The 91,006-nt window shown below is 66.8% G+C and carries 95 protein-coding genes, 1 tRNA gene and 1 pseudogene (1 of these 97 cut by a window edge); 43 read left to right on the forward strand and 54 right to left on the reverse strand.

Annotation, left to right across the window (positions count from 1 at the left end):
- Window positions 1-640 carry the 5' end (the start) of an adenylosuccinate lyase gene (gene purB, locus B1790_RS16410; RefSeq protein WP_079924333.1) on the reverse strand. Its footprint begins 779 nt before the window's first position, so the window shows 640 of its 1,419 coding nt (coding positions 1-640); its start codon is at window positions 638-640; the stop codon falls past the left edge of the window.
- Between the two features lie 40 nt (window positions 641-680).
- Here purB and relZ point away from each other — a divergent pair, with 40 nt between their 5' ends.
- Window positions 681-2,396, forward strand: coding sequence for a bifunctional ribonuclease/(p)ppGpp synthase (gene relZ, locus B1790_RS16415; protein ID WP_079924334.1), 1,716 nt, complete (start codon window positions 681-683; stop codon window positions 2,394-2,396).
- A 1-nt stretch (window position 2,397) separates the two neighbouring features.
- On the opposite strand, the gene B1790_RS16420 is transcribed toward relZ, so the two are convergent.
- Entirely contained in the window at window positions 2,398-3,255 is an 858-nt protein-coding gene (locus B1790_RS16420; protein WP_142271340.1) for a methyltransferase, read from the reverse strand.
- 102 nt (window positions 3,256-3,357) lie between these two features.
- Between B1790_RS16420 and B1790_RS16425 the strand changes: the two genes are divergently transcribed.
- The gene (locus B1790_RS16425) at window positions 3,358-4,176 is read left to right on the forward strand and encodes a class I SAM-dependent methyltransferase (RefSeq protein ID WP_142271341.1); all 819 of its coding nucleotides are present in this window, start codon (window positions 3,358-3,360) and stop codon (window positions 4,174-4,176) included.
- Complete coding sequence (locus B1790_RS16430; RefSeq protein ID WP_079924337.1) at window positions 4,173-5,150, forward strand: phytanoyl-CoA dioxygenase family protein; 978 nt, start codon at window positions 4,173-4,175, stop codon at window positions 5,148-5,150. Before B1790_RS16425 ends, B1790_RS16430 begins: the two co-directional genes overlap by 4 nt.
- On the opposite strand, the gene B1790_RS16435 is transcribed toward B1790_RS16430, so the two are convergent.
- The 3 genes from B1790_RS16435 to B1790_RS16445 are packed head-to-tail and all read right to left on the reverse strand — an operon-like array spanning window position 5,151 to window position 8,235.
- The gene (locus tag B1790_RS16435; RefSeq protein ID WP_079924338.1) at window positions 5,151-6,575 is read right to left on the reverse strand and encodes an APC family permease; all 1,425 of its coding nucleotides are present in this window, start codon (window positions 6,573-6,575) and stop codon (window positions 5,151-5,153) included.
- Window positions 6,576-6,628: 53 nt separating this feature from the next.
- Window positions 6,629-7,609: an SDR family NAD(P)-dependent oxidoreductase gene (locus B1790_RS16440; protein WP_079924339.1), complete on the reverse strand. Its 981-nt coding sequence runs from the start codon at window positions 7,607-7,609 to the stop codon at window positions 6,629-6,631.
- Window positions 7,610-7,623: 14 nt separating this feature from the next.
- Window positions 7,624-8,235 carry a TetR/AcrR family transcriptional regulator gene (locus B1790_RS16445; RefSeq protein WP_079924340.1) on the reverse strand — a complete coding sequence of 204 codons (612 nt, stop codon included), beginning with the start codon at window positions 8,233-8,235 and terminating at the stop codon, window positions 7,624-7,626.
- Window positions 8,236-8,375: 140 nt separating this feature from the next.
- On the opposite strand from B1790_RS16445, the gene B1790_RS16450 reads away from it, so the two are divergent.
- Window positions 8,376-9,287, forward strand: coding sequence for an alpha/beta hydrolase family protein (locus B1790_RS16450; RefSeq protein ID WP_079924341.1), 912 nt, complete (start codon window positions 8,376-8,378; stop codon window positions 9,285-9,287).
- On the opposite strand, the gene purD is transcribed toward B1790_RS16450, so the two are convergent.
- Complete coding sequence (gene purD / locus B1790_RS16455) at window positions 9,284-10,552, reverse strand: phosphoribosylamine--glycine ligase (RefSeq protein ID WP_079924426.1); 1,269 nt, start codon at window positions 10,550-10,552, stop codon at window positions 9,284-9,286. The two genes, B1790_RS16450 and purD, sit on opposite strands and share 4 nt — an antisense overlap.
- A 63-nt stretch (window positions 10,553-10,615) precedes the next feature.
- Here purD and B1790_RS16460 point away from each other — a divergent pair, with 63 nt between their 5' ends.
- Together B1790_RS16460 and B1790_RS16465 are read left to right on the forward strand one after the other, a co-directional pair.
- Complete coding sequence (locus B1790_RS16460) at window positions 10,616-11,890, forward strand: cytochrome P450 (RefSeq protein WP_079924427.1); 1,275 nt, start codon at window positions 10,616-10,618, stop codon at window positions 11,888-11,890.
- Window positions 11,891-11,916: 26 nt separating this feature from the next.
- Complete coding sequence (locus tag B1790_RS16465; protein WP_079924342.1) at window positions 11,917-12,513, forward strand: TetR/AcrR family transcriptional regulator; 597 nt, start codon at window positions 11,917-11,919, stop codon at window positions 12,511-12,513.
- Here the strand turns inward: B1790_RS16465 and B1790_RS16470 are convergent, their stop codons facing one another.
- The 5 genes from B1790_RS16470 to B1790_RS16490 all read right to left on the reverse strand — a co-directional run bounded on the left by B1790_RS16470 (window position 12,514) and on the right by B1790_RS16490 (window position 17,339).
- Window positions 12,514-13,740: a hypothetical protein gene (locus B1790_RS16470; protein WP_079924343.1), complete on the reverse strand. Its 1,227-nt coding sequence runs from the start codon at window positions 13,738-13,740 to the stop codon at window positions 12,514-12,516. It abuts the gene before it with no gap.
- Window positions 13,730-14,173 carry a carboxymuconolactone decarboxylase family protein gene (locus tag B1790_RS16475; protein WP_079924344.1) on the reverse strand — a complete coding sequence of 148 codons (444 nt, stop codon included), beginning with the start codon at window positions 14,171-14,173 and terminating at the stop codon, window positions 13,730-13,732. Before B1790_RS16475 ends, B1790_RS16470 begins: the two co-directional genes overlap by 11 nt.
- Window positions 14,174-14,176: 3 nt before the next feature.
- The gene (locus B1790_RS16480) at window positions 14,177-15,025 is read right to left on the reverse strand and encodes an NAD(P)-dependent oxidoreductase (RefSeq protein WP_079924345.1); all 849 of its coding nucleotides are present in this window, start codon (window positions 15,023-15,025) and stop codon (window positions 14,177-14,179) included.
- A complete protein-coding gene (locus tag B1790_RS16485; RefSeq protein WP_079924346.1) occupies window positions 15,022-15,783 on the reverse strand; it encodes an SDR family oxidoreductase in 762 nt (253 codons plus the stop codon). The genes B1790_RS16480 and B1790_RS16485 overlap by 4 nt, the downstream gene beginning before the upstream one ends.
- A gap of 86 nt (window positions 15,784-15,869) precedes the next feature.
- Window positions 15,870-17,339 (reverse strand): aldehyde dehydrogenase, encoded by a 1,470-nt coding sequence (locus B1790_RS16490; protein ID WP_079924347.1) that lies wholly within the window; start codon window positions 17,337-17,339, stop codon window positions 15,870-15,872.
- Between the two features lie 199 nt (window positions 17,340-17,538).
- Between B1790_RS16490 and B1790_RS16495 the strand changes: the two genes are divergently transcribed.
- The 10 genes from B1790_RS16495 to B1790_RS16540 all read left to right on the forward strand — a co-directional run bounded on the left by B1790_RS16495 (window position 17,539) and on the right by B1790_RS16540 (window position 25,180).
- Window positions 17,539-18,132: a TetR family transcriptional regulator gene (locus B1790_RS16495; protein ID WP_369832359.1), complete on the forward strand. Its 594-nt coding sequence runs from the start codon at window positions 17,539-17,541 to the stop codon at window positions 18,130-18,132.
- Window positions 18,129-19,331, forward strand: a complete 1,203-nt coding sequence (locus B1790_RS16500; protein ID WP_079924349.1) for a cytochrome P450 — start codon at window positions 18,129-18,131, stop codon at window positions 19,329-19,331. Before B1790_RS16495 ends, B1790_RS16500 begins: the two co-directional genes overlap by 4 nt.
- Window positions 19,332-19,344: 13 nt before the next feature.
- A complete protein-coding gene (locus tag B1790_RS16505) occupies window positions 19,345-20,169 on the forward strand; it encodes an SDR family oxidoreductase (RefSeq protein WP_079924350.1) in 825 nt (274 codons plus the stop codon).
- Window positions 20,166-21,521, forward strand: a complete 1,356-nt coding sequence (locus B1790_RS16510) for a cytochrome P450 (RefSeq protein ID WP_079924351.1) — start codon at window positions 20,166-20,168, stop codon at window positions 21,519-21,521. The genes B1790_RS16505 and B1790_RS16510 overlap by 4 nt, the downstream gene beginning before the upstream one ends.
- Before the next feature lie 8 nt (window positions 21,522-21,529).
- On the forward strand, window positions 21,530-21,736 hold the full coding sequence (locus tag B1790_RS16515) for a ferredoxin (protein WP_079924352.1): 207 nt from the start codon (window positions 21,530-21,532) through the stop codon (window positions 21,734-21,736).
- A gap of 2 nt (window positions 21,737-21,738) precedes the next feature.
- Window positions 21,739-22,278, forward strand: coding sequence for a nuclear transport factor 2 family protein (locus tag B1790_RS16520; protein ID WP_079924353.1), 540 nt, complete (start codon window positions 21,739-21,741; stop codon window positions 22,276-22,278).
- Window positions 22,279-22,374: 96 nt separating this feature from the next.
- Entirely contained in the window at window positions 22,375-23,502 is a 1,128-nt protein-coding gene (locus tag B1790_RS16525; RefSeq protein ID WP_079924354.1) for an NDMA-dependent alcohol dehydrogenase, read from the forward strand.
- A gap of 8 nt (window positions 23,503-23,510) precedes the next feature.
- A complete protein-coding gene (locus B1790_RS16530) occupies window positions 23,511-23,942 on the forward strand; it encodes a nuclear transport factor 2 family protein (RefSeq protein ID WP_079924355.1) in 432 nt (143 codons plus the stop codon).
- Window positions 23,939-24,793 carry an SDR family NAD(P)-dependent oxidoreductase gene (locus tag B1790_RS16535; protein WP_198952026.1) on the forward strand — a complete coding sequence of 285 codons (855 nt, stop codon included), beginning with the start codon at window positions 23,939-23,941 and terminating at the stop codon, window positions 24,791-24,793. The genes B1790_RS16530 and B1790_RS16535 overlap by 4 nt, the downstream gene beginning before the upstream one ends.
- A 39-nt stretch (window positions 24,794-24,832) precedes the next feature.
- Window positions 24,833-25,180, forward strand: a complete 348-nt coding sequence (locus B1790_RS16540) for a DUF732 domain-containing protein (RefSeq protein ID WP_158083828.1) — start codon at window positions 24,833-24,835, stop codon at window positions 25,178-25,180.
- 18 nt (window positions 25,181-25,198) lie between these two features.
- On the opposite strand, the gene B1790_RS16545 is transcribed toward B1790_RS16540, so the two are convergent.
- Complete coding sequence (locus B1790_RS16545; protein WP_079924358.1) at window positions 25,199-25,615, reverse strand: ester cyclase; 417 nt, start codon at window positions 25,613-25,615, stop codon at window positions 25,199-25,201.
- Between the two features lie 65 nt (window positions 25,616-25,680).
- On the opposite strand from B1790_RS16545, the gene B1790_RS16550 reads away from it, so the two are divergent.
- Entirely contained in the window at window positions 25,681-26,085 is a 405-nt protein-coding gene (locus B1790_RS16550) for an HIT family protein (RefSeq protein WP_079924428.1), read from the forward strand.
- Here B1790_RS16550 and B1790_RS16555 read toward each other — a convergent pair.
- The gene (locus B1790_RS16555; RefSeq protein ID WP_142271348.1) at window positions 26,082-27,542 is read right to left on the reverse strand and encodes a cell wall metabolism sensor histidine kinase WalK; all 1,461 of its coding nucleotides are present in this window, start codon (window positions 27,540-27,542) and stop codon (window positions 26,082-26,084) included. The two genes, B1790_RS16550 and B1790_RS16555, sit on opposite strands and share 4 nt — an antisense overlap.
- A gap of 68 nt (window positions 27,543-27,610) precedes the next feature.
- Complete coding sequence (locus B1790_RS16560) at window positions 27,611-28,330, reverse strand: response regulator transcription factor (RefSeq protein WP_056560436.1); 720 nt, start codon at window positions 28,328-28,330, stop codon at window positions 27,611-27,613.
- A 110-nt stretch (window positions 28,331-28,440) separates the two neighbouring features.
- Here B1790_RS16560 and B1790_RS16565 point away from each other — a divergent pair, with 110 nt between their 5' ends.
- From B1790_RS16565 to B1790_RS16590, 6 genes are all read left to right on the forward strand, one after another.
- Complete coding sequence (locus B1790_RS16565; RefSeq protein WP_079924359.1) at window positions 28,441-29,256, forward strand: hypothetical protein; 816 nt, start codon at window positions 28,441-28,443, stop codon at window positions 29,254-29,256.
- Between the two features lie 21 nt (window positions 29,257-29,277).
- A tRNA-Thr gene (locus B1790_RS16570) sits at window positions 29,278-29,352 on the forward strand.
- 43 nt (window positions 29,353-29,395) lie between these two features.
- Window positions 29,396-29,800 carry an HNH endonuclease gene (locus tag B1790_RS16575; protein WP_079924360.1) on the forward strand — a complete coding sequence of 135 codons (405 nt, stop codon included), beginning with the start codon at window positions 29,396-29,398 and terminating at the stop codon, window positions 29,798-29,800.
- A gap of 65 nt (window positions 29,801-29,865) precedes the next feature.
- Window positions 29,866-30,225, forward strand: coding sequence for a hypothetical protein (locus tag B1790_RS16580; RefSeq protein WP_079924361.1), 360 nt, complete (start codon window positions 29,866-29,868; stop codon window positions 30,223-30,225).
- Between the two features lie 111 nt (window positions 30,226-30,336).
- Entirely contained in the window at window positions 30,337-32,520 is a 2,184-nt protein-coding gene (locus B1790_RS16585) for a DUF4185 domain-containing protein (protein ID WP_079924362.1), read from the forward strand.
- 8 nt (window positions 32,521-32,528) lie between these two features.
- Window positions 32,529-33,005 (forward strand): hypothetical protein, encoded by a 477-nt coding sequence (locus B1790_RS16590; RefSeq protein WP_079924363.1) that lies wholly within the window; start codon window positions 32,529-32,531, stop codon window positions 33,003-33,005.
- A 10-nt stretch (window positions 33,006-33,015) separates the two neighbouring features.
- Here the strand turns inward: B1790_RS16590 and B1790_RS16595 are convergent, their stop codons facing one another.
- Window positions 33,016-33,915, reverse strand: a complete 900-nt coding sequence (locus tag B1790_RS16595; protein WP_079924364.1) for a DKNYY domain-containing protein — start codon at window positions 33,913-33,915, stop codon at window positions 33,016-33,018.
- A gap of 213 nt (window positions 33,916-34,128) precedes the next feature.
- Here B1790_RS16595 and B1790_RS16600 point away from each other — a divergent pair, with 213 nt between their 5' ends.
- Complete coding sequence (locus B1790_RS16600) at window positions 34,129-34,473, forward strand: DUF732 domain-containing protein (protein WP_079924365.1); 345 nt, start codon at window positions 34,129-34,131, stop codon at window positions 34,471-34,473.
- An 8-nt stretch (window positions 34,474-34,481) separates the two neighbouring features.
- On the opposite strand, the gene B1790_RS16605 is transcribed toward B1790_RS16600, so the two are convergent.
- Entirely contained in the window at window positions 34,482-35,321 is an 840-nt protein-coding gene (locus tag B1790_RS16605; RefSeq protein WP_079924366.1) for an SDR family oxidoreductase, read from the reverse strand.
- A gap of 132 nt (window positions 35,322-35,453) precedes the next feature.
- Between B1790_RS16605 and B1790_RS16610 the strand changes: the two genes are divergently transcribed.
- From B1790_RS16610 to B1790_RS16625, 5 genes are all read left to right on the forward strand, one after another.
- The gene (locus B1790_RS16610) at window positions 35,454-35,810 is read left to right on the forward strand and encodes an intersectin-EH binding protein Ibp1 (protein WP_079924367.1); all 357 of its coding nucleotides are present in this window, start codon (window positions 35,454-35,456) and stop codon (window positions 35,808-35,810) included.
- 77 nt (window positions 35,811-35,887) lie between these two features.
- Window positions 35,888-36,259: a hypothetical protein gene (locus B1790_RS16615; RefSeq protein ID WP_079924368.1), complete on the forward strand. Its 372-nt coding sequence runs from the start codon at window positions 35,888-35,890 to the stop codon at window positions 36,257-36,259.
- Window positions 36,260-36,386: 127 nt separating this feature from the next.
- Complete coding sequence (locus B1790_RS16620) at window positions 36,387-36,746, forward strand: hypothetical protein (protein ID WP_079924369.1); 360 nt, start codon at window positions 36,387-36,389, stop codon at window positions 36,744-36,746.
- Between the two features lie 47 nt (window positions 36,747-36,793).
- The gene (locus tag B1790_RS35020) at window positions 36,794-36,958 is read left to right on the forward strand and encodes a hypothetical protein (RefSeq protein WP_162253332.1); all 165 of its coding nucleotides are present in this window, start codon (window positions 36,794-36,796) and stop codon (window positions 36,956-36,958) included.
- Window positions 36,958-38,466: a trehalose-6-phosphate synthase gene (locus B1790_RS16625; protein ID WP_233165154.1), complete on the forward strand. Its 1,509-nt coding sequence runs from the start codon at window positions 36,958-36,960 to the stop codon at window positions 38,464-38,466. The genes B1790_RS35020 and B1790_RS16625 overlap by 1 nt, the downstream gene beginning before the upstream one ends.
- Here B1790_RS16625 and B1790_RS16630 read toward each other — a convergent pair.
- The 12 genes from B1790_RS16630 to B1790_RS16685 all read right to left on the reverse strand — a co-directional run bounded on the left by B1790_RS16630 (window position 38,453) and on the right by B1790_RS16685 (window position 50,327).
- Complete coding sequence (locus tag B1790_RS16630) at window positions 38,453-38,947, reverse strand: mammalian cell entry protein (protein WP_079924371.1); 495 nt, start codon at window positions 38,945-38,947, stop codon at window positions 38,453-38,455. The two genes, B1790_RS16625 and B1790_RS16630, sit on opposite strands and share 14 nt — an antisense overlap.
- Window positions 38,947-39,657 (reverse strand): mammalian cell entry protein, encoded by a 711-nt coding sequence (locus B1790_RS16635; protein WP_369832358.1) that lies wholly within the window; start codon window positions 39,655-39,657, stop codon window positions 38,947-38,949. The genes B1790_RS16630 and B1790_RS16635 overlap by 1 nt, the downstream gene beginning before the upstream one ends.
- A 50-nt stretch (window positions 39,658-39,707) precedes the next feature.
- Window positions 39,708-41,423: a virulence factor Mce family protein gene (locus B1790_RS16640; RefSeq protein WP_079924372.1), complete on the reverse strand. Its 1,716-nt coding sequence runs from the start codon at window positions 41,421-41,423 to the stop codon at window positions 39,708-39,710.
- Window positions 41,423-42,607: an MCE family protein gene (locus B1790_RS16645; RefSeq protein WP_369832360.1), complete on the reverse strand. Its 1,185-nt coding sequence runs from the start codon at window positions 42,605-42,607 to the stop codon at window positions 41,423-41,425. Before B1790_RS16645 ends, B1790_RS16640 begins: the two co-directional genes overlap by 1 nt.
- 20 nt (window positions 42,608-42,627) lie before the next feature.
- Window positions 42,628-44,043: an MCE family protein gene (locus B1790_RS16650; RefSeq protein ID WP_079924373.1), complete on the reverse strand. Its 1,416-nt coding sequence runs from the start codon at window positions 44,041-44,043 to the stop codon at window positions 42,628-42,630.
- Window positions 44,040-45,098, reverse strand: a complete 1,059-nt coding sequence (locus B1790_RS16655) for an MCE family protein (RefSeq protein ID WP_079924374.1) — start codon at window positions 45,096-45,098, stop codon at window positions 44,040-44,042. The genes B1790_RS16650 and B1790_RS16655 overlap by 4 nt, the downstream gene beginning before the upstream one ends.
- Window positions 45,091-46,125, reverse strand: a complete 1,035-nt coding sequence (locus B1790_RS16660) for an MCE family protein (protein ID WP_079924375.1) — start codon at window positions 46,123-46,125, stop codon at window positions 45,091-45,093. The genes B1790_RS16655 and B1790_RS16660 overlap by 8 nt, the downstream gene beginning before the upstream one ends.
- Window positions 46,126-47,322: an MCE family protein gene (locus B1790_RS16665; protein ID WP_079924376.1), complete on the reverse strand. Its 1,197-nt coding sequence runs from the start codon at window positions 47,320-47,322 to the stop codon at window positions 46,126-46,128.
- A gap of 12 nt (window positions 47,323-47,334) precedes the next feature.
- A complete protein-coding gene (locus B1790_RS16670; RefSeq protein ID WP_079924377.1) occupies window positions 47,335-48,177 on the reverse strand; it encodes an ABC transporter permease in 843 nt (280 codons plus the stop codon).
- Window positions 48,177-48,890, reverse strand: coding sequence for an MlaE family ABC transporter permease (locus B1790_RS16675; RefSeq protein ID WP_369832361.1), 714 nt, complete (start codon window positions 48,888-48,890; stop codon window positions 48,177-48,179). Before B1790_RS16675 ends, B1790_RS16670 begins: the two co-directional genes overlap by 1 nt.
- 311 nt (window positions 48,891-49,201) lie before the next feature.
- Window positions 49,202-50,116 (reverse strand): 3-oxoacyl-ACP reductase, encoded by a 915-nt coding sequence (locus B1790_RS16680; RefSeq protein ID WP_079924379.1) that lies wholly within the window; start codon window positions 50,114-50,116, stop codon window positions 49,202-49,204.
- Window positions 50,117-50,135: 19 nt separating this feature from the next.
- Window positions 50,136-50,327 carry a ferredoxin gene (locus B1790_RS16685; RefSeq protein ID WP_079924380.1) on the reverse strand — a complete coding sequence of 64 codons (192 nt, stop codon included), beginning with the start codon at window positions 50,325-50,327 and terminating at the stop codon, window positions 50,136-50,138.
- Window positions 50,328-50,471: 144 nt separating this feature from the next.
- Here B1790_RS16685 and B1790_RS16690 point away from each other — a divergent pair, with 144 nt between their 5' ends.
- From B1790_RS16690 to B1790_RS16705, 4 genes are all read left to right on the forward strand, one after another.
- Window positions 50,472-51,653, forward strand: a complete 1,182-nt coding sequence (locus B1790_RS16690) for an acyl-CoA dehydrogenase family protein (protein WP_079924381.1) — start codon at window positions 50,472-50,474, stop codon at window positions 51,651-51,653.
- Between the two features lie 10 nt (window positions 51,654-51,663).
- On the forward strand, window positions 51,664-52,761 hold the full coding sequence (locus B1790_RS16695) for an acyl-CoA dehydrogenase family protein (protein WP_079924382.1): 1,098 nt from the start codon (window positions 51,664-51,666) through the stop codon (window positions 52,759-52,761).
- Between the two features lie 35 nt (window positions 52,762-52,796).
- Window positions 52,797-54,419: a long-chain-fatty-acid--CoA ligase FadD17 gene (fadD17, locus tag B1790_RS16700; RefSeq protein ID WP_079924383.1), complete on the forward strand. Its 1,623-nt coding sequence runs from the start codon at window positions 52,797-52,799 to the stop codon at window positions 54,417-54,419.
- Between the two features lie 248 nt (window positions 54,420-54,667).
- The gene (locus B1790_RS16705; protein WP_079924384.1) at window positions 54,668-55,375 is read left to right on the forward strand and encodes an LpqN/LpqT family lipoprotein; all 708 of its coding nucleotides are present in this window, start codon (window positions 54,668-54,670) and stop codon (window positions 55,373-55,375) included.
- 79 nt (window positions 55,376-55,454) lie between these two features.
- Here B1790_RS16705 and B1790_RS16710 read toward each other — a convergent pair whose 3' ends face one another.
- Window positions 55,455-56,573, reverse strand: coding sequence for a nitronate monooxygenase family protein (locus B1790_RS16710; RefSeq protein ID WP_079924385.1), 1,119 nt, complete (start codon window positions 56,571-56,573; stop codon window positions 55,455-55,457).
- On the reverse strand, window positions 56,570-58,222 hold the full coding sequence (locus tag B1790_RS16715; RefSeq protein ID WP_079924386.1) for an acyl-CoA synthetase: 1,653 nt from the start codon (window positions 58,220-58,222) through the stop codon (window positions 56,570-56,572). The genes B1790_RS16710 and B1790_RS16715 overlap by 4 nt, the downstream gene beginning before the upstream one ends.
- A 69-nt stretch (window positions 58,223-58,291) precedes the next feature.
- Between B1790_RS16715 and B1790_RS16720 the strand changes: the two genes are divergently transcribed.
- Both B1790_RS16720 and B1790_RS16725 read left to right on the forward strand, forming a co-directional pair.
- A complete protein-coding gene (locus B1790_RS16720; RefSeq protein ID WP_056560530.1) occupies window positions 58,292-59,092 on the forward strand; it encodes a crotonase/enoyl-CoA hydratase family protein in 801 nt (266 codons plus the stop codon).
- A 101-nt stretch (window positions 59,093-59,193) separates the two neighbouring features.
- Entirely contained in the window at window positions 59,194-60,036 is an 843-nt protein-coding gene (locus B1790_RS16725; RefSeq protein WP_079924432.1) for an endonuclease domain-containing protein, read from the forward strand.
- Window positions 60,037-60,100: 64 nt separating this feature from the next.
- Here the strand turns inward: B1790_RS16725 and B1790_RS16730 are convergent, their stop codons facing one another.
- Genes B1790_RS16730 through B1790_RS16740 form a run of 3 tightly spaced genes read right to left on the reverse strand, consistent with a single transcriptional unit; the run spans window position 60,101 to window position 63,097 of the window.
- On the reverse strand, window positions 60,101-61,297 hold the full coding sequence (locus B1790_RS16730) for a cytochrome P450 (protein ID WP_198952027.1): 1,197 nt from the start codon (window positions 61,295-61,297) through the stop codon (window positions 60,101-60,103).
- An 8-nt stretch (window positions 61,298-61,305) separates the two neighbouring features.
- Window positions 61,306-62,022 carry an acetoacetate decarboxylase family protein gene (locus B1790_RS16735; protein WP_079924388.1) on the reverse strand — a complete coding sequence of 239 codons (717 nt, stop codon included), beginning with the start codon at window positions 62,020-62,022 and terminating at the stop codon, window positions 61,306-61,308.
- 43 nt (window positions 62,023-62,065) lie between these two features.
- Window positions 62,066-63,097: an LLM class F420-dependent oxidoreductase gene (locus tag B1790_RS16740; protein ID WP_079924389.1), complete on the reverse strand. Its 1,032-nt coding sequence runs from the start codon at window positions 63,095-63,097 to the stop codon at window positions 62,066-62,068.
- 70 nt (window positions 63,098-63,167) lie between these two features.
- Here B1790_RS16740 and B1790_RS16745 point away from each other — a divergent pair, with 70 nt between their 5' ends.
- From B1790_RS16745 to B1790_RS16770, 6 genes are all read left to right on the forward strand, one after another.
- Window positions 63,168-64,169, forward strand: a complete 1,002-nt coding sequence (locus tag B1790_RS16745) for a Zn-ribbon domain-containing OB-fold protein (RefSeq protein WP_079924390.1) — start codon at window positions 63,168-63,170, stop codon at window positions 64,167-64,169.
- Between the two features lie 13 nt (window positions 64,170-64,182).
- Complete coding sequence (locus B1790_RS16750; RefSeq protein WP_079924391.1) at window positions 64,183-65,238, forward strand: thiolase domain-containing protein; 1,056 nt, start codon at window positions 64,183-64,185, stop codon at window positions 65,236-65,238.
- Between the two features lie 34 nt (window positions 65,239-65,272).
- Window positions 65,273-66,442: a thiolase domain-containing protein gene (locus B1790_RS16755; RefSeq protein WP_079924392.1), complete on the forward strand. Its 1,170-nt coding sequence runs from the start codon at window positions 65,273-65,275 to the stop codon at window positions 66,440-66,442.
- A gap of 66 nt (window positions 66,443-66,508) precedes the next feature.
- On the forward strand, window positions 66,509-67,156 hold the full coding sequence (locus tag B1790_RS16760) for a hypothetical protein (RefSeq protein WP_142271343.1): 648 nt from the start codon (window positions 66,509-66,511) through the stop codon (window positions 67,154-67,156).
- 83 nt (window positions 67,157-67,239) lie between these two features.
- The gene (locus B1790_RS16765; protein ID WP_079924393.1) at window positions 67,240-68,394 is read left to right on the forward strand and encodes a Rieske 2Fe-2S domain-containing protein; all 1,155 of its coding nucleotides are present in this window, start codon (window positions 67,240-67,242) and stop codon (window positions 68,392-68,394) included.
- A 50-nt stretch (window positions 68,395-68,444) separates the two neighbouring features.
- On the forward strand, window positions 68,445-68,894 hold the full coding sequence (locus B1790_RS16770; RefSeq protein WP_079924394.1) for a hypothetical protein: 450 nt from the start codon (window positions 68,445-68,447) through the stop codon (window positions 68,892-68,894).
- Here B1790_RS16770 and B1790_RS16775 read toward each other — a convergent pair.
- The 21 genes from B1790_RS16775 to B1790_RS16875 form a co-directional block, all read right to left on the reverse strand.
- The gene (locus B1790_RS16775; protein WP_079924395.1) at window positions 68,877-69,626 is read right to left on the reverse strand and encodes an urease accessory protein UreD; all 750 of its coding nucleotides are present in this window, start codon (window positions 69,624-69,626) and stop codon (window positions 68,877-68,879) included. The genes B1790_RS16770 and B1790_RS16775 overlap by 18 nt on opposite strands.
- A complete protein-coding gene (gene ureG / locus B1790_RS16780) occupies window positions 69,623-70,228 on the reverse strand; it encodes an urease accessory protein UreG (RefSeq protein ID WP_079924396.1) in 606 nt (201 codons plus the stop codon). The genes B1790_RS16775 and ureG overlap by 4 nt, the downstream gene beginning before the upstream one ends.
- Window positions 70,225-71,931, reverse strand: coding sequence for an urease subunit alpha (gene ureC, locus B1790_RS16785; protein WP_079924434.1), 1,707 nt, complete (start codon window positions 71,929-71,931; stop codon window positions 70,225-70,227). Before ureC ends, ureG begins: the two co-directional genes overlap by 4 nt.
- Window positions 71,928-72,599, reverse strand: a complete 672-nt coding sequence (gene ureB / locus B1790_RS16790) for an urease subunit beta (RefSeq protein WP_079924397.1) — start codon at window positions 72,597-72,599, stop codon at window positions 71,928-71,930. The genes ureC and ureB overlap by 4 nt, the downstream gene beginning before the upstream one ends.
- Before the next feature lie 17 nt (window positions 72,600-72,616).
- Window positions 72,617-73,270: an urease accessory protein UreF gene (locus B1790_RS16795; protein ID WP_079924435.1), complete on the reverse strand. Its 654-nt coding sequence runs from the start codon at window positions 73,268-73,270 to the stop codon at window positions 72,617-72,619.
- Window positions 73,263-73,721, reverse strand: coding sequence for an urease accessory protein UreE (locus B1790_RS16800; protein ID WP_079924398.1), 459 nt, complete (start codon window positions 73,719-73,721; stop codon window positions 73,263-73,265). The genes B1790_RS16795 and B1790_RS16800 overlap by 8 nt, the downstream gene beginning before the upstream one ends.
- The gene (locus tag B1790_RS16805; protein WP_079924399.1) at window positions 73,721-75,127 is read right to left on the reverse strand and encodes an Asp-tRNA(Asn)/Glu-tRNA(Gln) amidotransferase GatCAB subunit A; all 1,407 of its coding nucleotides are present in this window, start codon (window positions 75,125-75,127) and stop codon (window positions 73,721-73,723) included. The genes B1790_RS16800 and B1790_RS16805 overlap by 1 nt, the downstream gene beginning before the upstream one ends.
- Window positions 75,128-75,157: 30 nt before the next feature.
- A complete protein-coding gene (locus tag B1790_RS16810; RefSeq protein ID WP_079924400.1) occupies window positions 75,158-75,349 on the reverse strand; it encodes a hypothetical protein in 192 nt (63 codons plus the stop codon).
- Between the two features lie 17 nt (window positions 75,350-75,366).
- Window positions 75,367-76,698, reverse strand: a complete 1,332-nt coding sequence (locus B1790_RS16815) for an amidase (protein ID WP_079924436.1) — start codon at window positions 76,696-76,698, stop codon at window positions 75,367-75,369.
- A gap of 17 nt (window positions 76,699-76,715) precedes the next feature.
- Window positions 76,716-77,525, reverse strand: coding sequence for a dipeptide/oligopeptide/nickel ABC transporter ATP-binding protein (locus tag B1790_RS16820; protein ID WP_079924401.1), 810 nt, complete (start codon window positions 77,523-77,525; stop codon window positions 76,716-76,718).
- Window positions 77,515-78,399, reverse strand: coding sequence for an ABC transporter ATP-binding protein (locus B1790_RS16825; protein WP_079924402.1), 885 nt, complete (start codon window positions 78,397-78,399; stop codon window positions 77,515-77,517). Before B1790_RS16825 ends, B1790_RS16820 begins: the two co-directional genes overlap by 11 nt.
- Window positions 78,399-79,346 (reverse strand): ABC transporter permease, encoded by a 948-nt coding sequence (locus B1790_RS16830; protein ID WP_079924403.1) that lies wholly within the window; start codon window positions 79,344-79,346, stop codon window positions 78,399-78,401. The genes B1790_RS16825 and B1790_RS16830 overlap by 1 nt, the downstream gene beginning before the upstream one ends.
- Complete coding sequence (locus B1790_RS16835) at window positions 79,343-80,302, reverse strand: ABC transporter permease (RefSeq protein ID WP_079924404.1); 960 nt, start codon at window positions 80,300-80,302, stop codon at window positions 79,343-79,345. Before B1790_RS16835 ends, B1790_RS16830 begins: the two co-directional genes overlap by 4 nt.
- On the reverse strand, window positions 80,299-81,924 hold the full coding sequence (locus B1790_RS16840; RefSeq protein WP_233165155.1) for an ABC transporter substrate-binding protein: 1,626 nt from the start codon (window positions 81,922-81,924) through the stop codon (window positions 80,299-80,301). The genes B1790_RS16835 and B1790_RS16840 overlap by 4 nt, the downstream gene beginning before the upstream one ends.
- Window positions 81,925-82,133: 209 nt before the next feature.
- A complete protein-coding gene (locus tag B1790_RS16845) occupies window positions 82,134-82,868 on the reverse strand; it encodes a response regulator transcription factor (RefSeq protein ID WP_079924405.1) in 735 nt (244 codons plus the stop codon).
- An 82-nt stretch (window positions 82,869-82,950) separates the two neighbouring features.
- Window positions 82,951-83,697: a hypothetical protein gene (locus B1790_RS16850; protein WP_079924406.1), complete on the reverse strand. Its 747-nt coding sequence runs from the start codon at window positions 83,695-83,697 to the stop codon at window positions 82,951-82,953.
- On the reverse strand, window positions 83,694-86,096 hold the full coding sequence (locus tag B1790_RS16855) for a N,N-dimethylformamidase beta subunit family domain-containing protein (protein ID WP_142271344.1): 2,403 nt from the start codon (window positions 86,094-86,096) through the stop codon (window positions 83,694-83,696). The genes B1790_RS16850 and B1790_RS16855 overlap by 4 nt, the downstream gene beginning before the upstream one ends.
- Window positions 86,093-86,536: a N,N-dimethylformamidase, small subunit gene (locus B1790_RS16860; RefSeq protein WP_233165156.1), complete on the reverse strand. Its 444-nt coding sequence runs from the start codon at window positions 86,534-86,536 to the stop codon at window positions 86,093-86,095. Before B1790_RS16860 ends, B1790_RS16855 begins: the two co-directional genes overlap by 4 nt.
- Before the next feature lie 60 nt (window positions 86,537-86,596).
- Complete coding sequence (locus B1790_RS16865; protein ID WP_079924407.1) at window positions 86,597-87,736, reverse strand: sulfotransferase; 1,140 nt, start codon at window positions 87,734-87,736, stop codon at window positions 86,597-86,599.
- Window positions 87,733-88,515 (reverse strand): SDR family oxidoreductase, encoded by a 783-nt coding sequence (locus B1790_RS16870; protein ID WP_079924408.1) that lies wholly within the window; start codon window positions 88,513-88,515, stop codon window positions 87,733-87,735. The genes B1790_RS16865 and B1790_RS16870 overlap by 4 nt, the downstream gene beginning before the upstream one ends.
- Window positions 88,516-88,518: 3 nt before the next feature.
- A complete protein-coding gene (locus tag B1790_RS16875) occupies window positions 88,519-89,646 on the reverse strand; it encodes a hypothetical protein (protein WP_079924409.1) in 1,128 nt (375 codons plus the stop codon).
- 131 nt (window positions 89,647-89,777) lie between these two features.
- Here B1790_RS16875 and B1790_RS16880 point away from each other — a divergent pair, with 131 nt between their 5' ends.
- Both B1790_RS16880 and B1790_RS16885 read left to right on the forward strand, forming a co-directional pair.
- Window positions 89,778-90,686 (forward strand): IclR family transcriptional regulator, encoded by a 909-nt coding sequence (locus tag B1790_RS16880; RefSeq protein ID WP_079924410.1) that lies wholly within the window; start codon window positions 89,778-89,780, stop codon window positions 90,684-90,686.
- Window positions 90,687-90,803: 117 nt separating this feature from the next.
- A pseudogene (locus B1790_RS16885) lies at window positions 90,804-91,006 on the forward strand (HNH endonuclease); the annotation flags it as partial.

The following is a 91,006-nucleotide window of genomic DNA, read 5'->3' on the forward strand; positions in this document are numbered from 1 at the left end:
CGAGGCGCTCCAATGCGGCCAGTCGCGTGGTGTCGCCGTCGAACAGGTCGAGCATGTCCTGAGCGGTGCCCATCGGCCCCTTGATGCCTCGCAGTGGGTAGCGGTCGATCAGCTCGGTGAGCCGGGTCAGCGCGATCAGCATCTCCTCGGCGGCCGAGGCGAACCGCTTGCCGAGCGTCGTCGCCTGTGCCGCGACGTTGTGCGAACGCCCCGCCATCACGAGATCGCGGTACAGCTCCGCGCGCTCGGCCAGCCGCGCGACGACCGCAACGCCGTGCGCGTGGACGAGCTGCAGCGAGCGTCGGATCTGAAGCTGCTCGACGTTCTCGGTGAGGTCGCGGCTCGTCATGCCCTTGTGCACGTGCTCGTGCCCGGCGAGGGCGTTGAACTCCTCGATGCGTGCCTTCACGTCGTGTCGCGTGACGCGTTCGCGTTCGTTGATGGAGGCCAGGTCGACCTGATCGAGTACCCGCTCGTAGTCGGCGATGACGCCGTCGGGCACCGAGACGCCCAGCTCGGCTTGCGCGCGAAGGACGGCGATCCACAGTCGCCGTTCCTCGACGATCTTGGCTTCTGGCGACCAGATCGCCACCATCTCCGCGCTGGCGTAGCGCGTGGCCAGGACATTCGGAATCGTCACGGATACACAGCTTACGACCCGGCTGAGGCAAGCTAGACCGATGTACTTCGTCGGCCTGGACCTCGCGTGGGGTGAGCGCAAGCCAACGGGCGTCGCCGTCGTCGACGACGACGGCCGGTTGGTCTACGTCGGCGTTGCGCAGGACGACGCCAGCATCAGGGCGGCGATCGCGCCGTACGTCGAGGACGACTGCCTGGTGGCCTTCGACGCGCCGCTCGTCGTGACCAATCCGACTGGTCAGCGGCCCAGCGAGGCGGCGCTCAACCGCGACTTCGCAAAGTTCGAAGCCGGCGCGCATCCCACCAACACCGGTAAGCCCGAGTTCGCCGGCATACCGCGGGCGGCCCGCATCGCCAGCGCGCTGGACCTCGACATCGACCCGAATTCTTCGTCGCCGCGGCGGGCCGTCGAGGTGTATCCGCATCCGGCGACGGTGGTGCTGTTCCGGCTTGGCCGGACGTTGAAGTACAAGTCGAAGCCGGGTCGCAGCGTCGCTCAGTTGCGGTCCGAATTACTGCGGCTGCTGGATCTGATCGGGACGCTTGCCCAGGCGACGCCGCCGTTGCGGGTCACCGACGACGAAGGCTGGATCGCACTTCGGCACGCGGTGGAGACCGCCGAGCGCAAGAGCGACCTGCGCAGGGCCGAAGATCCCGTCGACGCGGTGCTGTGCGCCTACGTCGCGCTGTTCGCCACCCGCAGGCCCGGGGACGTGACGGTTTACGGTGACGCCGAGACGGGGGCGACCATCACCCCGACGCTGCCACCCGACCTGGTCCCGGCGCCGCAAGAGCCGACTCCGGGTGCGGTGCGCGACGCCATCACGGAGTACGCGGCCCGACGGCCGGCGCTCGTCGGAGCCACCGACCGCTACCTCCATCTGGTCACGACGCTGCTCGACGACGCAGGCATCAACTATCTGAACGTGACGGCGCGGACCAAGAGTGTGGCGTCCTTCGCGGAGAAGGCCGACCGCAGCGTGGACGGCCGACGCCTCTACACCGATCCGCTCTCCGAGCTCACCGACCAGATTGGGCTGCGGGTCATCACGTTCCTGCGTGACGACGTCACCACCGTCGCCAACCTGCTGGCCGAGGAGATGCAGCTCCTCGACGATCGCGACATGGGTCAGGAGACAGCACGTGAGGGCCGATGGGGTTATGCCAGCAGGCATCTCGTGGTCGCCGTCGAGGGTGAGCAGCAGCCCGCGTCCATCCAGGTGCGAACGGTGTTGCAGCACGCGTGGGCCGAGTTCGAGCACGACATCCGCTACAAGGGCTCCATCCCCGAGGAGGACGCCCCCGATCTGGACCGGCGGTTCACCCTCGCGGCGGGGTTGTTGGAGTTGGCCGACCGGGAGTTCTCCGCCATCCGCGAGCGCCTGAAGAGTTCGCCACCTGCGGCGCGGTCCGAGCAGTCCGACGATCCGCGCATCGGCACCCCGGTGCTGGCGACCTATCTGGGCAACCGCTTCCCCGACGCGGGCTGGTCGCGTACCGAGCACTACGCGTGGATCTCGGGACTCCTGCTGGAACTCGGGATCGACTCGCTCGACGAACTCGACGAGTTGCTCGCCGGCCTCGACACCGACGCGGTCAACGAGAAGATGGACTACCGCTACCCAGCCGGTGCGGTGCGCCGGCTCGACGACGCTCTGCTGGCTCGTTACGGCGACCGCTACGTGGGCCTCACCGGCAACGCGCACCGGGTCGCTCAGCTCCAGGCTCGGCTCGAGAAGCTGACGGCTGCAAGCTGATTCAGGGTTTGCGGGCGATGATGACGTCCACCGGATGCGGCAGGACGCCGGGATGACCGGGCACGGAGATGTCGCGAAGGTAGCCGAGTAGGCGCTCGCGTGCAACGGGTTCCAGCGCGCGCGAGCGGGCCCCGATCAGGAAGTCGAGAACGGCTTCACCCCGTCCGAGCGGGTCGACGAGTGCGTCGCGGACGTCGAGGCGCCCCACGATCGTCTCGGTGCGAACGGACACGCCACGACGATCGAACTCGGCATGGACGTCTTCGGCGAACCAGGGCGTGCGTCCGGACCATGGACAGAGCATCTCGGTGAGGACGCACAGCGGCTCTAGCGGGGCGACGGCGGCCACCAGCAACCCGCCCGACCTGAGCAGGGTGAAGCCGTGATCCAGTGCTGCGGCGAGCTTTTCGACGTAGTAGAGCGAGTGCACGAAGTGCACCAGATCGGCGGGATGGCCGACATCGTGGTCGGCGAAGTCGCCGATGACGATGGTGGGGACGAGGGATTGCAGGCCAAGGGAATTCAGTCGTTCGGCGAATCCCGCGGCCGACGCCGCATGCGGTTCGACGCCGGTGTATCGCACTCGGCGCCCGCCTGCCGCCAGCGCGGCGGCCAACGGAGCGTCGACGCTTCCGTCGCCGACCCCGACGCCGACGACCCGTACCGGATCACGATCGGCAAGCATCGGAGGCAGCTCCGTGGCGAGCCATTTCTGCAGGCCGGGGCGTTGATCGCTGGCCGCCTCGTACACGGCGTGGGTGTGGGCGTACCGCTCGTTCGTCAACGCCGGAAGTGCCGGCTGTTCCAGGACGCTGTCCCGCAGGCCTACCAAGGGCACGGGTAGCCCGATCAGTGTCATGTGGTCCCAGTGTCCCTGCAAAAGCGGCCCGAACGGCACGATCGTCCAAGACGACACCGTTGCGTAAGAATCGGTCGTCGAGATCCGTGGTTGGCTTGGTCGGTGACCCGACCCGACACCGCCCAGCGCAGTCTCGACCATTGGAGTGAGGCCGGACGGGCGGAAATGCAGGCGTTCTACGCCCTCGCCACGGAGGATTACCGACAGCTTGCCGGCGCTCGCGACTGGAAGGCCGACCTCGCGGCACATGCCGTCGACGGGCGCGTGAAACTACTGGACGTGGCGTGCGGCAGTGGCAAGTTTCCCACCGCACTAGTCGCGTCGGGACTCGCCGCGCAGCCGGTGCTGGAGGTGGATCTGCTCGACCCGTCGGCCTTCAGCATCGCCGAGGCACGCACGGCTCTCGCCCCGCCGTTCGTCGCGGCCGGGGAGCACGAGGTCCTGCTCCAAGAATTCTCCGGCACGGGTTACGACGTCGCCTGGGCCACCCACGCGCTCTACGCGCTGCCGCCCGGCGAGCTGGCCGCGGGAGTGACGAAAATGGTTGGCGCTCTTCGTGCCGGTGGGTTCGGCGTGGTCGCGCAGGCGTCGTCGCGCTCGCACTACCTGACCTTCTACGACGCCTATCGGGCGTCGTTCGCACCCGAGGCCACGCCGTACACCGACGCCGAGGGGGTGACCGCAGCACTTCGCGACGCCGGGGCACCGGTCGAGGTTCAGGTGCTGAACTACCGCACCGGGACGTCCGACCGGGCCGTCGCCGAGGGTTTCCTGCAGCGCTGCGCGTTCGACGACACGGTGACACTGGACCAGATGGAGGGCAGTGCCGCGCTCGGCGAATACCTCGCCGGCTGCCGGGGGCCGGACGGCGCCTACGAGTTCCAGCACGAAGCGCACCTGATCACTTGGCAGCAGCCATGATTCGCAACCCGCACCTGTCCGACACCACTGCCGCCGGCACCGCGTCCGACGTCGCCGTCGAGTGGGACCGGGGCAACGACCAGTGGTGGGATTGGTACATGTCGCTGGCGGACGGCCCCGCCCCCGACGGGCCGCTTGTCGACCCGCAGGCCCACGACCCGGGGCCGTTGCCGTCCGACGACGAGATCGCGGCCGAACTCGCCGTGGCCTATCCACTCACCGATGCCCAGATCGACGAGTTCCGCACCGACGCGTTCGTCAAGCTGCCCGGCGTGCTCAGTCCCGGCGCGGTGCAGCGCCTTCGAATGAGGTTGCGTACCTTGCTCGACGAGGCCGTCGACCCCGAGGTCGGCTTCCAGAGTCGCGAAATGATGTGGCTCGACGACGATTTGGTGCGCGCCGCGGTGTTGTCACCGCGCATCGGCGGCATCAGCGCCGCCCTGCTCGGGACGGAGCGGGTGCGGCTCTATCACGACAACGCGCTGTCGAAGGAACCCGGCGCGGGGCGCACGCCGTGGCATTTCGACGCCCATCACTTTCCCCTTGACTCCCCCGACGTGTTGACGGCGTGGATTCCGTTGCAGCCCACTCCGCGCGAGATGGGCCCGTTGGCCTTCGCCCGCGGCGCCGACGTCGGGAACTTGGTGGCGGATCTCGAATTCGACAAACACGGCACGTCCTATGACCGTGGGGTGTCGGAAGTCTTTCGGGCCCAAGCCGTTCAGGTCGAGGACGGACCGTTTGCCGCGGGCGAGGTCAGCTTCCACGGCGCCAACTGCTTCCACACCGCCGGGGCCAACCGCACCACCAAGGCCCGGGTCGTGCTGGCCAACACCTACTTCGCCGACGGCACCCGCGTCGTACCGAGCCCCACCATGGTGAGTGGCGACTGGCGCAAGTTCATTCCGGGAGCCGAGCCCGGACAGGTGGTGGCCAGCCCGCGCAACCCGCTGTTGGAGCCCTGCGTCGCGTAGCTACTTCGGGCCGGAGTCCAGTTCTTCGACGTCTATCATTCGCGTCGACTTGATGCCGACGGCGCGGTTGATGGCCACGGTCAGCCCGAACAGCAGGACGCCGAGGATGACCAGCGCGATCGCCAGCACGTACTGCTGCAGCGGCCGACCGGACAGTGGCAAAACCAGGTAGGCCGAGGCGACGAAGCCCACCCACGGCAGCCAGGTCGGGGTCTTGAAGTGATTGCCGTCGGATTTGACGTCCTTGCGCAGCACCAGAACTGCGATGTTCACCACCGCGAACACCGCCAGCAACAGCAGCGACGTGGTGCCGCCGAGGGTCGAGATGGCCTTGTCGTTGGCGAAGGCCGTGACGTAGAGGATCAGCCCGAACGCGATCGAGGTGGTGAACACGATGGCCACCCACGGGGTCCGGCGCGAGGGGTGCACGGTCCCCAACACCGGCGGCAACACGTGCTGCTTGGCCATGCCGTAGATCAACCGGCTTGCCATCAACATGTTGATCAACGCGGTGTTCGCGACGGCGAACATCGAGATGAAGGGCAGGATCTTCTCGATCGGCATACCGGGCGCCCCGGCCTTGACCACCTCGACGAGCGGCGTCTCGCTGGCCTCGAGCGTGCCGACCGGGACCAGCGCCACCGCCACGATGGCGACCACGATGTAGACGACGCCCGCGATGCCGAGTCCGGTCAAGAGAATCTTCGGGAAGATCTTGACCGGATCCTTGGTCTCCTCGGCCATGTTGACCGAGTCCTCGAAGCCGACCATCGCGAAGAACGCGAGCGACGTGGCCGTGGTGACGGCGAGGAACGCGTTCTTGTCCTCGGCGGTGTCGAAGGCGATCACCCGCGAGAAGTCGACGGTGTCACCGCCCTGGGTGAACGCCCAGAAGCCGACGAAGATCACCAGCATCAGGCCGGTGATCTCGACGATGGTCAGCACCACGTTCAGCTTCACGCTCTCGCCGACGCCTCGCAGGTTGACGGCGGCGACCATCACCATGAACAGCAGGGCGACGGCAACGATTCCGGCTGTGCCCCAATCGAATCCGAAGCCCTTGAAGAAGTTGGACGCGAAGAACCGCGACGCCGTGGCCGCCGAGGTGATGCCCGAGCACATCACGATGAACGCGACGAGGAACGTGACGAAGTGAATGCCGAACGCCTTGTGCGCATACAGCGCCGCACCAGCCGCCTGCGGATACTTGGTGACCAACTCCAGGTAGCTGAACGCGGTCAGCATCGCGATCATGAAGGCGACGAGGAAGGGCAGCCACGCGGCGCCACCCACCTCGGCCGCCACGTCTCCGGTCAGCGCGTAGACACCGGTGCCGAGGATGTCACCGATGATGAAGAGAAGCAGCAGACCGGGGCCCATCACCCGTTTCAGTTCAGGTTGCTCCTCGACCGCTGCTTGCGTCATGACGCCTCCCTGATAGTCCGCTGTCAATCAGGGTTAACCATTGCAGGAAGAGTTCAAGCCTGCAGCGCAATCCAACTTCGCGGCGTGTCCGTCATCTCCGAGACCGCGTCGAGGAACCGGGCGACCGCGGCGGCATCCTGCGTCCGTTGCCACCCGAACGTCGTCGGCCGCTGGGCCCTGTCGTGCCAGAAGTGCGGCGACTGCGACGACGGCCGGGTCGCCACCAGCCAGACCGCCGTGTCCCCGCCGTCGGCCGGGTCGCGAAGGATCGGCCCGGTGAGTCTCTGGAACGTCGGAAGGGCTTCGGCGACACCGGGGGTCTTCGCCCATCCGGGATGCATGCTCTCCACGCGCACGTCGCTCGTCGCCAGTCGCCGGGCCCAGGCGTCGGCCAGCACCACCTGCATGCGCTTGGTCTTGGCGTAGACCCGAACCCCGTCGTAATCGCCGCGGGTCGACTCGATGTCGCCGGTGGACAGCGGCGCGCTGTACATCCCTCCCGAGGAGACGAAGACGATCGACGCCCCACCTGCGTTGCGCAGCAGCGGAAGCAATCGTTCGGTCATCACCTGCGGACCCAGCACGTGGCACGCGAGTTGCAGCTCGTGCCCCTGGGGCGTCTCGTCGCGTCGCTTCGGCATGGCGCCCGCGTTGTGCACCAGTCCGTGGAGGGCGTCGACGCGCCCGGACAGGTCGTCGGTCCACGCCCGGACGGTGTCGAGATCACCTACGTCGCACACCTCGTCGATCACGACCGAACCTGGTACGGCACCGCGGATCACGTCCGCCGAGCGCTTGACCTTGTCCGGGTTGCGGCCGAGAAGGTGCACGGTGGCGCCCAATTCGGCGAACGACGTCGCCATCGCCTCGCCCAGACCGGAGGTGGCACCCGTGACGACGACGCGCTTGCCTGCCATCGACGACGGTGCCGGGTCCGCGGGCCACCAGAGCCTGCGCACGCCCGACCCGATCTTCGAGTAGCCGAGGAGGACGGATCGGTCGAGAGCGGCGTCGAGGACACCGGTGACGGACATGTCACCGACCGTACTCAGCCGAAGGGCGCGAGCACGTCGATGACGTCGACGAGCGTTGCGCGAGCGGCAGCCCTCGGCCCGTCCCCGACCCCGACGAGGGACGCGACGACCGCACCGTCGACCGCGCACACCAGCGCCGTCATCAGCTCGGCCCGCACCGATCGCCCCGACCGCTCCACCACTTCGACGACGGCCTGCGTCCGCTGCTTCATGATGCGACGCTGGACGTCGCGCAGCCCGGGTTGGCGCGCACAGGCGATGTAACGCTCGTAGCGGGAGATCAACTGCTCCGAGACCCGGGTGCCGGGTCCGTCGCCGACCAAGAGGTCGACGAGGACGTCGGCCGTCGATTCGGCGCCGCGTTTGCGCCGCGACAGCGCCGCGACGCGGGTGTCCAAGGTCTCGGCTTCGCGCGTTCCGACATGTTCGACGGCCCGCTCGACGAGGTCGTCGAGGGACGAGAAGTAGTACGTCGTCGAGGCCAACGGCAGCCCGGCTCGGCGGGCGACGGCACGATGCCGGACGGCGTCGAAGCCACCTTCGCACAGCAGATCAGCGGCCGCGCTGACCAGCGCGTACCGTCGTCTCTCACCCTTGGGGGTGACCGCTGCCGTCACGTGTTGCATGCTGCCAGCCACGGCCCGCCGACATAGGGCTTTCGGCCAACTGCAAGGCTCTCCACAGGAAAGGCAGGGCGCGCGCACAGTCGCGTAGAACCCACCCGTCACATGCGTCCCGCAAGTGCTCGTCCCAGGCCGCCGATGGCATGATGGCCCGCATGCCAGACCTGAGCCGTCGCGCCATTCTGCGACTCGGCGTCGGTGCCGCGGCGGGAGCCGCGGGCGCGTACGCACTCGACACGATGCTGAGCCAAGCGCCCGTCACCCGGCCGCCCGTCGCCATGACCGGCATCGGCGCGCCGCTGGCGCCGCCGCGACCGCCGCTACCCCTCGAGCCGCCGGCGGCAGCTCCCACCTACGTCACCGGATCGTTCGTCTCGGCAGCCCGTGGCGGGGTGTCGACCAACTGGGCGATCGCCCGGCCACCGGGCCAGACCGGACCGCTGCGGCCGGTGATCGCACTGCACGGGAAGGGCCAGGATGCGGCGGGCGTGATGGCAGGCGGCGTCGAGCAGGGCCTCGCGCAAGCCGTCGCGGCTGGCATCCCGCCGTTCGCCGTCGTCGCCGTCGACGGAGGCGGGAGTTACTGGCATTCACGGACTTCCGGCGAGGATTCCGGTGCGATGGTGCTCAACGAGCTGATTCCGATGCTGGGCGAGCAGGGCTTGGACATATCGCGGGTCGGTTTCCTCGGCTGGTCGATGGGCGGGTACGGCGCCCTGCTGCTGGGGTCCCGGCTCGGTCCGGCCCGCACGGCCGCGATCTGCGCGGTAAGCCCGGCACTGTGGACGTCCTCGGGTGCGACGGCCCCCGGCGCATTCGACGGCGAGGCCGACTACGCCGCGAACAGCGTGTGGGGTCTGCCGAATCTGGCGTCGATTCCGATCAGAATCGACTGCGGCGACAGCGATCCGTTCTACGCCGCCACCAAACAGTTCATCGGGCAGCTGCCCAACCCGCCCGCGGGTGGGTTCTCCCCCGGCGGCCATGACGGCGAGTTCTGGAGCTCGCAGCTTCCAGCCGAAATCGCTTGGATGGCACCGCTTCTCGTCGCTTAGACGACGACTCGCCCCTCGGCGGCCGCCAACCCGATGTCGGTGCGGAAGTGCCCGCCAGGCAGCCGAACCCCTTCCATGACGGCGTAGGCCGCCTCGCGCGCCGCGGCGAGGTCGGCACCCGTGCCCACCACCGACAGCACCCGCCCGCCCGACGAGACCACGGCGCCGTCGTCACGCCTGGCGGTACCCGCGTGTAGCACGCCCGGCCCTTCCGAGCCCGTGATGACGTCGCCGACGCGAGGGCGCCCCGGGTAGTTCTCGGCGGCCAGCACGACCGTCACGGCGGCCCCGTCACTCCACTGCAGCGCTGGTTGCGCGGCGAGTTCACCGACGGCGGCGGCGCGCAGCAACTGCCCGAACGGGCTCTCGAGGAGCGCAAGTACCGCCTGGGTCTCGGGATCGCCGAAGCGGCAGTTGAATTCGACGACGGCCGGGCCTCGGGAGGTGATCGCCAAGCCGGCGTACAGCAGGCCGGAGAACGGACAGCCCCGCGCGACCATCTCGGCGGCAACGGGTTTCACGACGTCGTCGACGATGCTCGCGAGGACGTCGGCGGGCAGCCACGGCAACGGCGTGTACGCGCCCATGCCTCCGGTGTTGGGTCCGGCGTCGCCGTCGCCGACGCGCTTGAAGTCCTGCGCGGGCAACAGTGGCACGACGGTCTCACCGTCGACGACGCAGAATAGCGAGACCTCGGGGCCGTCCAGGAACGATTCGAGCAGCACGGGATGCCCGGAATCCAGCAGGCTCGCCGCGTGCGCGCGGGCGTCGAGGCGGTCCGCCGTCACCACCACGCCCTTTCCGGCCGCCAGGCCGTCGTCCTTGACCACCCAGGCGTGATCGCCGGCGGGCGGGCCGAAGCGGTCGAGCGCGGCGTCCAGCCGGGCGGGGTTGTCCACGATCTCGCTTCGCGCGGTGCGCACGCCCGCGGCATCCATTACGTCCTTCGCGAAGGACTTGGCGCCTTCGATGCGGGCGGCGTCCTTCGACGGCCCGAAGCAGACGATGCCGGCCGCTCGGACCGCATCGGCGACGCCGAGGACCAGCGGAACCTCGGGTCCGACCACGACGAGGTCGGCCTCGAACCGCTTGGCCAGTTTCACGACGTCGTCCCCGGAGGTCACGTCGACGTCGTATTGCTCGGCGATCGCCGCCGTGCCCGCGTTGCCGGGGGCCACGGCGAGCGCGTCCACCTCGGGATCGCGACGCAGCGCCAGCAGCAGCGCATGTTCACGGGCACCGGATCCGATCACGAGGACTCGCACGGTCGTCACCCTAAACCTTCGAATCCGGCCATACACTTCCCGATGCGGTGTATGGTCTGCAACATGGCGACGATGCATGACGGCTGCCCCTTCGGAGCGGACAGTGATTCCCCCCGAGTCGCTTCGCTCCTACCCCCGGGGTATGACTTCACCGATCCCGACGTCCTGCTCCGGGGTATCCCGGTCACGGAATTCGCAGAACTCCGCAAGACCGCCCCCGTGTGGTGGAACGAGCAGCAGGAGTCGATCTTCGACGACGGCGGCTACTGGGTGATCAGCCGCCACGAGGACATCAAGTCCATCTCCCGCAACGGCGACCTGTGGTCGACCAACCGCAAGGGCGCGGTGATGCGACTGCCCGACGGCGTGACCGCCGAGCAGCTGGACCTGACCAAGGCGCTGCTGATCAACCACGACGCCCCCGAGCACACCCGACTGCGCAAGATCGTGTCGCGCCTGTTCACGCCCCGGTCGGTGGCCGCGCTGGAGGAGAAGCTCGCCGTCGCCGCCCGCGAGATCGTGGCCGAGGCCGCCGCGAAGGACGGCGGCAACTTCGTCGACGACATCGCCACCAAGTTGCCGCTGCTGGCCATCGCCGACCTGATCGGCGTCCCGGAGGCCGACCGCGAGAAGCTGTTCCACTGGACCAACTGCATCATGAACACCGACGATCCGGACTTCGACTCCGATCCGACGATGGCCAACGCGGAACTGATGGGTTACGCCTACAACATGGCCGAGGAGCGCAGGCGCTGCCCGGCCGACGACATCGTCACCCGGCTAGTGCAAGCCGACATCGACGGTAACGCCATGGACGACATCGAATTCGCCTTCTTCGTCATCCTGCTGGCCGTGGCGGGCAACGAGACGACCCGCAACGCCATGACGCACGGCATGAACGCATTCTTCGACAACCCGGACCAGTGGGAGCTCTTCAAGAGGGACCGGCCCGCCACGGCGGTCGACGAGATCGTCAGATGGGCCACCCCGGTGCACTGTTTCCAGCGGACGGCTCTGGCCGACGTGGAGTTCGGCGACGTGACCATCAAGGAAGGTCAACGGGCCGGCCTCTTCTACAGCTCGGCCAACTTCGACGAGTCGGTGTTCGAGCGCCCCTTCGAGTTCGACGTGACGCGTAACCCCAATCCGCACTTGGCCTTCGGCGGCAACGGCGCACACTTCTGCATCGGAGCCAACCTGGCTCGGATGGAAATCAAGCTGATCTTCAACGAGCTTGCCGACCAGATTCCAGACATCTCCAAAGTGGCCGAGCCGCAACGGCTTCGATCCGGCTGGATCAACGGCGTCAAGGAACTGTCGGTCGCCTACCAGGGCTGAGTCGAGGTCCGGCTACGATTTCCGCCGTGCGTACCCACGGATGGTCGGGATCGGCCCCCGCGACCGACGACGAGGCCGTGGCGAGGATCCTGGACGCCGCGAGCAAGGCCGTCGACGAACGCGGCGCCGACGTCAGCATTGCCGACGTCGCGCGCACCCTCGGCGTGACACGGCAGACCGTGTACCGGTACTTCGCCAGCACCGAAGCGCTTCTGGTGGCGGCCGCCGTCCACGCCGCCGACGACTTCCTCGACCGGCTGGCCGAACATCTTCGCGGCCTCACCGACCCGGTCGACGCCGTCACCGAGGCCATCGCCACCGCATTGGAGTGGCTGCCCAAGGACAAGCACATCGGTCTGCTGATCGCACCGGGTCGCGCCGACGAGCACACGGCATCCGTCACCTCGGACGTCGCACTGCAATTCGCGAACGCCATGCTGCGGCGGTTCGACGTCGACTGGGCTGCGCTGGGGTTCACCGACGACGGACTCGACGAACTCGCCGAGCATCTGCTGCGGATCATCCAGTCGTTCATCCTCGACCCCGGCCGCCCGCCACGGACGGGTGAGGCCCTTCGCGAGTACTTGAGGCGCTGGGTGGGTTCGGCCGTTACGGCCGGGTGACTATACGACGGTCAGCGGCAACGACTTTCGCTCCTGGAACACCCAGTTCGCGCCGCCGCTGAACCTGGTAACGGCCACCTCGCCGAGTTCCTTGGCCGGCGTGTCGGTTTCGATCACGCGCACGGTCCAGTCCGATTCGGTGCCGGAGACCTCGGCCCGCAGGTGCGGGTCGACGGCCTGCACGATGGCCTGCAGCGGCAGGTCGGCAACCGGTGACACCAGCGAAATCCAGGAGCCGTCCTCGTAGGCGGGCGAGCGGCGGACGTGGACGAACTCCGGGTCGACGTCGGCCGACACGTAGGCCGCCGGATTCAGCAGCGGATGCAGTTGGAGAACGCGCAGCGCACCCTTGACGTCGCGCGACAGGCCCAACGCGCGGTGAATGCGCTCGGCGGCCACGCCGGCAATCCCGATCAGCTGCTTGGTGCGAACCGAGCGGGCCAGTGCCGCATCATCCTTGGCGCGCTTCTCCACGGCGATGGTGAAGGACTTCACCAGCAGGTGCATCTGTATGCACACCTCGTCGGCGATCCGAACCAGCGCCGAGTGGGAGAACGCACCGAAGTCGACGTCGGCGAGCAGCTCCCCCGAATAGTCGCCCATCCCTTCGTCGTTCGGGTCTATCGGATCGAGTTCGATCGAGTGGGCTTGAGTGGCACCCACGATGTCCATCGCCGGGATGAATGGCACCTCCGGGTAGGACTCGTCGATGATGACGGTCCAGCGGCAGTGCGGATGTTGATCCGATGACGCCCTGGGCGGACGGTGGACCGGGCGGACCTGCGCCTTGCGGTTGGTGGCCAACGCGGTGGCATCGAAGGTGGGGTCCTCGATGTCGTGGCACATGCCCTTGACGTAGTCCTCGCCCATCGGCTCGACGTCGAGCAACGCCCCACAGTGGTCGAGGTGGAACTCGCCGTGCCAGCGGTCGTGCACGGTGTAGCGGAAGTCCATGAACTGCGGCGGCGCTCCGATGTCCAGCTGCAGCCCCTTGAACAACGTGAAGATGTCGGTGCCCTCGTACTTCAGCGCCTTCTGCATCCGCCTCGTGTAGAGCGGACTGGACGCCGCCCACTCCTCGATGGCGATCTGCAACATCTCGTCGCGTCCCCACGCGCTGATGCAATGCGCCATTCCCGACCGGTCGATGAGCTGACCGATCAACAACAGCTCGGGCACCAGGGTGGCGAGCTCCTCGCGCGACAGCGCGGCATACCTACTCATCATCGAGCGTCTTCCCCGTGCTCATCTTGACCGCGGACTTCACATTCGCCTTCTTGTCCTCACCGGTACCCGCTTCGGCCGCCTTCTTCCGCTTGCCTGCGACCTTGCCGACCACCCCGTTCAGGCCGGCGCCCCTCGGGAACCCGACGTACTGGGTGAGGAAGATCGCCATCTCCTTGAGCTCCTCCTCGGTCAGCTCACCGTTGGCCAGCGCGGCGTTGACCTGAATCTCCGCCAGACCCTGCTCACCGAGCGCGGTCACGACGGCGAGCGTCATCAGCCGCTTGTCCCGCATCGACAAGCCCGGCCGCGTCCAGATGCTGCCGAAGAGATGGTCGACGGTGAGGTCGAAGAAGGCGTCGCCCTCGATGTTCGGCATCTCCCACGAATACACCTCGTTCATCTTCTCGAGGCCCTTGCGGCGCAATTCGTCCATCGTCTAGCTCCTCTCGTGCGGCACGCCGAGGCCGTCGGCCAGGTCTCGCAACGCGATCTCGGCCAGCGGCAGGTCGAGCCCGGAAGCCTCACCAAGTCCCAGGGCCAACCGCAGATCCTTCTCGGCCAGCCCGCGGGTGTGCATGAACATGTCGTACAGGAAGTGGTCGGCGGGCAGTGGCAAGGTGTCGTCGCGAACCATGATGGCGCCCGGTCCGCCGCTTTGGGCGTCGCTGTGCCGTACCACCCGGCCGAGCTTCTGCAGGTCGATGCCCGAGGCCGCCGCCAACTTCTGCGCCTCGCAGGCGGCGGCGAACCCGATGAACGTCAACATGTTGCGCGCCAGCTTCATTCGCGTTCCCGCGCCGGGCTCCCCCGCCCGGACGACCATCGACGCCCACTGCTTGAACACGGGCTTGACGCGTTCGTACGCTTCGTCGTCGGCGCCGACCATGACGGCCAGCTCGCCCTTCTCCGCCGCGCCAGCACCACCGCTGACGGGGGCGTCCACGACGTGAATTCCCTTGGGCCGCAGCGCCTCGGCGAGTTCGGCCGCGGTGTCCGGCTCGATGGTGGAGTGGATCGCGATGACGGTGCCCGGCTTCGCGTGCTCGGCCAGTTCGGCGACGACGTCACGAACCTGCGCGTCGGTGAGCACGGTGACGCTGATGACGTCGGCCCCCGCAACTCCGGCCACGTCGTCAGCAAGGCTTGCCCCGAGTTCGACGAGCGGCGTCATCGACTCGGTACGCACGTCGAACACCGTCAACCCGCCGGGCCATTCGACGAGACGCTTGGCCATCGGCGCGCCCTGATTTCCGAGGCCGATGTAGCCCAGCTTCAACTCCGTCATCGGATGATCTGGCCGCCGTCGACGTTGAAGATCTGTCCGGTCACCCACTTGGCCTGGTCCGACAGCAGGAACAGGCACATCCCGGTCAGGTCGTCCACCTCGCCCATGCGGGACAACGGGATGCCCTTGACGATGTCGGCCACCATCTCCTGCGGCGTCGTGGTCCGGTTGGCCTCGGTGTCGATGGGCCCCGGCGCGATGGCGTTGACGCGGATGTTCTGGCCGCCGAGCTCGGTGGCCAGCTGCTGGGTCAGGCTGTTGACACCGGCCTTCGCCAGCCCGTAGAAGTTCGAGTACAGCCACGCCGCGGTCGAGGACTGGTTGACGATCGCGCCGCCACCACGCTTGGCCATCTTCCGGTACACCGCGCGGGTGCACACCAGCGCACCGTCGAGGTTCACGCTCATGAACTTCTTGTAATAGTCCCAGTCGACGGTGATCAAGAAGTCGAGCTTCATCCCACCGAAGATCGCGGCGTTGTTGACCAGGTAGTCGATCCCACCGAACTCCGAAAGCGTCTGCGCCGCCATCTCCTTGGCCGAGTCGACATCGGATACGTCGACTCGCACCGCCAGCGCGTTGCCGCCCTCGCCCTTGATGCCATCGGCGACCTTCTGGGCACCCTCGAGGTTGAGGTCGGCGACGACGACGGCCGCGCCCTCGCGGGCCAGTGCCTCCGCATACGCCTGCCCGATGCCGCCGCCGGCACCGGTGACGATGGCAACCTTCTCGCTGAACTGATCTCCGTACAGACCCATCTCAATCCTTCCTAGACGCCGACTGTGGTGTTGTTGCACGCTGTTCGGCGATTGGCGTGACTTAAGTGCACACTCGGCGCAATGGCTTACTTGGCTGCGGTGGCAATGGCCTTGGTCTCGAGATATTCCTCGAATCCGGCGACGCCCATTTCCCGGCCGATGCCGGATTGCTTGTACCCGCCGAAGGGCACGTCCGCCGAATACCAGACGCCGCCGTTGACGTTCACCGTGCCGACCCTCATGCGGGCGGCCACTGCCGCGGCGCGCTCGTCGTCGGCGGAGAACACCGTGCCCGACAGGCCGAACGGCGAGTCGTTGGCGATCCGCACTGCATCGTCGTCGCCGTCGTGCGCGATGACCGTCAGGACGGGCCCGAAGATCTCCTCGCGTGCCACCCGTGCGTTGTTGTCGAGGCCCGCGATGACAGTCGGATCGATGAAGAAGCCCGTGTCGCGGCCGGCGGGGCTGCCACCACCGCACGCGAACGTCCCGCCCTCGGCGATCGCCGAGTCCAGGTACTCCTGAATCCGGTCGCGCTGGCGAGCGGATATCACGGGTCCACAGACGGTTCCGGAGTTGGTCGGATCGCCGGCCTTCAGCCCGGCCATGGTGTCCGCGGCCGCTTGGACGGCTTCGTCGTAGCGCTCCCGCGGCACGACGAGGCGGGTGGTGATCGCGCACCCCTGTCCGGCGTGCATCGACGCGGTGAAGGCGGCCATCGAACACGCACCGGCGATGTCGGCGTCGTCGAGCACCAGGAAGGCGGACTTGCCGCCGAGCTCCAGGAATACCTTCTTCAGCGTTGCGGCACCGTCGGCCATCACCGCCCGGCCCGTGTTCGTCGAGCCAGTGAAGGACACCATGTCGACGCGCGGATCCGTCGACAGCAGCGCACCCACAGCGTGATCGCTGGAGGTGACGATGTTGACCACACCGGGCGGAAAGTCGGTGTGCTCCACGATCAGTTCACCCAATACCGCTGCACACCATGGCGTGTCGGGCGCGGGCTTGAGCACGACCGTGTTGCCGGCGGCGAGGGCTGGCCCGAGCTTGGCGAGGTTGATCTGATGCGGGAAGTTCCACGGCGTGATGGCACCGACGACGCCGACGGCCTCTCGGACAACCGTGCGACGGGTCTTGATGCCCATCGGCTTTGCGATGCCGAGATCGCTTGTCCACTGGTAGGACTCGGCCGTGTCGGCGCAGAAACTGAGATCCTCGATCGGGCCCTCGAGCTGAGCCATCGACGTCAGCATCACCGGCGCGCCCACCTCGGCGATCGTCAGCTCTCGCAACTCTTCGACGTGGTCGCGCATCGCCTGCTGCAGCTGCCGGATGCACCGCACGCGCAGCTCGACGTTGGTCGACCAGTCGGTCTCGTCGAACGCGCGCCGAGCCGCACCGATCGCCGAGCTCATGTCGTCGGTCGTCGCATCCGCGGCGACGCCAAGCACTTCCTCGGTCGCCGGGTTGACCGTCGGGAACGTCCCTCCGCTGCCGGCGACCAGTTTGCCGTCGATCAGCAGCCGGCTCTCGCGATCACCGAGCAGCGTCATTCCATCTCCCGTTCCTGTCCTGGACACCTGTCCGGCCATCTTGAGTCGAACCATAACTGCACGTGCGCGACCGTGGCAAGGCCGGCCCGGCGTGCCATTGCGAAAGTCAGCCTCCAACTGGGACTTCCCGGTGACTTGCCGGCCGCGCTTGCCGATTGCCGACATCGTCGGATAACTTGGACATGTGTCCAGTGATGCCGTGGCTGCAATCGCCGAGCCGACCGGGTCGTCGTCCGACGAGACGCCGCGCAACAAACGGCAGGAAGAGACCTTCCGCAAGGTCCTCACCGCGGGCATGGAGATGCTGCGCGAATCCTCGTACGCCGACCTGACGGTGCGTGCCGTCGCGGCGCGGGCGAAGGTGGCACCGGCGACGGCCTACACGTACTTCTCGTCGAAGAATCATCTGATCGCCGAGATCTATCTCGACTTGATGAGCAAGGTGCCGTACTACACCGACGTCAACGAGCCCATGCCGGTCCGCGTCGAAAAGGCCCTGCGCAATCTCACCCTGGTGGTCGCCGACGAGCCCGAGGTGGCCGCGGCATGCACGACCGCCCTGCTGACGGGCAACGATCCGACGGTGCGCCGGGTCCGCGACCGCATCGGCCTCGAAATCCACCGCAGGATCAAGTCCGCGGCCGGGCCCGACACCGATCCACGGGTGGTGTCAGCACTGGAGATGACGTACTTCGGCGCGCTGGTCAACGCAGGCAGCGGCGTATTCACCTACCACCAGATCGCCGACCGGCTCAGCTACGTCGTCGGCCTCATCTTGGGAGAACACACATGACCGCAAGCACGTCGGACGTCCTCTTGGACCCATATGACTACGACTTCCACGAGGACCCGTACCCCTATTACCGACGGCTGCGCGACGAGGCCCCGCTGTACCGCAACTCCGATCAGAAGTTCTGGGCCCTGTCTCGGCATGCCGACGTCGTCCAGGGCTTTCGCAACAGCACCTCGCTGTCGAACAAGCACGGCGTCTCGCTCGACCCGATCTCGCGCAACGAACACGCCCACCGGGTGATGTCGTTCCTGGCGCTCGACGATCCCGGCCATCTGCGGTTGCGCACATTGGTGTCGAAGGGATTCACCCCCAGACGAATTCGTGAGCTGGAGGCCCGGGTCACCGAAATCGCAGTACAGCACTTGGACGCCGCCGTGCAGTCCGATCACTTCGACTTCGTCGACGACTTCGCCGGCAAGCTCCCGATGGACGTCATCTCCGAACTCATGGGCGTCCCCGAGTCGGACCGGGTTCGCATCCGCGCGCTTGCCGACGGTGTGATGCACCGTGACGACGGCGTGAAGGACGTCCCAGCCGAGGCGATCCAGGCGTCGGCCGACCTGATGGTCTACTACGCCGACATGGTCTCCTCCCGGCGGGCGAAGCTCTCCGACGACCTGACCTCGGCGCTCGTCGAGGCCGAGATCGACGGTGACAAGCTCACCGACGAAGAGATCATCGCGTTCCTGTTCCTGATGGTCGTCGCAGGCAACGAGACCACCACGAAACTCCTTGCCAACGCTGCGTATTGGGGTTTCAAGAACCCCGACCAGCTGGCCCCGGTGTTCGACGACCACTCCCTTGTCAAACCGTGGGTCGAGGAGACGCTTCGGTACGACACGTCGAGCCAGATCCTGGCTCGCGCCGTCTCCGCCGACATCACGATGTACGACACCACGATCCCCGAGGGAGACGTGCTCCTGCTGCTGCCGGGGTCGGCGAACCGTGACGACCGAGTTTTCGACGACCCAGACGACTACCGAATCGACCGCGAAATCGGTTCCAAGCTGGTCAGTTTCGGAAGCGGGGCCCACTTCTGCCTTGGCGCACACCTGGCCAGGATGGAAGCCCAGGTCGCCCTGACCGAGTTCTTCAAGCGCGTCCGCGGCTACGAGGTGGACGAAGCCAACTCCGTTCGCGTGCACTCGAGCAGCGTCCGTGGCTTCGCCCATCTGCCCATCACCATCCAAGCCCGCTGAAGGGACCCTCGGAATGCCCCGCTTTTCACCCCTACCCGACCGCAGGCCCGCCATCGTCGCGGGCGCGTCCGCAGGCATCGGGGAGGCCACGGCCATCGCGCTCGCCGAGCGTGGCTTTCCCGTCGCACTCGGCGCCCGGCGGGTGGAGAAGCTCGACGACCTGGTCGGCAAGATCCGCGCCGACGGTGGCGAAGCCGTCGCCTTTCACCTCGACGTCACCGACCCGAACTCGGTGAAGTCGTTCGTGGCCAACGCCGTCGACGCCTTGGGCGACATCGAGCTCCTGGTCGCCGGCGCAGGCGACACCTACTTTGGCAAGCTGGCCGAGATCAGCACCGACGACTTCAACTCGCAGCTGCAGATCCATCTGGTAGGGGCCAATCGTCTCGCCACCGCGGTGCTGCCCGGGATGCTCGAACGGCAGCGGGGCGACCTGATCTTCGTGGGCTCCGAGGTCGCGCTGCGACAGCGGCCGCACATGGGGGCCTACGGTGCCGCGAAGGCCGCACTCGTTGCCATGGTCAACAACTTTCAAATGGAGTTCGAGGGCACCGGCGTCCGTGCGTCGATCGTGCACCCCGGGCCCACCAAGACGTCGATGGGCTGGAGCCTTCCCGCCGAGCAGATCGGCCCCGCCCTCGACGACTGGGCCAAGTGGGGCCAGGCTCGCCATGACTACTTCCTGCGCGCCTCGGATTTGGCGCGTGCGATCACCTTCGTCGCGGAGACCCCGCGTGGCGGGTACATCGCGAACATGGAGCTTCAGCCCGAAGCTCCCCTGACGAGCGATCCCGCCGAGCGGCAGAAGCTCATCCTCAACGAGGAGAACCTGAAATGACCATCACCAAGGACGTCCCCCGGGTATCCGGTGGCGAGGAGGAATACGGCCATCTCGAGGAGTTCCGCACCGACCCCATCGGTTTGATGAACCGGATCCGCGAGGAATGCGGAGACGTCGGCTGGTTCCAGCTGGTCGACAAGCAGGTCGTCATGCTGTCCGGGTCGGAGGCCAACGAATTCTTCTTCCGCTCCAGCGACGCCGAGCTCAACCAGGCCGAGGCCTACCCCTTCATGACACCGATCTTCGGCGAGGGCGTGGTGTTCGACGCCGACCCCGAGCGTCGCGCGGAGATGTTGCACAACACCGCATTACGCGGTGAGCAGATGAAGGGTCACGCCGCGACCATCGAGAACGAGGTCAAGAAGATCATCGCCGACTGGGGCGACGAAGGCGAGATCGAACTGCTCGACTTCTTCTCCGAGTTGACCATCTACACCTCGACCGCCTGCCTCATCGGACTCAAGTTCCGCGAGCAGCTGGACAGCCGCTTCGCGCACTACTACCACCAGCTGGAGCGCGGCACCGACCCGCTCTGCTACGTGGACCCCTACCTGGACATCGAGAGCTTCCGCATCCGCGACGAGTCACGCGTCAAACTCGTCGAGCTGGTGCAGGAGATCATGGATGGTCGAATTGCCGACCCGCCCAAGGACAAACAGGACCGCGACCTGCTCGACGTGCTGGTGTCGATCAAGGACGACGACGGCAACCACCGCTTTACGGCCAACGAAGTCACCGGCATGTTCATCTCGTTGATGTTCGCGGGTCACCACACCAGCTCGGGCACCTCGTCGTGGACTCTGATCGAATTGCTTCGCCATCCCGACGTCTACGCCGACGTCCAGCAGGAGCTCGACGAGCTCTACGCCGACGGGCAGGAGGTGAGTTTCCATGCGCTGCGCCAGATTCCGAGACTCGACAACTCCCTGAAGGAGACGCTGCGCATGCACCCGCCCCTGATCATCCTGATGCGCGTCGCGCAGGACGAATTCGAGGTCGCGGGCTACCCGATTCACGAGGGTCAGATGGTGGCCGCCTCGCCGGCGATCTCGAACCGGATCGCCGAGGACTTCCCGAACCCCGACGACTTCAACCCCGACCGGTACGACAAGCCGCGTCAGGAAGACCTTGCCAACCGGTGGACGTGGATCCCCTTCGGCGCGGGCAAGCATCGCTGCGTCGGAGCGGCGTTCGCCCAGATGCAGATCAAGGCGATCTTCTCGGTCCTGTTGCGCGAGTACGAGTTCGAAATGTCCCAGCCTGCCGATAGCTACCAGAACGACCACTCCAAGATGGTCGTCCAGCTGGCCCAGCCAGCCAAGGTTCGCTACCGCAAGCGGGCCAAGTAGGAATCCCCATGGGCTGCTACCGCGTGGAACTCGACGAGGACCTGTGCCAGGGCCACGCCATGTGCGAACTGGAAGCTCCCGACGTCTTCGCGGTGCCCAAGCGCGGAGTCGTCGAGATCCTCGACGCCGAGCCACCCGACGACATCCGTGAGGACGTCGAGCGGGCGATTGACATGTGTCCCACCCAAGCAATTTCACTCAAGGAAAAGGACTGATCATGGCGAGTCGCGAACAGCTCGACGAGTGGGTCGAGCGGTGGCTGCAGGCCAACAAGGACGCCGAAGCGGCCGGCGACTGGAAGCCGATGGCGGACTTCTACACCGAGGACGCCACCTACGGGTGGAACATCGGCCCGAAGGAAGACGTCATGTGCGTCGGACGCGACGAAATCCGCGACGTCGCACTCGGTTTGGAGATGGAAGGCCTGGAGAACTGGGTCTACGAATACCAGAAGGTGTTGGTCGACGAGAAGCTGGGCGAGATCGTCGGCTTCTGGAAGCAGATCGCCACCAAGGGCGACGGCACCAAGGACGAGATCTACGGCATCGGCGGCAGCTGGTTCCGGCTCAACGATCAGCTGTTGATCGAGTGGCAGCGCGACTTCTTCGACTTCGGCCACGTGCAGAAGGCCTTCATCAAGCTCATCGAATCCGGTGACCTGACGCCGACCATGCAGAAGCGCATCGAGCGCAGCATGGCCGGTGAGCAGTTGCCCGGCTACTACCCGCTGGGCCAAAGCCCGGTCGGCCTCTTTTAACTCCACCAAGCAGTTGCTTGGGGCGGGTGTGATCCAGTTAACTAGAGGCTCTAGTCTGTGGCCACTCACCCACATCGCACGTCGAGAGAGGTACTCGTGAAGACAAAAGGCGCACTCATCTGGGAGTTCAACCAGCCCTGGTCGGTCGAGGAAATCGAGATCGGCGACCCCGTCAAGGACGAGGTCAAAATCCAGATGGAAGCGTCTGGCATGTGCCACTCCGACCATCACCTGGTGACCGGCGGCATCCCGATGATGGGTTTCCCCGTGCTCGGTGGGCACGAGGGCGCAGGCATCGTCACCGAAGTCGGCCCCGGCGTCGAGGACCTCGCACCCGGTGACCACGTCGTGCTGTCCTTCATCCCGTCGTGCGGTCGGTGCCCGTCCTGTCAGGCCGGCCTCCGCAACCTCTGCGACCTCGGCGCAGGCCTGCTCGGTGGCGTCGCCGTTTCCGACGGCACGCACCGCATCACGGCGAAGGGCCAGCCCGTCTTCCCGATGACGCTGCTCGGCACGTTCAGCCCGTACATGGTGGTGCACAAGAGCTCGGTCGTGAAGATCGACCCGTCGATCCCCTTCGAGGTGGCCTGCCTGGTGGGTTGCGGCGTGACGACCGGTTACGGCTCCGCAGTCAAGGCCGGCGACATCCGCCCCGGCGACGACGTCGCGATCATCGGCGTCGGCGGCGTCGGCATGTCGGCGCTGCAGGGCGCGGTCAACGCGGGCGCACGCAACCTCTTCGTCATCGAGCCCGTCGAGTGGAAGCGCGACGCGGCGCTGAAATTCGGTGCGACGCACGCCTATCCGGACATCGAGACCGCCTTCGGCGGTGTCGCCGAGGTGACCCACGGCCTGATGGCCAAGCAGGTCATCGTGACCGTCGGCGAACTCGAGGGCAAGGACGTGGACAACTACGTCAACCTGACCTCCAAGGGCGGCACCACGGTGCTCACCGCCATCGGCTCGATGATGGACACGAACGTGACGCTGAACCTGGCGATGCTGACCCTGATGCAGAAGAGGCTGCAGGGCACCATCTTCGGTGGCGGCAACCCGCACTTCGACATTCCGCAGCTGCTGTCGATGTACAAGGCGGGCCGGTTGAATCTCGACGACATGGTCACCCGCCAGTACCAGCTGGAGCAGATCAACGAGGGCTACACGGACATGTTGGAGGGCCGCAACATCCGCGGCGTCATCCGCTACACCGACGCCGACAGGTAGGCGCGTCGATGTCCGAGATCACCACCGAGCAGTCGCCGGTCGTCTCCGCCTCGGAGGCATCGTGGCGGTGCGTCCAGGCGGGCGATCGCGACGGTTGGTTGGCGCTGATGGCCGACGACGTCGTCGTGGAGGACCCGATCGGGGAGGCCGTCACCAACCCCGACGGCACCGGTGTCCGCGGCAAGGAGGCGCTGGCTGCCTTCTACGACGCGAACATCGGCCCCAACCGGCTGACCGTCACCCGCGAGGAGACGTTCACGTCGAGTTCGCCGACGGAGATCGCGTACATCTTGGTGCTGCACACCGAGTTTCCGAACGGCTTCACGGCGACGGTGCGCGGTGTCTTCACCTACCGGGTGAACGACTCCGGGCAGATCACCAACCTGCGGGGTTACTGGAACATGGACGCCATGCAGTTCGGCCAGAAGGACCCAAGCTGACCGGAGCGGTGGTCGTCGGCGGCTCGCGAGGCATCGGACTCGCCGTCGCCGAACTGCTTGCCGCTCAAGGGTTTGGAGTGGTCGTCAACGGACGTGACCCCGATGCCGTAGCCGACGCAGTCGACGGCATCGGTGGTCGCACCGTCGGGCACGCCGGTTCCCCGGCCGAGCCGGCGGTGGCCGACGCCCTGATCGACCGGTGCGTCGACGAATTCGGCAGCGTCGACGCGCTCGTCAACTGCGCAGGAACCGCGGAATTGCCCGGGTCGTCGATTCTCGACGTGACGTCGGAGCAGTTTCGCGAGCTCCTCGACGCGCACCTGCTCACCGCCTTCGAGACGTGCCGGGCGGCCGCACCGAAGATGGTCGCGCAGGGCGGCGGCGCGATCGTCAACACCAGCTCGTTCGCGTTTCTCGGCGACTACGGCGGCACCGGCTATCCGGCCGGCAAGGGCGGCGTGAACGGCCTGACAATGGCAATTGCTGCCGAGCTGAAGGCCACGGGCGTGCGAGCAAACGTGGTGTGTCCCGGCGCCAGGACGCGGCTGTCGACGGGGCCCGACTATGAGGCACAGATAGCGGAGTTGCACCGGCGTGGCCTGCTCGACGAGGTCAGCATGCAGGGCGCACTGGACGCCGCACCGCCAGAGTATGCGGCGCCCGTGTACGCGTATCTCGTCAGTGACCTGGCCAGGGACGTCACCGGACAGATTCTGGTCGCCGCGGGCGGATTCGTCGGCCGATTCGACCGGCAGACGCCGAGCCTGCTCGCCTACCGTGACCACCACGGATCGCCGCCGTGGTCCGTCGCCGAGCTCGACGGCCTCGTCCGCAGCGGCCGACAGACCTGAGCATTGGACAAGTCAGCAAATATGCGTCATGGTCTTCTGGTGACCAACAGTTCCGCCCGATTCCTGAAGCCTCGTTTGCTGGCAGCAGCCGCCGGGCTCGCCGTCGCAGTGGCGCCCATCGCCGCCGCGCCCGCCAACGCCAATCCGGCCGACGACGCCTTCATGGCTGCCCTTGGCGCCGCAGGCATCGGTTTCGAGAACCAGATAGTTGCCAAGACCGTCGCCCACAACGTCTGCCCGTCGTTGAAGAAGGGCGCCAAGTCCTTCGCCTGGACCGTCTCCGGCGTAGTTGCCAGCGGCATCCCTCGCAAGGTCGCCACCACCTTCACCGGGCTGGCCGTGAAGACGTACTGCCCCGAGATGATCAAGTCGACGATCGGCTTCTAGGTCGGCAACTAGACGGGTTCAGTTGGCAGCGATGAGCCGCCGGTGCAACTCCCACGACGAACGCTCGACCCAATTCACGAGCAGCTTCCCGTCATCACGTACCGCCCAGACGGCCGTGCCGGTCATTTCGACGTCCTGCTTGTCCGGTGGCGTGCCCAAGATGCCGTTGTTGGACCCGGTCAAGAGCCATCGTGACGTCACGCGGCTGCCGTCGGCATTCTGAAACGACTCGAGCACCTCGAGATGTAGGTCGTCGACGACGGCCAAGAACTTCCCGATCCACTGCTTGAAGGCCTCGCGGCCCGTGATCGTCTCCCCGCCCGACACGATGACGAAGTCCTCCACCACGAAGTCGTCGACGGCTCCGGGGTCATGACCGTTCCACACCGCGTCCCAAAACGCATTGACGATCGATACCGAATCGCGTGCACTCATGCTCCGTAAACGCCCGGCGATACGCAGGTAATCCGCGGTTGCCGCGCTCTGGCATGCTCGACGCCATGGCCTCCGTCTTCACCAAGATCATCAACCGTGAGATCCCCGGTCGATTCGTCTACGAGGACGACGACGTCGTCGCCTTCCTCACCATCGAACCGATGACGCAGGGACACACGCTCGTCGTCCCGCGCGCCGAGATCGACAACTGGCAGGACGTCGACGCGGGCGTCTTCGCCAACGTGATGGCCGTGGCTCAGCGCATCGGCAAGGCTCAGTCCAAGGCGTTCGACGTGGAACGAACGGGCCTGATCATCGCCGGCCTCGAAGTACCGCACCTGCACGTGCACGTCTTCCCGGCGCGCAACCTGTCCGACTTCGGCTTCGCAGGCGTCGACCGCAATCCCTCGCCGGAGTCACTGGACGAGGCGCAGGCCAAGATCGTGGCCGCGTTGGCGGAACTGGCCTAGACCGTCGCGGGCTCGTCGGCCCCGGGGTCGTTGACCACCGGAGCCTCCGCGATCCGCGGCAACTGCACGGTGAAGCGGCACCCCTGACCCGGCGCCGTCGTCACGCTGACCGTGCCGCCGTGCGCGTACACCAGCGAGTCGACGATGGAGAGGCCAAGACCCGTACCTCCGCTGGTCCGCGCCCGCGACGAATCGGTGCGATAGAACCTCTCGAAGACCCGGTGCGCGTCCTCCCGACTCATGCCGGGTCCTTCGTCGGCCACTTCCAGAATGGCGCTGTCCTGCTTGGTGCCGACCCGGATCGCGATACTCGCCGACTCCGGAGTGTGTTGCAGTGCGTTGGCCACCAGGTTGCCCATCACCTGCCGCAGCCGAGCCTCGTCACCGAGCACCTCGGGCGTCCCCGGGCCGTCGAAGACCTCCATGGTGATGGTGCGCTTCGGGGCGACCGACCGCGCGTCGTGGACGGCGTCGCTGGCAAGTGACAGCAGGTCGACCCGGCGCTGCTCCATCGGGCGCTGGGCGTCCAGTCGCGCCAGCAGCAGAAGATCCTCGACGAGCAGACCCATCCGCTGGGACTCGCTCTCGATGCGGTTCATCAGCAGCTCGACGTCGCGCGCGGCGCCCTGGCGGTACAGCTCGGCGAACCCACGAATGGTGGTCAGCGGAGTGCGAAGCTCGTGGCTGGCGTCGGTGATGAACCGGCGCATCCGGTCCTCGGAGGTGCGTGCCTTCTCGGCCGAGGCCTCCGACGACGCCACCGCCCGTTGAATCTGGGCCAGCATCCCGTTGAGCGCCAACGACAATCGGCCCACCTCGGTGCGCGTGTCCCGTTCCGGGATGCGGCGGTCGAGCTCGCCCGCGGCAATAGCCGCAGCGGTCTGCTCGACTTCCACCAGCGGTCTGAGGCTGCGGTGCACGACGGCGAAGCCCGCAATGCCGAGCACCAGGAGCACGGCGACGCCGATGCCCACCTGGGACCACGTCAGCGCACGCACCGTCGACGAGACGTCCGACAGGTCGATGGCGACGGTGGTCAGCTCACCGTGCAACCCGCGCACCGTCATCGCCCGCCACTGCACGTCGGAGTGGTCGATCGAATCCACGGTGACGGGAACGGGCCCGACGTCGTTGCTGTCGGGAAGGGCGGGTTCGGCATCGCGATCGTTGACCGCCATCCAGATGCGCCCGTCGGAATCGATGCCGCGGACGTAGAAGTCGGACGGCGGTCGGGCCGGGTTCGGATCCTCCATCGGGGTGGCCGGCATCCGGCGGGGTGCCTGGGCCCAGCCGCGGGAGGCGTCGAGCAGGGTTTCGTCGACCCGGTTGATCAGGCTGTGCCGCATGATCGAGGTGACGGCGACGCCGGAGGCGAGCAAGCCACACGCCACCAGCACGAGGGTCGCGGCCACCAGACCCACCCGGAGTGGGATACCGCGCCCCCGAATTCCAGTCATTCCCCTCGTCATTCCGACATTGTGCAAAACGCGTGACCGTCGGCTGGCGAACTCGCGCATATGGCGCGTTAGCGCGGCTCGCGCAGCACGTATCCAACGCCGCGCAGCGTGTGCAGCAGACGCTTCTCACCAGTGTCGATCTTGCGACGCAGGTAGGACACGTAGGACTCGACGACGTTGACGTCGCCACCGAAGTCGTAACGCCAGACGTGGTCGAGGATCTTCGGCTTGGACAGCACCGTGCCTGCGTTGATGATGAAGTACCGCAGCAGGGTGAACTCGGTCGGCGACAGCGAGACCGGCTCGCCGGCCTTCCACACCTCGTGGGTGTCCTCGTCGAGTTCGATGTCAGCGAACGTCAGCCGGGCGCTGCGGGGCTCTTCGACGCCGCGGCCGGAGCGACGGAGGATGACGCGCAACCGCGCCACGACCTCTTCGAGGCTGAACGGCTTGGTGACGTAGTCGTCGCCACCGAGAGTCAGGCCGGCGATCTTGTCCTGAAGTGAGTCGCGGGCGGTCAGAAACAGTGCGGGCGCGTCGATGCCGTCGGCGCGCAGCCGACGCAGCACGCCGAAGCCGTCCATCCCGGGCATCATCACGTCGAGGATGACCGCGTCGGGGCGGATCTCCCGCGCCTTGTCCAAGGCCGCGGGCCCGCTGGACGCGGTGTGTACCTCGAAGCCCTGGAACTTCAGACTCACCGAGAGCAACTCGACGATGTTGGTTTCGTCGTCGACGACGAGGATTCTCGCTTCGGGGATGAACTCCGGAATTGCAGCCATGGCCATAGGAACAATGTCCTCCCATTCACATGGCCTGACGCTGCCGGAGCGCTGTGAGATTCCTGTGAGTTGATCTCAGGGAAGCTGGGTGTGATCCCCGCCATAGACTGAGGACCATGAATCTCGGCAAAGCCCTCGTCGACGTGGCGACCGCACCGGCCCGCATCGGCCTTGCCGTCGCCGACATCGGCCTCGGCATCGCCACCGAGACGCTGGCCGTCGTCCAACGGGGACTCGACGACGCTCACGTGCCCGCAGGCAGGTCCTCGCTGGCTCAGCTGCTGGGGCTCGAAGACGCCGTCGAACGCGCCAACCGCCTGGCCCACCTGATGGACGACGACGCCCCGCTCGGGCGAGCGTTGGCCCCCGACGGGCCACTCAACAGACTGCTGCGACCTGGTGGGCTCGTCGACCAGCTCACCGCCGAGGGCGGCCTGCTCGACCGGATGACCGCCGAGAACGGTCCCGTCGCCCGCGCGGTGGCGCCCGGTGGACTGATCGACCAGGTGACGTCCGAGGGTGGTCTCGTCGACCGTTTGACTACCGACGACGGAGCCGTGTCCCGGGTGATCGCGCCGGGCGGACTCGCCGACCAGCTGCTCGCCAACGACGGTCTGATCGAGCGCATCCTGCGCGAGGACGGCGTCGCCGACAAATTGCTCGCCGAGGGCGGTCTGCTCGACACCCTCACCGCCGAGCAGGGCGCGCTGATGAAGCTCGCCGACGTGGCCGACACCCTCAACCGGCTCGCCCCCGGACTCGAGGCGCTGACCCCGACCATCGACGCGCTGCACGAAGCCGTCATCACCCTCAGCCAGGTCGTCAATCCGCTGAGCAACATCGCGGGCCGAATCCCGCTGCCACGCTCGCGTGGGCGGCGGCCGACGCCTAGTGCGGTACCCGCCCCACAGGTCATAGACGCCGACGAGTGAGCCGTTAAGCTAGGCGTGCACGCCTCCTTAGCTCAGCGGTAGAGCAACGCTCTTGTAAAGCGTAGGCCATCGGTTCGATCCCGATAGGGGGCTCCAACTCCCGCAAGCGTTGTCGGTGGTAGGACCTACCGTCGCACCCATGAGACAGTGCCGCGGCTGTGGTTCCCCACTCTCGAAGCGCAGCCAGAAGGTGTACTGCAGCAATGCGTGTCAGGCTGTGGTGCGGCGCGCAACCGGTACCAAGCTGTGGCTCGAGACCGGTGAGGCGTGCATCGCCGGATATCGCGGCCACTACATCCGGCAATACCTCTCCGACGCCCAAGGCGGTTGCTGCGCAATCTGCGGCGGAGCGAACAGGTGGTTGGGCGCGCACCTCGCCTTGGTGTTGGACCACGTCGACGGGAACCCGACCAACAACCGACGGGAGAACCTGCGGCTGGTCTGCCCAAACTGCGACTCGCAGCTGGCGACGTACAAGAGTCGCAACCGTGGCAACGGCCGGCACTCCCGACGCCAGCGATACGCCGACGGGCAGTCGTACTAGCCCCGATCCGACCCCGGCGCGCGGTAGTGTCCGCTACGAAATAGCAAACAGCCGAGGAGGAGTCCGTGTCCGAAGCCGGTGTATGGGTGGCCTGGGGAATTCCGGCCCGCGGACGCGAGGGCCAGGCGCTGGCGCTTCTGAAGTCGTCGCTGACCACGTACCTCGAACAACTCTCCGCCGACGGCCGAATCGAGCGCTTCGACGCCGCAATCCTCAGGCCGCAGACCACCGAACTCGGTGGCTTCATCCTCATCCAGGGCACCCACGACCAAATCGAGGCGCTCCGCACCGACCAGGGCTTTCAGACGTGGGCCACCCAGATCCAGTTGGTCGCCGACAAGGTCGGAATCGTCGACGCCTGGGTCGGCGACGGACTGTCGGAGGCCTTCGCGCTGTACGAAGACGCGTTGAAGGAGCTCGGCTGACCGCTCCGGCGGTAACGCAAGCGGCTCCTGCGACGAAGGCAACAGGAGTGAACGTTGTGAAAGTCAGCCTTCACCGGGGAAGAGCAGTTCAGCGCGTCGGGAGGGCCAGTCATGGGAGCGTCGAGATACATCGGTCGAGTGGGCGGTCTAGCCGTCGCACTGGGAGTCGGGACCGCGGTGGCGACGGGATACGGCGTCGCCAACGCCGACGAGACGTCCACCAGCTCGTCGAGTAGCCAGTCCGCGAGCGCCAACGCCTCCGGCACCGCAACGTCGACGAACACCGGCACCTCGACGAACACCGGCACCGAGGGCGCCGCCCCCGCCGCAGCGCAGGCCTCGACCGCGCCAACGGCCACCGGTTCCGACGACAAGCCGACGGGCTCGACGACCACCTCGGGCTCGGTCACCAGCGGGGTCGTCAGCGCCCAGACCAACACCGGCAGCTCCGGCAGCACGGCGTCCCCCACCCCCAAGCCGACCGTCGAACCAGAAGCCGAGCCCGAGCCCGAGCCCGAGCCGACGACACCGGAAGTGCCGGACACCACGCCGACGCCAGCGCCGACCGCGACGCCGACCCCCAGCCCGACGCCCACCAAGAAGCCCAAGCCAAACGCCACCGCGGCCGTGTCCACCCCTGCACCGACGGTGACCGACACGTCGAAGGCGGACAGCGGCAAGACATCCGAGCCGAAGACCGTCACACCGACCGTGGCCAAGCAGGACGTCGACGGCCCGGCCCCCAAGATCGCCAGCCTCGCCGTCGTCTCGGCCGACGCAAAGTCGGCGTCCGACGCACAGGTCACCCTCGTCACGGTCACGCCAGAGACCCCCGCACGCCAGGCACCCCCGAACCCACTGGCCGTGGTGAGCGGCGTGGTGTCGAGCGTCGTCAACTGGATGCTGACCCCGTTCATGGGCGCGGGCTCACCGACTCCCGCCGAACCACCGCTGGCGTGGTCGTTGCTTGCGTTCGCGCGTCGCGAGTTCGACCACTTCGTCAACGCCGTCACCGGGCGCGCCACCCAGACCCCGGCCAAGGCCGTCGACGCCACCAGCGTCTCGTTGGCCGCAGCCACCGCCGCCTTCGCTCAGGCGGCTGCGGTCAACGTGCCCGGATTCCCGCTTCCCGGTGCGCAATTGAGCCCGTCCACCCAGTTCGTCCAGTGGGTCACGGGCAACTATCAGACCGGCAACCCGTTGATCGCCGACACCCTGAAGCGTTTCGGCATCAACGGCACCGACGTCGGCGTCATGTGGGACAACGGCATGGTCGACGATCCCACCACGCCGTACAACGAGCATCAGGTGCTGATGGCCTTCGGCGACACCTTCAGCGGCGCCAACATGACCGGCAACTGGCGTTTCAACGTGCTGCTCCGCAGCGCCGACACCGACCTCTCCGACGGCATGACCATTCCCAATGGAGAGTGGTTCAACGGCAACATGTTCGGCGGCACGCCGCTCAGCAGCCCCACCACCGCACGGCAGATCATCCACCCCTCCGGGCTGCCCGCCGGTGTCACCCTCATCCCCACCGCGGGCATCTCCATCCCGACGCCCGGCACCCAGTTCGGCGTCACCCAGTACGTGAACTTCATGTCGGTGAGCAACTGGGGCGCGGCGGGCACGTGGTCCACCAACTACTCCGCAATCGCCTACTCCACGGACAACGGCGAGAACTGGACCGTCGCACCGACTTCGGTGCGTTACAACTCACCCGTCGGCGGCAACGACAAATTCCAGCAGGGCGCCTTCGTCCGACCGGGCGACGGTTACGTCTACAACTACGGGACACCCAACGGCCGCCAGGGCGCGGCGTACGTGTCGCGCGTCGCTGAGAAGGACATCCTCGACACCAGCAAGTACGAGTACTACAGCAAGGGCAAGGCTGGCGGCTGGTTCGGCATCGGCGCCACCCCGGCGGGCTGGTACAAGAACCAGCCGGCCAAGGCCACGGCCGCGTTCGGCCAGGACACCGGCGCATGCGGTGTCGGGAAGCCGGGCAACCAGGTCAGTGAGATGTCGGTCCAGTACAACAAGCAACTCAAGAAGTACGTCGTCCTCCACGGCGATCAGTTCAACAACATCGTGATGCGCACCTCGGACACCCCTCAGGGCACCTGGTCGAGCGCGAAGATTCTGATGGCACAGCAGCAGGGCGGCATCTACGCGCCGATGATGCATCCGTGGTCGTCGTCGACGATGGGGACCGGCACCGACCTGTACTGGAACCTGTCGCTGTGGTCGGAGTACAACGTGATGTTGATGAAGACCGATCTCACCAAGGTCTAGGCCGACACGTGTTGCGGTGCATCGCGATCGGGGTGACGGCGGCGGCGTTCGCGTCGCCGCTCGCGGTGGCCGACGCCGATCCCGTTGCGCCGCAGACGAATGCTTCGTGCACCGCGGAGGTGAAGGACGCGCTGACCTGGCCAGCCGGCGCCACCGCACCGATGGTGTGCGACGGCGTCAACTGGCAACCTGTCGCCGATCCCTATCCGATGAGCGACGAGTGGCTGAGCACCGGACCAGTGATGACGCTGCACGGCCAGGGACGTCGCAACCCCATGCTCGAATCAGGCCGCTGGACGGCCACCCCGCTGTCCCCTGAGAGCACCTGCGGGGCAACTCAATTCGCGGTGGTCTCCGGCACGCCGACCCTGACTCCGCCGCAATCCGATCGAGGCGAACCCGGTCGGACCCTGACGCTGGAAGTGGTACCCCGGCTGTTCACCATCGAGCTGACCGGCGACTGCTTGTGGCAGCGATTGCCCTAGGCCTGGCCCGCTACGGCGCGAAGAAGACCGACGTCTCCGAGCAGCCGGTAACCGCGTGGCCCGACGGGAACGAGCGGGGATCGGCATCGACGATGACGTCGTCGCGGTAGAACGCGTGCGTCGCGTCCGCGGCACATTCGAAGTCCGCGTTCAACACGTGGAACGTCGCGCCGTCGGCGTCGGGAATCGGCGTGCCCATCCAATAGCCGTGACGGTCGTCGCGGGCGAAGGGGCCTTCGAGCGCGTCGAACGACGGGACGTCGGCGTCGACGATGCGATCGGTGCCGTAGAAGACGTTGGCGCCGTCGCGTGAGTAGCCGTCCCTGAGCACCCGGAAGGTGGCCGGGTCGGCACCGACGACGGAGTTGCCGTTCACGTGCACGGTCCGATCGTCCTTCGTGAACAGGTAGTAGTCCGTGTCCGAGACGATCGAGAAGTGCGTGGGATCGTCCGACAGCACCCTGCCGTCGGACCAATACACCGCGCGGCCGTCCTTGGCCAAGTTGCCGTCGAGCAGCTCGAAGTTGGTCGGGTCGTCGCTGAGCACCGTGTCGCGTTGGTAGACGTGGCCGTCGTCCTTTGCGAAATCAGGGCGGTCGAGCAGGACGAAGCTGTCGGGATTCGCCTCGGGAAGCGGCCTGCCGTCGACGTATACCGTCGAACGGTCCTTCGCGAACGTCCGGTCCAATGGGGCGAACGACGCCGCATCGGCACCGTCGACCTGGGATGCCCTACCCGGAAAACCCCGAAGGTAGAACACCGTGTCTCCGCGGACGTGATAGCCGGCCGACTCGAAGAGCGAGTCGGGCGCCGCGTCCCGACCACAGGCCGTCATCGTGGCCACGACGGCGACACACGCAACGGCGACGAGCCGCCGCCGTCGCCGTGGCTGGTGCGGCGAACCTGTCATGGGGCAACGGTACTCGTCATCTTGGTCCTGACCCACGAACCCTAGTTCGACGTACCGGTGCTGGCGGTGACCCTGCGCCTGCCGCACATTGGTTGTCGGTGCCACTCCCGCATCCACCACGACGGCTCGTAACACCGGTCTGCAACCAGCCGATACGGGTATGAGAATTTGCCGACGTAGGGTCGGGTCGTGGCTCGCGAGACAGGGGATGACATGGGATTGAAGAACCTCGGCGCAGCACTTCTCGCCGGTGCCGCGTCCGTCGTCGTGGCGACGGCGGTCCCGGCACACGCGGACCCCACCGACGACGCGCGATCGGAACAGATCGACCAGGCGTTCCTCAAGGCCGTCAAGGATCAGGGCCTGAAGTTGAAGTCGGACGGGTTCGCCCTCGACCTGGCCCACTCGACGTGCGACGTGTTGACCCGCACCGGGTCGGTCGAGAACGCGTTGCGCCACGTCCAGAACGCCACCGACTGGTCGGACAGCAAGAAGATTGGCTCCTTCGGCAGCCTCGCGGTGCAGGGCTACTGCCCGACGTCGATGCCCAAGAAGTAACCCGCCGTCTAGTCGACCACTCCGCGCAGGCCGTCGGCGCCGAAGACGGGTTCGAGCATCGCCGAGTAATCGGGGCCTCGCCGCACCAGCTGGCCACCGTCGACGTTGATCACCTGCCCGGTGATCCAGCTCGCGGCGTCGCTGAGCAGGAAGACCGACGCGTTGGCGACGTCGGCGACCTCACCGACCCGCGGCAGTGGGGTACTGACGCGGTAGTCCTCGCTGAGTTCCGGCGAATCAAGCACCAGCGCAACGAGTTCGGTGCGGATGAGTCCCGGCCGGATCGAGTTGACCCGCACCCACGACGCGCCGAGCTCGTCGGCTCCCAGCTGCATCATGTGGTCGATCGCCGACTTGCTGACCCCGTACGCCCCGAACCACCGGTGGGTGTTGCTGGCCGCGACCGACGAGATGCCGACGAATGAGCCGCCGCCACCGCGGACCATCTCCCGTGCGGTGTGCTTGAGCACGTACATGGTGCCGTTGACGTTGAGGTCGACGGTGCGTCGCCACGCGTCGGAGTCGACCTGGGTGATCGGGCCGATCGTCTCGGACCCACCCGCACAGTGCACGACGCCGTTGAGGCGACCGCGCCAGGCGGTCGCCGCCTCCACCATCGCGGCGACTTCGTCCTCGTTGGTGACGTCGGCGGGCTCGTACCTGACCTCGCCCGAGCCGTCACCCGCTGCGGCGGTGATCTCCTCCTGCGCGGCGGCGAGCCTGTCGGCGTTGCGCCCGACGAGAACCACGTCGCCACCAGAGGCCACGACGGCAGTGGCAACTCCCTTGCCGATGCCGCTTCCACCACCCGTGACGATGATCGTCCGATCCGTCAATGAAAGCTGCACATCGCCCCCGTCGAGAGAAACTAGAACACGTTCTCGTCATGTAACCACACCTGATTTCAAGGTCGCCGGCGTATCGTCGACGGCGCAGTTGGTTCCCGCATACGACGGGCCCATCGGAGAGAAAGCGTGGCGATGACGAAACCACAGACCTCAACACGACGATTGCTTCTCGCCGGCGGTTTCGCCGTCGCGATCGCCGCCGCCCCCGCGGTGGCCGCATTCGCCAGCCCGTCGATCGCGCCCTCGTTCGGGGCGTCCTGCCCCAGCGGCGAGACCGAGGACGCCTTCACCGACATGTGCACCCCGGACCTCGTCCCGAACTCACCCGAGATCGCGCAGTCACCTGGCGGCCTGCCCTCGGTCGACGGGATTCCCTGCACCGGCGCAAATTCGGGCCAGTGCATCGGCCTGTCCGAGGACGCCCCCCAGTACGTGCCGCCGTCATCGTCGGTCGGGTCGAGCCCGACCATCACGGGGTCCACCAACTAGCTAAGTGTGATGACACGCTTCGGTAGATAACTCGCAGTATGTGAGCAGATTGCTGGCAGCTTCCATACAATCCACGCATGCCGCACTTCGAGTTCTCTGCACGACGCCTCATCCTTGCCGGCGGATTCGCGCTCGCCGTCGCCGCCGCACCGGCCGTGACCGCGATTGCGGTCCCCTCGGCCCCCGGCACACAGCTGGCCGAAAACTGCGCCGCGGGAGAGGACACCGACCAGTTCACCGGCTCGTGCGTCCCCTTCATGGTGCCCAATTCACCGGCGCCGGTGTTCACCACGCCCGCGGGCAACCCGGACATCCCCGAGATCGACGGCGTGCCGTGCACCGGGCGCGACTCGGGTGCGTGCATCGGCCTTGCCGAGGACGCGCCGCAGTACGTGCCACCCACCTCGTCGGTCGGCTCGGATCCGACGATCACCGGTTCGACCAACTGACGGCGGCCACGCCAGGGAACACGTGGAACTCGTGCAGATTCCCGGCAGCATCCCTACAATTCCTGCGACGAACCGTCAATATTCTCGGACACCACGAAATGCCCGGGAAACCACAGAAAGCGTGACAATGCCGCACCTTGAATTCTCTGCTCGACGAATCATCCTTGCCGGCGGATTCGCGCTTGCCTTCGCCGCCGCTCCCGCGGTGGCCGCCTTCGCCGTTCCCGTCGCCGCGAACGCCGCGCCCGCGGCGTCGTGCCCGGCCGGCGAGGAAGAGGACATGTACACGGGCTCCTGCCTGCCCCACACGGTGCCGAACTCGCCGACGAACAACGGCCTCCCGCCGTCGCCGATCTCGCAGTCCCCCGGCGGCCTGCCGTCCGTGGACGGCATCCCCTGCACCGGCGAGAACACCGGTCAGTGCATCGGTCTGCAGGACAATGCAGACAAATTCGTGCAGCCTCCGACGAGCATCAACGGCCAGTAACACCGATCAGGCTCTAGGCGGCTCGTCGAGTCGCCTAGAGTTGGTCCATGGCTGCAAAACCTGATCCTGCCGAAATCGGTGACGTCGAGCCCTTGGCCGACAGCACCGCCCGCATGGCGAGGCGTGTCGTCGCCGCGTACGCCACCGACGCCGACGAATGCCGGGTGTTCTTGTCCATGCTGGGCATCGGACCGGCGAAGCAAGAGGCGTAGTGGACTCAGGAGTAGGCGAATCAGCCGACTCCGGGCACTCTGAGGTCTTCGAGCTCGACCCGGTTGGCGAGGGCGAGTCCGACTTCGTCGTCGTCGCCAACCGGTTGCCGATCGACATGGAGCGTCGACCCGACGGCTCGACGACGTACAAGCGGAGTCCTGGCGGCCTCGTCACGGCGCTGGAACCGCTGCTGCGGAGACGGCGCGGTGCCTGGGTCGGATGGCCCGGTATCACCGACGGCGACGAAGAGCCCATCTTCGAGGACGACCTCGAGATGCGGCCAGTGGCGCTGTCTGCCGAGGATTTCGCCGACTACTACGAAGGTTTCTCCAACGCCACCCTGTGGCCGCTGTACCACGACGTCATCGTCAAGCCGATCTACCACCGAGAGTGGTGGGACCGGTACGTCGAGGTGAACCGTCGTTTCGCCGAGGCGACGGCTAGGGCCGCGGCGCACGGCGCGACGGTGTGGGTTCAGGACTATCAGCTACAGCTGGTGCCGAAGATGCTTCGCATGCTGCGGCCCGACCTGACCATCGGCTTCTTCCTGCACATCCCGTTCCCACCCGTCGAGCTCTTCATGCAGATGCCTTGGCGCACCGAGATCATCGAGGGCCTGCTCGGCGCCGACTTGGTCGGCTTCCACCTGCCCGGCGGCGCGCAGAACTTCATGATCCTGGCTCGACGGCTCCTCGGCGCGAACACCTCACGGGCCAACGTCGGCGTGCGGTCACGTTTCGGCGAAATCCAGGTCGGCTTCCGCACGGTGAAGGTGGGCGCGTTCCCGATCTCGATCGACTCCGAGGAACTCGACACCAAGGCGCGAAACCGCGGGGCTCGACAGCGCGCGAAGGAGTTGCGCGCCGATCTGGGCAATCCGCGCAAGATCCTTCTCGGTGTCGACCGACTCGACTACACCAAGGGCATCGACGTTCGGCTGCGGGCGTTCTCGGAGTTGCTCGACGAGGGCAGGATCGATCCAGACGACACGGTGTTGATTCAATTGGCGACGCCGAGTCGCGAGCGCGTGCAGAGCTACAAGATGATGCGCGAGGACATCGAGCGCCAGGTCGGGCACATCAACGGTGAGTACGGCAAGGTCGGGCACCCGATCGTGCACTACCTGCATCAGGCCCTACCGCGCGACGAACTGATCGCGTTCTTCGTCGCGGCCGACGTCATGTTGGTGACGCCGTTGCGCGACGGGATGAACCTGGTCGCCAAGGAGTACGTCGCCTGTCGCAGCGATCTCGGCGGCGCCTTGGTACTCAGCGAATTCACCGGCGCTGCAGCCGAACTGAGGCAGGCCTACCTCACCAACCCGCACCACATCGACGGTGTCAAGGACGCGATCGAGGCGGCGTTGGCGCAAACCCCCGAGGAGGGACGACGCCGGATGCGGGCGCTGCGTCGGCAGGTGCTGGCCCACGACGTCGACCGCTGGGCGCGCTCATTCCTCGAGGCGCTGGCCGCCACCCAGGACGCGGACACTCCTAGATCGGAGTGATGTTCCTGATCCGCCAGTCTTGGCCCACCTTCTGGTAGTCGACCTTCAACCGGCTGCCGTCGTAGAGCGGCTGCTTGGTCTTGTCAGTGAGCACGCGGTTCATGTAGACCATCACCGAGCCCGAATCGCGGTGCGCGTCAAGCATTCCGACACCGACGACGTTGACCTGGCTGATGAGCTGACGCTCACGCGCGGCAGGGATCACGTTCTTGGTGGTGTCGTCCTCGTACTCGCGACGGAAGTCCGAGGTCAGCAGCCGGTAGGCGTCGGTCCGGCTGCGTTCGATCGTCTGGTAGTCAAAGCCGAGGATGATTGGAATTTGCTGGGCCGCCAACTGCGGTAACTCGGCCCTGGCTTCCTGCTCACCAACCCGCTCGACACGATTCCAGTACAGAGTGCCCCCAAAACCGGCCAACGCGACGAAGCCGACCGCGAACAAGATGCCGACTAGCACCGTCAGCCGGGAACTCAAGCGACCCATCAGTTGCCCCCGTCGGGATATTTCAGGTCGTAACCCGTCATGCGTCCGTTGTCGTCCTCGTGCACGATGACCCGCAGCCGGTACGGCTTCGAGGGGGAGTTGACCCCGTCCAGATTGGTGACCGTCACCCGCACCGACACCAGAACCGAGGCGTTGTCCGCCGTGTCGTCGATCTTCTCCAGCGCCGAGCCGTTGATCACGGCCTCGGAACTGGCGTTCGTGTCGCGGAAGATCGCCTTGAGGTTCTCGACGTTGTTGCCCTGGCTCATCATGTCCCGCAGTGGACCGCTGATGCCGTTGACGAACCGGTTCACGCTCTCGTCGATGTCGTTCTGGGTGTAGCTGAACATGTTCACCACCGTCTGCGACGCGGTGTCGACGAACTTCTGATCCCGCGCTTCCTCGGCCTGCGCGTGACGCTGCTGGTTGAACAGCAGCGCGACCACGCCGGCCATCGCGGCGACCAGGACGGCCGTGACGCCAAGGGCGAGTCCGGCGACCAGCATGCGGTGCGGTTGCCGCCGGGGCGGCGGCCCAACCGGCTTGACGGGACGCACCTTGACGGCCGGTGGGGTGTCGACCACGTGCGCCGTTGGCTCCGGAACAGCTCCGGCCGGACCGGCCGCCCTCGACGCGCGGCGCCGGGCGGCGGCCTTCTTCACCGACTCCGGGGTCTCGGTCGACGATTCGCCGGATGTCGTGTCAGTCAATCCATTTCCCTCGGGTCGCGTCGCTCTCGTCGTTCGGAGCGGTTGTTCACTTACGCCTGTCGTGGATCCAACATCAGATCCACCCACGTCTCCGCGGAGTTCACCTTGTCCATGCCGTCGGCGTAGACGCCCGTGCCCCCTGCGGGGTCGACGAAGACGCCGTTCTTCGAATCGTACGTCGCCGTGGTGGGACCACTTGCCTGCGGTGGCACTGCCTCCGACGGGAGGAGCGGCCCCTGACCCGGCGGAAGCTCGGCCGGCGGGGGTGGCGCGATCGCCGGCGGCGGAACTGCCCCTGGCGGCGTCCTGCCGTACGGCGGGACGATCTGGTCCGGCGGCGCGTAGAACGGCAGCGGCGGTGGCGGCGGTCCAAGGTCACTTGGCGGCACCGGCAGCGGGAACGGGGCGTTGGGCGCGGGCCCCGGTCCTGGCGGCACGCCAGGCGGCAGTTGCACGACGGGTGGTCCCGGGTCGTAGTCCGCCCCTGGCGGGATGTTCGGGAACTTGTTGGGGGGCGTGATGTTTCGGCCGTTTTCCACCGGCGTGCCGTAGGGCACCGGCGGACCGCGCCACGGGTTGTTGCCGATCGGCACGTAGCCGCGCGGATCCCGGCACAGCTGCACCGTCGGCGCGCGCTTGCCGGGGAACTCCTGGCACGGGTAGTTGCGGGCACCGCGCACCACCGACGGGTCGTTCTGAGCGGTCTTGCAGTACAGGTCAGTCGGCAGCTCGCGCAGCGTGGTGTCCGCGGGCGACCGGATCATCGCCGGCGGGATGAAACCCGTCGAGCAGGGCGGCGCGTCGCCGAGGTTGACCTTGAAGTCGAGCTTGCCGCCCTCGTCGGCGGGCAATCCGCCACCGACGGTGAGCAGCGCGGCGAACAGCGCCGGGACGATCACCAGCGCCTGCTCGATCGACTTGCGGTAGATCACGCCGATGCGGCCGGCGTTCGCCAGGTTGGCGGCGAGCATCGGGAAGTTCGGGCGGATGCCGTCGAAGGTGGTGTTCGCGGCCTGCGCGGCACCGGGTGCGGTCTGCAGTACCGACCGGACCTGCGGATCGGCCTTCGCAAGCTGAGTGGTGAAACGGGCGAGACCGTCTGCGAGCGACTTGACGTCGTCACCGCTGCGGATCTGCGAGTCGAGGAACGGTCCGGCCTGATCGATCAACTGCGAAATCTGGCCGTAGTTGTTGTTGGCCTCGTCGACGAGGAGCCGTGACGACTGGATCATCCTGGCCAGCTCGGGGCCGGATCCGTTGAACGCCTTGAACGTTTCGCGCAACAGGTCCTGTACGCGCGCGTCGCCGATGCTGCTCACCAACGTGTCTGCTTGCTCAAGCAGTACGGCGATGTCCTGGCCGACGGCGGTGCGGTCGAGGCCGATGTTGGCGCCGTCGCGAAGCAGCTTCGTCGAGGCGTCCTTCGGCGGCACCAGGTCGACGTACTGCTCGCCGATGGCGGACACGCTCTTGACGGTCGCGGTCACGTTGTCGGGTACGTCGGTGTCGGTGTTGAGCCGCATCGAGGCGACCACGCCGGTGTCGTCGAGGCTGACGTTCTCGACGCGGCCGATCGTCACACCGCGGTAGGTGACGTTGGCGTTCTGGTAAAGCCCACCACCGGCTTTGAACTCCGCGGTGATGTGGTACGCGCCGATGCCCACCGCGGCGGGCAGGTGGAGATAGAACGCCGAGATGGCGCCAACGCAGACGACGGTGACGATCGAGAAGATCGTCAACTGCAGACGTGTCAGACGGTCCAGCATCAGGGAGTCCCCCCGTCGTGCTGGGTCGCCGTGCCCGGCGGGATCTTGAACGGGTCGGCGGCTTGTCCGGAGAGGTTCGCCATCGCCCCGACGAGGAAGTCCGGCGGGTTGATGATCTCGGACATGTGCTTCATGTTCGGGTCGAGGCCCTTCGAGGTGGTGAACACCGATTCACCCGTCCTGCGCAGCGTGAGGTCGAACGTCACGAATACGTTCAGGTAGTCGCCACGGACCGCGTTGCGCAGGTACTTGTAGTGGAAGGGAAACGTCGGCAGGATTTCGAGATCCTTGATGAAGTCGTCGACGTTGTCGTTGAGCGCCTTGATGACCGGATACAAATCCTTGAAGTCGGCGACGAGGTCGACCTTGGTCTCCGACAAGACGTGCGACGCCACCCCGGCGAACGTCTGCAGCGCGGCGAACGCGTCGACGATGTTGCTTCGGTTCTCGTTGAGGACCTTGAGCGCCGCGGGCAGCGAGTCGAGGGCGCGTCCCAGGCTGTCCCTTCCGTTGGCGAGGATGCCCGCGAAGCGGTTCAACCCGTCCATGGCGGCGACGATGTCGTTGGTCTGCTGGTCCAGGGACGAGGTGAGCTCCGCAAGTCGCGGGAGCAGGTCGGCGAATTGACCGGAGCGGCCCGCGACGGCGTTGTAGAACTCGTCGGTGATGTCTTGCAGCGCACCGAGATTGCCCTTGTTGACCACGACGCCCAGCGACGAAAGCACTTCCTCGGTGGTGGGATAGCGGCCAGCGCGGGACAGCGGGATGTTGGAGCCCTCGCGGAGTTTGCCCTGTCCCGCCTGGTCGACCGGCGTGGCGAGGTCGATGTGCTGGGAGCCGAGCAGCGAAGTTTGAGCCACCTTGGCGGTCGCGTTCTCCGGGAGGTCGACGCCCCCGTCAAGCGACACCTTGACCGCTGCGTAATACGTGCCGTCGGGACGCTGCACCGCCTCGATTCCCGACACGCTGCCGACCGTCACGTCGTCGATCATCACCGGCGAGTTCTGCGGCAGCGTCGCCACGTCGGGAAGTTCCACCGTGATGGTGTACGAACCCTTCCCGTGGCCCGCGGTGCCCGGCATGTCGAGTGAGTTCAGCCCGCCGAAGGCGCAGCCTGCCGACAGGACGGCGGCCGAGCCGATCGCCACGGTGCTGCGCCCGATGCGCAGCGCCTTACGAGGCAACGTTCTTTCACTGTTCACTGTTAACCACCCCCCGCTTCGGCTGGTAACGGCGGACCGGGTGCCGGTCCGGGCAGCGGACCACTGCCGTCGGGCGGGGGTCCGTACCCCTCGGCCGGGGCACCGACTTGCGACACCTGACCGGGAACCGGCGGTGGCGGTAGGAGCAGGTCGGTCAGCCTGCCGTCGGGTCCGAGCGTCGGTGGCGTCACGCCGGGAGCGGGTTGCCACTGCAGGTACGGCACCGGCGTCTGGGCCTTCGCCTCGGTTTCCGGTGTGTCGTAGATGATCTGGCCCTTGTAGGCCGTGATGCTGTTGATCGGGTGGAACAGGATCGGCGGGTAGTTCACCGCGAGACGCTTCAAGACGGGCCCCATCCGCTGACGGCAGATCTCGGCGCGCTTGTAGTTGTCTGGCGAGGCCCCGACGTCGAACGTGCCACCGCAGATGAACTGCACCGGGTTGGCGAAGTTGGGCAGCGACAGCAGACCGCCGACGGTGCCCTGGGCCGGGTTGTAGATGTTGTAGAAGTTCGCCAGGCCGTTCGGCGTGATGTGCAGAACCTGTTCGATGTCGTCGCTGTGCTCGGTCAACAGGTTGGTGAAGTCGGTCAGCTTGCCGATCTGGCCGATCAACGCCTCGTTGTTCTCGTTGAGGAAACCCTTGACGTCGCCAAGCGCCTGGTTCAGCGCGCCGAGTGTCTGGTCGAGGTCCTTGGAACTGTCGGCCAACACCTGCGACACCGAGGCCACGTGATTGGAGAACTGGACGATCTGTTCGTTGCTGTTGGCCAACGCGTTCACCAGCACCTGCAGGTTGCGGACGGTCCCGAACAGGTCGCTGCGGGAGTCACCGAGGCGCCCCGCCGTCTGGGACAGTTCCCGCAGCGCGTTGCGGAAGGAGTCGCCGTTGCCGTCGAAGGTGTCGGCCGCCTGATTCACGAATGACGCCAGCGGTCCCTGCATGTCGCCCTGTTTGGGTCCGAGCGACGCGCTGAGCTGGGTGAGCTGGGTCTTGACGTCGTCCCACTCGACGGGAACGCCGGTGCGGTCGAGGCCGATCTGGGCGCCGTCGGCCATCACCGCCCCACCGGTGTAGGCGGGGGCGAACTGGATGAACCTGGCCGACACCAGGTTCGGCGCGATGATGAGGGCCCGCGCGTCGGCGGGCAGCTTGACGTCGCCGTCGACGATCATCGTGACCTTGACGTCGTCGGCGCGTGGCTGGATCGACTTGATCTTGCCGACCGGAACACCGACCACCCGGATGTCGTCACCCGGGTAGAGACCCACCGTGGACGGGAAGTATGCGACGACCTCGTGGCCCTTGGCCGACGGCCACACCACGTACACGCCGCCGATCAAGGCGGCAACCAACATGGCGACCACGGCGAACCGCAGCCACCTGTTGCGCGAACCAGTCGAATTCTCTTGTGTCATGGCGACTTCGGCCTAATCACCATGCGCTCGGAAATGAATCCACGCAGGTAGTCGGCGAGGCTGTCCGGCAGCTTGCCTGGCTGGAAGTAGGTGTCCAGCAGGACCTCGGAGAGCGTGGCGGGGGGCAAGCCGTAGAGGTTGATGTTGAAGCCCGGGCCGTTGCCGACGACCTCGCCGAGTGCGGTGGCGTACGGGGGCAGCCTGCGAAGTGCCTCGCCGATGTGCTCCTTGCGCTCGAGCAGGTTGTCCAGCACGGCGTTCAACTTCTGCAGGGCAGGCGCGAACTCGCGCTTGTTGTCGGCGACGAAGCCCGAGAGTTGTTCGGAGACGGCCTGAATCCCGCCGATCAGATTGCTCAACGCCTGGCGCTTCTCGTCGAGTGCGGCGAACAGCAGGTTCCCGTCGGTGATCAACTGGTTGACCTGACCGGAGCGCTGCGCGAGGGTGTCGGACACCTTCTTGGCATGGGCGAGCAGTTGTTCGAGCGCCTCGTCGCGCTTGTTGATGCTGCGGGACAGATCGGTGACGCCGTCCAGCGCCCCGCGCAACTGTGGGGTCGCGTCGCGCAACGTGTCGGTCAGCACCTGAAGGGCCTGCTCGAACTTGGGCTTGTCGAGTTCGCCCGCGTTCTGGCCGAGGTCCTGCAGCGCGGTGTTCAGTGTGTAGGGAGTAGTGGTGCGGCCCAACGGAATCATCGTCGTGCTGCCCGATCCCTTCGGGGTCACCGAGAGGGACTTCTGGCCGAGCACCGTATCGGTCTTGATCGCCACCAGGGACTGGTCGCCGACGCGCACCTTTCGGTCCGCGGTGAACTTCACCAGAGCCGAGTCGCCGGCGAGCTCGACCGAGTTGACCTTGCCGACCTTGATGCCCGACACGTTGACGTCGTTGCCGGGGGTGATGCCGCCTGCGTCGGTGAAGTACGCCTCGTAGTTCTTGCCCTGCGGCAAGAACGGAAGGCCGGTGTAGCCGAAGGAGACCAGCACCAGGCACGCCACCAGGGTGATGCCGAAGACACCGGTGCGTACGGGGTTGCTCTCGCCGGGTCTAGCCATTCTCCGAGCACCTCCCCTTGGTCGGATCGGACGGACCGCCGAACGGAATCAGGATGTCGCTGCCCGCAGGTCCGTTGATCTTCATCCGGATCGAGCAGTAGTAGATGTTGAAGAACGATCCGTACGCGCCAAGGGCGTTGAGCCGCAGGTAATTCTCCGCCAGCGGCTCGATGACCTTGTTGACGTCGGCCTTGCGCTCGTCGAGTCGCTGCGCCAACGGCCGGAGGTTCTCGACGACACCCTGGATGGGGCGGCGACCCGTTTGCAGCAGATCCGTCAGATCGTTGGTGGCGGACGCCAACGGCGGAATGGCGCCCGCGACGGGATCGCGATTCTCCGCCAGCCCGGTGATGAGCTGCTGCAACTGGTCGACGGCCGCGTTGAACTGCGCGCCCTTCTCGTCGACCGTGCCGAGCACGGCGTTGAGGTTGTTGATGGTGTCGCCGATCAGCTGGTCACGAGCGGCGAGGTTCTGGGTGAACGACGACGTGGTGGCGAGCAGGGTCGAGAGCGATCCGCCCTGTCCCTGAAGCAGTTCGATGACGGCGTTGCTGACCTCGTTGACCTTGCTGCCGTCGAGGCCCTTGAGCACGGGCCGAAGTCCGCCGAGCAGTGCGTCGAGGTCCAGTGCGGGTTCGGTGTTCGCCGTCCCGATGGTCGCGCCCGCCGGGAGCTTGCGCAGATCACCGGGGCCCGAGGTGATTTCGAGGTAGCGGTCACCGACGAGGTTCTGGTAGCGGACGAGGGCCCTCGTCGAGGTGTAGAGCTGATAGCGGCCGTCGACGTCGAACGCCACGTCGACGGTGTTGTCGGGATTGAGCTCGACGGACTTCACCGAACCCACCGGCACACCGGCGATCCGGACGTCCTGACCCGCCTTGAGACGCGAGGCCTCGGTGAACGTGGCGTGGAAGCTGTTGCCCGACCCAAAGCGGAACTGCCCGAAGACGACTACCAGACCCGCCGCCACCAACAACATGGCGACGGTGAAGATGCTGACGTAGACCACCGTCTTGTCCGTCTTCATCTAGAAGTCGTCCCTTTCCGCGTAAGCGCCGTGGAACAGGAACTGCAACGTCGACGGTGCGTCGAACTGCAGTTCGGTGTTGGGCTGGTAGGGAATGTAGGCGTTGTCGGTGACGAGGAAGGGTGGCCGATACCACGAACCGCCGTATTGCTTGCTCGGAATGTTGGGCAGCCCACGGCAATTGGGACCGCCCGAGGCATTCACCATCGGCAGGCTCTCGGGGTAGGTGTAGGCGGGAGCGCCCGGCAGGAAGTTCGACGCGACGAACAGGCCGGGACGAATGCCACCGATCACCGGCGCGAACGTGTCGACGGCCTGGGCGACGCCCCTGAGCACACAGCCCAGTTCCGGCGAGTAGTCACCGAGGACCTTCAGCGGCGCGCGCAGCCGCTGCACGGCTGCGATCAAGTCTTCGGCCCCGGGTTGCAGGGTGGCGGTGCCGTTGTTCGCCAACCCGGTGGCGGCCAGCAAGGTCGCGTTCAGGTTGTCCTGCTGGTCGACGACGGTCTTGCTGATCGTCGGCGTGTTCTCGAACACCGTGACCAGGTCGGGGGCGGCGTCGGCATAGACGTTTCCGACGACGCCGGTCTTCTGGAAGACCTCTTGCAGCTGGGGCAGCTTTGGATTGAATTGCTGCAGATAGTAATTGAGCCCCGCGAGCGTGGCGCCTAGATCGTCGCCGTTGCCGCGCACGCCCTCGCCGAGCGCGCTCAGCGTGGCGTTGAGGTTGACCGGGTCGACCTTCTGCAGGGTGTTTGTCAGCGACTGGAAGAGAGTGTTGACCTCGAGCTGCACGTCGGGTGCGTTCACCTGCGCGCCGGGGCGCAGCGAGCCGCCCTTCGGCTCCTCGGGTGTCAGGAATTCCACTGCCTTGGCCCCGAAGACCGTGGTGCCTGCGATGCGCACCTTCGCGTTCGACGGGATGAACTTCAGCTGACTGCTGTCCATGGCCAGCGTCAACTTGGCCTGTTCGCCCGCGTACTCGATGGATTCGACCTTGCCGATCTGAATGCCGCGGTACTTCACCTTGGCGTCGGTCTCCATCACCAGGCCGGCGCGCGGCGCGGTCACGGTCACCTTGTCGGTGCGGGTGAACGCCGCCGTGTACGAGAGGTAGGTGAAGACGACGGCCGCCAGCATGACAGCCGCGAGGATCGCAGCGGCGATCCTCACATGACTGCGCTTGGCGTCACCCATCTCGCGACCCGCCTATCCGGACAAGTTGAAGTTGCCCGACGCGCCGTACGCGGCCAGGGAGATGAACAAGGTAATGGTGACCACGACGATGAGCGAGGTCCGGACGGCCTGACCGACGGCGATCCCGACGCCGACGGGTCCGCCGGATGCGTTGTAGCCGTAGTACGTATGCACCAGCATCACCGCTATCGACATGACGATGGCCTGAAGGAAGGACCACAGCAGGTCGGTCGGCACCAGGAACGTGTTGAAGTAGTGGTCGTAGAGTCCCGCCGACTGCCCGTTGATGAACACCGTCGTGAAGCGCGCGGCGAAGAACGCCGCCAGCACCGACAGCGAGTACAGCGGGACGATCGCGATGAGTCCCGCGATGATCCGCGTCGACACCAGGTAGGACACCGAGTGCACCGCCATCGCCTCGACGGCGTCGATCTCCTCGGCGACGCGCATGGCGCCCAATTGGGCGGTGGTGCCTGCGCCGATCGTCGCGGCGAGGGCGATGCCCGCGATCACCGGAGCCACGATGCGCACGTTGAGGAACGCGGAGAGGAAGCCGGTCAGGGCTTCGATGCCGATGTTGCCGAGCGACGAATAGCCCTGGACCGCAATGACACCACCGGAGGCCAACGTCAGGAACGCGGCGACGCCGACGGTGCCGCCGATCATGACGAGGGCGCCGGCGCCCATCGTCATCTCGGCGATGAGGCGGATGGTCTCCTTGCGATAGCGGGTCAGCGCGTTGGGGATGTAGCGCACGGACTCGCCGTAGAAGAGCGCCTGCTCCCCCACGGTGTCGATGGCCTTTGGCACGCCTCGGAAGAACCGGCGGATGCGGAGTGTCGCGTCGTAACTCACTATCGGGCCAGCACTCTCACGCCGACTGCCGTCAGGATCACGTTGATCACGAACAGACAGATGAAGGCATAGACGACGGTCTCGTTGACGGCGACGCCGACACCCTTGGGCCCGCCCTTGACCGTCAATCCGCGGTAGCACCCGACCAGGCCGGCCATCAGACCGAACAGGAGCGCCTTGAACATGGCGAGCACCAGTTCGCCAAGCCCGGTGAGGATGGTGAGTCCGTTGATGAAGGCGCCGGGGTTGACGCCCTGAAGGAAGACGGAGAACACGTAGCCGCCTGCGATGCCGATGGCGCAGACGAGACCGTTGAGCAGCAGCGCCACCAGGGTCGACGCCAGCACCCGGGGGACTACGAGACGCTGGATCGGGTCGATGCCGAGCACGCGCATCGCGTCGATCTCTTCGCGGATGGTGCGGGCGCCGAGGTCCGCGCAGATCGCGGTGGCGCCTGCGCCGGCCACGACGAGCACCGTCACCACCGGGCCGAGCTGCGTGATGGTGCCGAAAGCGGTGCCCGCGCCGGAGAGGTCGGCCGCGCCGAGCTCACGAAGCAGGATGTTGAGCGTGAACGCCACCAGAACCGTGAACGGGATGGCGACCAGCAGCGTCGGAACCAGCGAGACGCGCGCGATCATCCACGTTTGATCGAGGAATTCCCGGAACTGGAAGGGCCTGCGGAAGACCTTGACGAAGGTGTCCAGTGACATTTCGAAGAATCCGCCAACGGCCCGCGCCGGAGCCGTCAGCTGTTCCTTCAACCTGGACTCCGTTCTCGGGTCGAGTGGTCGAAAATGCGGTGACGGCGAATAGTCAGTGACTACGAGCCGCGACAACCTTCCAACTACTCGGTTTAACGCCGCTCTTAGTGAGCCGGCTCATATTAACTAGAACACGTTCGCAGTGTCAAAGAACCGCGATATCCGTCAGTATTGCCCTATCACTGCAGGTCAGAGCCACTGTGACATAGGTCATTCTGTAACGTGTTCTAGTGGTCGCGACATGGTGACAACCAAGACTGTCAGTCTCGCGAGGACATCAGGGCATTGGCCGAGAAACCGAGCTCGGGATCGCGACCAGCAAAGTACTGGCTCATCGTCGAGCCGAGGTCGTCGGCAGCCCATGCGTCCGACCCCGCGGTGAAGTGCTTCTCGGCGGTCGGCGCCGCCACCAGCGTCACGGTTGGACCATAGACGATGAAGAGCTGTCCGTTCACCGCTTCCGAAGCCGGCGACGACAGGTACTGGACCAGCGTCACGACGTGCTCTGGCGACAGACCGTCGACCTTCCCGTCCTCGAGCGACGGGGCGTCGCCGAAGACGTCGGCCGTCATCGCCGTCCTGGCGCGCGGCGCGATCGCGTTGGCGCGCACGCCGTAACGCCCGAGTCCGCGCGCAGCCGTCAACGTCAACGAGGTGATGCCCGCCTTGGCCGCGCCGTAGTTGGCCTGACCCACCGGGCCTGCCAGGCCCGCCTCGGACGACGTGTTGACGAGACGGCCGTAGATCGTCCCGCCGTTTTCCTTGGCCTTCGCCCGCCAGTAGGTCGCAGCGTTGCGCGTCAGCAGGAAGTGACCGCGCAGATGGACGGCGATGACGGCGTCCCAGTCTTCGTCGGTCATGTTGAACAACATCCGGTCGCGGGTGATCCCCGCGTTGTTCACCACGATCGACAGGCCACCGAGGCCGTCGGCGGTCGAAACCAACTCGTCGGCCGTGCTTCGCGCACTGATGTCACCGGCGACGGCGACGCCCTTGGAGCCGACGGCGGCGATCTCGTCGAGCACGTCGGACTTGTCGAGCGCGCCGGCGATGTCGTTGACGACCACCGTCGCACCGACTCTGGCCAAGCCGATCGCCTCGGCGCGGCCCAGGCCCGCGGCCGCGCCGGTAACCACCGCGACCAGTCCGGACAGATCCGTTGAGTCAGTCTGCATGCTCACTTTATGAATACCTCTAGTCCTTGCGAATGAGGGCTGCTCTTGGGCATTCGGCCACCGACTGCTCGGCCAGGTCCTCCTGGCCATCCGGTACGGGGTCGGCCTTGATGACCGCGTAGTCCTCGTCGTCCAGATCGAACAGGTCCGGGGCAATACCCACGCATACCGCGTTGCCTTCACAGCGATCACGATCGACTTCGACTCGCATCAACAACCTCCTCGAAACCCGCGCGGATCTCCGCCCGGCGTCGGATCAGAATAACCGTGCCTGGATTCCAAGACTAGAACGTGTTACAACCGGGGAGGACCATGGGTCCCCCAGACCTGAGCGGACACAGTGAGGACAGCAGCGATGCGGATCGGCTACAGCCCCGAGCAAGAGGAGTTGCGCCGCGAGTTGCGCTCGTACTTCACCAAGTTGATGACCCCCGAGCGCGCCGAGGCGCTCAGCGCGGGCGACGGCGGCGAGATGGGTCGCGGCAGCGTGTACCGCGACACCGTGGCACAGATGGGCAAGGACGGCTGGCTGACGCTCTCGTGGCCCAAGGAATTTGGCGGGCAGGCACGGCCGCCGATGGACGGGCTGATCTTCAACGACGAGGCGTCGATCGCCAACGTGCCCGTGCCGTTCCTGACGATCAACAGCGTCGCGCCGACGATCATGCACTTCGGCTCAGACGAGCAGAAGAGTTTCTTCCTGCCGAAGATCGCCGCCGGTGAACTGCACTTCTCCATCGGCTACTCCGAGCCCGGTGCCGGGACCGACCTGGCCGCACTGCGGACCACCGCGGTGCGCGACGGCGACGACTACGTCATCAACGGTCAGAAGATGTGGACCAGCCTGATCGCCTACGCGGACTACGTGTGGCTCGCCGTCAGGACGAACCCCGAGGCCAAGAAGCACCGCGGCATCTCGATGCTGATCATGCCCACGACCGCCGAGGGTTTTTCGTGGACCCCGGTGCACACCATGTCGGGGGTGGACACCAGCGCCACCTATTACCAGGACGTCCGCGTCCCGACGTCCGCCTTGGTCGGCGAGGAGAACGCCGGCTGGAAGCTGGTCACCAACCAGCTCAATCACGAACGCGTGGCCCTGGTTTCGGCGCAGCCGATCTACTCGGCGCTCGACGGTGTCCGCGAATGGGCGCAGAACACCAAGAACGTGCACGGCAATCGGATCATCGACTCGGAGTGGGTACAGCTGAACCTGGCCCGCGTGCACGCCAAGGCCGAGGTACTAAAGCTGATCAACTGGGAGCTCGCCTCGAGCGACGCCGCTCCCTCCCCCGCGGACGCGTCGGCGGCCAAGGTCTACGGCACCGAACTGGCCACCGAGGCCTACCGCCTGCTCATGGAGGTGCTCGGCACCGCCGCGACGTTGCGCACCGACACTCCCGGCGCGCTGCTGCGCGGTCGGATCGAGCGCATGCACCGCTCCTGCCTGATCCTGACCTTCGGCGGCGGCACCAACGAGATTCAGCGCGACATCATCGGCATGGTCGCCCTCGGCCTGCCCCGAGTGAATCGTTAAGGGACCCACCATGGATTTTTCAACACCTGAGGCCGCCACCGATCTCGGCGGTCTCGCACGCTCCATCGTCGACGCGATCTGCACACCCGATCGTCAGCGCGAACTGGACAAGCAAGACGAGCGCTTCGACCGCGAGCTCTGGTCGAAGCTGGTCGACGCCGACGTCCTGTCCACCACCGCTCCAGAGTCTTTGGGCGGCGGCGGTTTTGGAGTTCTCGAGGAGACCGCGGTCTTGGTCGCCCTCGGACGCCAAATCGCGGCGGTCCCCTACCTGGAGTCGGTCGTGCTCGCTGCGGGCGCCCTGGCGAAGTTCGGCTCGGAGTCCCTGCAACGTGATTGGGCGACGCCTGCGGTGGCTGGCGAGAAGATCCTGACGGTCGCCATGGACGGCGACATGGGCGAGGGCCCGGTACAGGCCCAGTCCGTCGACTCGGGTTACCGCCTCACCGGGTCGCGGGCGCTGGTCAGCTATGGGCCCGTCGCCGACGCCTTCCTGGTGCCCGCCGAGACCGGCTCGGGCACCCACGTCTTCCTCGTCTCGGCGTCCGACGACGGGGTGTCGACGACGTCGCTCGACACCACCGGCCACGGCAGCGTCGGCCACCTCGACCTGCAGGGGGTCGAACTCGACGACAGCCGGCTGGTCGGTGGCGACGAGGCGCTGTCCTGGCTGACCACCCGAGCCACCCTGGCACGCAGCGCCTTTCAACTCGGAGTGCTGGAGCGTGCCCTGGAGCTCACCGCGCAGTACGCCCGTGAGCGCGAGCAGTTCGACCGGCCCATCGGCAGCTTCCAAGCGGTCGGCCAACGGCTCGCCGACGGCTACATCGACATCAAGGGCCTACGGTTGACGGTGACTCAGGCGGCGTGGCGGTTGTCCGAGGATTTGCCTGCCGATCTCGAAGTCGGCACCGCTGCGTTCTGGGCGGCGGAGGCGGGCCATCGCGTGGCGCACACCGCGGTCCACGTCCACGGCGGCGTCAGCATCGACGTCGACCACCCCGTGCATCGATACTTCCTCGCCGCCAAGCAGACGGAGTTCGCCGTCGGAGGGGCGACCGGTCAGCTGCTGCGCATCGGCCGCGAGTTGGCCGAGACGCCCGCCTGAGAGTCCGGGCGAGCGAAGCGACGGGGAAGACACAGGTGTCCGACGACCGCAACCCAACCGTCACCGAACTACTCGCACCGCTGGTCGACATCACCGATCGCGGTGTGTACGAAGATGATTCGTTCGTCAACTGGCGTGATCACCTGCTGGCCGGCGCTCGGGTCGCGGCGGCCCTGACCGCGCGTCTCGACCCGGCAAGGCCGCCGCACGTCGGCGTGATGCTCGGCAACACCACGTTCTTCTCGTCGGTCCTGCTGGCGGCCGGCCTCTCCGGGCTGGTGACGGTGGGGCTCAACCCGACCCGGCGCGGCGATGCCTTCGCCCGCGACGTCGCCCGCGCCGACTGCCAACTGGTGCTGACCGACGACATCGCCGCCCTCGGCGACGCAGTGCCCGACGGCGTCGTCGTCGTCGACGTCGAATCAGCCGACTGGGCGGCCGAATTGGCGTCGCACGCCGGAACGCCCGTGACGTTCGCCGACACCGGTCCAGACGACCTGTACATGCTGATCTTCACCTCCGGCACCAGCGGTGAGCCGAAAGCCGTCCGCGTCACGCACGAGAAGGTGGCGTTTCCCGGCACGATGTTGGCCGAGCGTTTCGGGCTGGGCCGTGACGACACGTTCTACCTCGCGATGCCGCTCTTCCACTCCAACGCCATCATGGCGGGCTGGGCGGTGGCAGTGGCCGCCGGAGGGTCCATTGCGTTGCGGCGCAAGTTCTCCGCGTCCCAGTTCATCCCCGACGTGCGCCGCTTCAACGCGACGTACGCCAACTACGTCGGCAAGCCCCTGAGCTACGTCCTCGCGACCCCGCCTCACGACGACGATGCGGACAATCCGTTGCGGTTCATGTACGGCAACGAAGGCGCGCCACGCGACCTGCCGCGCTTCGCGGAGCGCTTCGGCACCTACGTCGTCGACGGGTTCGGCTCGACCGAGGGCGGTATCGCCATCGCCCGAACCCCCGACACCCCCGACGGATCACTGGGGCCGTTGACCGACGAGATCGCCGTCGTCGACGTCGAGACCGGTGAACCGTGCCCACCGGGGAAGGTCGGCGAGCTGGTGAACCCTCGGGGCCGGGGCTGGTTCCGCGGTTACTACGGCGACGAGGCCGCCGAAGCCGAGCGGATGCGCGGCGGCGTCTACCACAGCGGCGACCTGGCCTACTGCGACGACGCGGGCTACGTCTACTTCGCGGGACGCCTCGGCGACTGGATGCGGGTCGACGGCGAGAATCTGGGCACGGCGCCGATCGAACGAATCCTGTTGCGACACCGCGACGTCGTCGAGGCAGCCGTCTACCCGATCCCCGATCCGGCCGTCGGCGACCGGGTGATGGCCGCGCTGGTCCTCACCGACGGTGCGGACTTCGACGCCGAGGCGTTCGCCGCCTTCCTGGCCGGTCAACCGGATCTGGGGCCCAAGCAGTGGCCGTCGTTCGTGCGGATTGGCACCGCCCTGCCGCGCACCGAAACCTTCAAGGTGCTCAAACGTGTGCTGTCGGCCGAGGCACTGGACTGCGCCGACCCGGTACACGCCATCGGTCGGACTGCCGACGGCGGTGGCGATGCGGTCCGCATACTTCCCGACGGGTGCATGGACCTCATCGTCGTCGACGGGGTTGCGCTGAAACGTTCATCCGGCGAAGGGTAGGCGGCAGGCGGGCACGTCGTGAACGAATCGGACACGACGGGTTGCAGTCGCATGCCGCCAGAGCAAATGATCGTCAGGCCATGTCACGACGGCCTCGAACCTGGCAGGCAGCCCGATGGGGGACATTGAGTAGTTATACCCACCCTGCACAGGGGGTGTTTTGAGCTACGCTTCGGTCCGGAATGGACGGCCTCATCGCTTGCCAGCAGTCTCCACGAACCACGTTTCCGAATACGAGGAGTTAACGAATGAGAACTTCGGCGCTCACTGGTGTGGCTGCGGCCGTCACCGCCCTTGCCGTCGTGCTGTCCGGCTGTGGCTCGGACAGCAAGACCGCGACGTCCAGCAGTTCCGAGAGCAAGTCGTCGTCCAGTACGGAGACGACCACCTCGAAGAAGCCCACGGTGACCGAGACCCCGAACGCCGCGGCGGGTCCCAACCCGACGATCGCGGACTACATCGCCGAGAACAAGATCCAGGAGACCGGGATCAAGATGGGCGATCCCAACGCTCCCGCGGTCAACCTGCCCGTGCCGGAGGGCTGGCAGGTCCTCCCGCCGGAGCAAGCACCCGAGTACGCCTACGGCGCGATCGTCTACACCGGACCGGAATTCGAGGCGGACCCGCCCAACATCGTCGCCTTGATGTCCAAGCTGGACGGTGACGTCGACCCACAGAAGATCATCGACCTGGCACCGGGCGAGCTCAACAACCTGCCGGACTACAAGCCGGGCAACGAGGGCGAGACCAGCACCCTGGGTGACTACCCGGCCTACGTCCTCGGGGGCACCTACACCAGGGACGGTGCGACGCGCTTCATCGCGCAGAAGACCGTCGTGATCCCGGCCGCCGACGGCCTGTACGTGTTGCAGCTCAACGTCGACGGACCCGACGCCGCGGGCGACGTCTTGGCGTCGGCGACCGAGAAGATCGACAGCGACACCACGATCGGCTGACACCACCGGCGAAACCCGAACGCCGCCACAGTGATCGAGCACTGTGGCGGCGTTCGGCGTTTCAGCCACGTCAGCCGCGTCAGCCCCGGATGTCGTCCAAGCGCCGGGAAGCCGCCTCGAAACCGGTGACCAGTTCACTCATGATCTCGGCGACGGGACGAATCTCGTTCATCCGTCCCACGATTTGACCGACCGGCATGGCGACCGCCGTCGGATCCTTCGCCTCGTTCATGCGTTGGTGCGCTTCGCTGACGAGGATGTTCTGCAGCGGCATCGGCAACGGCTCCGGCGCGCCATCGGCGTCCCACGCCTCCGTCCACCGCGACTTCAGCAGTCGCGCAGGCTTGCCGGTGTAGATCTTGCGTCGCACGGTGTCACTCGAGGTTGCGGCGAGCATGGCCTCCTGAATGACCGACACACCCGAGGATCCCCGCACCCCGAGGTCGTACTCGGCTGCAGTGAGGAACGCCGAACCCATCCACACACCCTGGGCACCGAGCGCCAGCGCCGCCGCCACCTGCCGGCCGGTGCCGATGCCGCCTGCGGCCAACACCGCGGCCTTGCCGTCAAGGGCGTCGACCACCTCCGGCACCAAGACCATCGACGCGATCTCGCCGGTGTGGCCGCCCGCCTCGTGTCCCTGGGCGATGACGATGTCGACCCCGATGTCGAGATGCCGCAGCGCATGCTTGGCACTTCCCGCCAAGGCCGCCACCGGAACTCCCGCGGCGTGCACCTGGTCGATGACGTCCTTCGGCGGAGTACCGAGGGCGTTGGCGATGAGCTTGATCGGATGCTTGAGGGCCACCTCGACGTGCGACCGGGCAACCGAATGTAGCCAGCCAAGAACGCCTTCGGACTTCGCCTCGTCGTCCGCGAGCGGCGGCACCCCGAGGTCGGCGAGCGTCTTCTCGACGAATTCGCGGTGCGTCTGCGGGATCAGCTTGTTGATGTCGACGCTGGTGCCTTCGGTGGGCACCTTGGCGGGCATGACGATGTCCACGCCGTACGGCTTACCGTCGGTGTTCTCGTCCATCCACTGCAGGACCCGCTCGAGTTCGTCGGCCTGGTTGAACCGGACGCAGCCCAGCATGCCCAGTCCACCGGCGCGGGTGACCGCCGCGGCGACCTTCTCCGACGGGGTGAAGACGAAGATCGGGTACTCGATGCCGAAGCGTTCGCAGAGTTCGGTCTTCATGCTTGCACTCCTACGTGTTTGGCGTGAACGTCGTCGGCCGGACGTTCCTCGGTCGTGTCCTTGGCCCAGCGGTAGTCGGGCTTGCCCGCCGGGGAGCGCTTGACCTCGTCGACGATCCACAGGCTGCGCGGCACCTTGTATCCGGCGATCTCGGTGCGAACGAAGGCGTCGAGCTCCGCGAGCGTCGGCCGGGTTCCCTCACGGGGGTGGACGACGGCCGCGACGTGCTGCCCGAAGCGCGGGTCGGGCACGCCGACCACGAGCGCGTCGAAGACGTCGGGGTGGCCCTTGAGCGCAGCCTCGACTTCTTCCGGGTAGATCTTCTCGCCGCCGCTGTTGATCGACACCGAGCCGCGGCCCAGCATCGTCACGCTGCCGTCGGCCTCGACCTCGGCGTAGTCGCCCGGAATCGCGTACCGCACACCGTGGTACGTGCGGAACGTCTCGGCGGTCTTCTTCTCGTCCTTGAAGTAGCCGACCGGGATGTGGCCGCACTTGGCGATGATGCCGCGCACGCCAGAGCCCGGCGCGACCTCGTTGCCGTCCTCGTCGAGCACCTTGGTGTTCTTGTCGATGGTGACCCGCGGGCCGCCGGTGTGCGACTGGCCCTTGGCCACGATGCTGGTCCCGCCGAACCCGGTCTCCGACGAGCCGATCGAGTCGGTGATGATCCGGTTGGGCAGCAGCTCGAGGAACTTCTCCTTCAGGCTCGTCGAGAACAGTGCCGCGGTGCTGGCCAGCAGGAAGAGCGATGACAGGTCGTAGGTGTTGCCCTCGTCCTGGTGCGCGATCAACGCGTCGAGCAGCGGGCGCGCCATGGCGTCGCCGGTGAAGAACAGCAGGTTCACCTTGTGCTCGTGGATCATTCGCCAGACCTCGTCGGCGTTGAATTCCGGTGCCAGGACTACGGTTTGCCCGGAGAACAGCGACATCCACGTGGCCGATTGGGTCGCGCCGTGGATCATCGGCGGGATGGGCAGCCGGATCATCGGCGGATTCGCCGCTGCGGCCTTCGACAGGTCGTATTCGTCGGCGATGGGCTCGCCGGTGGCAAAGTCGGTGCCGCCGAACAGGACTCGGTAGATGTCTTCGTGGCGCCACATCACGCCCTTGGGGAAGCCGGTGGTGCCGCCGGTGTAGAGCAGGTAGATGTCGTCCTCGCTGCGCGGCCCGAAGTCACGCTCGGGTGATCCCTGCTCCAGCGCGGAATAGAACTCGACGCCGCCGTAGCGCTCGAAGTCGTCGTCGCTGCCGTCCTCGACCACGAGGATGCTCTTGACCTTCGGCACCTCGGGGAGCACGTTGGCCACGCGGTCGGCGTAGCGGCGTTCGTGCACCAGCGCGACCATGTCCGAGTTGTCGAAGAGGTACTTCAACTCCCCCTCGACGTAGCGGAAGTTGACGTTCACCAGGATGGCACCCGCCTTGACGATCCCCAGCATCGCGATGACGATCTCGATGCGGTTGCGGCAGTAGAGACCGACCTTGTCGTCCTTCTGCACGCCCTGGTCGAGGAGGTAGTGAGCGAGGCGGTTGGCCTTCTCCTCCAACTCGGCGTAGGTCAGTTGTTGGTCGCCGGAGATCAGGGCGACGCGGTCTGGCACGGCATCGATGGCGTGCTCGGCTAGATCGGCGATATTCAGGGCCACGAGACCTAAACTAGAACCTGTTACATTTTGTGACAAGTCTCCCGCATTGACGCTGAAAGGCGGACCCCCGTGACCGAGCCCAAGAATGAGCCCGACGCCCTCATTGAGCAGCGCGGACACACGCTGATCCTGACCCTGAACCGACCGGAGGCGCGTAACGCGCTTTCAACTGAGATGCTCTCGATAATGGTCGAGGCGTGGGACCGCGTCGACTCCGATCCCGAGATCCGGTCGTGCGTCTTGACGGGTGCCGGCGGCTACTTCTGCGCGGGCATGGACCTCAAGGCCGCGACGAAGGCCCCGCCCGGCGATTCGTTCAAGAGCGGCGGCTACGACCCCACCCGCATCGACGGGCTGCTGAAGGGGCGCCGGCTGACCAAGCCGTTGATCGCCGCCGTCGAAGGCCCCGCGATCGCGGGTGGCACCGAGATCCTGCAGGGAACCGACATTCGCGTGGCTGGCGAGAGCGCCAAGTTCGGCATCTCCGAGGCCAAGTGGAGCCTCTACCCCATGGGCGGTTCCGCGGTGCGGCTGGTGCGCCAGATTCCGTACACGATCGCGTGCGATCTGCTGCTGACCGGCCGCCACATCACCGCCGCCGAGGCGCTGTCATATGGGCTGATCGGCTACGTGGTTCCCGACGGGTCGGCGCTGGACAAGGCGCTCGAGATCGCCGAGGTGATCAACAAGAACGGGCCGCTGGCCGTGCAGGCGATCCTCAAGTCGATCCACGACACCGAGGGCATGCACGAGCTCGACGCGTTCAAGGTCGACACGAAGATCGGCATCGGCGTGTTCATGTCCGACGACGCCAAGGAAGGCCCGTTGGCATTCAAGGAGAAGCGGGCGCCGAACTTCCAGATGAAGTAGCGAGGATGCGTCGAACGTGACGCCACCGCGACTTCCCGCCCCTTCCACCGCAACCACGTCACGCTCGGCGACGTGTCGGACCGCGGATGAAGACTCACCTCATGGTGGGACCCTTCATCGGTAGCGAGGCCGTCACGTCCGGCTCCGTGACATCGCACGCCCTACGAGCGAAGTTCACTGCGCTGCACCACGACGTCTACCTGCCAGACGGGGTTGAGCCGACGGCCGCGATGCGAGCGAGAGCCGCCTGGCTGTGGTCGAGGCGTCAGGCGGTGGTCGCCGGCGCCTCAGCCGCTGCGCTACACGGTGCGAAATGGCTCGACCCACGCGCGCCCGCCGAGCTTCTCTACGACAATCGTCGTCCGCCGGTCGGTATCACCTGCTGGTCGGACGCCGTCGCCGAGGACGAAGTGGTCCTCGTCGACGGAATGCGGATGACGACGCCGGCGCGGACCGCAGTCGACTACGCCTGCCGCTATCGACTCGACGAAGCCGTGGCCGCCGTCGACGCATTGTCGAACGCCACCCGACTGAAGGTGGCGGAGATCGAGTCGATTGCCGAGCGCTACGGCGGACGGCGCGGAATCCGCCGGGCGCGCCGCGCAATCCTCCTCGTCGACGCCGGTGCGCAGTCCCCACGCGAAACGTGGTTGCGCCTGTTGGTGATTCGCGCCGGGTACCCGCGCCCGGACACCCAGGTGCCGGTCCGCAACGAGTACGGGATACCGATCGCGCACCTGGATTTGGGCTGGGAGGAGCGACGGCTGGCACTCGAATACGACGGCGCCCACCATCGCCTGAGCCGCGAGCAATTTGCCTACGACATCCGCAAGCACGAACAGATTCGCGATCTCGGCTGGAACGTTTTGCGCGTGACGTCGATGGATCCACCGGCCGTCATCCTCGATCGCCTTGCGTCACGTTGGCAGGATCACCGAGCGTGACGCCACTGCGACGAAACGGGCTGAAGACCGCACTGACGTCACGTTCGGCGCAAGAGGCTTCGCGCTAGTCGAGCACCCGCGCCGTCGGCGTGAACACCACCGGCATCGCCTCGGGTCCGCTGACGAAGTTGGCGGGCCGCAACGGCACGACGGCGTCGTCGGCAAGCCGCAGATCGGGCAGCCGCTCCAGCACCCGCTTGGTCATCATCGACAGCTCGAGGCGCGCCAGCTGGTTGCCGAGGCAGAAGTGCGAGCCGAAACCAAAGGCCAAGTGGCTGTTGGGGCTTCGGTCTATGCGGAAGTTCTCCGGGTCGCCGAACACTGCCTCGTCGAAGTTGGCGGCCTCGAACATCAGCATGATCTTCTCGTCCTTGCGCAGCTCCGTGCCGTGGAACGTGGTGTCCGCGGTGAGCGTGCGGCACATGTTCTTCACCGGCGAGGTCCAGCGCAGCATCTCCTCGATCGCGCCGGGCAGCAGGTCGGTGTTCGCGACCAGCGCGTCCCACTGATCACGGTGTCGCAGCAGCTGTTCGGTGCCGCCGGAGAGGGTATGACGGGTGGTCTCGTCGCCACCGATGAGGATCAGCAGGGTCTCCATGACGATCTCGTCGTCGGCCATCCGCTGGCCCTCGACCTCGGCGTTCACCAGGATCGAGAACAGGTCCTCCGTCGGCTCCGCGCGCCGCTTTCCGATGCTCTCCATCGTGAACGCGGTGTACCCGGCGAACGCCTCCATCATGGCTTGGGCCGAGGTCTCGTCGATGTGCGAGCTCAGGCCGGTGACCAAGTCGTCGGACCACTTCAGCAGCATGCACCGCTCCTCGGGCAGCACGCCGAGCATGTCGCCGATGACCGCCATCGGCAGTGGCGCGGCGATGTCGCGGACGAAGTCGCACTCCCCGCGCTCGCACACCGAGTCGATGAGGGTGTCGCACAGGGTGGCGATCGACGGCACCTTGTCCATCACGCGCTTTCGGGTGAAGCCGGAGTTGACGAGCTTGCGGCGCAACACGTGTGCGGGGTCGTCCATGTCGATCATGTAGGGCATGCCCGGCGTCTCGGGTCGGATGCCTCCGGTGTTGGAGAACAGCTCGGGATTGCGTTCGGCGTCGAGCACCGACTGGTAGCTGGCCGCGGCGGCCAGCCCGTTGCGGTCGCGGAACACCGGTTGGTTGGCCCGCATCCACCGGTAGGCCTCACGGGCGCCGCCGTCGGCATAGAAGGTGCCGTCGGTGAAGTCGACGTCAGGCTTGGTGGTCAACAGGGAGGTCATCGAATCTCCTTGGCGTCGGCGAACGTCATCTCGACGTTCTCGGCGGAACTCGAGATCATCGCGCGTTTGGGAAACCCTAGCGACGCGAGTTCGTCGGCGTAGGGGTGTTTGCCAAGTCGGACTCGCACTCCGCCAGGTCGGTAGCGGACGCCGGATAGCGTCATCTCGCCGGAGGTTTCGCGGGTGACGCCGTCCATGTGGGAGTACGTCGGGTGCACCTGGGGCTTGGACGTCAGGGCCGACGGCACCGGCAGCCCGGGGCTGAAGTCCATGCCGACGGCGAACTGACCGTCGACCGTCACGTCGAACGAGAACCGATGACCGTCGCGGATCGTGAAGTCCGCCAACACCTTCGGGTATCCCCAGATCGTCCGTCCCGCCTCGCACGTGAAGGCGCCGTCGACCGGCAGATGATGGATGAACGCGCCAGCGGATTGCAGCGCCTTCAACCCACTGGCGTTGGACCCCGGCGGGTTCACCATCACGTTGGTGCCGTACTCGAGGTACTCCCCCAGGTCGCCGTCGACGTAGTGCATGAGCATGAGGACGACGACGGCCCGCTGGGGCCGGAAGCGGCAGACCTGCATTCCGCTGTAGTCGATCATCCGCTGCGCGGCGTCGGCGTTCACCGAGAACATCGCCATGTGCTGAGTCGCGGAGCGGATCCGAACGGGCATGGTCACGACTGATCCTGCGATGGTGTGCTCGGTCACACCACGAATCTAGAACGTGTTCTAGACAACTTGCAAGAAGTGTCTACACCAGCGCGGCGAGATCCCTGATCTGCTCGGGCGAGCGGGCGCCGACCACCATCATCGTGACGCCTGCCGCCTCCCACGCCGTGATTTGCTCACGCACGTAGTCGAGGTTGCCGACGATCGCGGAGTCGTCGACCAGCTCGTCGGGAATGACCTTGGCGGCCTCGTCCTTGCGGTCGCTTCTGAACAACGCCGTGACGTCGTCGACCACCTCGGAGTAGCCCATCCGGCGGTAGACGTCGGCGTGAAAGTTGGTGTCCTCGGCGCCCATTCCGCCCATGTAGAGCGCCAGGTGCGGCTTCATCAGCTCCATGACCTCGGCGCGGTCGTCGGTCACCACGACCTGCGCCGTCGCACAGATTTCGAAGGTCTCCCGCGTCCGGCGAGCCCCTGGCCTGGCGAACCCCTCGTCGAGCCACTCGTTGTACATGCCGGCGATTCGCGGCGAGTAGAAGATCGGCAGCCAGCCGTCGCAGATCTCGGCGGCCAGCGCCACGTTCTTGGGACCCTCGGCGCCCAGCATGACCGGGATGTCGGCGCGCAGCGGATGGGTGATGGGCTTGAGGTTCTTGCCGAGACCCGTCGTGCCCTCACCGGTGAGCGGCAACGGGTAGTGCGGGCCGTCGCTGTGCACGGGCGCCTCGCGGGCCCACACCTGGCGCAGGATGTCCACGTATTCACGGGTGCGGGCCAACGGCTTCGGGAACTTGGCGCCGTACCAGCCCTCCACGACCTGCGGCCCGGAGACGCCGAGGCCGACGATGTGCCGTCCACCGGAGAGGTGATCCAGGGTCAGCGCGGCCATCGCGAGCGCGGTGGGCGTACGCGCCGACAGCTGGAGCACCGACGTGCCCAGCCGCATCCGCGTGGTCTCGCGGCCCCACCACGCCAGCGGCGTGTAGGCGTCCGAGCCCCACGCCTCGGCCGTGAAGACGGTGTCGAAGTTCGCCTCCTCGGCGGCCGCGACGAGTTCCGCGTGGTTGGTTGGCGGCTGCGCCCCCCAGTAACCAAGCTGCAGTCCCAGTTTCATTGCCGCCAACCTTCCCGGGCCTCGCTGCCCGTTCTTGCCTCGATTGTTAGAACCTGTTCTACTCGACTCCGTGACCACCAGCCAAAGCAGCCCGGTGCAGCCCTCACCTCATACGGAAGACCGCGAGCCGCCGCTCTCAGCTCCGCTGAAACTGTCATTCGACTACACCCGTTCAGTCGGATCGGTGCTCGGCCGGTTCTTCACCGAACTCCGCGACCGACACGTCGTCGGCATCCGTGGATCGGACGGTCGGGTGCTCGTTCCGCCCGCCGAGTTCGACCCCGTCACCTATGCGCCGTTGACGGAGATCGTACCGGTGGCCAGCGTAGGAACCGTGACCTCGTGGACGTGGCAGCCCGAGCCGCTGGAGGGCCAACCCCTCGACCGCCCGTTCGCGTGGGCGTTGATCACCCTCGACGGCGCGGACACCGCGCTCATCCACGCGGTCGACGCCGGATCGCCCGACTCGATCGCCACCGGGGCGCGGGTCCACGTGCACTGGGCCGACGAACCCGTCGGAGCGATCACCGACATCGCGTACTTCGAGCTCGGAGACACCCCCGAGGATGCGCCCGAGGCGCCCGTCGACCGCGACCCCGTGACGATGATCGTCACCCCGACGTCGATGGAGATCCAGCACACCGCATCGCATCCCGAGAGCACGTTCCTGCGCGCCCTCGAGGAGGGCAGACTGGTCGGCGCCAGCACCGTCGGCGGCAAGGTGTACTTCCCTGCGCGAGAAGCAGATCCGTCCACCGGTCAGCAGCTCACCGAGTTCGTCGAGCTGCCCGACAAGGGAACGGTGACGACGTTCGCGATCATCAACATCCCGTTCGCCGGGCAGAAGATCAAGCCGCCGTACGTCGCCGCCTACATTCTGCTCGACGGTGCGGACATCCCGTTCCTGCACCTGGTCACCGAGATCGAGGCGGCCGACGTTCGGATGGGCATGCGGGTGGAGGCGGTGTGGAAGCCCCGCGAGGAGTGGGGACTCGGCATCGACAACATCGACCACTTCCGGCCGTCGGGTGAGCCCGACGCCGACTACGACACCTACAAGCACCACCAGTAAGGCGGGCGCACGCATGACTGAAGTAGCAGTGGTCGGATTCGCACATGCCCCGCATGTGCGCCGCACCGAGGGCACCACCAACGGCGTCGAAATGCTCATGCCATGCTTCGCCGAGCTGTACGCCGATCTGGGCATCAAGCAGACAGACATCGGGTTCTGGTGCTCGGGATCATCGGATTACCTTGCCGGGCGGGCATTCTCGTTCATCTCCGCAATCGACTCGATCGGCGCCGTTCCGCCGATCAACGAGTCGCACGTGGAGATGGACGCCGCGTGGGCACTGTACGAGGCGTACATCAAGATCCTGACCGGGTCGGTCGACACCGCCCTGGTCTACGGCTTCGGCAAGTCGTCGGCGGGCATCCTGCGCCGGACCATGGCGATGCAGTCCGATCCGTACACCGTCGCCCCGCTGTGGCCGGACGCCGTCTCGACCGCCGGCCTGCAGGCCCGGCTCGGACTGGAATCCGGCAAGTGGACCGCCGAGCAGATGGCCCAGGTCGCCCTTGACGCCATGAACGCCGCGTCCCGCACCGATTCCGTCGAGCCGGCCCAGAGTGTCGAGGAGTTGTTGGAGCGGCCGTACTTCGCAGATCCGTTGCGCCGCCACGACATCGCTCCGATCACCGACGGCGCGTCGGCGATCGTGTTGGCCTCCGGCGACAAGGCCAGGGAGCTGCGCGAAAACCCAGCGTGGATAACCGGTTTCGAGCACCGCATCGAGACCCCCATTCTGGGCGCCCGCGATCTCACCGTCTCACCGTCGACTGCGTCGTCGGCGGCTGCGGCTACCGGCGGTGATGTTGGCTCGATCGACGTCGCCGAGCTCTACGCCCCCTTCAGCCATCAGCAGCTGATCCTCGCCGAGGCGATCGGGCTGAACGGCTCGACCACGGTCAACCCGTCTGGCGGAGCGCTCGCCGCCAATCCGATGTTCTCGACCGGCCTGGAGCGCGTCGGCTTCGCGGCAAGGCACATCTTCGACGGCTCGGCCCAGCGGGTGCTCGCCCACGCGACGAGCGGGGCTGCGCTGCAACAGAATCTGGTCGCGGTCATGGAAGGCCGATGAGCGCTTGCGCGAAGAGAAAGGCATGTAGGTAGCTATGTCCAAAAATCTCGCCGCGGTGCTCGGCACCGGGCAGACGAAGTACGTCGCCAAGCGCAAGGACGTGTCGATGAACGGCCTGGTGCGCGAGGCCATCGACAAGGCGCTTGAGGACTCCGGTTCCACGTTCGACGACATCGACGCCGTCGTGGTCGGCAAGGCGCCCGACTTCTTCGAGGGCGTCATGATGCCCGAGTTGTTCATGGCCGACGCCGTCGGAGCGACGGGCAAGCCGCTGATCCGGGTGCACACCGCCGGTTCAGTCGGCGGGTCGACCGCGGTCGTCGCGGCCAGCCTGGTGCAATCGGGCAAGTACAAGCGCGTGTTGACGATGGCGTGGGAGAAGCAGTCGGAATCGAATGCCATGTGGGCGTTGAGCATTCCGGTGCCGTTCACGAAGCCCGTTGGCGCGGGTGCCGGTGGCTACTTCGCGCCGCACATCCGGTCCTACATCCGCCGGTCCGGAGCACCGACGCACATCGGCGCGATGGTCGCGGTGAAGGATCGGCTCAACGGGGCGAAGAACCCGTTGGCCCACCTGCATCAGCCCGACATCACGTTGGAGAAGGTGATGGCCTCCCAGATGTTGTGGGATCCCATCCGTTTCGACGAGACCTGCCCGTCGTCAGACGGCGCGTGCGCACTGGTCATCGGCAACGAGGAATTCGCGGATCAACGCGTTCGGGACGGCCATCCCGTGGCGTGGATCCACGCCACCGCGTTGCGCACTGAGCCGCTCGCCTACTCCGGTCGTGACCAGGTCAACCCGCAGGCCGGCAGGGATGCGTCCGCGGCGTTGTGGCGCGATGCGGGCATCACCTCACCCATCGACGAGATCGACGTCGCCGAGGTCTACGTCCCGTTCTCCTGGTTCGAGCCGATGTGGCTGGAGAATCTTGGGTTCGCGGCGGAGGGCGAGGGCTGGAAGCTCACCGAAGCCGGCGAGACGGCGATCGGTGGCCGCATCCCCTTCAACCCGTCCGGCGGCGTGCTGTCGAGCAACCCCATTGGGGCGTCGGGCATGATCCGGTTCGCCGAGTCGGCGATCCAGGTGATGGGCAAGGCGGGTGACCACCAGGTCGAGGGTGCCCGCAAGGCGCTGGGGCACGCCTACGGCGGCGGTTCGCAGTACTACTCGATGTGGGTGGTGTCGGCGGACAAGCGGTAGAAGGTCGGAGGGCGACCCATCGCGTACGTTGGAGGGGATTTCAACCCCAACCCCTGTTAACAATTGATGACACTTAAATACACAACGCCCAAAGCCCTCGTTGCCACCCTGTCGACCCTGCTCGTAATCGGAATCAGCGGCTGCACGCCGCCCGACGACGTAGGTGGCACCAGTGCGCAGAGCAGCACCGCGCCGACGTTGCCGACCGTCCCATATACGCCGACCACGTCGACGAAGCCTGGCGGGTCGGCCACGGTCGACTACCGCCGGTTGCTGCTCAACGCCGCCGATCTCACCGACGCAGACGACACCTTCGTCGAGCGCTCGAGGGAGTCGGACCCGAACGGCAGCCCCGGGGCCAGCGCGTTCTTCGTCAACGGCGAGGACAGCCGGGCGATCATCGACACGTTTCTGATCTATCCGGATGCCGCCACGGCGACGGCCACCTTGAAGCAGGCGGCTGGCACCCTTCCGACGCTGGTCGCGGGCGGAACTCCACAGCCCTTGGCCGTCGGAACGGGCGGGGTGGTGGTGTCGGGGACGGCGCCCGACGAGGACAAGGCGGTCACGCTGGTCTTCTTCTCCGAGGGCAAGGCGTTGGTCCGACTGGAGTTTCAAAGCGCGGTCGGAGACCCCACGACGGAGGATTTCGTGACCAACGTGGCGAAGATGCAGCAGATCGCGCTGCGGGTGGGCCTCGAGGCCGACCAGTAAGGACGGCCGAGCTCGCATTGCGCACGAGGTGGAAAAAACTGTAACGTGTTCTAGTTAGTGAGCAACGGAACGGGAGGCCCACCGTGAGCAGCGAGACAACCGCGGTATCCGCGAACATTCGTGAGATCGACACCGGAGCGCTGCCGGACCGCTACGCGCGGGGCTGGCACTGCATCGGCCCGGTGGTGAACTTCGACGACGGCAAGCCGCATTCCGTGGACATCTTCGGCACCAAGCTGGTGGTCTTCGCCGACTCCCATGGTGACCTCAAGATCCTCGACGGCTACTGCAGGCACATGGGCGGCGACCTGTCGCAGGGCACCGTCAAGGGTGACGAGGTCGCCTGCCCATTCCACGACTGGCGCTGGGGTGGCGACGGCAAGTGCAAGCTGGTGCCGTACGCCAAGCGCACGCCGCGACTGGCCAGGACCCGGGCGTGGGAGACCGACGTTCGCAACGGCCTGCTTTACGTGTGGCACGACCACGAGGGCAACCCACCGCCGCCGGAGCTCCGCATCCCCGAACTGCCCGAGTACGGCCGGGACGACTGGACCGAATGGCGTTGGAACTCGATGCTCATCGAGGGCTCCAACTGCCGCGAGATCATCGACAACGTCACCGACATGGCGCACTTCTTCTACATTCACTTCGGCTTGCCGACGTACTTCAAGAACGTCTTCGAGGGCCACGTCGCGTCGCAGTATCTGCACAACGTTGGCAGGCCCGACGTCAACGATCTCGGCACCGCGTACGGGGAGGCGCACCTCGACTCCGAGGCGTCCTACTTCGGCCCGTCGTTCATGATCAATTGGCTGCACAACAACTACGGCGGGTTCAAGGCCGAGTCGATCCTGATCAACTGCCACTACCCGGTCTCGCAGGACTCGTTCGTGCTGCAGTGGGGCGTCATCGTCGAGAAGCCCAAGGGCATGGACGAGAAGATGACCGAGAAGCTGTCCAAGGCGTTCACCGAGGGCGTCAGCAAGGGCTTCCTTCAGGACGTCGAGATCTGGAAGCACAAGACTCGGATCGACAATCCGCTGCTGGTCGAGGAGGACGGTGCGGTCTACCAGATGCGCCGTTGGTACCAGCAGTTCTACGTCGACGTCGCCGACGTGACCCCTGACATGACGGACCGGTTCGAGATCGAGGTCGACACCACCGCGGCCAACGAGAAGTGGCACGTCGAGGTGGAGGAGAATCTGCGCAAGCGCGCGGAGGAACAGCCGGCGACATGAGTGACGCGCCAGACGTTGGTTCGATTGTCGGCTCCGCCGACGGTGATCCGATGGTCGGCCCCGCCGACGTCGACCGGCTGGCGCGTTCAATGCTGGCCCTCCTCGGTCACGACGACGACGAACACCCCACCGCCACCCGCGAGGCGACCGGAACATGGTCCAAGGCACCGGACTTCGCCTCCGACCCCGAGCGGGCGGCGGCGGTCAAGGAAGCGTCCGCGCGGGATCGCGAGCGCTATCTGACCGCGGGACTGACCCCCGTCGACTGTCGGTTCTGCCACGTCACCGTTGCCGTCAAGAAGCTCGGCGCGGGACACACTGCGGTGCAATGGAGTTCGGAAGCCACCCAGCGCTGCGCGACGTTCGCCGAGGTGCGGGCCAACGGCGGTGACAGCAGCAGGAGCAAGTCGTGCCCCCGGCTCTCCGACAGCATCCGGCACGCCGTCGCCGAGGGCTGCCTCGAGGAGCAGTCGAGCGCACCGTCACCTGGCGACGGTTAGCCGACTCCTGCGCACCGTCGTCAGCACCTCGTCGAGTGCCGTGCGCAACGCACCACCGTCGCGTGCCGCGATCCGCACGGCCCACCCCGCAGCATTCGGCAACTCGGTCGACGCGCCGTAGCCGGCATCGGACGGCGCCAAGGTGGGCGCGTCGCCAAGCCCTATCAGGTAGACGGTGCCGAACGCCGACGGTGCCCGTCTTGCCGCCGGCATCGCGTCGAGCGACTGGGCGTCGACGGCGAGCAGATCGTGCTCCGGCCCCCGCACCTCCACGGTCGACGCGTATGAACCAAAGTCGGCGTTGCCGCACTCAGGATGCAGCACCACCGCGTCGACGACGACGGCCCGCCCACCCGGCGCCACGCGCACCCGCACCTCCTGGCGGTACCGCGCGTGCGGTGTCACGATGCGCGGCGCGGGCACGTACCAAAGTTCGCCGGTCGCATCCACCGTCAGCCGGGTGTCTTCGAAAGCCTCTGCACCCGTTGCCGTTCCGCTGATAGTCGTCGCGCCCTGGCCCTGCACGGTCGCGACACCGCCGTCCACCACCTCGACCGACTGCCGTATGACGTCCCCGGGGATCAACGTGCCCGCGGAGTTCTGCACCGTCAGCACACCGCCTCGTTCGTCGTCGAACACCCGGCCCACCAGCAGCGGCCACCGGTAGCGGCGTCGCGTCAACACCGTCCGGCCACCGACCCGGGCGAGCACCAGGTCGAGAGCCGGCGTCACCGGAACAGCACCTCGCGGTCGAGAACGTCGGCGACGGCGTCGACGCCCGATCCGCCGCGTGCGCTGATCGCGACGACCGGTCTGCCCTCGCGGACGTCGTCGGCCTCCCTGCGCATCAGCTCCAGGTCGACGCCGACGTGCGGCGCGAGGTCGACCTTGTTGATGACCAGCAGATCGCATCGAACGACGCCAGGGCCGCGCTTGCGGGGGATGTCGTCACCGCCCGCGACGTCGATGACGAACAGCCAGTAGTCCACCAGGTCGCGGGAGAACGTCGACGCGAGGTTGTCCCCGCCGGACTCCAGCAGGATCACCTCGGTGTCGGGAAACCGGGCCTCCAAGTCGTCGGCTGCGGCCATGTTCAGCGACGGGTCCTCGCGGATGACGGTGTGCGGACAGCCGCCCGCCTCCACGGCCCGCACCCGAAGCGGGTCGATCAGACCCGACCGTCGCACCCGCTCGGCGTCTTCGTCGGTGACGAGGTCGTTGGTGATCACCGACACGACACGCCCCCGACGGGCGAACTCACCGAGCAGTGCTTCGACGAGCGCGGTCTTCCCCGACCCGACCGGGCCGCCGATTCCGACGCGGGCGGCCCTCATCGCAGCAGATACTTGCGCGAAAAGGGCACGCTGACAGCGGGTTCGGCGGTCAGCAGCACTCCGTCGGCGCGCACGTCGAACGTGCGCGGGTCGACCTCGACGTTCGGGAGCGCGGCGTTGCGGACCATGTCGGACTTGCGTAGCCCACGCACCGACGCGATGGGCAGCACGCGCTTGCGCAGTCCCAGCGACTCCGGCACGCCGGCCTCCACGGCGAGCGACGACATGAACACGAAACCCGCATCGGCCGCCGCGTCACCGAGCGCTGCCCAATTGGGCCGCGCCACTACCGGTTCCGACGACGACACCGATCCAGCGGCGTCGCCGAGTGCCGCCCAGGCGATGTATCCGTTCTTGAGGACCACCTTGGGCTTGACGCCGAAGAAGGCGGGGTGCCAGATCACCAGATCGGCGACCCTGCCGACCTGAACCGATCCGATGTGGGCCTCGGCGCCGATCGAGATCGCCGGGTTGACGGTGAGTTTCGCGATGTAGCGCTTCACCCGTTCGTTGTCGGCGGCCGCCGTCGTCTCCTCCGGCAGCCGTCCGACCCGTTGTTTCATCACCGCAGCGAGTTGCCAGCAGTTGGCGATGTTCTCGGCGACGCGTCCCATGCCCTGGGTGTCGCTGCCGAAGATGGAGATCGCGCCCATGTCGTGCAGGAAGTCCTCTGCCACCATCGTCTGGGGTCGGATGCGGGCCTCGGCGAACGCCACGTCCTCGGGCGCCTGCCAGTTCATCAGATGCGCCAACATGGTCATCGGCACACCCTCGTCGAGACCGCCGAGCGTGTACGGATTCGTCGGATTCGTGGTGCCGGGGATGACGTTGTCGTAACTGACACAACGGATCAGGTCCGGTGCGTGGCCGCCGCCCGCCCCCTCGACGTGGTAGAGGTGGATCGTCCGGTCCCCGATCGTCGACATCGTCGTCTCGGAGAAGCCGAATTCGTTGATCGAATCGGTATGCAGGTGAACGGCGAAGTCGGCGGAGTCGGCGGCGACGAGCGTCTTGTCGACGATGTCCGGTGAGGCCCCGAAGTCCTCGTGGATCTTCACGGCACCCGCTCCCGCCGCGACCATCTCGAGTACCGCAGCGGAGTCCGACGAACCGCGACCGAACGGGACGTAGTTCATCGGCGAGTATTCCCCCGCCTTGAGGAACATCGCCAGGTTGCGCGGCCCGCCCGTCGCGACTTCGAACGACGGGCCGAGCGAGCCGCCGATCAACGTGGTCGTACCGGTGGACAGCGCGTGCTCGGTCTGCTGTGGGGAGATCAAGTGCGCGTGCGTCTCGATGGCACCCGCGGTGACGATCATCCCCTCTGCGGGGATCGGGGTCGTCGACGTCCCGACCACCATGCCCGGGGTCACGCCCGGCATGACGTCCGGGTTGCCTGCCTTCCCGATGCCGACGATTCGTCCGCCACGAATGCCGATGTCGGCCTTGATGATTCCCGTCACCGCATCGACGATTACCGCGTTGACGATCACGTAGTCCAGTGCACCTTCGGCGTGCGTCGTGCCCGGCCGGTAGCCCTCACCGTCGCGCACCGACTTGCCTGCGCCGCCCAGCAACTCGTAGCCAGGCACGGCGTGGTCGTACTCCACCTCGACGAACAGGTCGGAGTCGGCCAACCGGATGCGATCGCCGGTGGTGGGGCCGAACATGCGGGCGTAGGACGCCCGGTCGATCGCCGTCATCGGGTCCACTGTCCCGCTGCCAGCGCGGCGTCGAGTGCCCCGGCCGCGTCGAGTGATCCGTTCACTAGTCCCGAGAAGCCCTGCGCCACACGCTCCCCCGCCATGGGCACCAGCGTCACCTCGACGGGGATGCCCGGCTCGAAGCGCACCCCTGCCCCCGACGCGACGGCGAGCTTGCATCCCCAAGCGGCGCGGCGGTCGAACTCCAGCGCGGGATTGGTCTCGAAGAAATGCGTCTGGCTGCGAACCTGCACGTCTCGGTCACCACGGTTGACGACGGTGATCGTGACGTGCGGCTGGCCGACGAAGACGTCCACGGGGGCGTCCCCGACGATCACTTCGCCGGGCCGGACGTCGCCCTCGCCCCTGGCGATCGGGTCGATCAACGTGACGAGTTTCGTGCCGTCGCAGAACGGTGCGTCCACCGCGACGATGCCGATCATGTCGGGGACGCCGGGCTCACACTGCGCGCTGCGCAGCACCGATCCCGCGTGGTCGACGACCTCGTCGTAGGTCATGTCCTTGCGCGCCGCGAGCATCACCTCGTCAACCAGCAGCGCCACGGCCTCCGGGTGCGACAGCCGGATCCCCTCGCGGAGGTTGCGGCGGGCCAACTCGGCTGCGGTGAAGACCGACAGTCGTTCGATCTCCGTGGGGGTCAGGTGCATTCAATCTCCTTTGGTGGTCAACTCGCAAACATGCGCACGCCGGAGGTGCGGCGCTGCGCGGCGATGTCGGCGAACGCCGTGAACGGTGCAGGCATCGAGGGCGGCTCGCGCCGGAGGACGTCCACTAGCATCGGCGTCAGGTCGGCGTGGATGCGTTGGGCGCCAAGGTGCCCGCAGATCCCCAGCCGCACTGCCGCCCCGGTGATTCCGGCGATCACCTGCCACGCGGTGACGGCCTCCGCCGTGTCGCGCGTCAACCCCGAGGCACGCAGGCACAGCGCCTGAGCCACCGGCAGGTGTCCCGGCACCTCGCCAGTCAGCACCCTGGCGCGATAGCCGGCGACGCCGTCGGTGAACGCCGCGAACGTGGCAAGGGTCGCCGCGCCGGCGCGCCGCGACGCCTCCCGGAGCACCGACATCGTGGCCGATGCCTCGGCAAGGTCGTCGGCGTCGGCCGGATCCGCGGCCGCCCAGGCGCGACGCAGGATCACGCGGTCACCGCGGTGCCACCGGCCGTCGAGTTGTTCGACCACGAACGCGGTGACGTCGGCGTCGTCGAGCACCAGGCCGTCGCGATGGGCACCCTCCAGCCCCGACGAGAACGCGAACCCACCCGAGGGAAAGGCACTGTCGGCGAACCGGATTGCGGCGATCAGCTGCGAACTATCCACCGTCGCACCGCTCGACGCGTCCACTGGCGAGCAGTTCTGTGATGCGCGCGGTGTAGTCGGCCTCCGGGCCCTGCAGGTGCACGAGCAACCGGTCGTCGAGCTGGTCGACCTTCCAGTGCAGGTGGCCTGCGAGGAAGCCCAGCCGCAGCGCCGCGGCGGCGTCGACGGCCCGCAGGGTGAGCGTCCGTGCGGCGCCGGCCCTGACGACCACCGCACGGTCGTCGTCGAGGACGAGGACCGCGCCGTCGGTCAGACCCGTGCCACGGGGCAGCGCCACGGCGTAGTCGACGCCGGCGTCGGACGTCACGCGCAGCCGGCCGCGGTCGAGGTCGGCGATTGCCAGGTGTACGTACTCGACGGCATTCCGGTGCGCCAGCACGTGCAACCGCGCCGCGATCGCAGGGTCGTCGTCCCACCCCGCGATCGCCTCGACGACGAAGGGAACCGGCACTACACGGCCTTGGACGTGACCGCCGCGATCTTTCCGACGACGTCGGTGTTGGCCTCCAGTGAGCGACCGACCCGCAGTATCTCGGGCTCCGCGAACGGCTTTCCGATGATCTGCACGCCAAGCGGCAGACCAGAATCGGTGAACCCGGCGGGCACCGACAGCGAGGGCAGGCCGGTGACGTTGGCGGGCGCCGAGTACCGCACGTAGGCGGCGGTCGCGGCTTCGACCTCGCCGTCGGGCCAGGTGACGAACGGGTCGGACCGCAGCGTCGCGGGCGCGACGAGCGTCGGTGCGAGCAGGACGTCGACCGACGAGAACATGTCCCTCCACGCCGCCTGGATCAGCGTCCGCAGCCGCAGGGCGTTGACGTAGTCGGTGGCGAGCTGCGCGGCGCCGATCTCGAGCAGGGTACGCACCTCGTCGGTGAACTTCTCCGGCGAATTGCGCAGGTAGTCCTGGTGATACGCGGCGGCCTCGGGCATCATGATGGCCCACTCGGTGGGGATGATGTGCTCCGGCAGCGGAACGTCCACCTCGACGAGCGTGGCGCCCAGACCCTCGAGGGTGGCTGCCGCCGACGCTGCCGCCGCGGCGGCCTCGGGGTCGAGTCGCTCGGTGTAGTAGTTGGTGGGGATGCCGATGCGGGTTCCCGCGACGCCGGCGTCGATGCCGGAGACCATGTCCGGAACCGGAACGTTCACCGTGCCTGGGTCTCGGCGATCGTAGCCGGACATCGCCGCCATCGTCAACGCGGCGTCGACCACGTTGCGGCTCAACGGTCCTACGTGGTCGAGCGACCACGACAGCGATGCGACGCCAACACGGGAGGCCCGTCCGAAGGTGGGCTTGAGTCCGACGGTGCCGCACAGGGCGGCAGGGATGCGGATGGATCCGCCGGTGTCGCTGCCGAGTGCCACGTGCACCACACCGGCCCCCACGGCGGCGCCCGATCCACCGCTCGACCCGCCGGGAGTGCGGTCGGGAGCCCAGGGGTTCCCGGTCGTGGGAGTGGTTGCACCGTACGCGAATTCGTGAGTGTGCGTCTTGCCAATCAGAATCATTCCCGCGTCGTACAACTTGGCAACGGCGGCGCAGTCGACGGAGGGGACGAAGTCGGTCCGCTGTCCCGAGCTCGACGTCGTCGCGACTCCCGCGGTGTCGTAGAGGTCCTTGACTCCCAACGGAATACCGTGCAGTGGGCCGCGATAGATGCCGTCACCGATCTCCTTCTCGGCGGCCTTGGCCTGTTCGAGGGCGAGATCGCCGGTGACGGTGACGAACGCACCCAGCAGCGGTTCGACCTCGTCGAGGCGATCCAACGCCGACTGGGTGACCTCGACCGGCGACACCTCACGGGAGCGGATCTTCTCCGCGACGTCGAGCAACGGCAGTTCATAGAGTTCCATGTGATGTCCTCCTCCTGGTGGTGGGGCTGGTCAGTCCCAGTTGGCCGAGAAGGCCACGGCGGGCACCGTCTCGCCGAGTCCGGTCGGGGACGCCTGGCGAATCAGCGCGAGCGTCGTCGCGTACGTCTCGTAGTGCTCGGCCACCCGCTCGGGTGTCACCGTCAGTCCGGCGAACGCGAACACAGCGGCGACGTCGTCCTTGGTTGGCACGTGGTCGGTCATGCGAATCTCCTCATCTGTCAGAGTGGAAGGGGTAGGTCGACGACTCCGGCGAGTCCCTCGAAGGCGTGTCCGGCGCCGAGCACGGTGGCATCGGCACCCGGCCTGCCCATCAATTGCAGACCGATCGGCAGCCCGTCGGTGCCGAACCCCGCGGGCACCGTGAGCGCGGGCATCCCGGTGACGTTGGCCGGCACGGTGAGTGCGTTGACGGCCCACAGGATCGGTGTCGTCTCACCGCCGAACGACACCTCGGTGGCGCCGTACTGGGGCGCGGTCATCGGGATGGTCGGCGACACCAGGAGGTCGACACCGGAGGCGAACAACGCGTTCATGCCTGCGATCACCGCGGCACGGGCGCGGAGGGCGGCGAGGTAGTCGACGCCGCTGTACGCCCGTCCAACCGCCAGCGCGTCGACGACGTCGGGACCGAACGCGTCGGGGTTCGTCCCGACCTGCATGTCGTGCCAGGCAGTGGCCTCCACACCGCACACGACCTTGACGACGTCCGAACTCAGCTCGACGTCGGCGAACTCGACGCGCCGGATGGTCGCCCCGGCGCCTTCGAGCATCCGCACCGCCGACTCGAACACCGTGGCCACGTCGTCGGTGAGCCGGTCGCAGAAGAACGTCTCGGCGACACCGACCGTCAGACCGGTCAGCCCCCTGCCGAATTCGGCACGCAGGTCACCGACCGGCGCGGTGCTGCTGAACGGGTCCTGCGGGTCGTGACCCGCGATGACCTCGAGCAGCGCGACGGTGTCGGTGACCGTGCGCCCGAGCGGTCCGGCGTGGTCGAGCGTCGAACTCAGCGCGCTCACCCCACGTCTGCTCACCATGCCAAACGTGGGCTTGTGCCCGGTGACGCCGCACAGGGCGGCGGGGATCCGGATCGACCCGCCCGTGTCGGTTCCGAGTCCGGCGGCGACGACGCCCGCGGCGATCGCGGCGCCGGTGCCTCCGCTGGAACCGCCGGGAATGCGGTCGGTGGACCAGGGATTTCGTGTCGGCGGGGTGTTCACGCCGTAGGCGTACTCGTGCGTGGTGGTCTTGCCGACGACGATCGCCCCCGCGGCCCGCAGCCTGCGCACGGCTTCGGAGTCAACGGCGGCGACCCGCTCGGGCGCGCCGAGCGAGCCGTTGCCGGTGCGGTAGCCGCCGACGTCGTAGATGTCCTTGACCACCAACGGGATTCCCGTCAGCGCACCGGCGGGCCCGTCGGATTCGTCCTGCTGCTTGGCGGTGGCGAGTGCCTCGTCGGCGAACACCGCGGCGAACGCCTGGATCCGGTCTTCGGTTTCGCTGATCCTGGCCAGCGCGGCGCCGACCAGTCCGGTGGCGTGGGTCAGCATTTCGGTCACTAGCGCTCCTATCCGTGTGCTGCCGAGAGTTCCGGCTCGAGGACGGCGTCGACGAGCTTGCGGGTGATGTCGGTCGCCGGATTGGTCAGCAGGTCGTCGACTGGGCCCGATTCGACGAGCTTGCCGTGGTCGAGCACGCCTGCGTGCTCGCACATGTGCTCGACCAGCGCGAGGTTGTGCGTGATCAGCAGCATCGTCAGCTCGCGCTCGCGCTGTAAGTCCTTGAGCAGGTTGAGGATTTGCGCTTGCACCGACACGTCGAGCGCGGCCGTCGGTTCGTCGAGCACGATGAAGTCCGGATCGGTCACCAGGGCGCGGGCGATGCCGAGCCGCTGGCGCTGGCCGCCGGAGAACTCGTGCACGTAGCGGTCGTAGTGCGACGGCAGCAGCCCCACCCGGTCGAGGAGGTCGAGCACCTTCGCGCGGGCCTCCGCCCGGCTGGCCATGCGGTACAGGGTGAGCGGGTAGGCGATCTGCGCACCGACGCTGCGCCGCGGGTTGAACGCCGAACCCGAGTCCTGGAACACGATCTGGACGTGCTTGCGGTACCGGCGCAGGTCCAGATCGGAGAGTCCGACGAGTTCGTTGCCCTCGTAGGTCACCGATCCCGACGTGGCCCTCTCGAGGCCGAGAACCATCCGGCCGGTCGTCGTCTTGCCCGACCCGGATTCGCCGATCAGGCCAAAGGTTTCGCCGCGATTCACGTCGAAGCTGACGTCGTCGACGGCGACGAAGTCGGCGCGCTTGCCATTCTCGTCCCGCACACCGAACACCTTCCTCAGGTCGGTCACCGAGATCAGTGGTCCCCTAGGCGACATCGACGGCCTCCTTCTCCTCGGTCCGGAACTCGAAGAGCCTGCGATCGGCCCGTGGCACGGCGCGGGTGGCCTCGTCTAGACGTAGGTGCGGTACCGCCCGCATCAAGCCCTGCGTATAGGGGTGCTGGGGCCGGGTGAGCACCCGCTCGACGGTCCCGGACTCGAGCACGTCGCCGCGCCGCATCACGGTGACGTCGGTGCAGACATGGGCGACGACACCAAAGTCGTGCGTCACCAACAGGATCGACGTCCCGAGCTCGGCGTTGATGTCGAGCAGCAGATCCAGGATCTGCTTTTGGACCGTCGCGTCGAGGGCGGTTGTCGGCTCGTCGGCGAGGAGCAGTTCGGGCCGGCACGACAGCGCGATCGCGATCACGACGCGTTGGCGTTGACCTCCCGACAGCTCGTGTGGGTAGGCCTTCATCCGGCGCTTCGAGTCCGGAAGCGCGACGAGGTCGAGCGCCTCGAGGGCCTTGACCCGAGCCGTCGCCTTGTCGACGCCCTGATGCAGCCTGATCACCTCGACCAGTTGCGCACCGATCGTGAACGACGGATCAAGTGCCGACAAGGCGTTCTGCGACACCATCCCGATGTGCGGACCACGAATGGCACACATCTCCTTCTCGGTCTTGTCGAGCAAGTTCTCACCGCGGAAGAGGATCTCACCGCCGGTGATCTTCGCCCGCGGCGTCCCGAGCAGGCGCAGGACGGCCAGCGACGTCACCGACTTGCCTGAGCCCGATTCGCCGACCAGTCCGAGGATTGCCCCCTCGCGGACCGAGATGTCGGCTCCCTTGACGGCGTGGACGACGCCGCCGTCGGTGTGAAAGTCCACGGACAGGTTCTTTACTTCCAGTGCCAGTGCGTCGTTCATCAGCTGGTCTGCTTCCTGGGGTCGAGGGCGTCGCGGATCCCGTCACCGACCAGGCTGAACGCCAGCGAGACGACGAGGATCAGCAATCCCGGGATGGTGGCCACGTGGTAGATGCCCTCGAGGAGGACGTTCTTGCCGTCGGCGGTCATGATGCCCCAGTCCGGCGTGGGCGGAATGACCCCGACGCCAAGGAAACTCAGGCCGGACGCGACGACGATCATCAACCCGCACAGCGTCGTCGCGTACACCAACAACTGGACGACGACGTTCGGCATCAGCTCACGGAACATGAGCAGCAACGGGTTGGCCCCGTACGCGCGCGCCGCTTCCACGTAGTCCTTCGACGATTCCTGCACCGTCGCGGTGTAGGCGACGCGCGCCATGTACGGCACCAGCGTGATGCCGATCGCGAGCATCACGTTGCCGAGCCCGGCGCCGAGCACGGCCGACAGCGCGATCGCCAGCAGCACGAGGGGGAAGGCGAACAGAACGTCGAGCACGCGCATCGTCACCTCGCCAGCGCGGCTGCGCCGGAAGCCGGCGAACAAGCCGATCATCAATGCCAGGGGAAACACCACCAGCACGGGAATCACGGCCACCAGCAACGAATTCCGGCCGCCGTAGAGCAGGCGTGCCCAGATGTCTCGGCCTTGACCGTCGAGGCCGAGGAAGTGCCCATCGGTGCCGACCCCCGCGAGCCGGTTCACCGGATCACCAGCCACGGGGCTGTAACTGGTCAGCAGCGGCGCGAAGATCGCCGCGAGCGCCACGACGACGAGGACGACGAGCGACAGCACCGCCATCCTGTCGCGGCTGAACGCGCGCACCGCGAGGCGCCACGCCGGCTTCGACGCCTCGGCCTTCGCCCGTGCGTGCCCGCCCGCAGGCGTCCGTCGCGTGCCGATCAAGGATCGGCCCGTGCCAACGGCTTCGGTGAGTGCACTCATACTCCGACTGCCCTTCTCGTTCGGGGATCGAGTAGGCCGACGGCCATGTCGGCGACGAGGTTGATGATCACGAACGCCAGCGCGATGAACAGGACACCGGCCTGGACGACGGGGATGTCACGCTGCGTGATCGACGTGTAGAGCTGCTGGCCAAGACCTGGCCACCCGAAGACCACTTCGACGAAGACCACTCCACCGAGGAGATAACCCACCTGCAGGCCGGTGATGTTGACGATCGGCGGAAGCGCGTTGCGAAGCGCGTGCCGCCACAGCACCGAACTGGTGGACAACCCCGATGCGCGCAGCGTGCGGATGTAGTCCTGGGCGAGGATGTCGATCATGACACTGCGGGTCATGCGAGCGATGACCGCGAGTGGCACCAGGGCCGCTGCGATGGCGGGCAGGACGAGATGTGCCAGCAGGTCGCCGACGCCGCCAGGGAACCGGGGGTCGTACATGCCCGACGTCGGAAGCCAACCAAGCGTGATCGCAAATACGCCTATGAGCAGGAGGCCGAACCAGTACACCGGAACACTCGCACCGGCCATCGAGATCACCATGGACATGCGGTCGAACAGGCTGTACTGCTTGTGCGCCGCGATCACACCCAGCGGCACCGCGATCACGACGCACAGCAGCAGGGCGGCGCCCGTCAGGATCATCGTGTTGAGGAAGCGCGGCACCATGATGTCGGTGACGGGCGCGTTGACGGTCAACGACCGGCCGAGGTCACCCTGCAGCAGTCCGCCGAGGTAGTCGAAGAACTGGATGGGCAGGGCTCGGTCCAGGCCCAGCTCCGACCGGAGTTCGGCGACCGCGCTTGCCGTCGCTCCGGAGCCGAGGATCGTCACCGCGGGATCGCCCGGCACCAGCTGCAGTAGCAGGAACACCACCAGGCTGACGCCAAAGAGTACGAGAGCCGTTGAGAACAAGCGGCTTCCGATGACACGTGTCATTGTTCGAGCCTCACCGTCGTCAGGTCGTACCACTCCTCGCTGGCGGACACGAAGCCCTTCACGTAGGGGGCGAGTACGTAGGGCGCCTTGTCGTTGACGATCGGGGCCAGCGCTCCGTCGTCGGTGACGATGTTGTTGGCCGTCCGCCACCAGCGGTCGGCCTCGGCCGGGTCGAGCGCGGTGATCGCCTTGTTCATCGCCGCGTCGAGCTTGGGGTTGCTGTAATAGCCGACGTTCGGACCGTTGGGCGCCTGCAACTCCGACGACGTGGCGATGTACAGCCAGTAAGGGCTCGTCATCCCCCACGACATCTGCGCCATCCCGACGTCGTCGGCCATGCCCCGTGCCCACACCCCGAGGTACGAAATCCATTCCTGGGTCTGGATGTTGACCCGTACGCCGATGGAGGCGAGGTTCTGTTGGAGGAACTCGGCCATCTGTGCCGGCATGATCTGGCCGGAACCGTCGGTCGAGGTGATCAGCGTCGTGTCGAATCCGTCCTGCAGGCCGACCGACGCGAGCAGCCTGCGGGCCTCGTCGAGGTTGCGCTCGTAGGCGTCGCGCCGTTCGACGTATCCGCCCGCGGACAGTGCCTGCACGCCATAGGCGGGAGTAACCGAACCACGCAACAAGTCACGCGCCATCCCCTCGCGGTCGACGGCCAGGTTGATGGCTTGACGCACCTGCGGGATCGACGTGAACCGGTTGCGCATGTTGAACGACAGGTACCAGCTGTGCGGCGGAATGCCCTCGGACAGTTGATATCCCTCGGAGACCAGGTTGTCGATGCTGTCGGGGTTGGGTACGGCGATCATGTCGACGGTGCCGGACCGCAGCGCCGCGGTGCGCGCAGACGCGTCGGGCAGCGGCCGGAAGACCACACCGTCGATCTGCGGCTTGGGGCCCCAGTAGTCGGGGTTGCGGACGAGGTCGATGCGCTCACCGCGAATCCGCTGCTTGAACATGAACGGCCCGGTACCCACCGGGTGATCGCCGATGTCCTCGCCGTACTTCTGCAGCGCAGTGGGGCTCATGATGGCCGTCGACCCGTTGCCGCCCTGGCTCAACATGCGCAGGAATTCCGAGAATGGTTGCTTCAGATGGACTTTGACCGTGTGATCGTCCACCGTCCGGACGGAGTCGACGAACTTCCACACGAAGTTCGTTTGGCCTGCGGCACGTGCCGAGTACATTGGCGAACCCTTGTCCCACATGCGGCGGATGTTGTACTCGACGGCCCGCGCGTCGAGTGGCGTGCCGTCGTGGAAGCGGACGTTGCGCCGGATGTGGAAGGTGTAGTCCAGACCGTCCTTGGAGACGTCCCACGATTCGGCAAGGCCAGGACGCAGCGGCGGTACGCGGGCTTCCGATGACGGGATCGACAGGTCCTCGTCGACGAGGGGTTCGAACATCTGCCGGTTGATGCGCCATGACACCCACCCACCGGCGACCTGTGGGTCGAGCACGTCGGCCTCGGACTCGATGGCGACGACGAAGACGTTGCCCGTGCGTACTGGCCCCCGCGAGCAGCCGGCCATCGCAACGACGCCCAGCAGGACGACGGCGAGCAGCGAGAGCAGTCGAAAGATGTTGCGCCGCAGCAGCGGTGGGATCTGAATCATCCGTGGATCCTCCGGGTGTTGGAGACCGTCCCACACCGCGCCACGGCGCGCGATGATGTCCGGAAATGCCTACCACCACCGTAGGTAGAGGATGTCGACGGCGGTATCCGTCATCCGACGTATATCTGGGTTCTACTTCAATTGATCTGCATCGCAATCGCTTTGCGCATGACAGACCGCCAGGTGACCCACCGGGGACGGCGCGTGAGTCAGAAGCCGGCAGCGCGGCTAGGCGCGACTGCCGGGTTCACTAGCTCGAATTCCGTTGCGTGCACGGCGGCGGCGACGCGGTTCGCCACGCCGAGCTTTCGCAGCACGCGCTCGACGTGCGTGCCGACGGTACGTGGTGACAGGAAGAGTCGCTGGCTGATCTCGCCGTTGGACAGGCCGCCCCGCAACAGAGCGAGGATCTCTTGCTCACGGGGCGTGAGCCGGGCGCACGCCTTGGCCCGCATCCGGTCGACGTACTTGGTGAACAGCGGACGCCCACCCTCCACGATGCTGCGACTGCGGTCCGTGAACTCGGGTGAGGCCATGTTGCCCTGGCACATGCCGACGATGTCACCCGCGTCGTCGTGCAGCACCATCAGGAAGCCGTTGGTGAAGCCCTCCGGGCGAAGCACCGAGGCACCGCTGTATGACTCCGCGAACTCCGGCACGTCCTCCCAGTCCCAGATCCGGCTGTAATCGGAGAACTGGCGCACGAATTCGGGCTTTGCCTGGATGTCCGACGACAGGTATCCGGCCACCGCATCCGAGTACCCGACGGACTTGACGAGGCTGAAACCCTTCGTGCCTGGCGTCTTGTAGGCGAGCAGGAACGTGTCGCATCGTGCCTCGACGCGCAGGAAGTCGACGGCCCCACGGACCCGCACCGAGGTGTCGTTGGAGCCCATGTCGGCCGCGATCGACGCGATGTCACGCGTTTCGTCGAGGGTCGTCACGTCGTTCTCCGTCCGCGGGGGTCGTCCCTGACAGTTCACCAAGCGCGGGCGACGCTGAGGTTCAGGGCCTGTTTCCGCTTCGTTAAGACGTGGGTGACGTGCCCCACAGCATCGCGGCCACGTCGAGCGCTGGCGCCGGGCCAAGGTGTGCCCACGACACCGTGCTGCGGTTCTGTCCCGCCGGCATGCTGAACACCGCGAGCGCGCGACGGTGACCGTGCTGGATCAGGGAGAGGTTCGGCGCCACGTCGACGACGTCGCCGCCGATTGCGTCGACCACAGCCGACGCGACCCGCGGCGGCGTGGTCAGCCAATTGCCCGGCAGCACCGCGCTCCCGACCGCGGTCGCGGGGAGTGGGGCGGGCACCGCCTCCAACGGGTGCGGAGGCGCCGACGTCAGCGTCACGGTGGTGAACAGCAGCGAACTCCACTGCAGCAGAGGCAGAACGACGGTGCGCCGACCGTCGCCGACGAACTCGGCGCGCTGCCGGCCGACCGGATCGTTGGTGTCGTCGAGTATCCCACCGTCGGCGCTGAAGGCACAGGCCAGATGAGGGCACTTGACGTTGCGGGTGCTTCCGCAGTGCACGGGGATCGACGCGCATCCACCGAACGGCCGTGCGTTCACCGCCGCGACCAGACCGGCGGCGGTCCGCCGCACGTGGACGGCGTGATAGCCGATCGTCGCGGGTAGCACCGCGCCCAGTCCGGTCAACTGCTCGGCGACGCCCACGCACACCCACGTGTCGGTCCAATCACGGGTGTCGGCCGACGGGTGCCTGCCGCTGGGCGACGGTGCCAGCAGGTTGGGCCGTCGGGCCGCCGTCACGGGACGACGTCCTCCGGCAGGTGGTAGTTGAGCGCGGGAGTCGAGTCGAACCTGCCCCGGGGCCGCACCTCGGCGGGATCGGGTTGCGGCAGCGGCCCGTCGACGGCGAAGTGGTCCAAGACGTTCGCGGTCAGCTTCGAGATGTTGTTGCGGTAGCCGTTGTGAGAGAGGCTGCCGCAGTACGAGATCGAGCTGAACGACCACACGCCGCCACCGTTCGGCGTCTCGTGGAAGGCCATGTCGGCACGGATCCTCGGGTGCTGCGTCCCGGTCAAGCCCGGGGCGTTGGTGAGGATCAGCTCGGTGACGGTCAGATAGGCGTCGGTGTGCAGTCCCGCCGACGTGGCGACCAGCATCGTGTGCGGCGGCGAACCCAGCGTGGTGTCGACGTGGTCGAGTTCGGCGCCGGCGGCACCGCCCCCAACGAGACCGAAGTCACCGAGGCGCTCGTCGTAGTCGATGCCCTCGAAGGCCCATGCCACACGGGGTTCGAGGCTCTCCGGGGTGCGCTTGAAGTACGTCGACACGTCGAAACCCTGTGCCACCATGGACGTTCCGCTAACTGCCGCCATGTCGCGGCCGAGAAACCGCCACATGCCACCGAGCCGGCCGTCGCTCTGGTGGTGGTACTCGCCGGGTTGCGCCTGCCAGGGCCGGATGCCCGACTCGCAGCGCCGCATCTCGGTCACCTCACCCCTGCCGTAGCCGGGATGGAAGGTGTGCCGCCAGTAGAAGCCGTCGCCGCCCAGGTACATCAGTCGACCCCCACGCTCCTTGTACGCGTGGATGGCGTCGAGGTAGGGGCCGTCCTTGTGCTCGGGGTGCGATCCGGTCAGCAGGACGTTGTAGCCCTCGATGCGTTCCAGGCCGTCGTAGCTGACGTCCTCGTCGGTGATGACGTCGAACTCGTAGCCCATTTCGGTGAGCCAGTCGATCAGGTGCAGGTCGGCGTTGAACTGCCACGGGGCCTGCGTGATGACGGAGTCGCACTTCGGCCGGAAGTTCAGCACCGGCCGCAAGCGCGACGAGACGTGCACGCCGGAGCCGTCGCCGTGGGTGTCGTACATCGAGTACCCGTACTCGCGGTGCACGCTCAGGAACACGTTGGCGGGCGCCATGATCGGCGTCCGGTAGACCAGTGCCTCGAGGCTGCCGAAGTTGCTCGCCTGGTGCTCGTTGGCGTATGCCATGTAGTCGATCGTCGACATGACGACGGCTATCTTGGCCCGAGGTTGGTCCACCGGGGGACGCACGATGAACGGGACGTAGTCCTCGTCGCCGTCGGTCGTCGTCAGCTTCATCGCGTAGACGGCCGATGGCAGGTGCTCGGGCACCGTGACCGTGAAGTCGACGTGCCAGCGGGCGTCGTCGACGTCGTCGTCATGGAAGTGAATGGCACCGTACTCGTACGGGGCCACACTCCATTGCGTGTGCGCGCCGCTCCAGTTGTGTCCCGTCATCCCCCGGGCTGGGGCGCCGACGAGTTCGCCGTCGAGACGGTACGGGCCGCGGTCGACGACCGTGCGGGTCGGGATGCCCAGGCTGAAGTCCCACGAAGCAACCACGGCCGCACCGAGATCCGCGGACGGACCGATGCTGCGCCGCTCGTCCATGCCCGGCGCGGCGCCGAGTTTCATGGTCTCGACCTCGAGCCGGGTGAGCGCTCTCGAACACAGCCTCGCGGCGTCGATCTTGCCGTTGTAGTGCTCGGTCATGATCCAGCCACCCGGTTCGAGCGACGTCTGGTCCGGCCGCACGTCGCGGGGATGAGCGGCGAAGGTGAACGGCACCGCGGTGTGAGTGGGAGCGGGGAACGTCGCCTCCACGGGTTCGGGCGCCGGATCGAGCGCGTACCGGATCTGAGGTTCGCAGTACAGCACGGCCCTGCCGGTCTCGGCGTCGTAGGTGGCGGCGACGAAGTGCCAGGCGCGGTCGCGCGTGGGATGGGTGGCCGTCAGCGTGTGTCCGTCGACGCGCAGGCTCACCCGCCCCTCGGTGTCGAGGAACAGGCCATACCCCACGCCGTCAGCCCACTTGCCCATGATGGTCTGCGGACCGGGCGCCCAATAGCCGTCCACCTTGGTGGGCATCGTCGGCCAAATCCAGCACTGCAGCGTGAAACCGTCGACGCGCAGTGGACGACGGTCCGTCACCATCGCGTAGCTGCCGGCATGGATCGCCTGTGCCCGTCCGGGGTACGTGCCGTTGGCCGCGGATTCGACGGCTCGCTCCTTGAATCCGGGCCCGGTGGGGTGCGTGTCCCCGTGGATCAGCTGCACCAACTCGGCGCGGTACGTCGCCGGACCGTCGCAGCTGACGTGGAGGTCGACCGAGTCCCCCTGCTCGACAGACCACTTGCTGCCATATCCGGTCAGTCGCAGCATCGTCGGGTAGGTCATGCGCCCCAGTTCTCCCCACGCGACTTCCACGCCGGCGTGCAGTGCTCGGGCATGCCGTCCTCGGCGGGGTACTGGTCGAATCGCATCTCGAGAATCGCTGCCTGGGCGTCCTGCTCGCCGGTGAAGACGCGGTCGTCGGCGAAGGTGGGCGGCACGCCACGGATGCCGGACAACCGCGCAATGCGCCATTCTCGTTCGAGCTCCGTGCAGACGATGACGAGCTTGCCGCCGAACGCGCCGGTCGGCTGCATTCGCATCCTGGTCAGAACCTTGTCGAGGACGACGTCGTCCTGAATGCCGCCGTGCACACCAATCGCGCTACCCGGGGCCTCGGTGCGCAATACGGAGAATCCGGCCACCCCGCGCATGTCGTCGACGCTCGCCTGAACCTCGTCGAGCATCCGTCGTCGGGTGGCATCGTCTCCGGGGATGGGGATCATGCACCAACGCTAGGGCGCGCGACGACGCACGACCATCGTGTGAATGACGGATATTTCGGGCTACAACCCCGCGAAGCGCTCCTTGACCTCTTCGTCGGTCAGTCCGTAGTCGGCGAGCGCATAGGTGTGCTTGGGCGCCCGCGGACCCTTCTGGCTCTCGGCGTGCATCGTCGTCATGGACTCCCTGGCGGCATCGGTGAAGTCGATGCCGAACTGCTGGTAGATCTTCTCGACGACCGAGATCGGGTCCTTGATGAACTCGAAGTAGTCCAGATCGTAGAACTGCGCCGGGTCGTGCTTCGCCCGTTCGGCGTTGAACAACTCGAGACCGCGTGACCACGTCTCCAACGAGTCCCGCCCGATGACGTCACCGGTGAAGACGTTCGACCACCCCTCGGTGGTGTGCTGAGCCAACGAGCACATCGACGCCATGATGGTCTCCGCGGGACGGTGACACTGCACCACCAACGCGTCGGGGTACGTCGCGAACAACGCGTCGAGGGCGAACAAGTGACTGGGATTCTTGAGCACCCAACGCTTCTCGGGCTCGTGGAGCCCGATCAGCTGGAGATTCCTGCGATGGCGTTGATAGGGCTTGGTCCAGTCCTGCTGCGAGAGCCACTGCGAGTACGTCGGCACGTGCGCGAGAGTCTCGTAGGACACCGAGTGCAGTGACTGGCGCAGCAATTGCCAGCACTCCTCCACCTCGTCGGCGGTCATGTAGTGCAGCCCGGTGTAGTCGGGGTTGTCCTCGTGAGCCTTACTGAACTGCGCGTCGATCTGCTGGAAGACCGGGTTCTGCGACCAGGTTTCGCGCGGCGGCCGCGGCTGCGGGAACTCCGCCAGCCACAGCTCGAGACCCTGGTGGGCGGGGTCGGCGGTGAGCAGCCGATGGATGGCGGTGGTTCCGGTGCGCGGCAGACCGGTCACGAAGATCGGCCGCTCGATCGGCACGTCCACGTGCTGCGGGTACTGCTTGAACGCCGCCTCGGACACCAGCCGGGCCACCAGGGCGTTGCGGACGAAGAACCTCTGCATCTTGCTGCCGAACTCGGTGAGCTGCGCATCCCGGCTGAACGAATCCAGCAGCACCCCGAGAGCCTCGCGGTAGTTGTCGTCGTCGACGCCGAAGTCGTCGAGCCCACACGCCTTCGTCGCCGACGTGTGCAGGTCGTCGACGGTCCCGACGTTCGTCCTCATGCCTTGTACTCCCCGCAGTTGACGTCCAAGGCCTGGCCGGTGATGCCGCTGGACAGATCGCTGGCCATGAACAGGATCGCCGAAGCGACCTCGTCCTCGGTGGGCAGCCGCTTCAGGTCGCTGTTGACCGCGGCGGCCTTGTAGATGTCGTCGACGGAGGTGCCGTACTTGCCCGCCTGATGTTCGAAGTAGCTCTTCAACGTTCCGCCCCAGATATAGCCGGGCAGAATGGAATTGACGCGAATGCCCTCTTCGCCGAGCTCGGTCGCGAGGGACTGCGACATCGCCAGCAGCGCCGACTTCGCCATCTTGTACGCCCCGTACTTGGCCTGCGAATGGCGGACCACCATCGAGTTCACGTTGACGATCGAACCGTTCGCCTCGGCCAGCGCGGGCGTGAAGCCCTGGATCATGCGCAGCGCGCCGAACACCGTCAGCTCGATCGCGTCCCGCATGTGTTCGAAGGTGGTGTTGGCCAGCGGCCTCATCGAGGGCACCCGAAATGCGTTGTTCACCAACACATCCACCTTGCCGAAGGCCTTGAGCGACTCCTCGACGAGGTTGTTCACTTGGGCCTCGTCGGTGATGTCGGTGCCCACCGAAAGGGCTCTGCGGCCCAGATCGGTGACCTCCTTGGCGACGCCCTCCAAGCGCTCCACCGTGCGCGCCGCGAGAACCAGGTCGGCACCCTGCTCGGCGCACCGCCTTGCGAGTGTCGTTCCCAGCGCCGGGCCGACGCCGCTGATGACGACGACCTTGCCATCCAGAAGTCCGGACATCTGCTATCCCACCATTCTCTCGCCAATTTGCTTCTGTCGTAACGCTATCCGCGCTCGCCAGTCGTCGTCGGAGATCTTGTTGGACTCGTAATACGGCAACGAGCCGGCTACGTCGTCGACGTTCACCAGCTCGACCGTTGGGCCGTCCGCCTCGGTCAGCGCACGGGACACCCGCTGCCAGCGGAACTGCAGATAACCCTTGCGATGACCGAGCGTCTCCACCCAGTTGGTAACCCCTGGGTTGCGGTCGGCGACCACGATGCGGATCATCCCGTCCGGATCCGCCTGCGCCTGAGTGCCGTTCAGAGAGGTCTGGTGGTGGATGTAGTCCAGCGAGATGTACCAGAGGCTGCCCAACTGGAAGCCGAGATAGGGCGCGTCGGTGACCGGCAGGGTGATGACGAGCGCCTGATCCTCGGCCAGGTCGAACTGCCCCGCCGACGAGTACTGCGTGGCCAGCCCACCAGGGGTCAGGCGCGGCGAGACCATCGTGTTGACAGGGGCGTCGGTGTAGAACCACTGCGGAAACTGCAGCCACGTCTTGACGCGCTGTACCAGTTGCTTGCCCGCGACGGCATAACGCTTCTCGATGAGTTCTCGTGTCAACGCCGGCGGTGCAGTGCCCTCGGTGTCGGCGCGGGCGATCGCGAAGGTTCCGCGCTGAGCCGACCAGTCGTTGTAGACCTCTCGGATCACCAGTTGCGCGGGCGTCGCCGGCGTGAAGCGCCATTCGAACGTGCCGTCGTCGGCGATGTCGAGCTTGCGGTCGTCAAAGGCCGTCTCGCTGTCGGGCACGTTGTCGTCGGTGTACTCACCGCCCAACAGTTGGAAGCTGACGTCGGTGGTGGTGCCACGCGTGCCGGTGACGACGTACTCGTGGCCGGGCTGGACCCGCGTGCCGAAGTACATGGTGTCGGGGTTGTCGAGGCCCATCTTGGTGAACGGCCCGGTGCCGCTGTGCAGGAACGGGTGGTCACGGTCGTAGTCGAATGCGACGTGGGTGCAGCCCGAGATACAGCCGGCGAGGTACTGCAGCCCCTCGAGCAGGTCGGCCTCGGACTCGATGAATGGTGCGGCGGCGACGAGCTTCTCGGCCTCGGCGATGGCGTCGGCCAATGGCTGTGAGTACATGCGGACTGCGGCCTCCCGGTGAACCAACCGTGCCCATGCTGGTCCAATATTGGACCGCACTGGTACATTTACCGACCTGACACTAGAACGTGTTCTAATTCGAGTCAACGTGCCGAGAGGGCGGGGGTGGCATGACCGACAGAGCCTCGCCGCCGACCGAGCGCGTCGTCTCGATCCTGGACTTCCTGTCCCGGCATCCGCACGACCGCTTCGGCCTCTCCGATCTGGCGCGTCGCGTCGAGCTGAGCAAGCCGACCTGCCTCGGCATCCTCACCACACTGGCCGAGTCGGACTACCTGATTCGCGACGCCCGAGACAAGACGTATCGCCTTGGGCCACGGCTCATTTCGCTCGGGCACACCGCCCAGGAGTCGATGCGCGTCAGCCCCACTGCGCGTGAGGAACTGGGACGCCTCGCCGCGACGTACGACACGACCGCGGCCCTGTCCGCGGTGATCGACGACCGCATCACCCTGTTGGAACTGGTCGGCCCACAGAGCGCAGACGTGGGAGTCCGGGTCGGCCAGAGTTATCCGTTCGCTCCGCCGGTGGGCTTGATGTTCGTGCTGTGGGACGACGAGGCGCTGCGGAACTGGTTGGCCAAGGAACCGACGATTCCCCTGCGTACCGACTCCGAGCGGCTCGACAGGGTGGTCGCGGAATGCCGCAGGGAGGGTTACCTCGTCGAGCGACTTACCCCGAGTGGCCGTCGGCTATACTCACTGATGGCAGGCATGTCGAGCACGCTGCCGCAGGAACTCCGCGCGCTACTCGGCGAGATGATCTCCGACGTCGGCGAGCGGGTCTACCTGAGCAGCGAGGCGTCCGCCGCGGGACCGGGACGGTCCAAGAAGCGGCACGACATCAGCGTCATCTCCGCGCCCGTCTTCGACCACCACCGCAGACAGGCGATGGTGATGTCGCTGCAAATCGGACGGGCACTCACCGACGCCGAGATCGCCAAGCGGGCGCGGGGCCTGATGGTCAGCGCTCGCGTGCTCACCGCTCAGCTCGGTGGTCGGGTGGTCGCGTCCGATTAGCATGCGTCACTGACATTTTCGTGTCCCGGCGGCGGGTTGTACACAGGCGGTTGATTCATCCACAGGCCGGCTCTTCCGCCCTGGATCGGGTCGGTGTATACGGGTAGATTCGAATGTATGTTCGAGTCATTGGCCACCGCCGCTGCCGACACTTCGGGTGCCGGTGCGGTGGAGTCGTGGTCGCGGGTGGAGTCCGCCGCCTGCGCTCGCCGCGTCGCGGCGATGGCCGGCATGTTCGCGGCCGCCCATGCCGCCGACGGGTCTGCGGAGCGGGACCTGTGGTGCACCGACACCTGGGACGCCGTCTCAGCCCACATCGG

This window comes from Mycobacterium sp. AT1, assembly GCF_002043095.1.
Lineage (GTDB): Bacteria > Actinomycetota > Actinomycetes > Mycobacteriales > Mycobacteriaceae > Mycobacterium.

Excerpts from the sequence above, each read along its gene's own strand:
- relZ (WP_079924334.1), top strand. The coding sequence starts at position 681 with ATGTACTTCGTCGGCCTGGACCTCGCGTGGGGTGAGCGCAAGCCAACG.
- B1790_RS16420 (WP_142271340.1), bottom strand. The coding sequence starts at position 3,255 with ATGACACTGATCGGGCTACCCGTGCCCTTGGTAGGCCTGCGGGACAGC.
- B1790_RS16430 (WP_079924337.1), top strand. The coding sequence starts at position 4,173 with ATGATTCGCAACCCGCACCTGTCCGACACCACTGCCGCCGGCACCGCG.
- B1790_RS16435 (WP_079924338.1), bottom strand. The coding sequence starts at position 6,575 with ATGACGCAAGCAGCGGTCGAGGAGCAACCTGAACTGAAACGGGTGATG.
- B1790_RS16440 (WP_079924339.1), bottom strand. The coding sequence starts at position 7,609 with ATGTCCGTCACCGGTGTCCTCGACGCCGCTCTCGACCGATCCGTCCTC.
- B1790_RS16445 (WP_079924340.1), bottom strand. The coding sequence starts at position 8,235 with ATGCAACACGTGACGGCAGCGGTCACCCCCAAGGGTGAGAGACGACGG.
- B1790_RS16450 (WP_079924341.1), top strand. The coding sequence starts at position 8,376 with ATGATGGCCCGCATGCCAGACCTGAGCCGTCGCGCCATTCTGCGACTC.
- B1790_RS16460 (WP_079924427.1), top strand. The coding sequence starts at position 10,616 with ATGGCGACGATGCATGACGGCTGCCCCTTCGGAGCGGACAGTGATTCC.
- B1790_RS16470 (WP_079924343.1), bottom strand. The coding sequence starts at position 13,740 with ATGATGAGTAGGTATGCCGCGCTGTCGCGCGAGGAGCTCGCCACCCTG.
- B1790_RS16475 (WP_079924344.1), bottom strand. The coding sequence starts at position 14,173 with ATGGACGAATTGCGCCGCAAGGGCCTCGAGAAGATGAACGAGGTGTAT.
- B1790_RS16480 (WP_079924345.1), bottom strand. The coding sequence starts at position 15,025 with ATGACGGAGTTGAAGCTGGGCTACATCGGCCTCGGAAATCAGGGCGCG.
- B1790_RS16485 (WP_079924346.1), bottom strand. The coding sequence starts at position 15,783 with ATGGGTCTGTACGGAGATCAGTTCAGCGAGAAGGTTGCCATCGTCACC.
- B1790_RS16490 (WP_079924347.1), bottom strand. The coding sequence starts at position 17,339 with ATGACGCTGCTCGGTGATCGCGAGAGCCGGCTGCTGATCGACGGCAAA.
- B1790_RS16500 (WP_079924349.1), top strand. The coding sequence starts at position 18,129 with ATGACCGCAAGCACGTCGGACGTCCTCTTGGACCCATATGACTACGAC.
- B1790_RS16505 (WP_079924350.1), top strand. The coding sequence starts at position 19,345 with ATGCCCCGCTTTTCACCCCTACCCGACCGCAGGCCCGCCATCGTCGCG.
- B1790_RS16510 (WP_079924351.1), top strand. The coding sequence starts at position 20,166 with ATGACCATCACCAAGGACGTCCCCCGGGTATCCGGTGGCGAGGAGGAA.
- B1790_RS16515 (WP_079924352.1), top strand. The coding sequence starts at position 21,530 with ATGGGCTGCTACCGCGTGGAACTCGACGAGGACCTGTGCCAGGGCCAC.
- B1790_RS16520 (WP_079924353.1), top strand. The coding sequence starts at position 21,739 with ATGGCGAGTCGCGAACAGCTCGACGAGTGGGTCGAGCGGTGGCTGCAG.
- B1790_RS16530 (WP_079924355.1), top strand. The coding sequence starts at position 23,511 with ATGTCCGAGATCACCACCGAGCAGTCGCCGGTCGTCTCCGCCTCGGAG.
- B1790_RS16545 (WP_079924358.1), bottom strand. The coding sequence starts at position 25,615 with ATGAGTGCACGCGATTCGGTATCGATCGTCAATGCGTTTTGGGACGCG.
- B1790_RS16550 (WP_079924428.1), top strand. The coding sequence starts at position 25,681 with ATGGCCTCCGTCTTCACCAAGATCATCAACCGTGAGATCCCCGGTCGA.
- B1790_RS16555 (WP_142271348.1), bottom strand. The coding sequence starts at position 27,542 with ATGACTGGAATTCGGGGGCGCGGTATCCCACTCCGGGTGGGTCTGGTG.
- B1790_RS16560 (WP_056560436.1), bottom strand. The coding sequence starts at position 28,330 with ATGGCCATGGCTGCAATTCCGGAGTTCATCCCCGAAGCGAGAATCCTC.
- B1790_RS16565 (WP_079924359.1), top strand. The coding sequence starts at position 28,441 with ATGAATCTCGGCAAAGCCCTCGTCGACGTGGCGACCGCACCGGCCCGC.
- B1790_RS16575 (WP_079924360.1), top strand. The coding sequence starts at position 29,396 with ATGAGACAGTGCCGCGGCTGTGGTTCCCCACTCTCGAAGCGCAGCCAG.
- B1790_RS16585 (WP_079924362.1), top strand. The coding sequence starts at position 30,337 with ATGGGAGCGTCGAGATACATCGGTCGAGTGGGCGGTCTAGCCGTCGCA.
- B1790_RS16595 (WP_079924364.1), bottom strand. The coding sequence starts at position 33,915 with ATGACAGGTTCGCCGCACCAGCCACGGCGACGGCGGCGGCTCGTCGCC.
- B1790_RS16600 (WP_079924365.1), top strand. The coding sequence starts at position 34,129 with ATGGGATTGAAGAACCTCGGCGCAGCACTTCTCGCCGGTGCCGCGTCC.
- B1790_RS16610 (WP_079924367.1), top strand. The coding sequence starts at position 35,454 with ATGACGAAACCACAGACCTCAACACGACGATTGCTTCTCGCCGGCGGT.
- B1790_RS16615 (WP_079924368.1), top strand. The coding sequence starts at position 35,888 with ATGCCGCACTTCGAGTTCTCTGCACGACGCCTCATCCTTGCCGGCGGA.
- B1790_RS16620 (WP_079924369.1), top strand. The coding sequence starts at position 36,387 with ATGCCGCACCTTGAATTCTCTGCTCGACGAATCATCCTTGCCGGCGGA.
- B1790_RS35020 (WP_162253332.1), top strand. The coding sequence starts at position 36,794 with ATGGCTGCAAAACCTGATCCTGCCGAAATCGGTGACGTCGAGCCCTTG.
- B1790_RS16630 (WP_079924371.1), bottom strand. The coding sequence starts at position 38,947 with ATGGGTCGCTTGAGTTCCCGGCTGACGGTGCTAGTCGGCATCTTGTTC.
- B1790_RS16640 (WP_079924372.1), bottom strand. The coding sequence starts at position 41,423 with ATGCTGGACCGTCTGACACGTCTGCAGTTGACGATCTTCTCGATCGTC.
- B1790_RS16650 (WP_079924373.1), bottom strand. The coding sequence starts at position 44,043 with ATGACACAAGAGAATTCGACTGGTTCGCGCAACAGGTGGCTGCGGTTC.
- B1790_RS16655 (WP_079924374.1), bottom strand. The coding sequence starts at position 45,098 with ATGGCTAGACCCGGCGAGAGCAACCCCGTACGCACCGGTGTCTTCGGC.
- B1790_RS16660 (WP_079924375.1), bottom strand. The coding sequence starts at position 46,125 with ATGAAGACGGACAAGACGGTGGTCTACGTCAGCATCTTCACCGTCGCC.
- B1790_RS16665 (WP_079924376.1), bottom strand. The coding sequence starts at position 47,322 with ATGGGTGACGCCAAGCGCAGTCATGTGAGGATCGCCGCTGCGATCCTC.
- B1790_RS16675 (WP_369832361.1), bottom strand. The coding sequence starts at position 48,890 with ATGTCACTGGACACCTTCGTCAAGGTCTTCCGCAGGCCCTTCCAGTTC.
- B1790_RS16680 (WP_079924379.1), bottom strand. The coding sequence starts at position 50,116 with ATGCAGACTGACTCAACGGATCTGTCCGGACTGGTCGCGGTGGTTACC.
- B1790_RS16685 (WP_079924380.1), bottom strand. The coding sequence starts at position 50,327 with ATGCGAGTCGAAGTCGATCGTGATCGCTGTGAAGGCAACGCGGTATGC.
- B1790_RS16690 (WP_079924381.1), top strand. The coding sequence starts at position 50,472 with ATGCGGATCGGCTACAGCCCCGAGCAAGAGGAGTTGCGCCGCGAGTTG.
- B1790_RS16695 (WP_079924382.1), top strand. The coding sequence starts at position 51,664 with ATGGATTTTTCAACACCTGAGGCCGCCACCGATCTCGGCGGTCTCGCA.
- B1790_RS16705 (WP_079924384.1), top strand. The coding sequence starts at position 54,668 with ATGAGAACTTCGGCGCTCACTGGTGTGGCTGCGGCCGTCACCGCCCTT.
- B1790_RS16710 (WP_079924385.1), bottom strand. The coding sequence starts at position 56,573 with ATGAAGACCGAACTCTGCGAACGCTTCGGCATCGAGTACCCGATCTTC.
- B1790_RS16725 (WP_079924432.1), top strand. The coding sequence starts at position 59,194 with ATGGTGGGACCCTTCATCGGTAGCGAGGCCGTCACGTCCGGCTCCGTG.
- B1790_RS16740 (WP_079924389.1), bottom strand. The coding sequence starts at position 63,097 with ATGAAACTGGGACTGCAGCTTGGTTACTGGGGGGCGCAGCCGCCAACC.
- B1790_RS16750 (WP_079924391.1), top strand. The coding sequence starts at position 64,183 with ATGACTGAAGTAGCAGTGGTCGGATTCGCACATGCCCCGCATGTGCGC.
- B1790_RS16755 (WP_079924392.1), top strand. The coding sequence starts at position 65,273 with ATGTCCAAAAATCTCGCCGCGGTGCTCGGCACCGGGCAGACGAAGTAC.
- B1790_RS16760 (WP_142271343.1), top strand. The coding sequence starts at position 66,509 with ATGACACTTAAATACACAACGCCCAAAGCCCTCGTTGCCACCCTGTCG.
- B1790_RS16770 (WP_079924394.1), top strand. The coding sequence starts at position 68,445 with ATGGTCGGCCCCGCCGACGTCGACCGGCTGGCGCGTTCAATGCTGGCC.
- ureG (WP_079924396.1), bottom strand. The coding sequence starts at position 70,228 with ATGAGGGCCGCCCGCGTCGGAATCGGCGGCCCGGTCGGGTCGGGGAAG.
- ureC (WP_079924434.1), bottom strand. The coding sequence starts at position 71,931 with ATGACGGCGATCGACCGGGCGTCCTACGCCCGCATGTTCGGCCCCACC.
- ureB (WP_079924397.1), bottom strand. The coding sequence starts at position 72,599 with ATGCACCTGACCCCCACGGAGATCGAACGACTGTCGGTCTTCACCGCA.
- B1790_RS16805 (WP_079924399.1), bottom strand. The coding sequence starts at position 75,127 with ATGGAACTCTATGAACTGCCGTTGCTCGACGTCGCGGAGAAGATCCGC.
- B1790_RS16810 (WP_079924400.1), bottom strand. The coding sequence starts at position 75,349 with ATGACCGACCACGTGCCAACCAAGGACGACGTCGCCGCTGTGTTCGCG.
- B1790_RS16815 (WP_079924436.1), bottom strand. The coding sequence starts at position 76,698 with ATGCTGACCCACGCCACCGGACTGGTCGGCGCCGCGCTGGCCAGGATC.
- B1790_RS16820 (WP_079924401.1), bottom strand. The coding sequence starts at position 77,525 with ATGTCGCCTAGGGGACCACTGATCTCGGTGACCGACCTGAGGAAGGTG.
- B1790_RS16825 (WP_079924402.1), bottom strand. The coding sequence starts at position 78,399 with ATGAACGACGCACTGGCACTGGAAGTAAAGAACCTGTCCGTGGACTTT.
- B1790_RS16830 (WP_079924403.1), bottom strand. The coding sequence starts at position 79,346 with ATGAGTGCACTCACCGAAGCCGTTGGCACGGGCCGATCCTTGATCGGC.
- B1790_RS16835 (WP_079924404.1), bottom strand. The coding sequence starts at position 80,302 with ATGACACGTGTCATCGGAAGCCGCTTGTTCTCAACGGCTCTCGTACTC.
- B1790_RS16840 (WP_233165155.1), bottom strand. The coding sequence starts at position 81,924 with ATGATTCAGATCCCACCGCTGCTGCGGCGCAACATCTTTCGACTGCTC.
- B1790_RS16855 (WP_142271344.1), bottom strand. The coding sequence starts at position 86,096 with ATGACCTACCCGACGATGCTGCGACTGACCGGATATGGCAGCAAGTGG.
- B1790_RS16860 (WP_233165156.1), bottom strand. The coding sequence starts at position 86,536 with ATGATCCCCATCCCCGGAGACGATGCCACCCGACGACGGATGCTCGAC.
- B1790_RS16865 (WP_079924407.1), bottom strand. The coding sequence starts at position 87,736 with ATGAGGACGAACGTCGGGACCGTCGACGACCTGCACACGTCGGCGACG.
- B1790_RS16870 (WP_079924408.1), bottom strand. The coding sequence starts at position 88,515 with ATGTCCGGACTTCTGGATGGCAAGGTCGTCGTCATCAGCGGCGTCGGC.
- B1790_RS16875 (WP_079924409.1), bottom strand. The coding sequence starts at position 89,646 with ATGTACTCACAGCCATTGGCCGACGCCATCGCCGAGGCCGAGAAGCTC.
- B1790_RS16880 (WP_079924410.1), top strand. The coding sequence starts at position 89,778 with ATGACCGACAGAGCCTCGCCGCCGACCGAGCGCGTCGTCTCGATCCTG.